Source organism: Mesorhizobium sp. M0478, assembly GCF_040321305.1.
Lineage (GTDB): Bacteria > Pseudomonadota > Alphaproteobacteria > Rhizobiales > Rhizobiaceae > Mesorhizobium.
Genome location: NZ_JAMYRH010000010.1, coordinates 1 through 113,947 on the forward strand (window position 1 = coordinate 1; position 113,947 = coordinate 113,947).

A 113,947-nucleotide genomic window follows, 5' to 3' on the forward strand; every position below is an offset into this window, starting at 1 on the left:
TCCGCCTACCACTGAGATTTACATTTTTGCTTTCGTGGGCAGCTTCAGTTGTGTTTAAGAGAATGATCGGGGCGGGCTGGCATCTGGACAATGAGGCATTTTTGTTGATCGCTACGCGATGGAAGACGCCGCTTCTGCTCGGCATTATCTTCTCTCCTATGTTCCTGGCCGGTTGCAGCCAGACCACGTCTTCGCATGGCCTGTCGGTCGCCAGCCTGACCGACGCCATCACGCCCAGCTTCCTTTCGACGCGCGCCTACCGCAACACGCCGAAGGAGAAGGAATGCCTGGAGCGGGCGATGTTCTTCGAGTCCAACCGCTCGAGCCGTGACGGCATGATCGCCGTCGGCACGGTGGTGATGAACCGGCTGCGCTCCGGCAATCATGGCAGCACCATTTGCCAAGTGGTTGGCGAACCGGGCCAGTTCGCGCCCGGCGTGATGACGCGGGCGATGAATTCGAAAGCGATGCCCGATGTCGAGGAGGCCGCCGATGCGGTGCTCAAGGGCGAGCGCAAGGCCAAGCTGAAGAACACGATGTACTTCCACACCGCCGGACTGAGGTTCCCCTACAAGAACATGCATTACACCATGGTTGCCGGCGGCAACGCCTTCTACGAGAAGCGCGGTCGCAACTGGCAGCCGCTGCCGGATGAATCCACGACCATGGTTGCCTCGGCGCAGCCGCGCGCGCCTGTGCCTGAAGCGCCGTTGCAGGTTGCCTACGCCGAGCCGGTGGTGAAGACCATTGTCCGTCCAGATCCTGCCAAGCAGGCCGCGGCGGTTCGCGCAGCCAAGGCGACACGTGCCCCGGCCGAGCAGACCTATGTGACGGCTTCCGCGGCGCCCGCCAAGAGCGCCCGCGTCGCCGCCAAGCAGACGGAGGTGGCGATGCAGGAGCCGATGGCCGAGCCCGATGCCTCGCGTTTCGGCGGCACGCTGAACGCCCGCTACATCACCTCGGTTCCATCGGCAACGCAGGAAGCGTCGATGGGCTTCCAGTCGACGCCTGAGAATACCGATGCTATCGGCGCGATGATTATCGACCAGACCCGGCCAGCGTCAGCTTACTGACGCCTAAAACAGTTTCCAAGCCCGCCATGGCAGCATGGCGGGCTCGGTGCGTATGCGGCATGTTTCAAAGCGCGCGGAAAAATCCTAGATCAGTGCGATGTCGAAGCGAATCGCCGGTCCCGAGATCGAACGCCTGATCCAGCTCCTGGCCAAGGTGCCGGGGCTAGGGCCGCGTTCGGCCAGGCGTGCGGCACTGCACCTCATCAAGAAGAAGGAGCAGCTTTTGTCGCCGCTCGCCGCCGCCATGGCTGAAGCCGCCGACAAGGTGCGCATCTGCACGACCTGCGGCAACGTCGATACCTCCGACCCTTGCATGATCTGCACCGATCCGCGCCGCGATGCCTCGACGCTGATCGTCGTCGAGGATGTCTCCGACCTCTGGGCGCTGGAGCGGGCGGCGGCCATGAATGTGCGCTACCACGTGCTCGGCGGCACGCTGTCGCCGCTCGACGGCATCGGCCCCGACCAGCTCAATGTCCGCTCGCTGGTCGACCGCGTCGCCGGCGGCGAGGTGAAGGAGGTGATCCTCGCCGTCAACGCCACGGTCGAGGGCCAGACGACGGCGCATTATCTCACCGACCAGCTCTCGGGTTTCGAGATCAAGGTCACCAGGCTTGCGCATGGCGTGCCGGTCGGCGGCGAACTCGACTATCTGGATGAGGGGACGCTGGCGGCGGCCTTGCGCTCGCGGACGGCGTTTTGACGCAATTGGCGGGCAGGATGTGCGACATGAAAGCTTCGCATTCTTCGAGGTTTGCGCCAAACACCCCCCTCTGTCCTGCCGGACATCTCCCCCTCATAGGGGGAGATTGGCTGTCGCTTCGGTTTTCGCCTACCACCTGCGTTGAAAGAAGAATGCCGCCCGAGAAGCTGCTGATCTCCCACCTTGAGGGGGAGATGTCCGGCAGGACAGAGGGGTGTGTGAGGGAACGCAAGCCTCCAAGGCTGCTACTATTTTCACTCCTTGCGGCTCTGCTCGCCCTCCTCCTCATCTCCCCCGCCTCCGCCGCCAAAATCGACGACCAGTTCCGCGCCTGGCTGCAAACCGATCTCTGGCCGGAAGCCCAGGCCAAAGGCATCTCCAAATCCACCTTCGACGCCGCTTTCGACGGCGTGAAGCCGAACCTCAAACTGCCCGACCTCGTTCTGCCCGGCGAAAAGCCCAACACGCCGCAGAAGCAGCATCAGGCGGAGTTCGGTTCGCCCGGCGCCTATTTCGCCGAAAAGACGGTGCGCGCCGTCACGTCAGGTGGGCGCACGCGCGAGGCGGCCAACGCCAAGACGCTGGCTGCGATCGAAAAGCGCTACGGTGTCCCGGGCGAGATACTGTTGGCGATCTGGGGCCGCGAGACCGGCTTCGGCGCGGCGAAAATGCCCTACGACGCTTTCGAAGTGCTCGGCACCAAGGCCTTCATGTCGACCAAGAAAGACTTCTTCCGCACCGAAGTGCTGGCGGCGCTCGAGATCGTCGAGCATGGGTTGGCGCCGGTCGGCGCCATGAAATCGTCCTGGGCCGGCGCGCTCGGCCAGCCGCAATTCATGCCGACCTCGTTCCTGAAGCACGCCGTCGACTACGACGGTGACGGCCACCCCGACATCTGGAATTCGACGCCGGACGTGCTGGCCTCGATCGCCAACTATCTCGTCCACTATGGCTGGGTGAAGGGGCGTGGCTGGGGTTTCGAGGTGACGGTGCCGGAAAGCGTTTCCTGCTCGCTCGAAGGTCCCGACCAGGGCAAGAAAATCTCAGCCTGGGCGGCGATGGGAATCAGCCGCGTCGGCGGCAAAGCCTTTCCGGCCGGCGAACTGAAAGCGGAAGGATTCCTTTTGATGCCGGCCGGACGCAGCGGCCCCGCCTTCATCGCCACGCCCAATTTCTACGTGCTGAAACAGTACAACACCAGCGACCTGTACGCCCTGTTCATCGGCCATGGCGCTGACCGCATCGCCCATGGCGATGCTGATTTCGTCGGCAGCTGGGGTGCGGTTGGCGGCCTGCATCGTTCCGACATCGCCGCGCTGCAACGGGCGCTGGAGGCCAAGGGCTACGATGTCGGCAGCGCCGACGGCCTGCCCGGCTTCAAGACCCGCCGCTCGATCGGCAGCTGGCAGGAAAAGAATGGCCGCCCCGCCACCTGCTTCCCCGACGCCGATCTGGTTGCTGCCATCAAGTAACACCGAAAAGAGCAGATTTTTCCCCATCGGCGGCTGCAATTGGCTCGCCCATGCTTCGACGCGCACAGCATATTCCGGTCCAGTATGCCGGCTCGCAAAATGCCCGTTGCCGGTTGGAGGGCTGCCGGATAGGGTGTTGACCAACTGGAAAAAAATCAACACGGTATGGGGTCTAACGGTCGTCCTCCGGCCGCGAAAAAGATTACTGCAGCCCTGAGCCGGGAACTCGGGGTCAACAATCAACAAAACAGGGAACAATCATCATGATGATGGAAAAGTTTGCTCTACGTTCGCGCGTCTGGCTCGCAGGTGCTGCCATGTCCGCTCTGCTCATTGGCGTCGCGCCGGCCTTTGCCGTGACCCCCGCCGACACGCTGGTCGAAGGTTTTGCCATCGACGACATCATCTCCATGGATCCGGGCGAGGCGTTCGAACTGTCGACCGCCGAAGTCACCGGCAACACCTATGATCTGCTGGTCCGCCTCGACCTCAGCGACACCTCCAAGGTCAAGGGCGACCTTGCCGAGAGCTGGACCGTCTCCGACGACGGCCTGGTCTATACGTTCAAGCTCAAGCCCGGCCTAAAGTTCGCTTCGGGCAATCCACTGACGGCCGCCGATGTCGCCTATTCCTTCGAGCGCGCCATCAAGCTGGATAAGCCGCCGGCATTCATCATCAACCAGTTCGGCATCAGCGGCGACAATGTTGCCGACAAGGCCAAGGCCGTCGACGATACCACCTTCCAGTTCACCGTCGACAAGGCCTATGCGCCGAGCTTCGTGTTAAACTGCCTGTCGGCAACGGTCGCTTCGGTCGTCGACGCAAAGCTGGTCAAGGAACATGTCGCCGCGGTGACGCCGAGTGCCGACTACAAATGGGACAACGATTTCGGCAACGCCTTCCTGAAGACCGGTTATGCCGGCTCCGGCGCCTACAAGCTGCGCGAATGGCGGGCCAATGAGGTCGTCGTGCTGGAGCGCAACGACAATTACAATGGCGAGAAGGCCAAGCTCGCCCGCGTCATCTACCGCAACATGAAGGAAAGCTCGGCACAGCGCCTGGCGCTCGAAGCAGGCGACATCGACGTTGCCCGCAACCTCGAGCCGAACGATCTCGACGCCATCGCCAAGAATGCCGATCTCACCACGACCAGCGCGCCGAAGGGTACGGTCTTTTACATCAGTCTCAACCAGAAGAATCCGAACCTCGCCAAGCCCGAGGTTCGCCAGGCGTTCAAATATCTGGTCGACTACGATGCGCTGAGCACGACCATCCTCAAGGGCATTGGCGAGATTCACCAGACCTTCCTGCCCAAGGGCGTGCTGGGCGAACTGGACGAAAATCCGTTCAAGTTCGACGTCGCCAAAGCCAAGGAACTGCTGACCAAGGCCGGCCTGGCCGACGGCTTCAGCGTAACCATGGACGTACGCACGGGACAGCCGACAACGGGCATGGCGGAATCGATCCAGCAGACGCTTGGCCAGGCCGGCATCAAGCTGGAAATTATCCCGGGCGACGGCAAGCAGACGCTGACCAAATACCGCGCCCGCAATCATGACATCTATATCGGCCAGTGGGGCCAGGACTATTTCGATCCGAACTCCAACGCCCAGACCTTTGCCTCAAACCCGGACAATTCTGATGAAGGCAAGACCAAGACGCTGGCCTGGCGCAATGCCTGGGACATCCCGGACCTGACAAAGCAGACCGAAGCAGCCTTGCTGGAGAAGGATGCCGGCAAGCGCGCCGATATGTACAAGAGCCTTGAAAAGACGATCCTCGACACCAGCCCCTTCGTAATCATCCACCAGCAATTGGAAGTGGCAGGCCTGCGCAAAAACCTGAAAGGCTTTGCGCTCGGTCCGAGCTTCGACACCAACTTCGTCGGCCCGGTCTCCAAGGAATAGCGCCGGCGGACGCGCCCTGATGAGCGCGATTGAAAACCAGGCGACGGCGGGGCAGGGAAGCGCCCGCGCCGTCGCTATCTTGTTGGCGATCGGCCGCTTCCTGGTCATCGCCGTCACCACCTATCTCGGCCTGCTCGCGGTGACCTTTTTCATCGGCCGCATCATTCCGATCGATCCGGTGCTGGCGGTGCTCGGCGACCGCGCACCGGCCAATGTCGTCGAGCGCACCCGCCGCGAGATGGGGCTCGACCTGCCGTTGATCGAGCAATTCTATATCTATCTCAAGCATGCGCTGAACGGTGATTTCGGCACCTCTGTGCTGACCACCAATCCTGTGATGACCGACATCCGCCGTGCCTTTCCGGCAACGATCGAACTGGCGACTTTGGGCACTCTGATAGGCTCGTTGATCGGCGTGCCGCTCGGCGTGCTGGCAGCGGTAAAACGCGGCAGTCTCATCGACCAGATCGTTCGCATTGTCGGCCTGATCGGCTATTCCGTGCCTATCTTCTGGATCGGGCTTTTGGGGCTTGTCCTGTTCTACGCCAAGCTCCAATGGGTGGCTTTTCCCGGCCGCCTCGACATCGTCTACGAGTACACATTCACACCGATCACCGGCTTCTACCTGCTCGACGCCGCGCTGCAGGGCCAGTGGGATGTCTTCTACGACGCTTACCGCCACATCATCCTGCCGGCAGGGCTGCTGGGCTATTTCTCGCTCGCCTATATCAGCCGGATGACGCGCTCCTTCATGCTGAACGAGCTGTCGCAGGAATACATCGTCGCCGCGCGCGCCAAGGGCCTGTCTGAAACGCGAATCATCTGGGGCCATGCGCTGCGCAACGCCGCGGTGCCGATGGTCACGGTGATCGCGCTGTCCTATGCCGGGCTGCTCGAAGGTTCGGTGCTGACCGAGACGGTGTTCTCCTGGCCCGGCATCGGCCTCTACATCACCAATTCGCTGCAGAACGCCGACATGAACGCCGTGCTCGGCGGCACCATCGTCATCGGTTCGGTGTTCATCGGCATCAATCTCCTGTCCGATGTTCTCTACAAGGTGCTCGATCCGAGGACGAAGACAGGATGAGCGCCGAAGCAATCCAAACGCGCCGCGATTGGCTGCTCAGCGATCGGCCGGCCTCGCGCATGCAGGCACGGCTCGGCCGCGCCTACGTCGCTTGGCGGCGCTTTTCCGCCAACCGGCTGGCGTTTCTCGGCCTGCTCATCATCATCGCGCTGCTGCTGGTCGCAGCCTTTGCCGATGTGCTGGCGCCCTATTCGCCGACCATCGGCGATCTCAAGAATGCCCGGCTTTTGGCGCCGAGTGCGGCGCATTGGTTCGGCACCGACGATCTCGGCCGCGATATCTATTCGCGCATTCTTTTTGGCTCGCGCTGGACCCTCTATGTCGTCATTCTTGTCGCTGTCATCGCAGCCCCCATCGGCCTTTTGGTCGGCACCGTCGCCGGCTATGCCGGCGGCTGGACCGATGCCATTCTGATGCGCATTACCGACATCTTCCTCGCCTTCCCCAAGCTGATCCTGGCACTGGCCTTTGTCGCGGCCCTTGGCCCCGGCATCGAAAACGCGGTACTGGCCATCGCCATCACCTCGTGGCCGCCTTACGCCCGAATTGCGCGGGCCGAGACGATGACCGTGCGCAATTCGGATTACATCAAGGCGGTGCAATTGATGGGCGCCTCTCCGTTCCGCATCGTGCTGCGCCACATCATGCCGCTCTGCATCTCTTCGCTCATCATCCGGGTGACGCTCGATATGGCCGGCATCATCCTCACCGCCGCCGGCCTCGGCTTCCTCGGCCTGGGCGCCCAGCCGCCGCTGCCGGAATGGGGCACGATGATCGCGTCCGGCCGCCGCTTCGTGCTCGACCAATGGTGGGTGGCCGGCGCGCCGGGCTTCGCCATCCTCATCGTCAGCCTCGGCTTTAACCTGCTTGGCGACGGCCTGCGCGATGCGCTCGATCCCCGGAGTGGCGACCAATGAGTGGTGACCAATGAGCGGTGCACTTCTCGATGTCGACGACCTGCGCGTCACCTTCCCGACTCGGACCGGCCTCATCCAGGCGGTGCGCGGCGTCACTTTTTCGCTTGGCCGAGAGCGGCTGGGCATTGTCGGTGAAAGCGGCTCCGGCAAGTCGCAGACCGGCCGCGCCATCATGGGCCTGACGCCGCCGCAGGCTCTGGTGTCGGCCAAGAAGCTCGCCCTCGACGGCATCGACCTTCTGGCCATACCGGCCCGTCAGCGCCGGGCGCTGCGCGGCAAACGCATCGCCATGATCCTGCAGGATCCGAAATATTCGCTCGACCCGGTGATGAGCATCGGCCGCCAGATCGTCGAGACGCTGCGCACGCATGAAAAGGTCTCCAAGGCCGAAGCGCGCGAGCGGGCGCTGGCCATGCTGGAAGCTGTGCAGATCCGCGATCCCTCGCGTGTCTTCGACCTGCATCCGCACGAGGTGTCCGGCGGGATGGGCCAGCGCGCCATGATCGCAATGATGCTGATCGCCGGACCGGAACTGATGATCGCCGACGAGCCGACCTCGGCGCTCGACGTCACCGTGCAGCTCGATGTGCTCGGCATCCTCGACCGCTTGGTCAGTGAGCGCGGCATGGGCCTGATCTTCATCTCGCACGACCTGCGGCTGGTCGCCTCCTTCTGCGACCGCGTCATCGTCATGTATGCCGGCAAGGTGGTCGAGCAGCTCAAGGCGTCGGAGCTGCGCGACGCCCAGCATCCCTACACGCGCGGCCTGCTCAACTGCATGCCCAGGATCGGTTACGAACGCCACCCGCTGCCGGTGCTCGACCGCAAGCCGGAGTGGGCGGCATGACGCCAGCCATTTCGATTGAAGGGCTGGAGGTGGTGTTCGACCGTTTTCGCGCGCTGAAAGGGGCGAACCTCGAGGTGAAGTCCGGCGAATCCTTCGGCCTGGTCGGCGAGAGCGGTTCCGGCAAGTCGACGCTGCTCAAAGCCATTGCCGGCCTGGTGCCTGTCGCATCCGGTACTATCACGGTCAATGGCAAGACGCTGGGAGCGCGCCGCGACAAGGCTTTTTATCGCGAAGTGCAGATGGTCTTCCAGGACCCCTATGGTTCGCTGCACCCGCGTCAGACCGTCGACCGCCTGCTACAGGAACCGCTCGCCATTCACGGCTTTGCCGATGGCGAGCAACGCATCCAGCGCGCCCTCGACGAGGTCGGATTAGGCAACGGTTTCCGTTTCCGCTACGCGCACCAGCTCTCCGGCGGTCAGCGTCAGCGCGTGGCGATCGCGCGCGCGCTCATCCTCGAACCGTCGATCCTGCTGCTCGACGAACCAACCTCGGCGCTCGACGCTTCGGTGCAGGCCGAAGTGCTCAACCTGCTGGAAGAGGTTCGCCGTCGGCGCAAGCTGACCTTCCTGATGGTCAGCCACGACCTCGCCATCATCACCCATATGTGCGAGCGCCTGATGGTGATGCAGAACGGCGAAGCGGTGGAAAATCTCACCGCGAGCCAGCTGATCGGGCATCGCGTAGAGAAGGATTATACGCGCAATCTGTTGAGGGCGAGCGAGGGGTTTGTGCGGACCGCTTGAATCTGGAGTTTCCTATGGCGGAATGGACGTTCGAAGACCCACCCAATGTCGCGGTGTTGTCGGACAGAAGCATATTTAAACGTGGTGACTGGATCGCATACGTTGTGCACGAAGCTGATGACGACGATAACCACAACGATGAGGGTGGCAGTTGGCAATTTCATAGCAACGACAAGCAAAATCGAGATGAACCCGAGCTAATGCTCGTCAGCCTCCAGAATGTGGTTCAGCGGGATGAGAGCATCCTGGAATTGGCCGATTTGCCAAAAGGCTGGCATGCTTGGCGCAGTTCAAAATTGTCGCCTTGGCAGCGCGCTAAATCACTCCCTGTACCCTCCAACGACAACGAGTGATGCAGGAGGGCTAAGTCGAGCTTTGCGCCAGTTCGCCGTTCTCTGGAACAGATGGTTCGTCCCCCTGCTTAGGCTCCTTGATCCTGAACCACGTCACATAAAGCGCCGGCAGGAACAGCAGCGTGATCGCCGGCGATGATGCCGCCCATCATGGCGTATGCCATCGGGCCCCGGAACACTTCGCGCGCGATCGGGATCAGCGCCAGGCTGGCGGCCGCGGCCGTCAGCGCGATCGGCCGCATGCGGTGCTCGGTCGCTTCGATACGGCTTCCCAGCGGTCTTGGCCCTCGGCCACCAGATCCTCGATCTGCACGATCAGGATCACCTGAGTTGCGGATCAGGATGCCGATCAGCGCCAGGACGCCCAGAATGGCGACGAAGCCGAGCGGTGCGCCGCTCGGCACCAGGGCCGCGACCACGCCGATCAGGCCGAGCGGCGCCACCGCCACCACCAGGAACAGGCGCTGAAAACTTTGCAACTGGATCATCAGGATGGTCGCCATCACGAACAGCATCAGCGGCACCACCGCTGCGGCTTTTTGCGCTTTCTTCGACCGAGCCGGCGGTTGCAACGGAATAGCGGGCGGTAGTTTGGCGATGAAGGCGTCGACCGACGGCTTCAATTCGTTCACGACGGTGGCCGGCAGCACGTCGCCAACGAGGCCTGCGCGAACGGTGATCATCGGGATGCGGTTGCGCCGCCACACCGTCGGCTGTTCGAGGTCGTAGCGGAAGTTCGCCACCGCGGCGAGCGGGATCGCTTCGCCGTTCCCGGTGACGGGTGAGCTGTCACGGACTACCCCGTACGTGTATCGGTCGGCTGGTTAAGACCGGTCTGTCGAAGTGGCCCGCATCGACGACAGGCCCAATCGCCCGGCGGCGGTGCCAACTTGAGGAAAACGTGAAATAAGGTCAGAAGAGGCCTTGGCATTCATCTAACGAGAACGGGCGTCGGCCCGATGAGGGACGAAATGAAGAACGCAGCCATTTCTGAGCGCAAGAACCAGTCGATCTCGCGCGGCGTCGGCATGACGACGCAGATCTATGCCGACCGCGCCGAGAATTCGGAGATCTGGGATGTAGAAGGCCGCCGATACATCGATTTCTCCTCCGGTATCGCCGTCGTCAACACCGGCCACCGCCATCCCAGGGTGATCGAGGCGGTCAAGGCACAGCTCGACCGCTTCACCCATACCTGCCACCAGGTCGTGCCCTATGAGAGCTATGTCAGGCTGGCCGAACGGCTGAACGGCATGCTGCCCGGCAAGTTCGAGAAGAAGACCATCTTCGTCACTACGGGTGCTGAAGCCGTCGAGAACGCCATCAAGATCGCCCGCAACGCCACTGGCCGCCAAGCCGTCATCGCCTTTGCCGGCGGCTTCCACGGCCGCACCTTCATGGGCATGGCGCTGACCGGCAAGGTCGTGCCCTACAAGGTCGGCTTCGGCGCCATGCCGGGCGACGTCTACCACGCGCCGTTTCCGGTGCCGCTGCACGGCGTGTCTACAGCCGATTCGCTGGCCGCACTCGACAAACTGTTCAAGGCCGATGTCGATCCGGCTCGCGTTGCCGCCATCATCATCGAGCCGGTCCAGGGCGAGGGCGGCTTCTACGACGCGCCGCGCGAATTCCTGACGGCGCTGCGCAAGCTCTGCGACCAGCACGGCATGCTGCTGATCGCCGATGAGGTGCAGACCGGCTTTGCCCGCACCGGCAAGATATTCGCCATGGATCATCATGAGGTCGCGGCCGACATTACCACCATGGCGAAAAGCCTGGCCGGCGGCTTCCCGCTGGCGGCGGTCACCGGCCGCGCCGAGATCATGGATGCGCCCGGTCCTGGCGGGCTCGGCGGCACCTATGGCGGCAGCCCGATCGGTGTCGCCGCAGCACACGCCGTGCTCGACGTAATCGAGGACGAAAAGCTGTGCGACCGCGCCAATACGCTGGGCGCCCGGCTGAAACAGCGGCTGCAGTCGATCCGCGACGATGTGCCCGAGATTGTCGACATCAGGGGTCTCGGCTTCATGAACGCGGTCGAGTTCAACGACGTCAAGAAGGGCCTGCCGTCGGCCGAGATCGCCAATGCGATCCGGCTGAAGGCGCTCGACAAGGGGCTGATCCTGCTGACCTGCGGCGTCTACGGCAACGTCATCCGTTTCCTGGCTCCGATCACCATCCAGGACAATGTCATGAACGAGGCGCTCGACATTCTGGAAAGCTCGATCCGCGAAGTCTGCGCTGCCTAGCGCAAACCCTACCTCCCCCTTGTGGGGAGGTCGGACCGCAGGTCCGGGTGGGGGGCCTCGCGCCGACCCCAACCCCGCTGCTTCGCAGCGACCCTCCCCACAAGGGGGAGGGTAAGTGCGTCTAGCCCGCAGCCCGTGCCGGCTCATCCTGCTGGAACGCTGCCAGTGCAGCCTTCAGCCCGTCAGGTCCCTCAGCAATCGTCTGCGCCATCGGCGAAAACCCGGCCCCGAGCATCTTGCGGCCCAGCATATGGTCGCCCGGCCTGTTGACGGATTCGATGCCGAGCAGCCGGCTTCCAGCATAGTGGTAGATCGAGAACTTGTTCTCAGCGAGGTCGCCCAGCACGACATGGCTGTCGCCGCCCGAGGTCAGCCCGACCATCTGCAGTTTCATGTCGCCGATGTCAGACCAGAACCACGGCACCGCCGCATACGCGTCCGTATGGCCGGTGATCGTGCGTGCGGCAAGCCGCGCCTGGTCGGTGGCGTTCTGCACCGATTCCAGCCGCACGTCGCCGCCGGTCGACCAGTGGCGGTAGGAAGCGGCGTCGCCGATGGCCAGAATATCAGGCACTGAGGTGCGCATCTGTTGGTCGACGCGGATGCCATTGGCGACAGTCAGTCCGGCAGCCTGCGCAAGTTCGACATTCGGCACGGCGCCGATGCCGACGATGACCATGCGCGCGGGCAGCCTTTCGCCGGTGGAGGTGATGGCAGCGCAGACATGGCCGTTTTCCCCTTCCAGCCCGGCAATGGTGGTGCCGGTGAGGATACGCACGCCGATCGCCTCCAGCCGTTGGCGGACATGGCTCGCCACCACCGGCGCCACGGCGCGGCCAAGCAGCCGGTCGACAGCCTCGACCAGGGTGACGTTGCGGCCGGCGGCCCTCAGCGTTGCCGCGATCTCCAGCCCGATGAAGCCGCCGCCGAGGATGACCACGTCTTCGCTTTGGGCGCTGAGCGCGCGGATCAGCCGCGCATCGGCGATCGAGCGCAGCGACAGCACGCCCGAGAGGTCGGCGCCCGGCAGCGGCAGAAGCCGCGGCCGCGAACCGGTGGCCAGGATGAGCCGGTCGAACGGCAGCACGCCGCCGCCCGCTACCTCCAGCTTGCAGCCTGCCGTATCGAGGCTGTCTATTCGGATGCCCGGCCTGAAGTCGATGGCGCTGCCGGTGTAAAAGGCCTCGCCGCGCAAGGGTTGCGGCTTGGCATCGGCGTCCTTGATGAAGGTCTTCGACAGCGGCGGCTTGTGATAGGGCAGATCGGTTTCGTCGCCGATCAGTATGACAGGCCCGTCATAGCCTTCCTCGCGCAGGCTGGCGGCCGCTTGCACGCCCGCATGACCCGCACCGACAATGACGACCCCGTTCTTCATCGCAACCCGAATTCCTGTTTCAAATCTGGAGCATGATGCCGAAAAGTGTGAAGCGGTTTTCGGACGACATCATGCTTTGATTGTGAGCCGTTCCGCCAGATGGCGATTGTCTGCCGCCGTCGCAAGAGCCCCGGTCCGGGTCGCACCCGGAACGGTCGCTTGTCAATCGCGGCGTCTCTCACCTTGGCTGCTGGCTACGATTTAAAGTTGATAGTGCTAGTTTAGAATAATTCTAAACTGTTGTTTCAATTGAATTTTCTAGGATTCACCAGTTGACTTGCGGCCTCGCCATCGTTTTATGGAGGCTCGCGCGTCAGCGCATCCCTTTGATGTTTGGGCCTTGAACCCGTTCGATTGGAGGCATTTGGTGTCTTTCTCCCGTGAGCCGCAGAGCGGCGCGGCATCTGTGGTGTCCTACGGCATGCCTATGTCCCGGCACCGTTTGGCACGCGCGCCTTTTACCGAATCCCCTTTGGACTGGAGACTGATGATGACAGCGCGATATGGCGGCAGACTGGCTGCGATCGGTGCCACGGCTATGTTGACGGCGGCGGTTTTCATCCTGCCGGCCAAGGCGGCGGAGATCGATGCCAAGGCGGTCATCAAGACCTATTCCGACATCGCGCTGGCCAAGTACGAGGATTCGCTGACCACGGCGCAGGCGCTCGACAAGGCTGTCGACGCGCTGCTTGCCAACCCGTCGGCGGACACGCTGAATGCCGCCCGCGATGCCTGGAAGGCGTCGCGCGTGCCCTACCAGCAGACCGAGGTCTACCGCTTCGGCAACAAGATCGTCGACGACTGGGAAGGCAAGGTGAACTCCTGGCCGCTCGACGAAGGCCTGATCGACTACGTCGCCAAGAGCTACGGCACCGAGTCCGACGCCAACGCGCTCTACACCGCCAATGTCATCGCCAACAAGGACATCGAGATCGACGGCAAGAAGGTCGACGCCTCGAAGCTTTCGCCGGAGTTCCTCGCCGGCACGCTGCAGGAGGCCGGCGGCATCGAGGCCAATGTCGCCACCGGTTATCACGCCATCGAATTCCTGCTCTGGGGCCAGGATTTGCACGGCACCGGCCCGGGCGCCGGCGAGCGTCCGTTCACCGACTACGACCTCAAGAACTGCACCGGCGGCAATTGCGATCGCCGGGCCGAGTATCTGAAGTCGGCCAGCGATCTTCTGGTCTCCGACCTGCAGGAGATGGTCGGCAACTGGAAGGAAGACGGCGCCGCCCGCAAGAACCTCGTCGATGGCCAGCCGAACACCGCTATCTCGGTGATCTTCAACGGCATGGGCTCGCTGTCCTACGGCGAACTGGCCGGGGAGCGCATGAAACTCGGCCTGCTGCTGCACGATCCCGAAGAGGAGCACGACTGCTTCTCGGATAATACCTACAACTCGCATCTCTATGACGCCATCGGCATCCGCGCCGCCTATCTCGCCAGCTACACGCGCGCCGACGGCACCGTCGTTTCAGGCCCGTCGGTGCACGATATGGTCAAGGCGGCCGATCCGGCGATCGACAAGGAACTGTCCGACAAGCTCGATGTCTCGGTCGCCAAGATGGAGGCGATCAAGGCGCGGGAAGTGGCCGGCGAGGCCTACGACCAGCAGATCGCCGAGGGCAACACCGAAGGCAATGCTACCGTGCAGGCGGCAATCGACGCGCTGGTCGACCAGACCAAGTCGATCGAACGCGCCGTCGGCGCGCTGAACCTGAACAACATAGCCTTCGAGGGGTCCGACAGCCTCGACGCACCGGACAAGGTGTTCAAGTAGCACCCCAACCAACTACCAGCCAAACGGCGCGGAGGGGCGCCGTCAGCCAGAGCCAATCCATGCTGATCTGCCATTGCAACATCATCACCGAAAAGGAGATTGAGCAGACGATCGTCGATCTGCTGGATCAGGACCCCTGGCAACTGATCGTGCCGGCGAAGGTCTATCACACGATGCAAAAGCGCGGTCGCTGTTGCGGCTGCTTCCCAAATGTGGTCGAAACGATCATTCGGGTCACCGAAAATTACCACACCCGTTCGGAGGCGAGCGGCGTGGACATCGTTTCACACCTGGATCGCGTCAGAGGCCTGCGCGTCCAATATGGGAGCAGAATCCATGAAAGGCGAACCGCAGATCATCGAGCGGCTTAACGAGGCTCTGTTCCTGGAGCTTGGCGCCGTCAATCAATACTGGGTGCATTTCCGCCTGCTCGAAGATTGGGGATATGCCAAGCTGGCAAAGAAGGAACGCGCCGAATCGATCGAGGAGATGCACCATGCCGACCGGCTGGTGGCCCGTATCATCTTCCTCGAAGGGCATCCCAATTTGCAGTCCGTGGCGCCGTTGCGCATCGGCCAGAACGTCAAGGAAGTGCTCGAATCCGATCTCGCCGGCGAATATGACGCACGCACCGCCTACAAGCGTTCGCGCGAGATCTGCAACGAAGCCGGCGACTACGTGACGATGAAGCTGTTCGAGGAATTGCTGGCGGATGAGGAAGGTCACATCGACTTCCTCGAGACGCAGCTCGACCTCCTTGCCTCGATCGGCGAGGAAAAATACGGCCAGCTCAACGCCGCATCGGCGGACGAGGCGGAATAGGACCATGCAGGAATGCGGCGCCCCATAGATATTCTGCGCCGCTTGCGGCGGGCCGCCGGCCCGCTGCTCCTCAAAAACCCGCGATATCAGGCCTTTCGCGGGCTTTCGGTTGTAACCCTGGCGGCAATTTTGGCCCCGGCCCTGGCCGGATCGTCGGAACCGGTCGGCCTCGCCACGAGCCGCACCGACCTGACGCCGAAGGACCAGGCCCGCGTCCTTGCAGTTACCAGGCCAACCCAGGATTTCTCCAAGCCCGAATCCTTCGAAACGATGCAAGGCGGCGCCGGCACGTCGCGCAAGCAGGTCGACCGCGACGCCTTCTCGCAACCCTCTGAAAACATTACCTTCGAGGAACAGGGCAATTTCAAGCTCGGCAATGCGCTTTTCCGCAAGAACTGGGTGTCGTCGCCATCCTCGACCCAGGCCTCGGACGGTCTCGGACCCCTGTTCAACGAGCGCGCCTGCCAGAATTGCCATTTGAAGGATGGCCGCGGCCGCCCGCCGGCCGCCGACAGCCGCACCACGTCGATGTTCCTGCGGCTAGCGCGCGATGCGAGCACGGCCGAGGAAAAGACCGAGATCGCCGCGCACAAGGTGCTGAACTTCCCCGATCCGGTCTACGGCGCGCAGTTGCAGGGACTGGCGGTGCCCGGCCTCAAGGGCGAAGGCCGCATGTATGTCGACTATCGCGAGGAAAAGGTCACGCTCGGCGACGGCAGCCTGGTTTGGCTGCGCAAGCCGAGCTATTCGGTCGACGGGCTTGGCTACGGCCCGCTTGACCCGCGCACCACGCTGTCGCCGCGCCTGACGCCGCCAATGATCGGCCTTGGCCTGATCGAGCAGATCGCGCCGGCCGACCTCCTTGCCCATGCCGATCCCGACGACCGCGACGGCATTTCCGGCAAGCCCAACATGGTGCGTGACCTCAGCAGTGGGCAACTGACGCTTGGCCGCTTCGGTTGGAAGGCCCAGACCGCGTCGATCCGCCAGCAGGCGGCGGACGCCTTTGCCGGCGACATCGGCATTTCGACGCCGGAAGAGCCCAGTCACTGGGGCGATTGCACCGCAGCCGAAGAGGCCTGTTTGGCCATGCCCAATGGCGTGCAGAAGCGGCTCGGCCCGGTCGAGGCGCCACCACCGGTGATGGACCTCGTCACCTTCTATTCGCAGAACCTTGCGGTGCCGGCGCGGCGCGATGTCGGCGCACCCGCCGTGCTCGCCGGCAAGAAGCTGTTCTACGAGATGGGCTGCATTGCCTGTCATACGCCGAAATTCGTCACCATGCGCGGGAACAAGGCGCAGGCGTTCCAACTGATCTGGCCCTATTCCGACTTTCTGCTGCACGACATGGGGCCTGGCCTTGCCGACGGCCAGGCGGTGGGCGATGCCACGGGCAGTGAATGGCGCACCCCGCCGCTATGGGGCATCGGCCTGACAAAGACCGTCAACGGCAACGCTTTCTTCCTGCATGACGGGCGTGCGCGCACGCTTGCCGAAGCGATCCTGTGGCATGGTGGCGAGGGGCAGAAAGCGCGCGATCGCTTCGCCGCCGCCAATACGGCCGACCGCGATGCTCTCATCAAATTCCTGGAGTCATTCTGATGCTCAAGCGGGTTTTGCCTGTTCTACTCCTCCCATTGGCTCTGTTCGGTGCGTCCCCGGCATCGGCCTCGGTGAAAGCCTCCGACGTGATCCAAAGAGCGATCGACGGCTTTGTACGCCCCGCCTATGCCAGCCTGCATGGCCATGCCGGCACCTTGGCGAAGGCCATGGACGCGCTCTGCCAGGCGCCGTCGCAGGGTAACCTCGATGCCGCGCATGCCGGATTCTCGGCCACGGTCGCAGCCTGGTCGTCGGCTGAAATCATCGGCTTCGGGCCAATCAAGGAGAACAACCGGCTGGAGCGCATGCTCTACTGGCCGGACCGAAAGAGCATCGGCCTGAAGCAGGTGCAGGCGGCGCTGGCCGGCAAGGATCCGACCGCCACCGATCCGGCGCAGCTGGCGGGCAAGAGTGTCGCGATGCAGGGATTAGGGGCGCTTGAGTTCGTGCTTTACGGCGACGGCGCCGAGACGCTCGTCGGCAAGGACGAGCCCTATCGCTGCGCCTATGGCGCGGCGATCGCCAAGAATATCGAGACCATGGCGGCCGATGTCGACGCCGCCTGGAAAAAACCGGACGGTTTTGCAGGCCTGTGGGCCAATCCCGGACCCGACAATGCGCTTTACCGCGACGGCACTGAAGCGGTGACCGAATTGGTCGGCGTGTTCATCAATGAACTCGAAATGGTGCGCGACGTGCGCCTCAAAGGTTTTCTCGGCGCCAAACCGCAGGGTGACAAGCCGAGGCAAGCGATCTACTGGCGCTCGCAAAACACCGGCCTTTCATTAGCCGGCAACCTCTCCGGCATTGATGCGCTGTTCCAGGCCTCGAAGCTCGGCGACGCGCTGCCCGAGGATAGCAGATGGATGGCGGAATCCATCCATATCCAGCTCATCAATGGCGTTGCCACTGCCAAATCCATCCAGGGTCGGATCGACAAGACGCTCGCCGATCCCGCGGAGCGCGGAAAACTCGAACATTTCGCGCTGATCACCTCCAGCCTGTCGGGCTTGATCGGCACCCGGCTAACCGCCGAGTTCGGCCTGACCGCCGGCTTTTCGTCACTGGACGGGGACTGACCAATGGTTGCGACACGCACGCCGCTGATGGACCGCCGCGATTTTCTCAGAGCTGCCGGCGCCGGCTTCGTCGCGTCAATGGCGCCGCGGGCCTGGGCGGACACGCTTGCCGCCGATGCCGTCTTTGCCACCGCCTTCGTCAAGCGCGACGGCAGCTTTGGCGCCGCTGTGTTGTCGGAAGCCGGAAAAGTATTGCATGCGATCGACCTGCCCGACCGTGGCCACGACGTCACCTTCGATCCGGTCTCGAAGCGCTCCGTGGTCTTCGCCCGGCAACCCGGCACCTTCGCCGTGGTCTTCGACCATGCCGGCCGCGAGCCGCCGCTGACCATCGCCAGCATCACCGGTCGGCATTTCTTCGGCCACGGTGTGTTTTCCACCGACGGCGCGCTGCTTTACGTCACCGAAAACAATTTCGACAATGCCGCCGGCGTCGTCGGGATCTACGACGCACGGGCCAAGTTCAGCCGCATCGGCGAGTTTCCGACCTATGGCATGGGGCCGCATGAGCTCTTGCTGCTCGGAGACGGCCGGACGATCGCCATCGCCAATGGCGGCATCGAGACCCATCCCGACTATGGCCGCGCCGAGCTCAACATCGCCACCATGAAGCCGTCCTATGTGCTGGTCGATCGCACAACCGGCGATCTCATCGAAAAGCACGAACTGCCGCCGGCTCTGCACCAGCTGTCGATTCGCCACATGGATGCCGACCCCACAGGCACCATCTGGTTCGGCTGCCAGTACCGCGGGCCGGGCACCGAGCGGCCACCGCTGGTCGGCCGCGCCACGCGCGGCAAGGGGCTGCAGCTGCTCGACATGCCGCAGGACGTGCTATCCGGCTTCCGGAATTACATCGGCTCGGTCGCCGCCAACCCGATTGCCGGCACGGTCGCGGTGTCTTCGCCGGAAGGCAATTCGCTGGCCGTCATCGACGCCGCCAGCGGCAAGATCGTCGCCACCAAGGCGCTGGTCGAGGTCTGCGGCCTGGCGCCCGACGGCCCGGGCTTCATGGCAACCACGGGTGCCGGCGAAATCATCGAAGGCAGCGGCGCGACGCGCTCCGAGCCCGACTATGTCTGGGACAACCACATGCTGCGCATCGCGCCGGCGGCGTAAGTCGTCCGGCCTGCACCGAGCGAAGCCGCTTAACAATTTACGCGCTGGCTCTTGCGGCGGCGCGCCGTGGCGGGCAGAGGGAGACTGTTTTTCGAACCGGTCGCCCATGAAACTGCTCGCCATCGACTGTGCCGCCAATCTCTGCGCCGCTTGCGTCTATGACGCATCGGGCGGCAGAGAGCTCGGCCGCTCGGTATTCGATCTCGGCAAAGGCCACGCCGAACACCTAATGGCTGTCATTGACGAAGCGTTGAAAGCGGACGGCACCGATTATGCCGGCCTTGGCGCCGTTGCGGTCTCCATCGGTCCGGGTTCCTTCACCGGCCTGCGGGTGGGCGTCTCGGCGGCTCGCGGCCTGGCGCTGGCGCTGAAGATCCCGGCGATCGGGGTAACGACACTGGAGGCGCTGGCGGCCGAGGCGAGGGCGGCATTTCCCGGCCGCCCGATCCTGGCCGCTCTCGATGCCGGCCGCGAGGAGATACATGCCGCGTTTTACGACGCAGATACGATTTTGCGCTATGGTCCGGCGGTGACCACACTTGCGCAAGCCGCGGGAATGGCGGCGGACATTCGTCCGGTGCTTGCCGGCACGGCCGCCGTACAGATCGCAGCCGCGGCCGGTCGCGATTTCGATATCGGCCCGACGGCTGCCACCGCCGACATTGCCGTCTACGCCCGGCTCGCCGCTGCAAAAGGCGAGGGCGACAAGCCGAAGCCACTCTATCTGCGCGGCGCCGATGCCAAGCCGCAGGCCGGGTTCATCCTGTTGAGGCAGGAAAAGTGATGCGCATCCCTTTCCTCCAGCCGCGCCGCAGGGACTATGCGCTCGAGCCGCTGACCATCGCCGACAGCCCGGCAGCGTCGGTGCTGCATCGCGAGGATTTCGTCCGGCCCTGGACCGATGGCGAGTTCGCCGCGTTGCTCGAACAGGAAACCGTGTTCGGCTATGCCGCGCGCGAAATCGGCCAGGGCGCCAAGCCGCCGGTCGGCTTCGTGCTGGCCAGGCTTGCAGCCGGCGAGGGCGAAATTCTGACCGTGGCGGTGGCGCGCTCGCATCGCCGCCAGGGGCTCGGCTGGCAGTTGATGGACGCGGTACTGCGCGAATTGCATGCGCAGCGCGCCGAGGCGCTGTTCCTTGAGGTCGACGAGACCAATGTCGCTGCGATCGCCCTCTACCGGCGGCTCGGCTTCCGCCAGGTCGGCCACCGCGCCAATTATTACCGCTCGACCGAACATGGTCCTACCGGCGCGCTTGTCATGCGCCGCGATCTTCGCTAGCCAAAGTTTTGGGGCAGGGCCAAGCTGCATGATCGGAAAAATCAGGATTTTCCTGGCGCTGAGCCTCGTTGTCGTCGGTTCGCTGGTCCTTGTGCCTTTGCAGCTGCTGTCGATGAAGACCGGGATCTGGCGCGAGACGGTCATTCTGAAGGTCTGGCACAGCCTCATCGTCCGGACGCTCGGTCTGCGCATCCATGTCAAAGGCGCACTGTCCAGTCACCGCCCGCTGCTGGTCGCCTCGAACCATATCTCCTGGACCGACATCATGGTGCTGGGCTCCTTTGCCGATGTGACATTCATCGCCCGGGCGGACATGGAGGGATGGCCGCTGATCGGCTGGCTGTCGAAACTGCAGCGTACGGTCTTCATCGAACGCGAGCGCAAGCGGACAGCTGGCGACCAGGCCAGCGAGATCGCCAGCCGCATGGCCAAGGGCGACGCCATGGTGCTGTTTGCCGAGGGCTCTACCGGCGACGGCAACACCATCCTGCCGTTCAAGAGCACCTTGTTCGGCGCCGCGTCGATGGCGATTTCGGAAGGCGCGGCCGAGCAGGTCTTCATCCAGCCGCTGGCGATTGCCTACACGCGGGTGCACGGCGTGCCTCTCGGCCGCCGCCACCGGCCGCTCGCTGCCTGGATCGGCGATCAGGACCTGATGCCGCATCTCAAGGTGCTGATGGCCGAAGGCGCCATTGACGTCGAGGTGCATTTCGGCGAGCCCATCGCCTTTTCCAAGGGCTCGAACCGCAAGGAAACGTCGAGGCTGATGGAAACCCAGGTGCGCGCCATGATGCAGGCCGCGCTCGCCGATCCCCGCCCAAGCCGCTAGCGCAGGCCGGGCGCCTACAGGCCGATGCCCGAGAATCGTCTGTTTTTTGTCACGGAAAGGCGTTAGAAGCCGCCGGATGGATTTGAACACGATAGAGCGGAACGAAACCGACAGCGCCTCACAAAGCGCTGCTGTGGCGTCCGCCCCGGCCAAAAAGGTCTTCGTCAAGACCTATGGCTGCCAGATGAATGTCTATGACTCACAGCGCATGACCGATGCGCTGGCCGCCGACGGCTACACCGCGACCGATGTCATCGCCGACGCCGATCTGGTGCTGCTCAACACCTGCCATATCAGGGAGAAGGCAGCGGAAAAGGTCTATTCCGAGCTCGGCCGCATCCGCGATATGAAGGCTGAACGCGCAGCAGTTGGGCGCGAAATGCTGATCGGCGTCGCCGGTTGCGTCGCGCAGGCCGAAGGCGCGGAAATCATCCGCCGTTCGCCTGCTGTCGATCTGGTCATCGGCCCGCAGACCTATCACCGGCTGCCCGATGTGCTGGCCCGGGTGCGCGGCGGCGAGAAGATCGTCGAGACCGAATACGCCATCGAGGACAAGTTCGAGCATCTGCCGAAGCCGAAGCGTGCCGAAATGATCAAGCGCGGCGTCACCGCCTTCCTCACGGTACAGGAAGGCTGCGACAAATTCTGCACCTTCTGCGTCGTGCCCTATACCAGGGGCTCGGAAGTGTCGCGGCCGGTGGCGCAGATCGTCGCCGAAGCCGAGCGGCTGGCCGATGCCGGTGTGCGCGAGGTGACGCTGCTGGGGCAGAACGTCAATGCATGGCACGGCAAGGGTGAGGATGGCATGGAATGGGGGCTTGGTCGCCTGCTGTTCCGGCTGGCCGAAATTCCTGGCCTGGCGCGGCTGCGCTACACCACCAGCCATCCGCGCGACATGGACGACGAATTGATCGCTGCCCATCGCGATCTCCCGGCTTTGATGCCTTATCTGCACCTGCCGGTGCAATCCGGGTCAGACCGCATCCTCAAGGCGATGAACCGCAGGCACACGGCCAAGGACTATCTGGCGCTGCTCGAGCGCATCCGCGCTGCACGCGGCGACATCGCGCTGTCCGGTGACTTCATCGTCGGCTTCCCCGGCGAAACCGAGGCGGATTTCGAGGCGACGATGGGTCTGGTGGGCCAGGTGAACTACGCCTCGGCCTTCTCGTTCAAATATTCGCCGCGTCCCGGCACGCCGGGCGCCGATATGCCCGATCACGTGCCGGAAGCGGTCAAGGATGAACGTTTGCAACAGCTGCAGGCATTGTTGCTCAAGCAGCAGCAGGATTTCGGCCTGGGCCTGGTCGGCAGCACCATCGACACGCTGATCGAGAAGCCCGGCCGTCAGGCCGGCCAGAAGGTCGGCCGCTCGCCCTGGCTGCAGCCGGTTATTGTTGATGAAAAGGCCGGCGAAATCGGTGACATTATCCGGGTGCGAATCACGAAGACGGGCTACAATAGCCTGTTCGCCGAGTTGGCTTGATGGCCTCGGCAGATGAGGAGAGACGGTTGAGCGCTGCTGAAGTGAAGACTCTGCCCCAGAACCAGACATCCGGGGCCTCTGACATGGCGCACATCGTTCTGACTTTCGACAACAACAAGCTTGCCAGCGCCCTGTACGGTCAGTTCGACGAGAATTTGGCCCGGCTTGAGCAGAAGCTCGGCGTCGACATCCGCTCGCGCGGCAACCAGTTGACCATCAAGGGCTCGGCCTCGGCGGCCGAACAGGCGCGCCGCGCACTCGACAATCTCTACGGCATTCTCCAGAAGGGCACCGACATTGGCCAGTCCGACGTCGATGGCGCCGTGCGCATGGCCATTGCCGCCGACGACCAGCTGACGCTGCCGACGCTGGAACGCAAGGGCAAGGTTTCGGCCGCCCAGATCTCCACCCGCAAGAAGACGATCTATGCCCGTTCGCTCAACCAGGACGCCTATATGCGGGCGCTGGAGCGTTCGGAACTTGTCTTCGGCATTGGCCCCGCCGGCACCGGCAAGACCTATCTGGCGGTGGCGCATGCGGCGATGCTGCTCGAACGCGGCATGGTCGAGCGCATCATCCTGTCACGCCCAGCGGTCGAGGCCGGCGAGCGGCTGGGTTTTCTGCCCGGCGATATGAAGGAAAAGGTCGATCCGTACCTGCGGCCCCTCTATGACGCGCTTTACGACATGATGCCGGCCGACAAGGTCGAACGTGCTATCGCTGCCGAGGTCATCGAAATCGCGCCGCTGGCCTTCATGCGCGGCCGCACGCTGGCGCATGCCGCCGTCATCCTCGACGAGGCGCAGAACACCACGCCGATGCAGATGAAGATGTTTTTGACCCGCCTCGGCGAGAATTCGCGCATGATCGTCACCGGCGATCCGACGCAGATCGATCTGCCTCCAAGCACCAAGTCGGGCCTCGTCGAAGCCTTGCGTGTCCTTGACGGCGTGGCCGGCGCGGTAACCGTGCGCTTCAACGATGTCGACGTTGTGCGCCACCCGCTGGTGGCCGAAATCGTCAGGGCCTATGACCGCGACGCCAAGCTGGCGCGCGGCCTAGGCGCCGAGAGCTGATGTGACGATGCGGGCTCATGCCTGAAGACATAAGACCTGGCGGCGGGGACAGTTCGGTTCCCGTCGAGATCGATATGTCGGTCGAGGCCGGCGACTGGCCCGATGAGGCGGCGCTGACGCGTCTGGTCGATCGCGCCGTGTCGGCTGCCTTTGCCGAAACCGCTGCTGCCGGTCCTTCCGAACTCAGCATCGTCTTTTCCAACGATGCCCATATCCGTACCCTCAATGCCGGCTGGCGCGGCAAGGACAAGGAGACCAACGTCTTGTCTTTCCCGGCTTTTCCGTTCCCCAGGGGTGGCAAGCTGCCGCCCATGCTGGGTGACATCGTGCTGGCCGCCGAGACGGTGGCGCGCGAAGCAGCCCTGGAAGACAAGCCCTTCGAGAACCATATCACCCATCTCGTCATCCACGGCCTGCTGCATTTGCTGGGCTACGATCACGAGACCGATGCAGAGGCCGAGGAGATGGAAGCCATCGAGCGCTCAGCGCTCGCAAGGCTTGCCATTCCCGATCCCTACACGTAATGACAAAAGACCAATTGACCGGACGACGATGAACGACAAACCAGAAACTGCCGCCCGCCCCGAGGCTGGCAGTGCGACAAAGCCTTCCGATACGACGGAAGAGGGATCGAGTCCGAGTCCCAGTTCCGGCAGCCCCGCTTCTGGTAGTATTGCCAGCGAGCCATCGCCTGCCGGTCCGTCCCTGTTCGACCGCGTCTTGGGCCTTTTCAGGCAGCGGAACGGCACCAGCCTGCGCGAGGAAATCGCCGGCGCGCTTGCCGAAACGACCAGCGATGCCGGGTCTTTCTCGCCCGGCGAACGCGCCATGCTCAACAACATATTGCGCCTGCGCGAGGTACGCGTCGAGGACGTCATGGTGCCGCGCGCCGATATTGAGGCCGTCGAGATCACCACGACGTTGGGCGATCTGCTCGGTCTGTTCGAGCAGTCCGGCCATTCCCGCATGCCGGTCTATTCCGAGACGCTCGACGATCCGCGCGGCATGGTTCACATCCGCGACGTGCTGGCCCACATCACCAAGGTCGCCCGGGTCAAGAAGGGCAGAACATCCAGGAAGACGCCGGCAACGACGCTTCTCGACCTCGCCCAGGTCGATCTCGGCCGCACCATCGGCGACCTCAATCTGATCCGCCCGGTGCTGTTCGTGCCGCCCTCGATGCTTGCCTCCGACCTGATGGGCCATATGCAGACGACGCGAACCCAGATGGCGCTGGTCATCGACGAATATGGCGGCACCGATGGTCTCGCCTCGCTGGAAGACATCGTCGAGATGGTCGTCGGCGATATCGAGGACGAGCATGACGAGGACGAGCCGCTGATCACCCAGACCGGCGAGGGCGTGTTCGTCGTCGACGGCAAGGCCGAGATCGACGAGGTCGCCAAGATGATCGGCGAGGACTTTACCGCCGGTGAGCATGGTGAATATGTCGACACGATCGGCGGCATGATCTTCAACACGCTGGGCCGCGTGCCCGCGCGTGGTGAGGTTGTGCAAGCCATCCCCGGCTTCGAATTCCACGTGCTCGACGCCGATCCGCGCCGCGTCAAGCGGGTGCGCATCGTCCAGAACCAGAAGGGCGAGCGTCGCCGCCGCGTGACCGCCCCCCGCACCGAGCAGGCCTAGGACAGAACGTCGCCCGGCCGATGACGATCGACGATCCCTTCAAGCACTCAACCTTTGGCTCGGGTGTGTTCTACAAGGACCCGCGAGCCGCATTGAAATGGCTCGAAACGGCCTTCGGCTTCGAGCCGAGCATGGTGGTCAGCGACGCCGACGGACGGCTGGTCCATGCCGAAATGCGTTTTGGCGACGGCTACATCATCGTCGATTCCGAATGGGCCGATCATATTGCCAGTCCGGTAAGCGTCGGCGGCAAGAACACTCAGTCGGTCTATGTGCATCTGAAAGACGGCCTGGACGTGCATTGTGAGCGGGCAATGGCGGCTGGAGCCCAAATCGTCGAGGAGCCTGCCGCCCATTTCTACGGCGAACGGCAGTATCGGGCGCGCGACCCCGAAGGCCATGTCTGGACCTTCACCCAGACCGTGCGCACGGTGCCGCGCGAGGAGGCCGAGCACCTGAGCGGGCTCACCATCGAGGGATGGCACCGATAGCGCAGCGATCGGCCGGTTCGCGTTTCAATAAATCTGATAAATCTTGGCTCCTGATTCGCGCGACTTGGGAAGTCTGTATGGAGCGCCTTGCCGGCCGGATAATTTTGCTTTGGGGCTGGCGGCGCGCGCTGGTGGCGTTTCTTGCCGGGGCGCTGGCGGTGCTCGCCCAGGCGCCTTACGATTTCTTCGCCGTCTGTTTCGTCTCGTTTCCACTGCTGGTCTGGCTGCTCGACGGCGCCACCGGCGAGGCTTCCGACGGCTGGCTCAGGCGCCTGCGGCCGGCCTTTGCCATTGGCTGGTGGTTCGGCTTCGGCTATTTCCTCGCCGGCCTGTGGTGGATAGGCGAGGCGCTTCTGGTCGAGGCCGACAGTTTCGCCTGGGCGTTACCCTTCGCGGTCGTCGGCATTCCTTTGGCGCTGGCATTTTTCTACGGCTTCGCCACCGTCGTCGCGCGGCTGTTATGGACCAACGACATTGGCCGCATTGCCGCCCTTGCCTTTGCTTTTGGCCTGACGGAATGGCTGCGCGGCTTCCTGTTCACCGGCTTTCCCTGGAATGCCGTCGGCTATGCGGCGATGCCCGTGCCGCTGTTGATGCAAAGCGTGTCGGTGACCGGCATGGTCGGCATGAACGCGCTGGCGGTCTTTGTCTTCGCCATGCCGGCCTTGCTTGCAGCACGCCGGCATGTCCGTCTCGGTGTGGTCCTGCTTGCCATTCTCGTCGCCGCCCATGCCGGCTTCGGCTATGTCAGGCTCGCGACCCCCGACAAGCCGGCAACCCGCACTCTCGATGTCCGTATCGTGCAACCGGATGTCGACCTCAGCGAAAAATGGGACACCTCGGTGCGCGACCGCATCTTCGCCACGATGATGGGCCTGTCGGCCGCAGCGCCCGATCCCGGCCATAACAAACCGCAGTTGATCCTGTGGCCGGAGACCTCGGTACCCTTCCTGTTCACCGAGCGTCCGGACGCGCTGACCGCGCTCGGCGACATGCTGCAGCCTGGTCAGATGCTGATTGCCGGCGTCGTGCGCGAGGAGCGCGGATCCGGGGCGGATGCCGACAGCCGCTACTACAATTCGGTGGTGGCGATCGATGACAAGGGCGAAATCGCTGATGCCGTCGACAAGGTCCATCTGGTGCCGTTCGGCGAGTATCTGCCGTTTTCCGGTCTGCTCAGCCGCTTCGGCATCGGACAGCTCGTCGCCGGGCCGATGAACTTCGCCGCCGGCAACGAGCGCCATCCGATCGCTCTGCCCGGCGGCATCAGCGCCTTGCCGTTTATTTGCTACGAGGTGATCTTTCCTGATCTGGTGGCTGTTGACGCAACGTCATCCCAGCTTATTGTGAACGTCACCAACGACGCATGGTTCGGCGACACGCCCGGGCCGTACCAGCATTTCAGGCAGGCTCAGATTCGCGCGGTGGAAAACGGATTGCCACTGTTGCGCGCCGCCAACAACGGCATTTCCGCCGTTGTCGATACGCGCGGACGCATCGTCGACGCATTGGCGGTCGATGCACGTGGCGCCATCGACGTGCGGGTGCCGATCTCCGGCCAAGCCTTCATCTCCGCCGCGGGGCGGCGCATTAACGGAATGCTGATCATGTTGGTGTTTGCCGCAATCGCCCTCAGCTTGAACGTAAGGCAACGGCTACGGGTGAATTGACAGTCGACACATTAGAAACTCATACTGTTACCGCCTAATTTTCTCGAAGTCGGTTGGTGTTTCTGTTGGGGCAGTTGGCTCCGGCTTCGTTTGGGCGAGAAAAATAGAAAAGGCCGGAAAAATTCGGCGAGGAAAAAATGACAGAAGAAAACAAGAAGAAACCGAATCCGATCGACATCCATGTCGGAAGTCGCGTCCGCCTTCGGCGCAATATGCTTGGAATGAGCCAGGAAAAGCTTGGTGAAAATCTCGGTATTACGTTTCAGCAGATCCAAAAATATGAAAAAGGAACGAACCGCGTCGGCGCCAGCCGTCTGCAGGCAATAGCCTCGATACTCAGCGTGCCTGTCGCCTTCTTTTTCGAGGATGCGCCAGGGCAGGAGCCGGTGGGTAATAGAGGATTTGCCGAGGACACTTCGATGGCTTTCGCCGTCGAATTCTGCGGCAGTCCGGAAGGGCTTCAGCTCAACCGCGCGTTCGTCAAAATCGCGGATGTGAAGGTGCGCCGCCGGATTATCGACCTTGTGAAGTCCCTTTCTGCCGAAGATGCCGAGTGATTCGGTGGGTCGATTGACCCATTGGCCCCAGTAATCCCCTGGGCCCGAGTAGCCCAGAGGCTCGACTGCCGGCGGCGCCAAGCCGCCGGTGGTACAAGATATATTGCTGCGGCACTCATGCCAGAACCGCGGCACCGCTTGACGAGCGGCGCCCGGCACCGTTAACACGTGGCGCGCCAAAATCGGCAGCCCTGCCGATCGTTTTTTCAAGAGGGGACACCCGTGACGCGGCAGAACTACTTCTTCACCTCGGAATCCGTGGCCGAGGGTCATCCCGATAAAGTCTGTGACCGCATCTCGGACGAGATCGTCGATCTGGTCTATCGCGAGGCCAAGAAGACCGGCATGGACCCATGGAAAGTCCGCGTCGCCTGCGAGACGCTCGCAACCACCAACCGCGTCGTCATCGCCGGCGAAGTAAGGGTTCCCGATACTCTGCTGAAGCGGGACAAAGCCGGCAACATCCTCAAGGACGCCGCCGGGCATTCGGTCGTCAACCCGGCCAAGTTCAAGTCGGTCGCTCGCAAGGCGATCCGCGAAATCGGCTACGAGCAGGCCGGCTTCCACTGGAAGACGGCAAAGATCGAGGTTCTGCTGCACGGCCAGTCGCCCGACATCGGCCAGGGAGTCGACAACGCCGCCGACCGCCAGGGCGAAGAGGGTGCCGGCGACCAGGGCATCATGTTCGGCTATGCATGCCGCGAGACCCCGGACCTGATGCCGGCGCCGATCTATTACAGCCACAAGATTCTCGAACTGCTCGCCGCTGCCCGTCACGAAAACAACGGCGAAGCCGGCAAGCTCGGGCCTGACGCCAAGAGCCAGGTCACCGTTCGCTATGTCGATGGCAAGGCCGCCGAAGCGACTCAGATCGTGCTATCGACGCAGCATCTCGACGCGACCTGGGATTCCAAGAAGGTCCGCAAGGTCGTTGAGCCTTACATCCGTGAGGCGCTCGGCGACCTCAAGATCGCCGACGATTGCATGTGGTACATCAACCCGACCGGCAAGTTCGTCATCGGTGGGCCGGACGGCGACGCCGGCCTGACCGGCCGCAAGATCATCGTCGACACCTACGGTGGTGCTGCCCCGCACGGCGGCGGCGCCTTCTCCGGCAAGGACACCACCAAGGTCGACCGCTCCGCCGCCTACGCGGCGCGCTATCTCGCCAAAAATGTGGTGGCGGCCAAGCTCGCCGACCGCTGCACCATCCAGCTGTCCTACGCCATCGGCGTTGCCCAGCCGCTGTCGGTCTATGTCGACCTGCACGGCACCGGCAAGGTCGACGAGGCCAAGCTCGAGGAAGCGCTGCGCACGGTGATGGATTTGTCGCCATCCGGCATCCGCAGGCATCTCGACCTCAACAAGCCGATCTACGCAAAGACCTCGTCCTACGGCCATTTCGGCCGCAAGGCCGGCCGAGACGGGTCCTTCTCCTGGGAAAAGACCGATCTGGCCAAGGCGCTCAAGGACGCGATCGCTGCTTAGGCATGATTCCAAAAAGTGGTACCGGTTTTTTGGAAAAGATCATGCTCCAACAAAGGATTAGATTGAGAATGAGATTTCAGCCAAATCTCATCTCAATCTAAGCGCGGCGCGCGACCAGGCCATGGATCCACAGGACAGGCGGAGCCGCGCGACCGAAGGGTTCTTCGGCCGCCGGCACGGCAAGACCATTCGCCCGCAGCAGGCCGCGGCGCTGGAAAGCGGTCTTGGAGCGTATGGCCTCGACCTCTCCGTCCAGGCACCGGCAGAATTGCGCGCGCTATTCTCAGCGGATGTTTCAACGGTTCGGCTGGAAATCGGCTTCGGCGGCGGTGAGCATCTGCTGCACCGTGCCACGGAGGCACCGGCGACCGGCTTCATCGGTGTCGAGCCGTTCGTCAACGGCATGGCCAAGTTGATGATGGCGGTGCGGGAAAAGCCGCTTGCCAATCTTCGCGTTTATGACGACGACGCCACGCGCCTGCTCGATTGGTTGCCGCAGGCGTCGCTCGACGGCATCGATCTGCTCTACCCCGATCCCTGGCCGAAGAAAAAGCATTGGAAGCGGCGCTTTGTCAGCCCGCTCAACCTCGATCGGTTCGCGCGCGTGCTGAAGCCGGGCGGAAAATTCCGCTTCGCATCCGACATCGACACCTATGTGAACTGGACCTTGTTGCACTGTCGGGCGCATGGCGCGCTCCTCTGGCAGGCGCAAGATGGGGCCGACTGGCATCGGCCCTATGAAGGCTGGCCGGGCACACGCTACGAGGCGAAAGCCATTCGCGAGGGCCGACGGCCGGCCTATCTCACCTTCATCAGAAAATAGTTCGATGCGGGAAAGTGTCCCGCATCGACAGCCGGTCTGGCTTCAGAAACGGCCGATCTTGCCGAAAGCGGTCGGGTCCATGCCGAGCCTGCGCAGATCGTTGGCGCGCGGCTTGCGGCCGGCTTCGACGGCCCGCGAGGCGGCAACGGCGCTGCCGAACAGGGCAAAGGCGTCGCCTATGGCGGAAAACACGGTACGGTTGCTCATTGTCTTGACCTTTCGCGCGCCACCGCGCGCTCATCTTTGATTTGTGCAGTGCAGCATAGATAGCGATGTGACATCCGGGATCACAGGGCCGTTACCGCATAGCCGGCATGCGCCCCGCGCAATCCTGCCAGCCGTCGCCGGCTGCACTCTGCCCGGCCCGTTAACAGACTTGAAACACTGGCCGGGATCGTTTATATCAGCCTCAAATTCTTGGTCGGTATGACGAAGAGTGGGTCCACCCGGTCCCGCTCTTTTTTATTACCTGCCGGTCAGCCATCAGCAAAGAGATGGTTCGGGACGACGATCATCCTGATCCAGAGAACGACAGGAACCGCATGACTGCAACGGCAAGCGAAGCCGACGACCGCATCATCCGCGAAAGCGGTATCGATGCGCGCATCGCGCTGATCGTTCAGCCGGTGTTGCGAGGCATTGGCTTCCGCCTCGTGCGGGTGCATCTGTCGGGCCAGAACGGCCTGACGCTGCAGATCATGGCCGAACGCGAGGACGGCACCATGACCGTCGAGGATTGCGAAGAGGTCAGCCGCGCTGTGTCGCCGGCGCTCGACGTCGATGACCCGATCGAGAAGGCCTATCATCTCGAAGTGTCGTCGCCGGGCATCGACCGGCCGCTGGTACGCAAGTCGGATTTCGTCACCTGGACCGGCCATCTGGTGAAGATGGAAACCTCGGTGCCGGTCGCCGACCGCAAGCGCTTCAAGGGCAAGATCGCCGAAGCCGGCGAAGACGACATGCTGCTCGAGCGCGACAAGGCCGCCTACGGCGAAGAGCCGACGGTTCGCATTCCTTATGACGCGATCGCCGATGTGCGGCTGATCCTCACCGACGACCTTATTCGCGATGCCCTGTCGAAGGACAACCGGGAACGCAAGGAAGCCAAGAAACGCCGCGGCGAAGCTGATGATGCACCCGAAGGTGCTGAAGGCGGCGCGGAAGACGAAATCGAACAGGAACTATGATGAGCGGCCGGGCCTAAAAGCTCGGCAACAAGCTCGGGAGAAATAAGATGGTTGTAAGCGCCAACAGACTTGAACTGCTGCAGATCGCCGACGCGGTGGCGCGTGAAAAGTCGATCGACAAGTCGATCGTCATTGCCGCCATGGCTGATGCGATCCAGAAGGCCGCGCGCTCGCGCTACGGCCAGGAAACCAACATCCGCGCCGACATCAACGCCAACACCGGCGAGATGAAGCTGCAGCGGCTGATGGAAGTGGTCGAGAAGGTCGACGACTACGCCACCCAGATCGCCATTTCCTCGGCCCGCGAGCGCAATCCGGACGCCCAGCTTGGCGACTTCATCGCCGAACAGCTGCCGCCAATGGATTTCGGCCGCATCGCCGCCCAGTCAGCCAAGCAGGTCATCGTGCAGAAAGTGCGCGAGGCCGAGCGCGACCGCCAGTATGACGAATACAAGGACCGCATCGGCGAGATCGTCAACGGCACCGTCAAGCGCGTCGAATATGGCAACGTCATCGTCGATCTCGGCCGTGGCGAGGCGATTATCCGCCGCGACGAGCTGATCCCGCGTGAAAACTACAAGTACGGCGACCGCGTCCGCGCCTATGTCTACGACGTGCGCCGCGAACAGCGCGGCCCGCAGATATTCCTGTCGCGCACCCATCCGCAGTTCATGGCCAAGCTCTTCACCATGGAAGTGCCGGAAATCTATGACGGCATCATCGAGATCAAGTCGGTCGCCCGCGACCCAGGCTCGCGCGCTAAGATCGCCGTCATTTCGCGTGACTCGTCGATCGATCCGGTCGGCGCCTGCGTCGGTATGCGCGGCAGCCGCGTCCAGGCCGTGGTCGGCGAATTGCAGGGCGAAAAGATCGACATCATTCCGTGGTCGCCTTCGGCCGCCTCCTTCATCGTCAACGCGCTGCAGCCGGCGGAAGTCGCCAAGGTGGTGCTCGACGAGGATGCCGAGCGCATCGAAGTGGTGGTTCCCGACGACCAGCTGTCGCTGGCCATCGGCCGTCGCGGCCAGAACGTGCGTCTTGCCTCGCAGCTCACCGGCTGGGACATCGACATCCTGACCGAGGCCGAGGAGTCTGAGCGCCGCCAGAAGGAATTCGTCGAACGCTCGTCGCTGTTCATGGAAGCCCTTGATGTCGACGAGATGGTCGGCCAGGTGTTGGCCTCCGAAGGCTTCACCAGCGTCGAGGAAGTTGCCTACGTCGATTCGGGCGAGATCGCCTCGATCGACGGTTTCGACGAAGACACCGCTTCGGAGATCCAGACCCGCGCCCGCGAATATCTGGAGAAGATCGAAGCCGAGCATGACGACAAGCGCAAGGCGCTGGGCGTCACCGACGAACTGCGCGAGATCCCTGGCGTCACCACCGCCATGATGGTGACGCTCGGCGAGGATGGCGTGAAGACGATCGAGGATTTCGCCGGCTATGCCGCCGACGACCTGACCGGCTGGAAGGAACGCAAGGACGGCGAGACCAAGGTATTCCCGGGTGTGCTCGCCAATCACGGCGTGTCGCGCGCCGACGCCGAGCAGATGGTTCTGGCAGCCCGCCTCAAGGCCGGCTGGATCACCGAAGACGAGCTTGCAGCCGAACAGGTCCCGGCTGACGAAGCCGTTGGTGCGTGAGGTGAAACCGCATCGCACACAACCCGCCCCAGGACGAGATGAACGATCGCACCTGCATCGTCACGCGCAAGCAAGCCGAGCCGGATGAGCTGATCCGTTTCGTCGTCGGCCCGGATTCGGCCGTCGTTCCTGACCTGAAGAGAAATCTGCCCGGCCGTGGTTGTTGGGTGAGCGCCGACCGCCTACATATCGACAAGGCGGCGGCGAAGAACCTGTTTGCCCGCGCCTTCAAGGCGCAGGTCGTCGTGCCGCCCGATCTCGGCGGCATGGTCGACGGACTGCTTGCACGATCCGCTTTGGGTATGCTTGGCCTTGCCCGCAAGGCTGGCTCGATCGCACTCGGCGCAACCAAGGTCGAGAGCGCGGTGCGCTCGGGGTTGGCGCTTTTCGTGCTCCACGCGAGCGAGGCATCCGACGATGGCGTGCGCAAGATCAGTCAGGCGCGGCGGGCAACTGTCCACCTCGGCGGGCCTGCAGTCCTTGCCTACAAACTTTTCTCCGAGGCCGAGTTGAGCTTGGCATTGGGGGGTACAAATGTGATACATGCTGCCGTTCTCGCGGGAGACGCGGGCAAGGCGGTTGAGAGGCGCATGGTTGCGCTCGACCGATATCGGGGCGGAACCCCCGACGATCTGGCAATGCTTGCGGCCGTTGCTGACGAAGATGATGCTGCAGAGGATATGGAATGAGCGATACGAAATCGGGCGACGATAAGACGTTGAGTGTTACACCGAAGAAGACCTTGACGCTGAAGCGCCCCGGTACCGAGCAGAGCGTCGTGCGACAGAATTTCTCGCATGGCCGCACCAAGCAGGTCCAGGTCGAGATCAAGAAGCGCAAATTCTCCATGCCCGGCGACAAGCCGGAGCCGGTGGCTGCACCCGTATTTACGCCCAAGCCCGCGGTAGTGGCAGCCCCCGTCGCGCAGGAAGCGCCCAAGGCGCCGCCTCCGCCCCCGGCCGAACGCGGCGGCATGGTGCTGAACGAACTGTCGCGCAATGAAATGGAAGCGCGCCGCAGGGCGCTCGAAGGCTCCAAGGTTCGCGACGTCGAGGACCGCCAACGCGCCATCGAAGAGGCCAAGCGCCGCAACGAGGATGAGGAACGCCGCAAGCGCGAGCGCGAGGAATCCGCGCGCCGTCAGGCCGAGGAAGAAGCCCGCCTGCAGACCGAGGCCGAGTCCCGCCGCCGCGCCGAGGAAGAAGCGCGCCGCCGCGCGCCGCAGGCTGCCGAGCTTGTGGCATCGGACGACGAGGAAGAGGTCAAGCCGAAGCGCACCGCCGCCGGCGCCCCGGTACGCCGTCCGGTTACGCCCGAAGTGGCGCGCCCGGCCAAGCCGACCAAGGCCGAGGAAGACCGTCGTCGCGGCAAGCTGACCCTCAACACGGCGCTTTCCGACGAGGACGCGCGCGCCCGCTCGCTGTCGTCGATGCGTCGCCGCCAGGAAAAATTCAAGCGCGCGATGCATAATGAGCCGCGCGAGAAGGTTATGCGCGAAGTGATCCTGCCTGAAACCATCACCATCCAGGAACTGGCGCAGCGCATGTCCGAGCGCGCTGTCGATGTGGTCAAGTACTTCATGAAGCAGGGCCAGATCCTGAAGCCGGGCGACATCATCGACGCCGACACGGCCGAGCTGGTCGCCACCGAATTCGGCCACACGGTCCGCCGCGTCGCCGAGTCCGACATCGAGGAAGGCCTGTTCAACATTGCCGACAATGCCGAGGACCTAGTGTCGCGGCCGCCTGTCGTGACCATCATGGGCCATGTCGACCACGGCAAGACCTCGCTGCTCGACGCCATCCGCAATGCCAATGTCGTCTCCGGCGAAGCCGGCGGCATCACCCAGCATATCGGCGCCTACCAGGTCGAGAAGAACGGTCAGAAGATCACCTTCATCGACACGCCCGGTCACGCCGCCTTCACGGCGATGCGCGCCCGCGGCGCTCAGGCGACCGACATCGCCATCCTGGTGGTGGCGGCCGACGACAGCGTCATGCCGCAGACCATCGAATCGATCAGCCATGCCAAGGCGGCCGGCGTTCCGATCATCGTGGCGATCAACAAGATCGACAAGCATGATGCCGATCCGCAGAAGGTGCGGTCGGAACTGCTGCGCCATGAGGTGTTCGTTGAATCGATGGGCGGTGAAGTGCTGGACGTCGAAGTGTCGGCGACCAAGGGCACCAACCTCGACAAGCTGTTGGAAGCGATCCTGCTGCAGGCCGAAATCCTCGACCTCAAGGCCAATCCGGACCGTACCGCCGAGGGCGTCGTCATTGAAGCCCAGCTCGACAAGGGCCGTGGTCCCGTCGCCACCGTGCTGGTGCAGACCGGCACTTTGATGCCGGGAGACATCCTCGTCGCCGGCAATGAGTGGGGCCGGGTGCGCGCTCTGGTCAACGACCGTGGCGAGCAGATCAAGGAGGCGCCGCCGGCTATGCCGGTCGAGGTGCTCGGCCTGCAGGGCACGCCGCAAGCCGGCGACCGCTTCGCTGTCGTCAACAACGAGGCCCGCGCCCGCGAGATCACCGAATATCGCCAGCGTCTGGCGCGCGAGAAGGCAGTGGCTCGCCATGCCGGCCAGCGCGGCTCGCTCGAACAGATGATGTCGCAGCTGCAGACGAGCGGGTTGAAGGAATTCCCGCTGGTCATCAAGGGCGACGTGCAGGGTTCGATCGAGGCGATCAACGCCGCTCTCGACAAGCTTGGCACCGACGAGGTGCGTGCGCGCATCGTTCATGCCGGCGCCGGCGCCATCACCGAAAGCGACGTGTCGCTGGCGGAGACCTCGGGGGCCGCGATCATCGGCTTCAACGTCCGTGCCAACGTGCAGGCACGTGCGGCCGCGGCGGCCGCGGGCATCGAAATCCGCTACTACTCGATCATCTACAACCTCGTCGACGATGTGAAGGCAGCACTTTCCGGCTTGCTGTCGCCGGAACGCCGCGAGACCTTCATCGGCAATGCCGAGATCCTCGAGATCTTCGACATCACCAAGGTCGGCAAGATCGCCGGCTGCCGTGTCACCGAAGGCAAGGTCGAGCGTGGAGCGGGCGTGCGCCTGATCCGCGACAACGTCGTCATCCATGAAGGCACGCTGAAGACCCTCAAGCGCTTCAAGGACGAAGTCGCGGAAGTTCCGGGCGGCCAGGAGTGCGGCATGGCCTTCCAGAACTACGAGGACATGCGCGTTGGCGACATCATCGAGTGCTTCCGCGTCGAGATGGTGACCCGGACGCTCTGAGTTCGTATACTGTCGATACGACCGGGCGGTGGTCGAAAGACCGCCGCCCTAACTTTAATGCCTGTCGCCCAAAAGTGCGGGATAAACGACATGCATAGAACAAATATGAGACATGGCGGCACCGTCCCATCCCGCGCCTCACGCTTTCCGGATTGAGAAAAATGCCCCGTCCAACCGCCTCCAGCCCATCCCAGCGCATGCTTCGCGTCGCCGAACAGGTGCGCCATGCGCTGTCGGAAACCTTGCAGCGCGGCGAGATTATCGACCCGCTGATCGAGAACACCGTGGTTTCGGTCTCGGAAGTGCGCATGTCGACTGATCTGAGGGTCGCCACTGCCTTCGTTTCGCCGCTCGGCGCCAAGGACACGGGTGCGGTCATCGACGCGCTCAACAAGCATGCGAAGTTCGTCCGTGGCCGCGTCTCCGGCGCGCTCCGCCAGATGAAGTTCATGCCGGAGTTCCGCTTCAAGCTCGATACGTCCTTCGACAATTTCGCCAGGATCAACGATTTGCTGAAATCGCCCGAAGTCGCGCGAGACTTGGGTGCCGATGGCGAAGACAACGACAAGGACGAGAAATAGTGGGGCGCCGCGGCAAGAAGAAGGGACGGCCGATCTCCGGCTGGGTGGTGCTGGACAAGCCGGTTGGCATGGGTTCGACCGAAGCCGTCTCCAAGATCAAATGGCTTTTCCAGGCAGAAAAGGCCGGCCATGCCGGCACGCTCGACCCGCTGGCCTCTGGCATGCTGCCGATCGCGCTCGGCGAGGCAACCAAGACCGTGCCTTATGTGCAGGACGGCGCCAAAATCTACCGGTTCACCGTCGCCTGGGGCGAGGAGCGTTCGACCGACGATCTCGAAGGCCCGGTGACGCAAAGTTCCGACCGCCGTCCGGCGGAAAACGATGTCAGGGCGCTGCTGCCGAACTACACCGGCGTCATCATGCAGACACCGCCGCAATTCTCGGCCATCAAGATATCAGGCGAACGCGCCTACGATCTCGCCCGTGGGGGCGAGACAGTCGACATCCCCGCGCGCGAGATCGAGATCGGCCGTCTGGACATCGTCGAGCACGCTGCCGACCACACTTCGTTCGAGGTCGAATGCGGCAAAGGCACCTATGTGCGCTCGCTGGCCCGCGACATGGGCCGCGACCTCGGCTGCTTCGGTCATATCGCCGAATTGCGCCGGGTCGAGGTCGAGCCGTTCACCCAGGAGGATTTCGTCACCCTCGCCGAACTGGAAGTCGCCCGTTTCGGCGAACAGCGCGAAGCTGACGGACAGGGCGACGCCGATGTTGCCGATGCGCCGATCGACTTTGGCGCCATCGATGCGCTGCTTGTCGACACGGCTGCCGCGCTCGACTGCCTGCCCCAGATCGCCATCAGCGACGAAGCGGCGACCAAGATCCGCCTTGGCAATCCCGTCATCATCCGCGGCCGCGACGCGCCCGTGGAAGCCGAGGAAGCCTGCGCCACCGCGCGCGGCAAGCTTGTCGCCATCGGCGCCATCGAGCAAGGCATGTTCAAGCCGAAGCGGGTCTTTGTCGGCTGACCACTCTCGTCTAGTCTTACGTCGACGTCACATCCGAGGGGCACATGGCAAAGGCTGAGGCGGTGAAGAAGCGGGCGCCGGTGACAACGCGGCGGCCGCCGGTTGGCGCCTCGCCCGGCACGCTGATCGCCGATCCGGCGGCGCGACGGTCCGAGCTGCGGCTGACGCTGATTTCGCCTGAAAAATTCAAGACCATCAACGATGCCAGCATCGACGATCTCAACACCCATTGCGACAATTGGCCGGTCGTCTGGCTGGACTGCACCGGTCTCGCCAACATCCAGCTGATCGAGGAGATCGGCCGGATCTTCAACCTGCATCCACTGGCTCTGGAAGATGTCGTCAACACCGGCCAGCGGCCGAAGGTCGACTTCTTCGAGGACCACGCCTTCGTCGTCATGCGCATGATCGACGACGTCAAGGTGCATCGCTATGAGCAGATCGCGGTGTTCTTCGGCAAGAAATTCGTCGTCACCTTCCAGGAGCGCGAAGGCGATCCGTTCGACCCCGTACGCAAGCGCATCGCGGCAGCGTTGCCCAACCGCTTGCGGATGCGCGGCGCCGACTATCTGGCCTATGCGCTCATCGACTCCATCGTCGACAGCTATTTCCCGCCGATTGAGGCCGCTAGCGAGGAGGTCGATGGCATCGAGGACGAGATGCTCAACACGCCTCACAAGCATCAGATGCGCCAGCTGCACGAATTGCGGCGCGACGCCAATGTGCTCAAGGGCGTGCTGTGGCCGATGCGCGACGCGCTGGCGACGCTGATCCGCAACGACGTGCCCTATGTGAAGCCGGAGACGAAAATCTTCTTCAACGACACGCTCGACCACGCATTGCGGCTGATCGAGCTGGTCGAGAACCAGCGTGATATGCTGACCGGCTTGATCGAAATGCATTTGTCGCTGAGCCAGGCACGCACCAACGATGTGATCTCTTATCTCACCATCGTCTCGGTGATTTTCATGCCGCTAACCTTCCTGGTCGGTATCTGGGGGATGAATTTCGATCCCGAGAGCTCGCCGTGGAACATGCCGGAACTGAAAGCCTACTATGGCTACCCGGCTTCGCTGCTGTTCATGCTGGCCGTTGCTGTCGGGCTGATCGTCTTCTTCAAAAGCAAGAAGTGGCTGTAAGGTTTCGGTGTCAGGGGAATCCTGGATTCCCGAGCAAAGGGCTGCGACAAGCCGGCTTTATGAATGGGCTGGTGTTTTCCGGGGAATTGCCCTATATGCGCCGCAGCATCGCGCCATGTCGCTTTGCTTGCACCGGCCCCTGCTGGACGACATCCCGGCTGAGGGCGACCCGTTTCCTCAAACAGATAAGGAAAAACACGATGTCGATTACTGCCGAGCGCAAACAGGAATTGATGGGTGAATTCGCAACCGCCAAGGGCGATACCGGGTCTCCGGAAGTCCAGGTGGCCATCCTTTCCGAGCGCATCAAGAACCTGACCGACCACTTCAAGGACCACAAGAAGGATAACCATTCCCGCCGTGGTCTGCTCGCTCTCGTCTCCCAGCGCCGCAGCCTGCTTGATTATCTCAAGCGCAAGGATGACGCGCGCTATCAGACGTTGATCGAGAAGCTCGGTCTGCGCCGTTGACGAATTGACCGGCGGGCTTTCGAAGGAGAGCCCGCCGGTCGCGCATTCTGCCAGTCGCATCGATTGGCTAGACCCGGTTTCGAGCGCGCAGAGGCCACTCGAAACCGCCCATGGACGGTCATGGGGCAGGATTGCAGGACGCTCGTGCGCTAACCAGCGCCGAAATCTACCCGAGCTTCCCGTTGTCTTGCCCGTGGCTGCCCGAGAAAGGAAGCCAGGGAAAGGGCATCCGCGCACCGTGAAACGGCGCGGCCCTTTCCGCTTATTAAGGACAAGATATGTTCAACTACCACAAAGTGGAAATCGAATGGGGCGGCCGTCCGCTCATCCTGGAAACCGGCAAGATCGCACGTCAGGCTGACGGCGCGGTGCTTGCGACCTATGGCGAAACCAAGGTTCTCGCCACCGTCGTTTCGATGAAGGAGCCGAAGCCAGGCCTCGATTTCTTCCCGCTGACCGTCAACTACCAGGAAAAGACCTACGCCGCCGGCAAGATCCCGGGCGGCTACTTCAAGCGCGAGGGACGTCCGAGCGAAAAGGAAACGCTGGTTTCCCGCCTGATCGACCGCCCGATCCGCCCGCTCTTCGCCGACGGCTACAAGAACGACACCCAGATCGTCGTCACCGTCGTCCAGCATGACCTCGAGAACGATCCCGATATCCTGTCGATCGTCGCCACCTCGGCCGCTTTGACGCTGTCGGGCGTTCCCTTCATGGGCCCGATCGGCGGCGCTCGCGTCGGCTACATCAACGGCGAATACGTGCTCAACCCGCATGTCGACGAGATGCAGGAATCCAGGCTCGACCTCATTGTCGCCGGCACCGCCGACGCCGTGCTGATGGTCGAGTCCGAAGCCAAGGAACTCGGCGAAGAGCTGATGCTCGGCGCCGTCATGTTCGGCCACAGGGGCTTCCAGCCGGTGATCGACGCCATCATCAAGCTGGCCGAAGTTGCCGCCAAGGAGCCGCGCGATTTCACAGCGCCGGACTACTCCGCGCTTGAAGCCGAAATGCTGAAGATCGTCGGCGACGAGCTCAGCAATGCCTACAAGAACGTCGATAAGCAGAAGCGTTACGCCGCCGTCGACGCCGTCAAGGCGAAGGTCAAGGCAGCGTTCGCTCCGGCCGAAGGCGAAGACGCCAAGTACACCTCCGAGCAGATCGGTTCGGTGTTCAAGGAACTCCAGGCCAAGGTCGTGCGCTGGAACATTCTCGACACCGGTTCGCGCATCGATGGCCGTGACCTCAAGACTGTCCGCAAGATCGTCTCGGAAGTCGGCGTCCTGCCGCGCACGCACGGTTCGGCGCTGTTCACCCGCGGCGAGACCCAGGCGCTGGTCGTTGCCACGCTGGGCACCGGCGAGGACGAGCAGTATGTCGATTCGCTGACCGGCATGTACAAGGAGAAGTTCCTCCTTCACTACAACTTCCCTCCCTACTCCGTCGGCGAGACCGGCCGCATGGGTTCGCCGGGCCGCCGCGAAATCGGCCACGGCAAGCTCGCCTGGCGCGCCATCCGTCCGATGCTGCCGAGCGCGGACCAGTTCCCCTACACGCTGCGCGTCGTCTCGGAGATCACCGAGTCCAACGGTTCGTCGTCGATGGCCACCGTCTGCGGCACATCGCTGGCGCTGATGGATGCCGGCGTTCCGCTGGCCAAGCCGGTTGCTGGTATCGCGATGGGCCTGATCAAGGAAGGCGAGCGCTTCGCGGTTCTGTCCGACATCCTGGGTGACGAAGATCACCTCGGCGACATGGACTTCAAGGTCGCCGGTACCGAAGGCGGCATCACCTCGCTGCAGATGGACATCAAGATCGAGGGCATCACCGAGGAGATCATGAAGATCGCGCTGGACCAGGCCAAGGATGGCCGCCAGCATATCCTCAGCGAGATGGCGCATGCTCTGACCGGCGCCCGCCCCGAACTCGGTGAGTTCGCACCGCGCATCGAGGTCATGCACATCCCGACCGACAAGATCCGCGACGTGATCGGCTCCGGCGGCAAGGTTATCCGCGAGATCGTCGAGAAGACCGGCGCCAAGATCAACATCGAGGACGACGGCACGGTCAAGATCGCTTCGTCGAACGCCAAGGAGATCGAGGCGGCCAAGAAGTGGATCCATACCATCGTCGCCGAGCCGGAAGTCGGCGAAATCTACGAAGGCACGGTCGTCAAGACCGCCGACTTCGGCGCTTTCGTCAACTTCTTCGGTCCGCGTGACGGCCTCGTCCACATCTCGCAGCTTGCCAACGACCGGGTCGCCAAGACCTCGGACGTCGTCAAGGAAGGCGACAAGGTCTGGGTCAAGCTGATGGGCTTCGACGAGCGCGGCAAGGTCCGCCTGTCGATGAAGGTCGTCGACCAGGCCACCGGCAAGGAAATCGCCCGCGACAAGAAGGCCGAAGGCGAAGAAAACGCCGCCTGAGTGGTCTGACAATAGAGTTGAACGGGCGCGGCTTATGTCGCGCCCGTTTTCGTTTAATACCCGTCTACGACATGAGAATCGAAGAATGGCCGCTGAGCCGCTGAAGACACTGTTCCATCCCTTCGAGGCCGAGGGGTTCCCTCTGCCGCAAAAGGGCGAGCGTGTGTTGTTCCTGGGTGCGGAGCCCGGCTTCCGCTTGCCGGAAGGCTTCGAGGCAGAGCTCCATCTTGCACAGGGTTTCCGGCCGCATCTCCGAGCGCTGGAGCGTGCCGGTCACAAGGTAACGCCGCGCGCGGAAGGCGATGCATTCGATGCAGCGCTCGTGCTTGCCGGCCGCCATCGTGGGCTAAACGAGATGCGTATTGCCGAGGCGATCGAACGCGTCACGCCGGGCGGTCTGATCATTGTCGCCGGCGGTAAGGACGAAGGCATCGCCAGCCTGCGCAAGCGCATCGACGAGCTTGTTCCCATCGAAGGGCATCTGCCGAAATATCACGGCATCGCCTTCTGGCTTCGCCGTCCGGCCGATCTGGCGCCTGCGGAAAAACTGCGCGTCGCCAATCCCGCCTTGGTCGTAGAGGACCGCTTCCGTACCGCGCCTGGCATGTTCTCCTTCGACCGGATCGACGTCGGCTCGAAACTTCTGGTCGACAACCTGCCCAAAGACCTGCGCGGCAACATTGCTGATTTCTGCGCCGGCTGGGGTTATGTCGCCGCCGAGGTCGCGGCACGTTCATCCGGCATAACGGGGCTCGACCTTTACGAAGCGGATTTCGACGCGCTTGAGGCGGCCAAGGGCAATATCGGCCAGACAGGCTTCGAGCCCGGCTTCTTCTGGACCGATCTGCTGAGCGAGCCGGTCGAGCGGCGCTATGATGCCATCGTCATGAACCCGCCCTTCCATCGCAGCCGGGCGGCCGAGCCGGAAATCGGCGCCGGCATGATCCAGGCGGCGGGCAAGGCGCTGAAGCCGGGCGGGCGGCTGTTCATGGTGGCGAACCGTCAGCTGCCTTACGAACCGGTTCTGAAGGCTGTCTTCTCCAGCCATGCCGAACTCGCCCGCGACGGCATGTTCAAGGTTTTCTCCGCGCGCCGATAGGACGGTGCCGGTCGCCTCAATGCATGCTGACGATGCGCGCCGGCTCGTGGACGGGAATGGTCGGTCTGATATCGCCAGGCTTGATCTTGAGCGGCGCCGGCCTGCCGAACAGATAGCCCTGCACCATCTCGCAACCAGCTGCTCGCAAAAGCGTCGCCTGGTTCTCGGTCTCGACGCCTTCGGCGATGATGCCGACGCCGAGCGCCCGCGACAGGCCGACGATGGTAGAGACGACGGCGCCCGAATTGGAATCGGTGTCGATGCGGCTGACGAAGGAGCGGTCGATCTTCAGCTTGCCGAAGGCGAAGTCGATCAGGTAGCTGAGATTGGAATAGCCGGTGCCGAAATCGTCGACGGCCACCGAAATGCCCATGTCGGCAAGCTGCTGCAGGATGATGGCGGCGCGGTCGCGGTCCTGCATCATCGCCGTCTCGGTCACTTCGAGCTCCAGCCGCGACGGCTTGATGCCGGTGCTGGCCATCGTGTCGCGCACGATACCGACGAAATCCTTGGTCCTGAACTGGACCGGCGAGATGTTGACGGCAACGAAGCAGTCCTCGGGCAAATGACGGGCATCGCTGCAGGCCTTGTTCAGCACCCAATTGCCGATCGGGTGGATCATGCCGGTCTCTTCGGCGATCGGAATGAATTCCATCGGCGGGATCATGCCGCGTTCCGGGTGCTTCCAGCGGATCAGCGCCTCGTAGCCGACGACACGGCCGGTCGGCAGGTCGAGCTGCGGCTGGTAGTGAAGGTCGAAATCGCCACGGTCGAAGGCGATGTGCAGTTCGGATTCGATCCAGTGGCGGTAGTCGGCGACCTGGCCCATGTCGGAATGGAAGACCGACCAGTTGCCCACGCCGCCGGCGCGGGCATTCTGCAGCGCCAGGTTGGAGCGGCGCAGGATGAGGACCGGATCGACGCCATCCTTTGGCATCGCCACGATGCCGACCGACAGGCCGACCGACTGCAGGTGGGAATCGAGCTGGTACGGCTTCAGCATCTCCTCGATCATGGTTTCGACGGTGCTTTCCATGGACCTTTGGAGTTGGTGTTCCCAGACAAGGATAGCGAACTCGCCGGCGCCGATGCGCCCCATCACCGCGCCTTCGGGCATGCAGGCCTTCAACCGCTTGGTGAAGCCGCGGATCAGTTCGTCGCCATGGCTGTAGCCGATGGCGTCGTTGATCTGCTTGAAGCGGTCGATGTCGATGTCGATGAGGAACACCGGCTCACCGGTCCTGATCGTCGCGGACGCCGCGTCGGCAATCCTGCCGACCATCGCCGGCCGCGCAAAAAGCCCGGTCAGCTTGTCGAAATGGGTTTCGTTGAAAACGTAGTCCACCGATTCATCGACGCCGGCGAAGAAGGACAAGGCAGCACCGGCGGCGGCCAGCGCGCATAGCGCCGACGCGATGCCGATCATGGTTTCCGCCTGCATGCCGGCAAAGCCGTCCCCGAAACCATGCCGGAGGCCCCAAAGCCCAAGGATGAAACTGCCAAGGCCCGAACTGGCGACGGTGAGCAGCCGGAACACAGGTGTTCGCTTCGGGTTGCTGACAGCAGGCATTGCTCAGTCCCTGTCGCATGATCCCGAAATCAACTCGACTTCGGGAAATATCAAGCGCAAATTCATAAAGGCTAAAGCATCCTTTGCGCCCAGCAAGAACGCGCAGAGCCCAAGCCCATAGGACTTCTAGCGGATATCTCCTTAAAATGAGTTTCCGCCCATGCATCTAATTTTACTGGTGAATTAATCGCGTACGCTGTCGGTCTGCTTCAACTCATCCAGGGTTGGCATCGACACGATGTGATAGCCGGAATCCACATAATGGATTTCGCCGGTGACGCCTGACGAGAGGTCGGACAAAAGATAGAGCGCCGAGCCGCCGACCTCGTCGATGGTCACCGTGCGGCGCAGCGGCGAGTTGCGCTGCTGGTAGGAGTACATGTGGCGGGCGTCCGAGATTCCGGCGCCGGCCAAAGTACGCACCGGTCCCGCCGATATGCCGTTCACCCGGATGCCGCGCGGGCCATAGTCGTTGGCGAGATAGCGCACGCTGGCTTCCAGTCCGGCCTTGGCGACGCCCATGACGTTGTAGTTCGGCATGACGCGGACAGAACCGGCATAGGTCAGCGTGATCATCGCGCCGCCTTCGCTCATCAGCGGGGCGGCATGGCGGGCGACCTCGGTGAAGGAGTAGCAGGAGATGACCATGGTGCGGACGAAATTGTCGCGGCTGGTGTCGGCGTAGAGCCCCTTGAGCTCGTTCTTGTCGGAAAAGCCGATGGCGTGGACGACGAAGTCGAGCCCGCCCCATTCCTTGCCGAGCGTCTCGAAGGTGGCGGCGACCGATGCGCTGTCCTCGACGTCGCACGGCACCACCAGAGACGCCCCAAGCTTCTCGGCAAGCGGCTTGACGCGGCGCCCGAATGCGTCGCCCTGATAGGTGAAGGCAAGCTCCGCTCCGTGTTCGGACAATTTCCTGGCGATGCCCCAGGCGATCGAATGATCGTTGGCGACGCCCATGACAAGCCCGCGCTTGCCCTTCATCAGTCCGTCCATGGCCGGCAATCCCCCTACAAAAAAACGCTGGCCTTATGCGGAATAGCGCTGGAAAATCAGCGTTGCGTTGGTGCCACCGAAGCCGAACGAGTTGGACAAAACCGTGTCGATCCTGGCGTCGTCGATGCGCTTGCGCACGATCGGCATGCCCTCGAATTCGGGATCGAGGTTTTCGATATGGGCGCTCTCGCCGATGAAGCCGCCTTGCATCATCAGGATCGAGTAGATCGATTCCTGGACGCCGGCGGCACCCAGCGAATGGCCGGTCAGCGACTTGGTCGAGGTGATGAACGGCATCTTGTCGCCGAACACCTCTCGGATGGCGCCCATTTCCCGGGAATCGCCGACCGGCGTCGAGGTGCCGTGGGTGTTGATGTAGTCGACCGGCGTGGACACCGTCGCCAGAGCCTGGCGCATGCAGCGCACCGCGCCTTCGCCCGACGGCGCCACCATGTCGTAACCGTCCGACGTCGCGCCATAGCCGACGATCTCAGCGTAGATCTTGGCCCCGCGCGCCTTGGCGTGTTCGAGCTCCTCCAGGATGAGGACGCCCGCGCCACCCGCGATGACGAAGCCATCGCGATTGACGTCATACGCGCGTGACGCTGTTGACGCCTTGTCGTTATACTTCGACGACATCGCCCCCATGGCATCGAACAGGTCCGACATCGTCCAGTCGAGGTCCTCATGGCCGCCGGCAAACATCACATCCTGCTTGCCCCACTGGATCAGTTCGTAGGCGTTGCCGATGCAATGCGCCGAGGTCGAGCAGGCCGACGAGATCGAATAGTTGACGCCGTGGATCTTGAACCAGGTGGCGAGCGTCGCCGACGCGGTCGACGACATCGCCTTCGGCACCGCGAACGGACCGATGCGCTTGGGGCTGTTGTTCTTGAGCGTGGTCTCGGCCGCCTCGACGATGGTGCGGGTCGAGGGGCCACCCGAGCCCATGACGATGCCGGTGCGCTCATTGGTGATGTCGCTTTCGCCAAGCCCGGCGTCGGCGATCGCCTGGTCCATCGCGACATGGTTCCAGGCCGCGCCCTGGCTCAGGAAGCGCATGGCGCGCCGGTCGATCATAGGGGTCGGGTCGAGCGTCGGCGCACCCCAGACCTGGCAGCGGAAGCCGTGTTCGGCGAAGGAATCTGAGAAGCTGATGCCTGATTTGGCATCATGGAGCGAGGATTGCACCTCGTTGGCGTTGTTGCCGATCGACGATACGATGCCGAGGCCTGTGACGACGACCCTTCTCATTCGCAACTCCTTCCAGCGGATGATCCCGAAACCCTAGTCGGTTTTCGCCGGCGATCATACGCAAAACCAAAATGCCGCAGCGTCGTTGCGCGTCCGGGAACGCCCTGCTGCAGTGGCGCCGGTCAGGCGGCCGATTGCTTGGACAGCCCCACTTTGAGGTCTGTCGCCGCGTATATGGGTTCGCCGTCGGCTTTAAGCCAGCCATCGGCGATGCCGAGAACCAGGCGTCCGCGCATGACGCGCTTGAAATCGATGCCGTATTCCACTTTCTTGACCGAAGGCGTCACCATCCCCTTGAACTTCACTTCGCCGGTCGACAGCGCCATGCCCTTGCCCGGCTCGCCGAGCCAGCCGAGGTAGAAACCCGTCAATTGCCACATGGCGTCGAGGCCCAGGCACCCCGGCATGATCGGATTGCCGATGAAATGGCAGGCGAAAAACCACAGGTCCGGCTTGATGTCGAATTCGGCGCGGATGAAGCCCTTGTCGTGGGCGCCGCCGGTCTCGCTGATCTCGGTGATGCGGTCGAACATCAGCATCGGCGGATAGGGCAGCTGGGCGTTGCCAGACCCAAACAGCTCGCCGCGGGCGCAGGCAAGCAATTCCTCATAACCGTAGCTGGATTTCGAACCCGCCATATGTCTCGTCCCCATAATGTCCCGGGCGGTGGGGCGCCCTTGTCGTTGGTTTCCTAACACAATCCCTTTCGGTCCGGAAACCGGCGTTTGCGCTTAACCCGCCCGTCTGCCCGGGTCAATGCGCGCTCTCGCATCGGCCCGAAATCGATCTCGATTCCGGAAAGCACGATGCGACGCCAAAAAAGCGATAGAGCGCACTTAGTGCGTCCAACTGGACGCACGTCGCTCTATTGATCGTATTCCGCCAACAGAATATATGTCGGGAGGTATCCAGTTTCGGTTGATGACGTTTTTTCGCCACTCTGGGCGTGTCTTGAGGCAGAACTGTGGGCTTGGACGGATAGATGGATCTGGGCTGCCGGAAGGAAAATGTCGCTGTGGACAAGCGGGTTCGCGAAGCCGGCCTCAGGCCGACACGCCAACGCGTTGCGCTGGCCGATCTGCTGTTTGCCAAGGGCGACCGCCACCTTTCGGCCGAGGAACTGCATGAAGAGGCGGTCGCCGCCGGCGTGCCGGTCTCGCTCGCCACCGTCTACAACGCGCTTCACCAGTTCACCCAGGCCGGCCTGCTGCGCATCCTGGCGGTCGAGGGGTCCAAGACCTATTTCGACACCAACACCTCCGATCACCATCATTTTTACATCGAAGGCGAAAACAGGATCTTCGATATAGAAAGCGGTCCGGTGACCGTCTCCAACCTGCCGGAGCCACCCGCAGGCATGGAGATCGCCAATGTCGACATCGTGGTGAGGCTGCGCCCGAAGCGCAGCGTTTAAGCCCCAACCCGTGAAACCTGTCGATTTTGCAATCCGGCTCGAATGGGTTGCGGTGGCGGTCGTGGCTATAGTCGCCTATGCCGCGTCAGGCGTTTCCTGGTGGCTGTTCGCCCTGCTTATTCTGGCGCCCGACCTGTCGATGCTGGGCTATCTCGCCGGGGCACGGATCGGCGCTGTCGCTTACAACGCGTTGCACATATTGATCGTCCCGCTGTTGCTGGCCCTCGCCGGATATGTTCTGGCCAATTCGACGGCGACCGCTATTGGTCTGATATGGATCATCCACATCGCCGTCGACCGCGCGCTCGGCTACGGTCTCAAACTGTCGACCGGTTTTCAGGACACCCATCTCGGCCGTATCGGCCGTTAGGCCTCCAGCAATCTCAATTCTTGACGTGCTCGCCGGGATAGGCGCCCCACACCTGCGACTGGGCGATCCAGCCGGTGTGGCCGTCGAAGGTCATTTCGCACCACTGGCCATCGCAGGTTTTGATCGTGCCCGTAACGCCCGGCTCGATGATGGCGATGACGCTGGCGTCCTTATCGGCATCGTCGAGCAGATTGATTCGGCCACCTTTGGTGCGTTGCCAGGGGGCGACGATCGCGGTCCGGCGGCCGGACAGCAGCGACTGGTTGATCCAACCCTCCGAGCCATCGGCATCGCGCACGCGCCGCCAGGTATCGAATTCCTGGATGATTTCCATCGGCAGGCCGGCCTTTGTGTACATCCAGTCGACGGAATAGTTGGCGCCGGGGCCAACGCGCGAGTTGACGCGAGCCGATTTCAGGCTGACGAAACGCGGCAGCGGCAGGCCGCTCGGCCCGAGCGTGACCGTCTGCACAGGTGCGGCGGCACCTTGCGCCGCGGCTTGCGGGGAATGCAGGAGAGCGCCGAGAAGCGCTGCGCTGAGGATCAGGCGAAGCGACGCGAAACCAGACACTTTCATTCCTTTCGGCGCGTGCCCTTTGGTCCGGGCGCCCCTTTTTCTTTGTCTTCGGCGGCACCGCTTGTTACAGGAGTGGCAGGCACCGCGACCGGTATTCAGTTTCGCCTGTCTTGGTTAAAGAGGTCTCAACGAGATCGGGTTCGAGGAAACAATGGCAGGCAAAAAACGGCCTCTCGTCGTCATCACGCGCAAGCTGCCCGATCCGGTCGAGACCCGCATGCGCGAACTCTTCGACGCCAGGCTGATTGTCGAGGACCGCCCGATGACGCAGCCGGAGCTGGTCGCGGCGATCAAGGAAGCCGATGTGCTGGTGCCGACCATCACCGACCAGATCGATGCGGCGCTGATTGCCCAGGCCGGCGACAATCTCAAGCTGATCGCCAATTTCGGCAATGGCGTCGACAAGATCGACGTCGCTGCGGCGGCCAGGAAAGGCATTACCGTCACCAACACGCCGAACGTGCTGACTGAGGATACGGCCGACATGACCATGGCGCTGATGCTGGCCGGGCCGCGGCGGCTGGCCGAAGGCGCCAATGTGCTGACCAGCGACAAGAAATGGGCCGGTTGGTCGCCGACCTGGATGCTCGGCCGGCGCATCTGGGGCAAGCGCCTCGGTATCGTCGGCATGGGCCGTATCGGCACTGCGGTTGCGAGGCGCGCCAAGGCTTTCGGCTTGTCGATCCACTACCATAACCGCCATCGCGTGCTGCCGGCGGTAGAGGAAGGGCTGGAGGCGACCTATTGGGAAAGCCTCGACCAGATGCTTGCCCGCATGGACATCATCTCGGTCAACTGCCCGTCGACGCCGGCGACCTTTCATCTGCTTTCGGCGCGGCGCCTGGCTCTGCTTCAGCCCACCGCCTATGTGGTCAACACCGCGCGCGGCGACATTATCGACGAGGAAGCGCTGGTCAAGCTTATCCAGGACGGCAAGATCGCCGGGGCCGGCCTCGACGTCTACGAGCACGAACCGGCGCTGAACTCGAAACTGCTGAAGCTTGCCGCCAAGAACAAGGTCGTGCTTTTGCCGCATATGGGTTCGGCGACGATCGAGGGCCGCATCGACATGGGCGAGAAGGTGATCATCAATATCCGCGCCTTCTTCGACGGCCACCGGCCGCCGGACCGCGTGCTGCCGCTACGGACTTGAAGCGGGCCGCGTTCAGGATGCGGTTGTGAGGGCGCCATCCGCCGCGACACTCACACGCTTGCCGGGATAGGCCTCAAAAGCGTCGCGCCTAAGCCTGAGCGCTACCGGCGTCCGCCAGCCCATTTGCCTGGCCACAATCAAGCCAAGCAGCAGGATCGCGTCCGGCTCGTGCAGCACGAGTGCCGTCGGCGCATGGCCATTGTGGAGGAGTTCCATCAGCACGGCGGACGCCGAGGACGAGCCGATCGTGCCGGGCAGGAACAGCACGCGACCGGAAATGGTTTCGCCATACTGGGGGTGGCGGACATCGGCGATGCGGCCACTCTTCGGATCGACGCCACCCCAGAAGCTGATCGGCGCCGTCAGCACCAAGGCCAGCCCTTCGCCTCCGCTGCCCGGCACCAGTATGTCGGCTGCAGCATTCATGCGGCGATGTCCGTAAACCTGGGCTTACCGGCAACCGCGCTTTCCACGCAGTCGGCCAGCGAGCCGTAAAGCACGGCGTAACCGGTATTGCCCGGCGCGTAGTGCGCGAATTTTCCCGAATTGGTCATCAGCACGCCGCCGGCCAGATCCGGCAGGATCGGCGTCACCACCACGCAGGTGTCGGCGACGATGATGACGCCGCTGGCTTCGAGCATCTTGCGCTTGCCGTTCTGCTCCAGCCTGGTGAGCACGTGGCGGCCGGTGCAGGCGTAAATCGGCACGCTGAGCCGCCGCCCGCCAATCAGCCGCTCAAGTGCATCGAATTCGGCCAAAGACAGATGCGGACTGCCGATCGCCACGGCATCGATGGCGGTCTGCGTGGCTGCGGTGGACAGGCCGGCGCGGGCCTTCATGGCCATCTCCGGCGTTACGCGGATCATCGTTTCCGGCCTGCCGCCCACCAGGATGGTCTCGGCGTCGGGCGCCTCGGGCGTCACGCCGGCAATGTGGAACAGGCCGACGGCGCCCGACGATGCCGCCGCCGCGCCGAAGGCCTTCAGCGCATCCTCGCCGGGATGGCTGAATATGCCGGTGACGACGCCGATCGCATTGCCGACCTCACGGCCGTAGAGGTTGCCCAGCACCGGCCAGGCGATCTCGGAGCCAAGGAACGAGGCGGATAGGCCGGACACATCGAACACCAGCCGTGCCTGCCGGTTCTCGGGGCGATGCAGGCCGTAATCCGGCGCGCGGCCCGATATGGCGCAGGCGATGTCGAGGAAGTCGCCATAGCGGTTGGTGCGTGCCCCCAGAACCGAATTGCAGAACACCACCGCGTTGGATTCACCCCAGGCGACATCGCTGCCAAGCGCCGGCCTGTGGCCGGCCTGATAGGGCGCGCAGGTCCAGCTCTGCTCGCAGCCCAGTTTGCGGTAGGCCTCCATCATTCGTCGCGCCATGCCGCGCGCCGGCTCTTCGAGGCGCACGCGCGAGCAGCCCATCAGGTCGAGCGCGCCGACATTGAGCGTCGAGCGCACCGCGACCCTGGCGCCGCTATCGACCAGCCTTTCGGCAAACAGCGTGCCGGAATCGCCGTGATAGAGCGCGCCGTCTATATGCGTCGAGGCGATCGGGATAAGTCGCGGCGCGCCGAGCAGCGCAGCGCTTTCGGCAACGATGCGCATCGCCATCGCCGCCCCGTCATGGCCGGAGGCGACTGTCTGCTCCTGTGAGCTGAGTGCAAGGCTCACGCCAACTCCTTGCGCAAGGTGATCGAGGTCGGCCGGTCATAGCCGTCATGCGCGGTGCGTTCAGTCTCGCGAAAGCCGAGACCGGCAAAGGTTGCATGATTTACGGTCAGTTCGATTCGCGTCTGCAGTTCGATGGCCGGTTTGTTCCGGCTGCGGGCGAGAAATTCGACAGCCTGCATCAGCCGCCTGCCGATGCCTTGCCCTTGAAGCTCAGGTTCGACGGCGAGCTTGCCGATGTAGAAATCATCGGCTCTCTCCAGCGCGAAAACGCAGCCGGCGATCCTGTCATCCTGCAGGGCCAGCAACACGGTCTCTCGGCCAGCCTTGTCCCTGAGGTTTCCGGCGTTCAGCAGATGTGCCGAGGAGGGCGGGTCGATGACGCCGTCCATCGGTGCAAAGGCGCGCATGATCAGGCTGAGCAGTTCGTCCCAGCGGTCGAAGCCGGGGGCGAGCTGCGTGACCAAAACACTGGCAGGCTGATCCATGCGGTCAGCTTCTCTTGTAGCGGATCGTGTCGAAGCGCGCCGACAGCGCATCGTAGAGCAGCAGCCGGCCGACCAGCGGTTCGCCGATGCCGGTGATCAGCTTGATCGTTTCCATCGCCTGCAGCGTGCCGACGACGCCGGTCAGCGCACCGACGACCCCGGCCACCGCGCAGGATGGCACCAGCCCCTCTGGCGGCGCTTCGGGAAAGAGGTCGCGATATCCAGGGTTCGGTCTGCCGTCGGTGCCGGTGCCGAACGGCATCAACACCGTAACCGAGCCGTCGAAGCGGCCGACGGCGGCATGCACGAGCGGCCGCTTTTCCGCCGCGCAGGCATCCGCCACCACATAGCGCGTCTCGAAATTGTCGGAGCCGTCGACGACCACGTCGTAGCGCGCCACGAGAACGGCAGCATTGTCGGCCGTCAGCCTGAAATCGTGCAATTCCACCGCGACATGGGGATTGATCCGGGCGATCGCTGCTTTGGCGCTCTCGGTCTTCGCCGTTCCGACCGTATCGGTGGCGTGGATCACTTGCCGCTGCAGATTGGACAGCGAGACAATATCGTCGTCGACGATGCCAAGCGTGCCGACGCCTGCGGCAGCGAGATATTCCAGCACCGGCGCGCCGAGGCCGCCGGCGCCGATCACCAGCACTCGCGCCCGCTTCAGCCTCTGCTGGCCGGCGCCGCCGATCTCAGGCAGCACGATGTGGCGGGCATAGCGTTCGAGTTCTTCGTCGGTGAGGGCGGCAGGGGTCATTGCCCGACCATATAGCGGAGCAAAAACCTTGTCAGGTCTCTTCGGTTGGCCCAACCGTGCCGTGGTCGACGGTGAGGAACTGCGCGCGTCCCCTCAGGCTGGAAAACAGCGCGGCGTCGGTTCCGGTCATGAAGGCCTGGCAGTTCAGCTCCTCCAGGATCGAGAACAGCGCGGCGCGCCGGCCGGCATCGAGATGCGCGGCAATCTCGTCGAGCAACAGGATCGGCGTCATCCCCGACATCTCGCCGGTCAGCCTTGCGTGCGACAACACGATGCCGACCAGCAGCGCCTTCTGCTCTCCGGTCGAGCAGAGTTCGGCCGGCATCGCCTTGGGGCGGTGGCGCACCAGTAGATCCGAACGGTGCGGGCCGTCGAGCGTGCGTCCGGCGGCGCGGTCGCGCTCGCGGCCGTCGGCAAGGGCGTCGCGATAGCGTTGCTCGACATCCACAGCGGGTGCTGAGGCGACATGGCTTTCAAGGTCGCCGAAGAGGCTGATGTCGGCTTGCGGAAACGGCCCGCTGGACGGCAACCTGTCGATCATGGCGGCCAGCAGGCGCACCAGCTCGGCGCGCGCAGCCGCGATCGCCACGCCGGTTTCGGCCATCTGCATCTCGATGGCGTCGAACCAGGCGCCGTCGCGCGAGCCTTCCGTAAGCAAGCGGTTACGTCCGCGCATCGCCTTCTCGTAATCGAGCGCACGCTGGCCGTGGCCAGGATCGACAGCCAAAACCAGCCGGTCGAGAAAGCGCCGCCGGTCGGCGGCAGGTCCGGGGAACAGGCCGTCCATGGCCGGCGTCAGCCAGACCACGCGCAGCCATTCCAGCATGGCGTCGGCCGACCGTGCCGGCGCGCCATTGATGCGCACCTTGCGACCGCCCTCGCCGGCCGCTTCACCCCCGGTGATGCCGGTGCCGATCTCGACCTGCCCCTCCGGCCCGTCGAGCCTTGCGTGCAGCGCAAAGCCGCCATCGCCGCCTTCGCGGGCCACGTCGACATAGGGCGCACGGCGCAGGCCGCGGCCAGGCGTCAGCAGCGAGATGGCTTCCAGGAGATTGGTCTTGCCGGCGCCATTGTCGCCGGAAAACACCACCGCGCCGGGTGAAAAGCCGATCGACAACGCCGCATAATTGCGGAAATTCGTAAGTGTGAGCTTACTTATGTGATTTTGTTCCGGCAACCGCTATCCGCCTGTAGAAGTCGCCGCAATCAATTATGCTGCAGTGTGCCGCAGTGCGGCTGCTACACCCGCATCGGCATCAGCACGTAGAGCGCGGTCTCATCGGCCATGTCGTGGATCAGCGTCGGCGAACCGGCATCGGCCAGCATGAACTTGGCTTCCGTGCCGGTCAGTTGAGCAGCGACGTCGAGCAGATATTTGGCGTTGAAGCCGATCTCGATCGGGTCTGAGGAGTAATCAGCGGCCAGTTCCTCGGTGGCGCTGCCCGAATCCGGATTGTTGACGGCAAGCGTCACCTGGCCTTCGGTGATCGAAAGCTTCACCGCGCGGCCGCGCTCGGAGGAAATGGTCGAGACGCGATCGACGGCGGCGGCGAAGCTCTGGCGGTCGATGATCAGCTTCTTGTCGTTGCCGGTCGGAATGACGCGCTGGTAGTCCGGGAAAGTGCCGTCGATCAGCTTCGAGGTCAGAACCACGCTGCCGATGGTGAAGCGGATCTTGGTGTCGGACAATTCGGTGGTCACCGCGACATCGGGATCGTCGACCAGCTTCTGCAATTCGCTGACCGTCTTGCGCGGAATGATGATGCCCGGCATGCCTTCGGACCCGGCCGGAGCGTCGATCTCGGCGCGCGCCAGGCGGTGGCCGTCGGTCGCCACCGAACGCAGCTTCAGCTTGCCGCCAGTTTCATGCGTGTGCAGGTAGATGCCGTTGAGATAGTAGCGCGTCTCTTCGGTGGAGATGGCGAACTGGGTCTTTTCGATAAGGCCTCTCAGGGCGACGGAATCGAGCCGGAAGATGTGTGAGAAGGATCCCGCCGAAAGCTCCGGGAAATCGGACTGCGGCAGGCATTGCAGGCGAAAGCTCGAGCGGCCCGACGTTACCGTCATGGCGTTGCCGTCCTCGTCGGTCTTCAGCATCACTTCGGCGCCGTCGGCCAGCTTGCGCACGATGTCGTAGAGCAGGTGCGCCGGAACCGTCGTCGCCCCGCCGCGCTCGACCTTTGCCGGCGTCGCTTCGGTCACTTCGAGGTCGAGGTCGGTGGCTTTCATTTCAAGGCTGGCGCCCTCGGCGCTGAGCAGCACGTTCGACAGGATCGGTATGGTATTGCGCCGCTCGACCACGCGATGAACGTGGTTGAGCGACTTCAGGAGATTGGACCGTTCCAGGATAACACGCATGACGAAACAGGCTCGCTTGAATGAATGGACGGGTCACCAGTGGGCGGCGCCCCGCGAAAGGTCTGAACAGGCTCAGAATCTATGCAAACTGACAGGAAAAAGCCAGCAAACGCAAGTCCGGGCCACCGGTTCGCGCCGGTTAAGCGGGCTTTCTGGGGATAAAGCGGACGTTGGCCGGCAACCGATGCATGTCGCCGAAAACTGCGCAGCGGTTTTGGGACAACGACATGCATCAAAACAAGAAAATTTAAAGCGCGACGACCGTTTGCCGCGCCGATCAGGCTTGGTCGTTGATCAGCCTGCGCAACAGTTCCAGTTCCTGCGCCAGCGTGTTGTCGACGCCGGAAAGGTCCTCGATCTTGCGCACCGCATGCAGCACCGTGGTGTGGTCGCGCCCGCCGAACCGCCGGCCGATCTCCGGCAGCGAGCGCGGCGTCAATACCTTCGACAGGTACATGGCGACCTGCCTGGGCTTCACGATGGTGCGCGTGCGCCGGTTGGACAGCAACTCGGTCTTCGACACATTGTAGTGGCGCGCCACGATGCGCTGGATGTCCTCGATGCGCACCCGCTTCGGCTCGCCAGAGCGATAGATGTGCCCCAGGATCTCGTCGATGCGGTCGATGGTGATCGCCGGCTCGAACGACTGACGAAACAGCAGTTGGTTGAACGCGCCCTCCAGCTCACGACCGCTGCCGGTCACCGTGCGGGCGACATGGTTGAGGATCTCCTCCGAAATATTGAGCGATGCATCGTCAACCTTGGCGGTGGCAAGCCGAAGTTTGAGCATGCCTATGCGCATGGCGAAGTCCGGCGCCGACATTTCCAGCGCGACACCGCCATTGAGGCGCGAGCGCACCCGCGGTTCCAGCGATTCCAGTTCCGACGGCGGCCTGTCAGCGGCAACCACCACTTGCTTGGCGCTGTCGAGCAGCATGTTGATGAGATGGCAGAATTCGTGCTGGATCGACTTGCCCTGCAGGAACTGCATGTCGTCGATGATCAAGAGGTCGATGTCGCGCAGCTGTTCCTTCAGCGTCAGCGCATTGTTGTCGCGGATCGCGGTGGCGAAGCGCCACATGAAATATTCGGCCGTCAGATAGACGACGCGCGATTTCGGGTTCTGTTTCAGGGATTCGGCCGCAATCGCCTGCAAAAGGTGCGTCTTGCCGAGCCCGACGGTCGCATGAAGGAACAGCGGGTTGAAGCGCACCGCGCTCGACTGCGATTCCGCCACGGCTTTGGCTGCGGCGAAAGCCACCCGGTTCGACGGGCCTTCGATGAAGGAGCCGAACGTGTAGCGCGGGTCGAGCGGCGACCCCAGCACATTGTGCCGGAATTCGCTCTCGATCGGCGTGCCGGGACGAGGGGCGGGCGCCCGCTCCACCCTGCCGGGGCCGACCGTGCCGGCCGCCAATGCGGTCTGCGTATGCTTGGTCATCTTGCGCGCCGGCACGGCCTCGGGTTCGACGCCATTGCGGGCAGGACGGGTCGCGGTGCGCACGACCATCTCAATCTTGAGGATTTCGGGATCCTCGTGCTTCCACAGATCGGCGATGAGATCGAGATAATGGCCATTGATCCACGAGCGCAGGAAGGCCGTGGGCACCGAGATGCGTACAATGCCCCGGGAAGCCTCAGCCACCTTCATACGGCCGAACCAGCTCGAATAGACCTCGGTTCCCAGGCGCGCCTTCAACTGGGCCTTGACCCGGTCGAACTTCTGTTCCGCGTCGCTGGAAGCCGCCATATCGTGCGCTCCGACCAATGTTCCGGGAAATGGCAGGTCGCCCGTAAGCTCCCGCTCGATGCCGCTCTGCATGATTGTGCGTCCCTTTTCCTTTGTACCTTTTTTCCGCCGGGAGTGCGCCTCCTGCACCCATGTTTCCGGCGACCGTATCTTCGCTACAACACCACCGCCGCCGCCGGCGGATGACGTTGCCTCGTCAGAATGGGATGGGTCCCGGCTGCTTAAAGCCAGTCCGTCTGACATGTTCGGGCAAAGCGGTGCTACCCGGCGAAAACGCCGGTGCGCCATCAAGCTGCCATGTACAATTACGCCAGTCCCCTATCGTATCGAAAAGGCAAGCCATACCCGTTCGCGGAATTGATCCACGTCATGAATTCTGCCACTGTTAGCTGGCCGATTCAGGCTAGGTTAAGGGCTAATGGCCCGTCCCTTTCGATAGACCGACATTACCGAAATCGCTGTGGATAGGGCAAGGCCACCTCTAACGGATTTTTAAGGAATCTGGTTAGTGAACAACGGTTCGGGCTCCGTGCTGGAAGCGCATATTTTGACAAAGCCATTGGGATTCAAACCCTTTTGCCGCGAATATGAAAATGGCTGTGCGGTTTGAAATTTTCTGAAATAATTCGCTTGACACCAACTTGCTGCCTATCGCCCACAGGCGATGTGAACAAGCTGTGGATCACTTCCAGCAAGTCGTTGAAAAATATCAGCAATTTGTGACAGCCAAATTTATTGGCGTGGGCCGTTTCGGCGGATTGGAATATCAGTGGGAGTGTATGTGCCGGCAAAGCATTCCAGACTCTGGAATGCGGCTCGGGCGTGCTTTGCGGCAGTTCTTTTTAAGTGCTTGCCGGCAAACGAAAAAACCCGGCACGATTGGCCGGGTTTGAAAGAACGACAGTTCAGGAACGGTCAATCAGGCCGACAGCACCTTGAGGCGGTGAGCCAGACGCGACACCTTGCGCGATGCCGTATTCTTATGGATCACGCCCTTGGTCGCGGCGCGCATCAATTCCGGCTCTGCGGTCTTGAAGGCTTCCAGCGCGGCTGCCTTGTCGCCGGCAGCCAGTGCCTCTTCGACCTGGCGGACATATGTACGCACGCGCGAGCGGCGGTTCTTGTTGATCGCTGCGCGGCGGGCGATCTTGCGCGTTGCCTTTTTGGCCGAGGAGGTATTGGCCATGATGCCTCTCTTCTGATCTGGTGGGCGCATGCGGGATGCCGCAGGGCGCAAAAAACAAACGGGCAGCCAACGGCCGCCTCGGTTGGAGCGGCTTATAGTTCAGCTTTTCCGGCGCGTCAACGCCGCTTTGGCTTCTTTTTGGTCCTCGCCGCCGCCACTCTAGCGATTGGTGAAATTCGGCTTCCGCTTCTCGGCAAAGGCTGCCATCCCTTCCTTCTGGTCGTCGAGCGCAAACAGCGAGTGGAACAGCCGGCGTTCGAAGCGCAGTCCCTCCGCCAGCGTCGTCTCGTAGGCGCGGTTGACTGCCTCCTTGGCCATCATCACCGATGGCAGTGAAAACTCTGATATCCTGGCCGCGGCCTTCATCGCCTCCTCGATCAACTCGCCGGCCGGCACGACGCGCGAGGCCAGGCCGCTGCGCTCGGCTTCGGCGGCATCCATCATCCGACCGGTCAGGCACATGTCCATGGCCTTCGACTTGCCGACAAAGCGGGTCAGCCGTTGCGAGCCGCCCATGCCGGGAATGACGCCAAGCGTGATTTCGGGTTGGCCGAACTTGGCCGTGTCGGCGGCAATGATGAAATCGCACATCATCGCCAGTTCGCAGCCGCCGCCCAGCGCATAGCCCGCGACAGCGGCGATCATCGGCTTGCGCGCACGGGTAAACTCTTCCCAGCCGACGAAGAAATCCTGCACATAGGCCTCCGCGTAGGTGACGGCCTGCATTTCCTTGATGTCGGCGCCCGCCGCAAAAGCCTTCTCGGAACCGGTGATGACCATGGCGCCGATGCCGGGATCGGCGTCGAACCCCTTTGCCGCCGTCAGCAAATCCGCCAGCACCTGCGCGTTCAGCGCGTTGAGCGCCTTAGGCCGGTTCAACGTGATCAGGCCGACCTTGCCGCGCGTCTCGACGATGATGGTTTCATAGCTCATGGGCTGGCCTCCTGGTTGCGGCACTGAAGGACCGTCTAGCTTACCGCTGGCAGGTCCGGCAATAAAAGGTCGAGCGGCCGCTTTGCACGATGCGCTCGATGTGGCCGCGACAGCCGGGCGTCGGACAGGGCTCGCCTTCGCGATCGTAGACCGCGAAGGAATGCTGGAAATAGCCCAGCGACCCGTCTGTGTGCACATAGTCGCGCAGCGAAGACCCGCCGGCGGCGATCGCATCGGCGATCACCGAACGGATTGCCTCGGCCAGTCGTTCGCTCTGTTCCTTGGCCTTCTTGCTGGTCCCGGCGATGGTGCCTGCCTCGCGCAATGGCGAAAGGCCGGCGCGCCACAGCGCTTCCGACACATAGATATTGCCGAGCCCGGCAATCAGCTTCTGGTCGAGCAGCGCCGCCTTCAACGGCGATCTGCGGCCCTTCAGCAGAGAGGCGAGCAGGGCGCCTTCCAGCGCATTGCCGGTCGGCTCGACGCCCAGTCCCGCGAGCATCGGATGCGCGTCGGCCAGGCCTTCCGCAAACAGCATGAAGCCGAAGCGACGCGGGTCGTTGAAGACCACGCGAGACTGGACGCCGACAGGCGACACGACATGGAACACCACATGGTCGTGCTTGGCATTCTTCGAGCGCTCTTGATGGAACGTGCCGGGCGTCTCTTTGTCATCAGCGGCCTCGATGCGGAACGAGCCCGACATGCCGAGATGGCAGATCAGCACCGGGCCATCGTCCAGGTGTATGGTGAGATATTTGGCGCGGCGGCCAAGCGCGATGACGGTCTTGCCGGTCAGCCGCTGCGCAAATCTCGCCGGAAACGGAAATCTGAGATCGGGCCGGCGCGCCTCGACGCGCACGATCCGCGCGCATTCCAGAACCGGCTGCAGGCCGCGCCGGACGGTTTCGACCTCGGGCAGTTCAGGCATGGCCGCCTATCGCCGCATGGAAGGAAGCGCCGTGGCGGCCGCGCGCCAGCTTGAGGTGTTCGGCGACCGTCTCGCCGATATCGGCGAAGGTGGTCCTGAGCCCGATGTCGCCGCCCGTGAGACCCGGTGCGGTGCCGATGACCGGGACGCGTTCGCGCGTGTGGTCGGTGCCACGCCATGTCGGATCGTTGCCATGGTCGGCGGTGAGGATGAGCAGATCGCCCGGCTTCAGCTTTGCCAGTGCCTCGGGCAGCCGGCGGTCGAAGGCTTCGAGCGCCGCAGCATAGCCGGCGACGTCGCGGCGATGGCCGAACTCGGTGTCGAAGTCGACGAAATTGGCGAACACCAGGTCGCCGTCGCCGGCATCGTCCATCGCGCCCAGCGCCTTGTCGAACATTGCCATGTTGCCGGGCGCCTTGCGTACTTCCGAGATACCGCGGTGGGCGAAGATGTCGCCGATCTTGCCGACCGCGATCACCCGGCTGCCGCGCCCGGTCAAGCGGTCGAGCAGCGTCGGCTCAGGCGGCGGCACGGCGTAGTCATGGCGGTTGTAGGTGCGCTCGAAGGTGGCTGATGTTTCGCCCAGGAAAGGCCGTGCGATCACCCGTCCGATCTTCAGCGGATCGACCAGCCGGCGTACCGTCTTGCAGAACTCGTAGAGCCGCTCAAGGCCGAAATGAACTTCGTGCGCTGCTATCTGCAGGACGGAATCGACCGAGGTGTAGCAGATCGGCTGGCCGGTGCGGATATGCTCCTCGCCGAAGCGCTCGATGATCTCCGTGCCGGGCGCATGGCAGTTGCCGAGAATGCCCGGCACCTTACCCTCGCGGATCATCGCTTCGGTCAGTTCGGCAGGGAAGGCGGGCACCTTATCGGGGAAATAGCCCCAGTCGAACCGCACGGGCAGCCCGGCGATTTCCCAGTGACCCGACGGCGTATCCTTGCCGCTCGAAATCTCCTGCGCGGCGCCGTGGAAAGCGGAGGCTGAAACGGCGGCTTTGCTGTCGAATTGGAAGCCGGTTGCGGTTTCTGCTGCGCGGCCGAGACCGAGCGAAACCATGGTGGGCACCTTCAGCGGTCCCTCGCGCAGGCCCTCGCGATCGGCGCGGGCTTCCGCGCAGGCCAGCGCGATATGTCCGAACGTGTTCGAGCCGGCGTCGCCATAGCGTTCGGCATCGGCGGCGCCGCCAATGCCGAAAGAATCGAGAACGAAGAGGAAAGCGCGTGACATAGGTGCCGTCATTGCCAGTCTGGTTGACCAGACATAAGGTCCCGTCGCGGCATTGGCAAATCGTAAACCAGGCGGCAACGGCCTGACGCGATGGTCGCGAAGTCGGGCAGGCGTGGTGTACGCATCCTTGAGACATGCAATGCGCTTCAAGGAACGGTGTGCGGGGCATGGATCGATGAGACGGGCTGACCTCGGTTGGAGTGCACTGGCGACCACCGTAGCACTGCTGGCCTCGCAGCTCGCCGCGCACGCCGACTGGCGCGACCAGATCGGCGCGTTTCGGATCGGCATCGTTGCCGAGCCGGGCGCCGGCAACACGGTTCCGGGTCTGGCCATGCTGACTGACGCCTACGGCAGGGCGCTCGGCATGAAGGTGGAATTCGTCGTCGCGCATGACTATGCGGCGCTGATAGAGGCGCAGGCCAATGGCCGGATTCAATACGCGGTCTATTCGGCGACCGCCTACGCCACCGCCTCGGAGCGCTGCGGCTGCGTCGAACCTCTTGTGGCGCCGGTCGATGCCGACGGTGCCACGGGCATCCGCTCCGTGCTTTTGACGCGCGACGGCAGGCTTTCCGATCTCGCGGCCCTGGAAACGCACCGCATCGCCATGGCGCCGTCCGGCAATGTCGGCGGTTCGCTTCTACCGCTCGCCGGGCTGGCGGCCGACGGCATCAAGATCAGCCAGAATGCGCCATTCCTCGTTCATGCCGGCTCGGCTGCCGCCGCAGAAGCGATGCTGGCCGATGGCCAGGCCGATGCCGTATTCGGCTGGGAGCGGGCCACGGCGGAAAACCGGACGGCGATTGCTGGCGATCAGCCGGCTGATCCGGACGGCACGGCGGCGCGGCTGGAGGCGGCGGGGATTCCAGAAGCCGCGCTCCAGATCATCTGGACTTCCGGCGTGCTCAGATACGGCCCTCACGCCGTACGCAGCGATCTCGACCCCGAAGCCAAACGCCGACTGACCGTCTTCCTCACCAATCTCAGATCGCAGTCGCCGGAAGTCTACGATTTCGTGGAATCGAGACATTCGGGAGGGTTCACGCTCGCCGCTGCGAGTGACTATGCGATGGCCGCTTCCATCGTGCGCCTGGTGTCAGCCAGCACCGACAGCAGCGCGCAATGAACCCGGGTTGAATGGGTAGAACTGCTTCAGCAATCGCTGCAGGGGATCGACGTGGCCCGGCGCGGCCTGAGATAGTAGGTTTCGCTCATCGTTATCTTGCCTTTGTTGAAGGCCGAGATAAATCCGAGCGGCTTTTCGGAGCCTTCCGACCAGGAGATGATCGGTTGGTATGCTAGAGTGGTTTTGACACGAATGAGGAAAGTCCCCGCAACATTGAGCGTCGCCGGAACGGTGGTGGAAGTTGTCGGGTTGGAGTCGCGGCCAGTCTTCCCATCCAGCACGCTCCAGGACCACGCCACCTTTGCTTGCGGTATCGGATTGTTCGGGTCGGTTCTGATGTCGATTGCCGTAATGGAGATATTGGCGACCGAGCGGTTGTAAGGCTGAAGGCTGGAGTTGCCGATCTTCATGATGTCGGTGAGATCTGCGTTGACCACCGACGTTTGCTGCGTGACGAGGTCGGCAACCATGGAGCTGATGCGGCTGACCTTCTTGCTGGCCTCGATGGCTTGCGAGGCCTCCATGGTAATGAAATACATGATCAGCAAGACAGGCACGATGAGGGCAAACTCGACGGCCGCTATGCCGCGCCGATCGGAAAAAAACCGCGCCGCTCTCTTCCAGACAACCGACATCCCCGGATGTGCCCCCGCACGAAACATGCACTTTTCCTTTTGCTTACACGTGCAAACTCAGTTGTCGAATGGCTCGTTTTGCCACGTTGTCGTCGCGTAATGCAGAGTCTTGCCGCCATCCATATTCGACATGTATTGAGCCATGAAATCGGTCATGACCGGCCAGGGGTAAAAGACCCGCAGCATGTTCTTTGATTCTGCCGGACCTATTGTAGGGGTCCCGAAAGCCGGGTCCTTGCCTGTATCCGGATCCTTGCCCGTCAGCGTGATGGTCGAGCCGGAAATCGTGAAACCCGCACTGGCTGCCCCGGCAAAGGTCTTGAACGGGCGCAGATCCACCAGCAAACCGGGGCAACCCTTCGCGACAATGATCTCGAGTCTGGCGCAGACCAAGCCCTTCAGCTTCTCTTCCGTCACATCGGCTTGCCTCAACTGGCCAGTACGCAACTGACGGGCGATATCATCGGTGATGTTGGCCATCACCTCCTGTCCGGCAAATGAAACGCAGCTCTCGAGGATGGCGAAGACGAGAGCCGCAAACGGTAACGCAAGCATCGCGAATTCTATCGCCGTGCTGCCGCGCCGATCACGCAGGAAACGACGGGCAAACGTCACGCGCCCTGCCTTGGCCTTGCAGATCTCGCGTTCTGAATCCTCGTCCAAAACGTCGCCCATATCCCGTTCCTGCCGATCCTGATGCGGTACCGTCAGCACCACTATCAAGAACCCATTTAGCTCCGGTTTGAATGACCGTTAAATTCGACCAGGCGACATTAACCGGCCGCTAACCGACGCGGCTTTCTCGAGACAATCGAGCCAACTGAGGCGCTTACTGCCCAGCGCTCATCTCGGCTTCGGACGACTTTTCCGAGTCGCTCTTGTACGAGCTTTCGCAATAGGGCGTGCAGGACATGGTCTGTACCGAGGCGCGCCTGTAGATACGCACGGACGACGCGTCCTGGCGCACCACGGTCACCTGCTCGTCGACGATCGGGCTGCCATCGTGGTCGAGGACAACCAGATTGGTGACGCCGAACCCCTTGCCGGTCAGTACGATCGTCGATGCATCCTGGACGGAGGCGTCGGCAATCGCCGGATTGCCGACGACTATGGTGTCGGCGGGGCGTGTCAGTTTGACGATCTTGGCCTGATTCATCGTCACTTCGATGCCGGCTCCGGCCTTGGCCGGCAGCACAAAAGCCGGGACGGCGAGAAGCGCGACAAGCAGGAATGACGATTTCATGGCAGTCATCAAGGCGCTCCACAGCGGCAAAACTTGTTCAAAGAAACATGAAGGAGATTGGTGAACCAACGGTTAAACCCTTGACCGGCGCCGGGGTATTCGCACCAATCCTGCTGCCAGCTAATATAACAATGCATCCTGCCGATAGCCGTGAAATTACAGCTCTTCACGGGCAGGCGAGCTACTGTCCAGCGTTTAGTTTACGGTTAACCACGCAAGCTGTTCGAAGCGGGAAAGGAATCGGTAAGGCTGTTTATTAAGCCGATTGAAAGAGCTTCTCCGTAGATTGGCAGCATCCGATCAACCACCACAGAAGTTGACGGAAGTGCTGTAACACGTGGAGTAGGAGCTCTCGAATGTCTAATCTCATCGCACGTTTCGCGAAGGACGAATCCGGCGCGACCGCTATCGAATACGGTCTGATCGCCGCTCTCATCGCGCTTGCCATCATGGTTGGCGCTGGTCAGCTCGGCAATGCCCTGAACGCCAAGTTCACGACCATCGCGGATTGCGTGAACGATCCGACGAACGCTGCTTGTAAGTAATGATCTAGCATCCTGTTTCGACCGGTAGACTGGAAGGGCCGCCTCGCTGGCGGCCCTTTTGTCTTTTGAAGATCGTTTGGCTTTGGTCTTGCTGCGCCGCTTAGCGCGCTGACATTTCCCGGGATTTGACCCGGATGAGCAGAACTCACCAATCCTTAACCCAAGCCGCCTAACCTGCAGCCATCGTTGCCTTTCCATGAGAGACCGATGCTCAACGCACTGATCTTCGTTGTCTTTCCGTTTTGCATGCTTTTTGCGGCGATCTCCGACGCGCTGTCGATGACAATCTCCAATCGGGTGCCGGTGCTGCTTGTGGCCGTCTTTGCCGTGGTTGCGCCACTGACGGGTATGGACTGGGCAACTTATGGCTGGCATTTCGCCGCCGGCGGCCTGGTGCTGGCCGTGACTTTCGGTCTGTTTGCGCTCGGCGGCATGGGCGGCGGCGATGCCAAGCTTTTGGCAGCCACGTCCATCTGGATGGGACTCAACATTCACCTTGTCAATTACCTCGTGGCTTCGACGTTCATCGGTGGCCTGCTGACGCTCGCCATTCTCCTCTATCGGAAATCGCCGCTGGCGACCTACACCAGTCACAATCCGGTCCTGCGCCATTTCGCCGACGAGATGAATGGCGTTCCCTATGGCATCGCACTCGGCATTGGCGGGCTGCTGACCTATCCGGATTCGCCCTTGATGGAATGGGCATTGGCAAGGTTGGCGACCTGATGTAGCGAACCTCCTCTGCCCTTCCGGCATCGATCCTGAAAAGAGGCGGCTTGGCCGCCTTTTTCATTTGTCGGAGCATGGTCGTGTAATTATGTAAACCTTGAATTAATCACGATCGTAAGCATTGTATTAACCTTGTTTTGACGATTGCCGCTGCAAAGTCCGGCCTGGCTAGGTGGTTGCCTAAAGGCGAGGGTTCGGACAGATGCCAGCATCCCGACTGATCATTCTGGGCGTGGCGGTGGCTGCGGCGGGTGGTGCAGGTTATGTTGCCAAGAATATGGTGGCGGTCCCGCCCCAGCAGGTCGTCGTCGATGCACCGCAGGCACCGGCCATCGCCTTGCAGGATGTGCTCGTGCTTTCCGGCGACGTGCCGATGGGAAGCCCGCTTGAGAACAATCTCAGCTGGGAGTCCTGGCCGTCCGATGGCATCAATGCGAATTTCATCACCCGTGCCGCCGAACCCGAAGCGCGGGAGAAGCTGAAGGGCTCCGTCGCCCGCATGGCGATGTACACCGGTGAGCCGCTGCGGCGCTCCAAGCTGATCGGCGAGGGGCAGAGCTTCATGTCTTCGATCCTGCCCACCGGCATGCGTGCCGTCGCCACCGCGATCTCGGCCGACACGTCGGCAGGCGGCTTTATCCTGCCTAACGATTTTGTCGACGTCATCATGACCCGCAGATCCGACACCGGCAACGCCGGTAGCGGATTCACCACCGAGACCATCCTCAAGAACATCCGCGTCCTGGCGATCGATCAGACCATCCAGGAGGACGAGGAAGGCAAGAAGACCAGGGTCGGACAGACGGCGACGCTGGAGCTGACGCCGCAGCAGGCCGAGATCATCACCGTCGCCCAGCAGATGGCCGATCGCCTGACGCTGGCGCTGCGCTCGATCACCGACAACAAGGAAAAGGGTACCGATGAAGCCGACTACCTCGTTTCCGGCAATGGGCGGCGCGGAACGGTGCGGTTGATCAAATCGGGCGAAGTTTCCGAAGTAGGGGCAAGGAAATGAGGTTAGTCGCTAGACTGCCGGTCACCACGGCTGCGGCCATCGGCCTGCTTTTTCTCGGAGCCCATGCAAGTGGCCTTGTCGACGCCAAGGCCGCCGGAAAGAGCGTCGGGGTCACGGCCTCGTCGGCCACGCAACGTGTCAAGCTTGGCCTCAACAAATCGGTGGTCATCGATCTGCCGAGCGACGCCTACGACATCCTGGTCGCCAACCCCGCGGTCGCCGATGCGGTGACCCGCACCGCAAGGCGGATCTATCTGTTCGGCAAGTCGGTGGGCGAAACCAACATCTTCGTCTTCGGTCCCAATGGCGAGCAGATCGCCAGCCTGGATCTGGCCGTCGAACGCGACGTCGCCGGATTGGAAGATTATCTCAAGCGCTTCCTTCCGAATGCCGAGATCAAGGTCGAGTTGCTGAACGACAACGTCGTCCTGACCGGGACGGTGGACACGCCGCTCGATGCCAAGCGCGCCGTCGATCTGGCAACCATCTTCGTGTCCGGCGGTGAAGCGACGACCGGTCAGTATTCGCAGACCGCGGCAGGCGGCAATGCCAATGGCGGCGTCGACATCAACAATCCGGATGCCGAACGCCGGGTCTCGAAGATCGTCAACCTGCTGCAGATCATCGGCGACGACCAGGTGACGCTGAAGGTGACCGTGGCCGAAGTCAGCCGCTCGGTGATGAAGCAGCTCGGCGTCAACATGGTTGGCAAAGGCAGCTCCAACGGCATCAGCTTCAATGCGACCAGTGACACCTTCCCCGGCCTAGGCAAGCCGTTGTCGAGTTCGGGGGTCAATTTCGCCACCTCTGCTCTGCAGGGCTACATCACTGCGATGGAGCAGTCCGGCGTCATGAAAACGCTGGCCGAGCCTACTTTGACGGCCGTCTCCGGTGAGAAGGCGACCTTCAAGGTCGGCGGCGAGTACAATATGGTCAGCGCCGTTACAAATGCCAAGTCGGATGCCAATCAGAATGCCGACAGGGTTTGGACGGCTCAGAAAATCGAATACGGCATCGGCCTGGAGTTTCAGCCTGTGGTGCTGTCGCCCGGTCGCATCAGCCTGAAGGTCAGGACGTCGGTTTCCGAACCGACCACCGAAGGCGCGGTCTCTTTCGGAGACACCAACGTCATATCGCTGCGCAAACGTTTGGCCGACACGACCGTGGAACTGCCTTCGGGTGGATCGATGATGATAGCCGGCCTCGTCCGCGACGACGTCAGGCAGGCGGTAAACGGCTTGCCCGGACTGACCAAGATCCCGGTGCTCGGCACGCTGTTCCGCAGCCGCGATTTCGTCCGCAACGAAAGCGAGTTGGTCATCATCATCACGCCTTATCTGGCGCGGCCGGTGGCGCGCAACGACCTGGCCAAGCCGGATGACAATTTCAACGCCGCCGGCGATGGCCCGGCCATGTTCCTTGGCCGCGTCAACCGCGTCTACGGCACCATGCAGACAGACAAGCCCAACGGCCGCTACCACGGCGTTGTCGGCTTCATCTACAAGTAAGCGGGGAGCGGACATGTCTCAGTCAGCATCGAAGGCAGTGGCGGTCGCCGCGACAGTGCGGTCCGGCCGTGCCCGGATCAGCCGATCGGCAATGCCGATCCTGGCGATCGCGATCGCCGCCTCGCTCGCCGGTTGCGCCAAGCGCGACAGCATCACGGTTGGGGCGATTCCCGATGATTATCGCACCACGCATCCGATCGTGATTGCCGAGAAGAACCAGAAGCTGGACCTCCCGGTCGGCGCCGGCGATCGCGGCATGACCGGCTCGCAGCGCGACACGCTTCTGGGCTTCCTTGACGGCTACGACAGGAGCGCTGCCCCGGCGCTGACGATCGCAATCCCGATCGGCTCGGCCAATCAGGTGGCGGCGACTGCCGCGGCGCGCGATTTCGCCAGGCTGGCGGTTGCCGGCGGCATCAAGCGAAACCGGATCGTGGTGACCTCCTACCAGTCGGTTTCCCCGGAAGCCTCGGCGCCTATCCGCGTTTCCTATATTTCGGTGAGAGCCCAGACCGACAAATGCGGGCGCTGGCCCGAAGACATCCTCGCAACCTCCGAAAACAAGCACTACGCCGATTACGGCTGCTCCTCTCAAAACAACCTCGCCGCGCAACTCGCCAATCCGGCCGATCTGCTCGGGCCAAGAAAGTCGTCCGATATCGACGCCGAGAACCGCGGCGCGGTGATCGACGTCTATCGCGGCAGAGGTATTTCGGACGAGTTCCTCGGCAGTTCGGAAGTGACGTATTAGGAGCGCCGGTCCCGCGTAGAGACCGGAAAGAGAAGTCACGGAAAAGAGCATGACGATGAGCAATCTTGCCTACGACACGCCCGGAGACGGCGGCGACAGCTCGCAATCGGACGTTGCAGCGATGCAGGCGCTGCGGCCGGTGCCGCGTATTTCTATTCAGGCATTTTGCGAGACGGAAGGTGTCGCGCATCCGGTGGAGCGGGCAGGCGAGGATCGCCGCATGGCCAAGGCGCATCTGAAAGTGCATATGGGCGGCATCGCCACGGCGATCGAATTCTACCAGTCGGCGCCGACGCCGAACCTGATCCTGCTGGAATCGCGCAGCGAACCGAAGCAGTTGCTGGAGCAGCTTGCCCAGCTTTCCGAATATTGCGATCCCTCCTCGAAAGTCGTGGTGATCGGCCACTACAACGATGTCGGTCTTTACCGCGAACTCATCCGCTTCGGTATTTCCGAATATGTCATCGCGCCGGTGTCGATGGCCGATATCGTCTCCGTGGTTTCATCGATCTTCGTCGATCCGGAAGCCGAGCCGATCGGCCGCTCGATCGCCTTCATCGGCGCCAAGGGCGGCGTCGGCTCCTCGACCATCGCCCACAATGTAGCGTGGGCGATGTCATCGCTGTTCAAGTCGGAAGTGGTCGTCGCCGATCTCGACCTGGCTTTCGGGACGGCCAACATAAATTTCGACCAGGACCCTGCGCAAGGCATCGCCGAAGCCGTGTTTTCGCCCGAACGAGTTGACGAGGTCTATCTCGACCGGCTGCTTGCCCAGTGCGCCGAACATCTGTCGCTGCTCGCCGCGCCCTCCACCCTCGAACGTGTCTATGATTTCGATCCCGATGCCTTCACGCAACTCATCGACACCGCGCAGCGCAGTGTGCCGCTGCTGGTGCTCGACGTTCCTCATGTCTGGACTGGCTGGACCAAGAACACACTGATCAAGGCTGACGAGATCGTCATCACGGCGACGCCGGAACTGGCCAATCTGCGCAACACCAAGAATCTGGTCGATATGCTGACGCGGCTTCGCCCGAACGATCCGCCGCCGAAACTGATCATCAACCAGGCCGGCGTACCGAAGCGACCCGAGATATCCGCTTCCGACTTCGCCGAACCGCTCAGCCTCACGCCGATGTCGGTCATCGCCTTCGACCCGTTGTTGTTTGGAAATGCCGCCAACAACGGCCGCATGCTGGGCGAGATGGATGCCAGGAGCCCGGTCGTCGGCATGATCAACGAAATCGCGCATGTCCTGACCGGTCGCAGCGAAATCAAGGCCAGGAAGAAGGCAGGCCTTGGCGGCCTGCTCGGCAAGCTCTCGCGTAACAAGAAATGACGCTCCCCTCCAAATCAAGAAGTAGAGCATGATGTCGTCCGAAAACCGCTTCGGCATCATGTTCTGGACGGAATTGGTAGTCGATCATGTTTGGTAAAAGAGGCTCCGACGACGGCGGCCGGTTCACCCCGGAGTTCCGTCAGCCAGCACCGGCGCCAGCGGCGCCGGCCACTGCAACGCCTGCGGACATGGCGGTACTTGCCCGGCCCGCGGCAGCGCCGCCTGGAGCGCCGGGAACCCCGCCAACTCGCCGTGCCGTTGAGGCGCCATCGATGGCGCCGGAGCCGCCAAAAAAGATCCAGCGCGAAAAAAGTGAAACCTACTACGACACCAAGAGCCAGGTCTTCTCCGCGCTCATCGACACCATTGACCTGTCGCAACTCGCCAAGCTCGATCCCGAGAGCGCGCGCGAGGAAATCCGCGACATCGTCAACGACATCATCGCCATCAAAAATTTCGCAATGTCGATCGCCGAGCAGGAAGAGTTGCTCGAGGACATCTGCAACGATGTGCTGGGCTACGGCCCGCTGGAGCCGCTGCTCGCCCGCGACGATATCGCCGACATCATGGTCAACGGCTCCAAGAACGTCTACATCGAAGTCAATGGCAAGGTCGAACAGACCGGCATCCGCTTCCGCGACAATCAGCAGCTGCTCAACATCTGCCAGCGCATCGTCAGCCAGGTTGGCCGCCGCGTCGACGAATCGAGTCCGATCTGCGACGCCCGCCTACCCGACGGCTCCCGCGTCAACGTCATCGCCCCGCCGCTCTCCATCGACGGCACCGCGCTCACCATCCGCAAGTTCAAGAAGGACAAGCTGACGCTCGATCAGCTGGTCAAGTTCGGCGCCATCTCGCCGCAGGGCGCCGAGATCCTCAAGATCATCGGCCGCGTCCGCTGCAACATCGTCATCTCCGGCGGTACCGGCTCCGGCAAGACGACGCTGCTCAACTGCCTGACCAACTATATCGACCGCGAAGAACGCGTCATCACCTGCGAAGACTCGGCCGAACTGCAACTGCAGCAGCCGCACGTGGTGCGTCTCGAAACCCGCCCGCCCAATCTCGAGGGCGAAGGCGAGGTGACAATGCGCGACCTGGTCAAGAACTGCCTGCGCATGCGGCCCGAACGCATCATCGTCGGCGAAGTGCGCGGACCGGAGGTTTTCGACCTGCTGCAGGCGATGAACACCGGCCATGATGGGTCGATGGGAACGATCCACTCCAACAGCCCGCGCGAATGCCTGAACCGTATCGAATCGATGATCGCCATGGGCGGCTATTCGCTGCCGCAGAAGACCGTGCGTGAAATCGTCGTCGGCTCCATCGATGTCATCATCCAGGCAGCACGCCTTCGCGACGGCTCGCGCCGCATCACCCACATCACCGAGGTGATCGGCATGGAAGGCGACGTCATCATCACGCAGGATATCGTGCTCTACAACATCAAGGGCGAGGACTCGAATGGAAGGCTGCTTGGCGAGCACGTGTCGACCGGCATCGGCCGTCCGCACTTCTGGGATCGCGCCCGCTACTATGGCGAGGAACAGCGCCTCGCCAATGCGCTGGAATCGATGGAGAAACGCGCTGACTGACGCATATCGAGGTTGGAAGCAATTCCAGAAAAAGTGTGAAGCGGTTTTCCCGGGAAAAGCGCGTAGTGCTTTCCCTTGGGAATTGCGTCAAAACAAAGCGATAGCGCATATCGCCGTTTCCTTGAAACGGCGATATGCGCTGGGGACCGAGGTCGATGTTCGGAATTGACACCACCGTACTGGCGTTCATCGTGCTCGCCGGCTTCAGCGCCGGTGCGGTCGCCTATGCCTTCCTGTTCACCAAGATGAGCAACGAGAAGCAGGCCGGCAAGCGGCTCGAGACGATCAAGGCCGCCGAGACCGATCGTTCGGTCGTCAAGGCTTCGCGCGACCGTGTCGCGGAGGCGGTCAAGCGGCGTAAATCTGTCCAGGACACGCTGAAACAGCTCGACGAAAAGCAGAAAACCAACGAACTCGCCGTCAAGAAGCCGCCGTTAAAGGCCCAGATTCGTCAGGCCGGCATGCAGGTCTCGATCGAGCGTTTCTATATCTACTCCGTCATTTGCGGCATCGCGCTGACGGTGCTTGCCTATCTCGCCGGCGCGCCGCTTCTGGTCCTGCCGGGCGCGCTGCTGGCGGGGGCGCTCGGCCTGCCGCGCTGGTTCGTCTCGTTTCGCCGCGCGCGCCGGGTCAAGGCGTTCCTCAACGAATTTCCCAACGCCCTCGACATCATCGTGCGCGCCGTCAAATCCGGCCTGCCGCTCAACGACGCCATTCGCCTGATCGCCAGTGAATCGCCGGAGCCGGTCAAGACCGAGTTCCGCCGGATCGTCGATTCACAGCAGATTGGCATGTCCATCCCCGATGCCACCTTGCGCATGGCTGAAACCATGCCGTGCAGCGAGGCAAGCTTCTTCGGCATCGTTATTCAGATCCAGTCACAGGCCGGCGGTAATCTCTCCGAGGCGCTTGGCAACCTGTCGCGCGTGCTTCGCGATCGCAAGAAGATGAAGGCCAAGGTCCAGGCGCTTTCCATGGAAGCCAAGGCGTCGGCCGTCATCATCGGCGCGCTGCCTTTTGTCGTCGCCCTTCTCGTCTATCTGTCGAGCCCGAACTACATCATGCCGCTGTTCACCACCAGCACCGGCAATCTGATCCTCGGCTGTTCCGGCGTCTGGATGTCGATCGGCATTCTGGTGATGCGCAAGATGATGAACTTTGGAGTTTAGGCCGACCTTGGAAAGCTCGAAACGAAAAGACTGAAAACGAATGACCGACCAAGTCGTAAAATCGCTGACCGATCCTGCCTTCCTGATAGCGTTGCTGGTTGGCATTGCGGTGTTCGCGACCGTCTTCACGGTGCTGCCGGCCCTTGGTGGCAATCAGCTCAAGACTCGCATGAGATCGGTGGCGCTGGAGCGTGACGAATTGCGCGCCAAGCAGCGCGCGCGGCTTGCCAATGAAGCCGATCGTCGCCGCAAGGGGCTGCGCGAAGAGCAGTCGATCGGCATGCGCAACATCGTCGACAGGCTGGACCTGCGGCGTGCGTTGGCCGATGAAGGCACGTTGCAGAAGCTCAAGGTGGCGGGCTTTCGTGGCCAGAACCCGCTGACCCGCTTCCTGTTCTTCCGCCTGATCCTGCCTTTTGTCGGTTTCGCGCTGGCAGCGATCTATCTGTTCGTGCTCGGCGGACTGCCTGACCGGCCGGCCTTCGTGAAACTGTTCGTCTGCATCCTTGTCGCCTACGCCGGTTTCTACGCGCCGATCCTTTACGTCAACAATCGTGCCGCCAAGCGCAAGCAGTCGATCCAGGCGGCGTGGCCGGATGCGCTCGACCTGATGCTGATCTGCGTCGAATCGGGCATGTCGGTCGAGGCCGCCTTGCGCAAGGTCTCCGAGGAGATCGGTTCGCAGTCGGTGGCGCTGGCGGAGGAATTCGTGCTGACCAACGCCGAACTCTCTTATCTGCAGGAGCGCAAGCAGGCTTATGAAAACCTCTCGGCTCGTACCGGCCTGGAGTCGGTGAAGTCAGTGTCCCAGGCGCTGGTCCAGGCCGAACGCTACGGCACACCCGTGGCGCACGCATTGCGCGTGCTGGCCTCGGAAAGCCGTGACATGCGCATGAATGCCGCCGAGAAGAAGGCCGCCGCCCTGCCGCCGAAGCTTACCGTGCCGATGATCCTGTTCTTCCTGCCGGTTTTGTTCGCCATCATTCTAGGCCCAGCCGGCATTCAGGTCAGTCAGCGCGGCATCTTCGGCGACCAGCACAATTCCTCAAGCCAGTAGGCCTCGGTTGCAGCCGTACAAAAGAGCCGCACTGCCAATGCAGTGCGGCTCTTGGTTTTCAGCGTTGATGCGTGGACGGATTTGCGCTGTGCGGAGCCGGCGCCCATGCGGCGCTCAGTTGGTCGCCGGCTTTGCCTTGTCCTGATCCTTGAGCTGACTCCAGGCGTTCTGCTGGGCAAGCATCTGGCGAAGATAGGCTACATTGGCTTGCGCCTGTTCGGGTGAAAGCTCCTGCGACGCGATCTTCTCGGCCTCGTCGAAGCGGCCCTGCAGTCCCACGACCAGCGCAAGGTTCTGGCGCACCCGGCTGTCGGCATTCGGTTGCTGGGCTGCCGAGCGCATATAGGTCTCGGCGGTGCGCAGATCGCCTTCCAGCACATAGGACATACCGAGATTGGAAAGGATCGAGGGTTCGTTCGGCTTTAGGTCCAGCGCCTTGCGGTAGTTCTGGCGCGCTTCATCCTTCTGGCCAAGCTGGTCGAGAATGGCGGCCTCGGCCGACATCAGCCGCCAGTCCGGATATTCCGGCGTCTGCGCCCGGCGCACGGCGTCGAGCGCCGGCTCGAACTGGCCGTTGGCGGCCAGCGCCTTGCCGTAGGCGGCAAGCACGTCGCGATCCTTGGGGTAGGCGATCGCCAGCTTGCGCATCACGGCAAGCGACTGGTCAGCATCGCCGTCCATCTGGAGCGCCGCCGCAAAATTTGTCGCCAGCCGCTTGTCGTTGGGGTTCTTTGCGTAGGATTCGCCCAGCCGCCCGGTCGCCCCGTGCAACTCGCTGGCCGACATGGTTTCCAGCGGTTTGCCGCTGGTGCGCCCGATCGAGCCGGTCGTGAGCTTGCTGGTTCCGCACCCGGCAACACCGGCCGCCAGCGCCATCAGCAGTGCCGTGGTGACCAACCGTTTGCCCGTGACGTTCATCCTGCGGTTGGTGGGCATCGGCACGGGGCTCTCCATTCCTGCGCGTGGCCATTCACGTGGCCATCTTCATCCCCGCAGAAATATTCTGTTAACCCTAACGGACAGTTAAAAAGTGAGCCGTCGGATCGGTGAACGGCCCGCCGGAAGCCTTTGGCCTAGCAGTCCCATGCCGGCCCCTGTGCATAGATGTTGAAATCATCCGACGTCCCTGTCACTTGACTGAGGACGACCTGCAAGCCTCCCGGAGACCATCGAATGCCCGTCGAACTCATCGAGACACTAAACACTGCCCTGCCGGTCCATCTGGTCGCGAGCGATGGACTGGAGGCCTTGGGGCTTTCGCCTTCCATGACCGCATGGGCGGCCGCCAACGGCTTTTCCGGCGAAGCCGGTAGGACGCTCGCCGTTCCCGGCGACAACGGTTCCCTTGCCGGCGCCTTGTTCGGCGTCGGTGATGGCGAGGGCGCGCTGGCCGTCGGCATGCTGGCGAGAGCCTTGCCGGAAGGCGACTGGCATTTTGCCGCCGCTCCAGCCGAGCCGGAACTCGCGGCCATAGCCTTGGTGCTCGGCGGTTACGTCTTCACTCGCTACGGAAAGAAATCAGGCAAGACGCTGCGTTTTGCGCTGCCGCTCGGCGTAGATGCAGGACGCGTCCGGCGCATCGCCGACGGCGTCTTCCTGGCGCGCGACCTCGTCAACACGCCGACCAGCGACATGGGACCGGACGAGTTGGAGAAGGCCGTGCGGACCCTGGCGGCCACTCACAAGGCCGAGGTGTCGGTGATCAAGGGGGATGATCTCCTGAAGCAGAATTTCCCGATGATCCATGCGGTCGGCCGGGCCTCGGTCGGAGCGCCGCGACTGATCGACATGGTTTGGGGACCGGAAGGCGCGCCGAAGGTGACGCTGGTCGGCAAGGGTGTCTGTTTCGACACTGGCGGCCTCGACATCAAACCGTCGTCGGGCATGCTCTTGATGAAGAAGGATATGGGCGGCGCCGCCAATGTGCTGGGCCTGGCCTCGATGATCATGGCTGCCGGGCTGAAGATCCGGCTGCGCGTCCTGATCCCGGCGGTCGAGAATTCGATTGCCGGCAACGCTTTCCGGCCTGGAGATGTACTGACCAGCCGCAAGGGCATTACCGTCGAGATCGGCAACACCGACGCCGAAGGGCGGCTGGTGCTGGCCGATGCGCTGGCGCTGGCCGATGACGAGGAGCCGGAACTGCTGATCGACATGGCGACGCTGACCGGGGCAGCGCGTGTCGCGCTCGGTCCCGATCTGCCGCCTTTCTACACTGGCGACGAAGCGCTGGCGTCCGAACTGGCTGCGGCCTCGGTGGCCGTCGAGGATCCGTTGTGGCGCATGCCGTTGTGGCGGCCCTATGACGCCAGGCTGGCGTCGAAGATCGCCGACATCAACAACGTCACCACGGACGGTCTCGCCGGCTCGGTCACCGCGGCGCTGTTCCTCAAGCGCTTTGTCGAACGGACAACGGGCTGGGCGCATTTCGACATCTTCGCCTGGAACCCGTCCGATCGCCCCTATGGACCCGCCGGCGGCGAGGCGCAAGGCATCCGTGCACTGGAGCGGGTCATTTCGAGGCGCTATGCCTAGGGTCGTGAGCAAAGCACACTGCCTCTAAACTGAAACGGAACCGAAACAATTTGCCGTCATGCTCGCGCGATGTCGATTTCGATGCGTCCGAGCCAGGCGATGCGACTATGGCAGCAGGTGATGCTGTCGCAGGTGCGCGCCGGCGCGCCAGATCTCACCATGCGCCAGACGGCGATCCTGTTCACCATCTATCTCGACCCGCCGCCGCACACGGTGCGCGGCCTGGCAGCCCGCCTCAATGTCACCAAGCCGGTCATCACCCGCGCCCTCGACACTATGGGTGCGCTGAAACTGGTGTCACGCCATCGCGACGAGCTCGACAAGCGCAATGTGCTGATCCGGCGCACGGTCGAAGGCGCGCTCTTTGTCGAGCGCTTCGGGGATGGTATCGTTGCCAGGGCTCATGAACTGCCCATCTGATCAATCCATGAATTAGAACGAGTACCGATTTGACTGCCAGGGATGCCCGCCTCCACGCCTTCCGTTCCGACCTCGCCGATGCAAGGCTGAAAGGGAAGGTTTCGGCCGATCGCTTCGTCACCGGCCGTCCGGCTCGGATCACAGCCTCCGTGGCTGACGTGCGCAAGGCACCGCGCCCGGATGCCGGCGTCAACACGCAGGTACTGTTCGGCGACGATGTGCTTGTCTTCGAGGAAGCCGAGGGATGGGCCTGGGTCCAGGCCGAACGCGACGGCTATGTCGGCTACGTCGGCGCCACCATGCTGGGCGCACGCGAGCATGCGCCAACCCACATCGTCACGGCGCCGCGCACCTTCCTCTATCCTGGCCCGGATCTGCGCTTCCCGATCAGCGGCCAATTGTCGATGGGCTCGACGGTGACGGTAACCGGTGCCGCCGAAACGCGCGGCACGCACTATGCGCTGTTGCCCTCCGGCGAGGCGCTGAGCGCCGGCCATATTTGCCCGGTCAGTGACATCGCCGCCGACTATGTCTCGGTCTCCGAGATGTTTCTCGGCACGCCCTATCTCTGGGGCGGCACCTCCGGCTTCGGCATCGACTGTTCGGGCCTCGTGCAACTGGCCATGCGCATGGCCGGCCGCAATGTGCTGCGTGATTCCGACATGCAAGCGGCAGGCCTCGGCGAGCCGCTCGATCCGGGATTCGATTATGCCGGACTGAAACGCGGCGACCTGGTGTTCTGGAAGGGCCATGTCGCGATCATGACCGACGCCGAGACCATGATCCACGCCAACGGCCACACCATGCTGGTCTCGCGCGAAGGGCTGAAGGAGGCGATCGGCCGGATTGGGTATCTCTATGGCGGGCCGACGGGCTTTCGGCGGCCGTAGCGCCTCGTCCTTCGCTCCCGTTCACGGGGAGAAGGTGCCCGAACGGCGGATGAGGGGCGGCGCCAGCGATTGAAAGCTCGCGCTGCCCCTCACGTGCCTGCCGGCATCCTCTCCCGTACGGGGTGAGGATAACTCACCCGATCACCTTTTGTTCCGATTTTCCTTGGCGATCGCGCGCCGTCGCGCTACCTCTTTCGCGTGACCGAGCAGCCGCGCCTTGCCAAACAAAATGCCGCCGTCCTTCTGCCCGAGCCATTCATCAGATGGTTTGGCGAAAAAGGCTGGTCGCCGCGCGCTCACCAGATCGAGCTGCTGGCGAAGGCTCAAGCCGGGCAATCGGTGCTCTTGATCGCACCGACCGGCGCCGGCAAGACACTGGCCGGCTTCTTGCCATCGTTGACCGAACTGGCCAACCGCCCCAGACGCAAAGCCGGTATGGCGCGGCGCGGCATCCATACGCTCTACATTTCGCCGCTGAAGGCGCTGGCCGTCGACATCGAGCGCAATCTCGGCAAGCCGGTCGCGGAGATCGGCCTGCCCGTCACCATCGAGACGCGCACCGGCGACACGCCTTCCCACAAGCGGCAGCGCCAGAAGCTGGCGCCGCCCGATATCCTGCTCACCACGCCCGAGCAATTGGCGCTGCTGATTGCGGCCGGCGATGCCGGGCGCTTCTTCGAGGATCTGCGCTATGTCGTGCTCGACGAGTTGCATTCGCTGGTGACATCGAAACGCGGCCATCTGCTGGCGCTCGGGCTGGCGCGGCTGCGCAGCATCGTGCCCGGCCTGCAGACGATCGGTCTGTCGGCAACGGTGGCCGACCCCGACGAGTTGCGGCGCTGGCTGGTGAGCCAGAATCCGCCCAAAGGCCTGGCAAGTCCCGATATGTCTGAACTCATCGTCGTAACCGGCGGCGCGAAGCCCGAAATCTCGATCCTCGATTCGGAAGAGCGCGTGCCATGGGCCGGCCATTCGGCGCGCTATGCGACGCCGGAAATCTATCGCGAGATCAAGCGCCACAAGACCACCCTGCTGTTCGTCAACACCCGCAGCCAGGCCGAGCTGCTGTTTCAGGAATTGTGGCGGGTCAACGAGGATACCTTGCCGATCGCGCTGCATCACGGCTCGCTCGATGTCGCCCAGCGCCGACGCGTCGAGAAGGCGATGGGGGAAAACGCGCTCCGTGCCATCGTCGCCACCTCGACGCTCGACCTTGGCATCGATTGGGGCGATGTCGATCTGGTCGTCCATGTCGGCGCGCCCAAGGGCGCCAGCCGGCTGGCGCAGCGCATCGGCCGCGCCAATCACCGCATGGATGAGCCGTCGAAGGCGATCCTGATCCCGGCCAATCGTTTCGAAGTGCTGGAGTGCCGGGCAGCGCTGGACGCCAACTATCTGGGCGCCCAGGATACGCCGCCGCTGGTCAATGGCGGGCTCGATGTGCTGGCCCAGCATGTGCTGGGCTGCGCCTGCGGAGCGCCGTTTCGCGCCGACGATCTCTACGAGGAAGTGCTGACAGCAGCGCCCTATGCCAGCCTCGACCGGCCGGCATTCGACCGCGTCATCGATTTCGTCGCCACCGGCGGCTATGCACTGAAGAACTACGAGCGCTACGCCCGAATCCGCCTCAACAAGGACGGCATGTGGCGGGTCTCCAATCCGCGTGTTGCCCAGCAATACCGGCTGAATGTCGGCACGATCATCGAGGTGCCGGCGCTCAATGTGCGTTACGTCAAGGCCGGCAGCAAACGCTCGGCTTCGCACGGCGGCCGGGTTCTGGGCAAGATCGAGGAGGCCTTCCTTGAAACGCTGACGCATGGCGACACCTTCATGTTTGCCGGCAAAGTCCTGCGCTTCGAAGGCATCCGCGAGAACGAATGCTTCGTCTCGAATGCGCCGGGAAGCGACGCCAAGGTGCCTTATTATGGCGGCGGCAAATTTCCGCTTTCGACCTACCTCGCCGAGCAGGTGCGCGCCATGCTGGACGACCCGCAGCGCTGGAAGAAGCTGCCCGAGCAGGTGTCGGATTGGCTGCGTTACCAGGCCGAGAAATCGGTATTGCCCAAACGCGACGACCTCTTGATCGAGACCTTTCCGCGCGGCAACCGTCACTATCTCGTCGCTTATCCTTTCGAGGGCAGGCTGGCGCACCAGACGCTGGGCATGCTGCTCACCCGCCGCCTGGACAGGGCCGGTGCCAGGCCGCTTGGCTTCGTCGCCACCGACTACGCATTGGCCATCTGGTCGCTGGGCGATATGGGCGCGATGTTCAAATCGCGGAAACCTTCGCTTGGCGCTCTGTTCGACCAGGACATGCTGGGCGACGACCTCGAGGCTTGGCTGGCCGACAGCTGGCTGCTCAAGCGCACCTTCCGCAACTGCGCGCTGATTTCAGGCCTGATCGAGAAACGTCACCCCGGCCAGGAGAAAAGCGGCCGCCAGGTCACCGTCTCGACCGATCTGATCTATGACGTGCTGCGCAGCCATGAGCCCGACCACATCCTGCTGCAGGCGACGCGCGCCGACGCGGCGACCGGTCTGCTCGATGTCAGCAGACTTGCCGACATGCTCTCGCGTATCCAGGGTCGAATCGTGCATAAGGCACTCGAACAGATATCGCCGCTGGCCGTGCCGATCATGCTCGAAATCGGCAAGATGCCGGTGAACGGCGAGGCCGACGAAACGCTGCTGATGGATGCCGCGACTTTGGTCGAGGAAGCCATGGGTCCTGGGATGGTTGAGGAATGAATTTTTCGCTGGCGCGGGCATCGCTGATCGCCGAGGCCGACTTTGTCGGCATCGCGGGCGAGCGCGCGATCTGTGATTCGCGCGGCGTGCTCTATTTCCCCGATCTGAGGCTGCTCGCGGTCTCCGACCTGCATCTGGAAAAGGGCTCGTCCTTCGCCAGGCGCGGCGCACTGATCCCGCCCTACGATACCGGCGCCACTCTGCTCCGGCTGCAGGCGGTAATCGCGGACTATCAGCCGGCCATCGTCATCAGCCTGGGCGACTCCTTCCACGACGGCGGCGGCGCCGAGCGCATGCATCAAACCTTCCGCGATCGGCTGGAAGCATTGATGGCCGGCCGCGACTGGTTCTGGGTCGCTGGCAACCATGACCCGGAAGCGCCGGCGGATTTGCCCGGCGAGACGGTGCGCGAACTCGCCATCGGCTCGCTGCTGTTCCGCCACGAGCCGTCGAAGATAAGAACCGAGGGCGAAGTTGCCGGCCATCTTCACCCTTGCGCCCGCATCGTCCAGCAGGGCCGCTCGGTGCGGCGGCGCTGCTTTGCCGGCGATGGCGGCCGCATGATCATGCCGGCCTTCGGCGCTTATACCGGCTCGCTCAACGTGCTCGACCGCGCCTATGCCGGCCTGTTCCGCCGCGAGACGTTGATAGCTTATATGATGGGCGCCGCGCGCATCTTCGCCATTTCCGGTTCGATGCTGCGGCCGGGCTGAGTTTCTACGGTATAAGCACGGTTGCGCCTGTCGTCTGCCGTGCTTCGAGCCGGCGGTGCGCCTCCGCCACTTCGGCAAGCGGCATGCTTGTGTGCACCGGGATTTTCACTGCGCCGCTGAGGACGACGCTGAACAGATCCTCGCTCATGGCGACGACGTCCTCACGCCTGGCGAGATGATGGAACAGCAACTGCCAGGTGGCGAACAGCGAACCCTTCTGCATCAAAAGCATGATGTCGAATGGCGGGATCGACCCCGACGCTGTGCCGTAGCTGACGAAGGTGCCGAACGGCCGCAGGCAGTCGAGCGAGGCCGGGAAGGTCGCGTTGCCGACGCCGTCATAGACGGCGTGGCAGCCTTCGCCGTTGGTGACCTCTTTCACCCGTGCGGCGAAATTCTCTTTGCTGTAGTCGATGACATGGTCGCAGCCATTGGCGCGCGCAAGTTCGGCCTTTTCGGGTGAACCGACCGTGGCGATGACGATGGCGCCGAGATGCTTTGCCCATTGCGTCAGGATGAGGCCAACGCCGCCCGCTGCGGCATGCACCAGAATTGTATGGCCCGCCTCGACGCGAAACGTGCGACGCAGCAGACATTGCGCCGTCAGCCCCTTCAGCATCATGGCCGCGCCCGTCTCGAAATCGATGGCGTCGGGCAGATGCACGACGAAATGCGCCGGCACGATGCGTTCTTCGGCATAGGCGCCGAGCGTCTCGACATAGGCGACTCGGTCGCCAGGCGCGAAGCCGCTGACGCCTTCACCGACGGCGACGATTTCGCCGGCGCCTTCATTGCCGGGAATGAATGGCAGAGCGGGCGGCGCGTATTCGCCGGTGCGAAAATAGATGTCGACGAAGTTGAGGCCGACCGCCCGGTTGCGCACGCGCACGTCGCCCGGTCCGGGCTGGCCGATGTCGACATCTTCGTAGGCGAGCATATCTGGCCCGCCATGGCGGTGAACACGGATCGCTTTCATGGTTTTCTTCCCTGCGCTGTTTCTCTTGAGTGTGAGATAGCGCGTGGCGAGATATCATTGTAGACTGATACCTATGACATCAGAGTTCAAACAAAATGATATCTGAGCAGATCGGCCTCGACCTTCTCCGCACCTATGTCGCGGTCTGCCGGCAAGGTAGCCTGAGCAGGGTCGCCGCGCAGACCGGCAAGACCCAATCGGCGATGAGCATGCAGATGCGCCGGCTGGAGGGCCTGCTCCAACGGCACTTGTTCCAGCGCACCGGCCGCGGTGTCGTACCGACTGCGGCGGGAGAGCTCTTTCTGGGATACGCGACCCGCATCCTCGCTCTCGGCGACGAAGCGGTGGCGCGTCTGCAGCAGGCTAGCATTGGCGGCGGCGTGCGTATTGGTCTTGCCGAAGAGGTCACCACGGCCGCGCTTTCGGCCGCGCTTGGGCGGCTGCATCGCACCTATCCCGACATCAGCCTCGACGCGATGGTCGAGCACAGCGTCGCGCTGGGACGGCTGTGGAGCGAGGATGCGCTGGATGTCATGATTGCCCCGACATCCGTCGTCGCGGCCGATGCCGTGACGACATGGAACGTCGAACTGCAGTGGGTCTGCGCCCAGGACTATGTGCTGGACCATGACCGGCCGCTCGATCTCGCCGCCTTCGGCGCAACCTGCCCTTGGCGCAGGCGGATGATCGAGGCGCTGATTGCCGCCGGTCGGGAGCACCGGATCGTCCTGTCGTGCCAGAGCGTCACCGGCCTTCAGGCCGCGATCGAGAACGGACTGGGCGTTGGACTGCTTCCGCCCGAATCCGTGCGTACCACTTCGATGCGGGTGCTGAAGACGTCAGCCGGCCTGCCCGAGCCGCTCACGGTCCAATACGGCCTTTACGCGCACGACCGCAGGACAGCTGTAATCGATGCCGCGATCGAAATCCTGCTTAAGGATTTGCCGGCGGCGCCACGAGCACGGGCCGCCTGACGGCGGGACGCTCTACCGGCCGTAATAGAGGGTGACGGTGTGCTTGGCCTCGGCGAAGAACAGCCAGCGCTCGACCAGCATGCCGGCGAACTGGACGATTGCCGCAAGCACCGACAGCACCGCTGCGAATGGCCAGGGCAAAGCGAATAAGACAGAAAGCAGCAGCAGGGCAGGCAAGGCGAAAGCCAGCAACTGCGTGATCAGCCGCAGCTTTGCGCCATGCTTGCGCGCGATCCGAAAACCCATTTCCTTGAGCAGGTAGTTCTCCTCGGTGTGCGGCCATTCCAGCGAGCGCACCGTCCCTCCGGCGAGGCCTGTCGCCGTGTTGGCGGTGGTCGCGATCTCCAGCGCGTCATTGTATCGCCACGTCGCCAGCTTCCAGCCCCAGCCGAGCAAGGTCAGCAGCAGGGCGGCTACCGCAACGGCGGTCGCGCTGATGGCGAAAGCCTGCAGCAGCGCGTTCAACAGCACGCTGCCGGTCATCGCCGAAAAGATGAGATAGCCCGGCAGCGTATACGGGCTATGCCACTGCGCGATCGGCTTCAGCGAGGCATAGATCATGCCGGTGGTGCAGACGGTGACGATTGCGCCGATAGTTGCGAGAAACCCGGCGATGGCCATCCAGCCTCCGGTGCGGCCAAAAAACACCCAGCCGATGCCGAACAGCCCGGCGGGAATGAAGGTCGCGACCGAGGCCACGCCTTCGCGCGACAGCCAGGAACTGCGCCATTGCGAGAAGGCGCGCCATGCACGTTCGGGGCGGCCGAGATGGCCGGTCGAGGACAATAGGCCGGCGGCGATCAGGCCGAGCGACAGCCCCATGCCGATAAGGCCGAGCCAGAAATGGGCCGGGATAAAACCCAGTCCGCCAAGCACGCCAAGCAGCGCCAGCAGGCCATAGCCCGCTCCTGTGGCAGTTGTGAAGAAGACGACGGAAAAGGCTGGATGCATTGGTCAGTTCGAAAGCATGCGGTCGATCCAGCCGAGAAAACCGCCTTCGGCCGTGACTGGCTCGAGCCTTGGCGCCGGCACCCATGCGGCGCGCTGGGCGCGCGGCGGCAGATATTTGTTGGTCGGTTTGTAGCCCATCTCCGGCATCAGGTCGACGCCGCCACGCTCCGCCACCAGTTGCGAGACAGCCGACGAGGGATCGCCGAGATCGCCGAAATGCCGGGCGCTGGTCGGGCAGGCGGCAACGCAGGCCGGCACGCGGTCTTCCTCGGCCAGATTGTCATTGTAGATGCGATCGACGCAAAGCGTGCATTTCTTCATCACGCCGACATCGGTGTCGAATTCGCGCGCGCCATAGGGGCACGCCCAGCTGCACAGTTTGCAGCCGATGCATTTGCTTTCGTCGATCAGCACGATGCCGTCCGACGCCCGCTTGTAGGACGCGCCGGTCGGGCAGACAGTGACGCAGGCAGGCGTCTCGCAATGCAGGCAGGAGCGCGGAAAGTTGACCGTGCGCCCGCCCGCCTCGGTCGTGTGCTCGTAGCTGTGCACGCGGTTGAACCAGACGCCGTCGACATGGCCGCCATAGGGGTCGATGTCGGTCAGTGGCGCCATGTGGCCGCCGGTGTTCCACTCCTTGCAGGCGGTGACGCAGGCCTGGCAGCCGACGCAGGTGTCGAGGTCGATGACCAGGCCAAGCTTCTTGTCTGTATGGGCGGGAAGGCAGGTCATTCCACGGCTTCCCTATTGACGCGGAACTCGGCGCCGAAGCGAAGGATGTCGGGCGAAGGCTCGACATTTGGCGGCTGGCTGAAACGCTCGAATTGCGGTTCGGTGAAGCCGGCTTCCTCATCAGAGCATTTGACGATGCGTACCCTGAGGTCGAACCACGCCGCCTGGCCGGTCACCGGATCGGAATTCGAATAGCGTTTGCCTTTCGCGTCAGCCGATGTCTGGTCGCCGATAATGTGGTTGAGCAGGAAGCCGCGATTGCTCTCGGCGGCGTTGTCCTTAAGCCCCCAGCTGCCGCGCCTTTTGCCGATGGCGTTCCATGTCCAGACCGTATCCGCATTGACCCCGTCGACCAGCTTGATCTGCCCCTTCACCCGGCCATTGATGCTTTCGATCCACACCCAGTCGTCGTCGAAAAGGCCGAGGCCCGCCGCGGTCTTGCGGTGCACGAACAGGCGGTTCTGACTGGTGATTTGCCGCAGCCACGCGTTCTGCGAACCCCAGGAATGATACATGTGCATCGGCCGCTGCGTCAGCGCATGCAGCGGATATTTCTGCGGATCGACGGCGGCCTCTTCGAACGGGGTAAACCAGAACGGCAGCGGATCCATATAGGTCTCGATGCGCCGGCGTTCGCTCTCGGGCGGCTGGACGCGACCATGACCGCGCGCGGCGAGGCGAAAGCGCTGCATCGGTTCGCAATAGAGCTGGAACACGATCGGCTCGGCCTTGGGGATGAACCCCATCTGCTCTGCGAAGTCGAGATAGGAGCGGTTGGCCATCTTGTAATAGCGCTGGTCCTCAGCAAAATCCTGGTGCCAGAAGCCGCCATTGCCGATGTAGCGCTGCAACTGGTCGGGATTGACTTCGCCCTTGCCGACGGAAGTGCCGTCCTTGCCGCGCCAGCCGGCCAGCGGGCCGATGCCCGGCGTGCGTTCGTGATTGACGATGTAGTCGGCATAGTCGGCATATCTGGCCGAGCCATCGTCCTCGACGAAGCCGGGCAGGCCAAGCCGAGCGCCAAGTTCGATCAGCACCGATTGGAACGGCCTGACATCTCGGTCCGGTTCGACCACCGGATGGCGGATCGCGTCGCCCGGCCCGTCGGCATGGCTGATCGGCCGGTCGAGCAGACTGATGCAGTCGTGACGTTCGAGATAGGTGGTGTCGGGCAACACCAGGTCGGCGAACGGCACCGTCTCGGAATAATAGGCGTCGGAATAGATGATGAAGGGGATCTTGTAGTTACCCGCTTCGTCATGGTCGGTGAGCATGGCAATGGTCTCGACGGTGTTCATCGAGGAATTCCACGCCATGTTCGACATGTACATCATCAGCGTGTCGATTGGGTACGGGTCACCGGCCCACGCATTGCGGATGACCGTATGCATCAGCCCATGCGCGGCGAGCGGCGCATCCCAGGAATAAGCCTTGTCGATGCGCAAAGGCGTGCCGGCCTCGTCGACCAGGAGATCGTCCGGCCCGCAGACGAAGCCGAGCGGCATGCCGTCGAGCGGCGTCATCGGCCTGACCACCTTGCCGGCCGGCTTCGGTCCCGGGGGCGCCGAGCGCGGGTAGGGGGGCTTGAAACGGAAGCCGCCGGGCACGTCCACCGTGCCGAGCAGCACCTGCAGCAGGTGGATGGCACGGCAGGAGTGAAAGCCGTTGGAGTGGGCCGAGATGCCGCGCATGGCATGCATCGACACCGGCCGTCCCTTGATCGTCTCGTGCCGCCGTCCGGCCCAGTCGGTCCACGCAACCGGCAGTTCGATCGTCTGTTCGAAGGCGACGTGGGCGAGTTCGGCAGCGATCCGGCGGATGGTGTCGGCCGGAATGCCGCATCGTGCCGCGACCGCATCGGGTGCGTAGCTGTCGTCCATGTAGCGGTCGGCGATAAGCCGAAACACCGGCACGCAGCGGCGGCCGGCGAACGTGAAGCTGCCGGTCAACGCCGGCTTCGCATCCGCATCGGCTGCGTTGACGGTTGTCTTCGCCACTCTGTCCCACGCGAGAAGATTGTTGTCGCTGTCGCGCAGGAACAGCCCGTCGTCCGCCGCACCCGGCTCCTGGATGACCAGCACATGGGCGTTGGTGTAGCGGAGCAGATAATCGAGATCGACGCGGCCCGCCTTGAGCAGTTCGTGGATGAGGGCGAAGACGAAGAGGCCGTCGGTGCCGGGCCGGATCCCGATCCAGTCGTCGGCAATCGCGTTGTAGCCCGTGCGGCACGGGTTGATCGACACCACCTTGGCGCCGCGCGCCTTGAGTTTACCCAAGCCGATCTTGATCGGGTTGGAATCATGGTCCTCGGCGACGCCGAACAGCATGAAGTATTTCGTATTGTCCCAGTCCGGCTCGCCGAACTCCCAGAACGAGCCACCGATCGTGTAGAGCCCGCCGGCCGCCATGTTGACCGAGCAGAAGCCGCCATGGGCGGCGAAGTTCGGCGTGCCGAACTGGCTCGCCCACCAGCCGGTCAGCGACTGCGACTGGTCGCGCCCGGTGAAGAAGGCGAGCTTTTTCGGATCGGTTCGGCGGATATTCGATAGCCGCTCGGTCGCAATCGAAAACGCTTCCTCCCACTCGATCTCGCGGAATTCACCCGAGCCCCGCAGGCCGCTGCGCAACAGCGGCTTCTTCAGCCGCGCCGGGCTGTAATGCTGCATGATGCCGGAGCTGCCCTTGCCGCAGATTACGCCGCGGTTGACCGGATGGTCCTTGTTGCCGTTGATGTAGCGCACCTTGCCGTCCTTGATGTGGACGTCGATGCCGCAGCGGCAGGCGCACATATAGCAGGTGGTCTTGGCGATGCTGTCGGAAACGGTTGGCGAGGTGTCGACACCGTCGCCTTCATCAGGCGCGCGTGTATTGGGAAGCGGCCGTTGCGACGGTGCGGAATTGGCCCCGCGCGGCGCAGCTGGATTCATGATGCCGGCGTGCTTTTGCTACCTGCGAATTTGGCCCGCGTCTTCGGTCCGGGGCCACGCATATAGTGTTCTTCAGGATGATATCGATCGCCGGCCAGCCGCCGCCTGAGGCCACGGGTCCAATGCGCAAAAAGGGATCTGAACCGCCCGATCATTTTGTTGGCCGCGATTTGTTGGCGAATTTTTTCTAACTTCGACTGAAAAAGTAGAATAAAGCTATCGATCCGTCTAATCAGTTGTTCTTGTAAATTCGATCGGAATTGGTTCTTAATGCACACATGACGCTGGACCAGTTGCGCATTTTCGTTGCCGTTGCCGAACGCGGCCATATGACCAAGGCGGCGGAGCTTTTGGGCATCTCCCAGTCGGCGGCGTCGGCGGCCATCCGCGCTTTGGAAGAGCAGCATGGCGTTCATCTGTTCAACCGTGTCGGCCGCAACATCGAGCTGGCTCAGACCGGCCACCGTTTCCTGCCCGAGGCCAAGGCGGTGCTGGAACGCGCCGCCGCCGCCCGAAATGTGCTGGAGCATGTCTCGCAGACGGTCGCCGGCAGCCTGTCGATCGCCGCCAGCCTGACCATCGCCAGCTACTGGCTGCCGCGCAGGCTGGCCTCTTTCCATGAAGCCTACCCGGCGGTGCGCTTAAGCGTCAGCATCGGCAACACCAGGCAGGTCGAGGCCAATGTGCTCGACGGCACCGCCGATCTCGGTCTGGTCGAGGGGCGCACCGAGTCAGACATCCTCCGCCGCACCAAGGTCGACGTCGACAGGTTGATGCTGGTCGTCGCCGCCTCGCATCCCGAAATCGCCGAGATCGCGCCGGGCCGCCCGGATATCAGAGGGCTGCGCTGGATCATCCGTGAGGGTGGTTCGGGCACGCGCGAGGTGCTGGAGGACCTGGCCCGCCGCGAGGGTATATCGCTTGGCGACCTGCAGATATTTCTGGTGCTGCCGAGCAACGAGGCGGTTCGCCAGGCGGTCGAGGCCGGCGCCGGTGCCACCATCATCTCGGACCTCGTCGTCGGACGCGCCGTCGCCGAGGGCAGTCTCCGGTCGGTGCCGCTCGAACTGCCGAAGCGTGACTTCGCCATGATCACCCATCGTGACCGCCAGGCAAGCCTGGCCCAGATGGCGCTCAAGGCGCATCTCGGCGCTGAAGCCGTCAGCAATCCGGCGTAAGCGATCAGGCGAACTTCCGCTGCGCATCCAGCGCCAGGCCAAGGCCGACCGAGCCGAACATGTCGCCCTCGATAACGGCGGCTTGCGGCACCAGCGACAGGATTTCACGCCGTGCCAGCGGGATCGCGGTCGAACCGCCGGTGAGGAATACGGCGGTGATCGCAGAGGCCGTTATGCCGGCATCGGCAATCGTCTGCCGCACCGTAGCGGACACCCGCTCGATGTCGGCGGCGATGGTCTCTTCCAGGCCGGTCCGCGAGATCTCGGCGGCGAAATGCGCGCCAGGCAGCGCCACCGTTACATCGGCCGAAGCCTGATCCGTCAGCGCGATCTTGGCTCGTTCGACGAGGCCGGCCAGCGCATGGCCGTAACGGTGCTCGACAATATGGATGAAGCGGTCGACAAGGTCGGCGCGGACGGCCTCGAAGCGGATTTGCCTCAGATGCGTCATCGCCTTGGCAGTATAGACGAGGTTGATGCGCTGCCACGTCGCGAGATCAATGAAATAGCTCGCCGGCAGGTTGCGCTTGCCGTCTTTTGTGGGCGAGAGATAGCCGAGCTTGGGCATGACATGGGCGATGCTGAGCAGCCGGTCGAAATCGGTGCCGCCAATATGAATGCCTCGGTTGGCGAGGATGTCGTCCTTGCGGTCGCGTGAGCGGGCGCGTTGCGGCGAAACGCGCACGATCGAGAAGTCGGACGTGCCGCCGCCCATGTCGACGATCAACGCCAGTTCCTCGCGCTTCACGTCCTGCTCATAGTCGAGTGCTGCCGCAATCGGTTCGAACTGGAAGGCGATGTGCTTGAAGCCTTGCGCGCGCGCCGCTTTTTCAAGCTCGCTTTGCGCCTTGGCATCGGCTTCCACATCGTCGTCGACAAATTGCACCGGCCGGCCGAGCACAACGTTCTCCACCGGAGCGCCGGCATCTTCCTCAAGCCGCTTCTTCAAATGGCCGACGAACATGCCGACAATGTCGATGAAACCGATCTGCCGGGCCTTGATCCGCGTCTTCTCATGCGCCAGCGAACTGCCGAGCACGCTCTTCAGCGACCGCATCAGCCGGCCTTCGATGGCATCGGTGTAGTCGGCAATGGCGCGGCGGCCGAAATAGGTGTGACCGTCCTCGAAGTTGAAGAAAACCGCGCTTGGCAATGTCGGCTGTTCACCTTCCAGCGCCACCAGCCGTGCCTGGCCGTTGCGGATCACGCCCACCGTAGAATTGGACGTGCCGAAATCGATGCCGCCAAATGCCTGGTGCATTGCAGCCTCCTGTCATTGGGTCGTCGCTGTGGCAGGCGTCCGCAAGACGCGCGCCGTCCAGAGGCCTGACCGCTCTGCCGAATGATTGTGCGTGTTACCCGAGGGTTGGGAGGCGGCGGTCTATCGCAAGACTGAGAAAAGGGGAACCCCTTTTCCCCGGAAATGGGTCCTGCGCGTCAATCCCTGCGGAAAATCAGCCTGCCCAGCCAGCCGGTGATCATGGCCAGCGACACGGAGAAGACGCCGTAGAGAAACGAGTAATCATGCGCGACGCGGAAGATCGACTGTTCGAAGCCCGATTTGCGGATTTCGAGCTGGGCCGAGCTTTCCTTGAGGAACAGACCGCTCTTGAACAGGAACGCGCGGGCTTTATGGGTTCCAACCGGGACGTTGGGCGCCAGCCGCACCGTGGCGCGAAACAGGTTCTGCGACAAGAACTGCACGCCGCCGACATTCTCGCTATAGAGGCCGGTCGCCGCCTTGCGCTCGCGCAGCGCCACGGTGAATTCCTCGATCGTCGCCGGACTGTCGGTTACCTCGGCCGGCTGCATGTAAAGGTTGGAGGCGCCGAGCGACAGCTGCTTGTAGCTGTTGGGTTCGGTGATGTCCTGCAGCGGCCGCGTCGTGGCGACGGAGTAGGATACCGGCACGTTCTCGAAGGTCTCGGATTCCAGATTGACCCAGACGCCGAGCACCCGGTCCTTGCGGCGCACCACCACCGGCCGCGGCGGGCCTTCGAGCACGACGATGACGTCGTAGCGCCCCTGTCGCGCGACCAGCGGGTCGGGATTTTCCAGCGAACCGAAAATGGTCAGGTCGGCGCCGGAAAAGCCGGCGGTGATCGACACCGCGTCGGTGGAGAGACCGATCTGGATGCCTTCCGGCAAGGGGTTCGGCGATTGCGCTGCCGCCGGCAGAGCGAGGGCGAAAAGCAAAACGGCGGCCGAAAAAATCCCCCACCGCGGCATCAGTTCAGGCCCGCGGCGGTCAGCGAATAGAGGTTTGGCGGCGTGACGAAGAGATCGATGGCAAGCCGGATGGCAACCGCCAGCACCAGCAGCGCCAGCAGTGCCCTGAGCTGTTCGCCGCGCAGCTTCTGTCCTGCCTTGGCGCCATATTGCGCGCCGGCAACGCCGCCCGCCATCAGCAGGAAGGCAAGCATGACGTCGACCGTCTGGTTGGTGGTGGCGTGGACCAGCGTGGTGTAGGCCGACGTGAAAATGATCTGGAACAGCGAGGTGCCGATGACGACGTTGGTCGGCACTTTCAGGAGGTAGATCAGCGCCGGCACCATGATGAAGCCACCACCGACACCCATGATCGACGACAGGAAGCCGATGCCGGCGCCGAGCCCCAGCACCGGAATGACGCTGACGAACAGCTTCGAGGCCCTGAAGCGCATCTTCAGCGGCAGCCGGTGGATCCAGTTGTGCTGGCCGGATTTCTTCAAGACCGGCGCCGCACCGCTGCGCGTCGCGCGCAGCGCATTGACGCTCTCGACCAGCATCAGCCCGCCGACGGTGCCAAGCAGCACGACGTAAAGCAGTGAGATAAACAAATCGAGCTGGCCGAGCCGACGCAGGAAGGCAAAGACGAAGATACCGCCGGTCGAGCCTACGATGCCGCCGGCCAGCAGCACCCCGCCGAGCTTGAAGTCGAGCGTGCCGCGCTTCATGTGCGACAGCGCGCCGGAGAAGGAGGAGGCGATAACCTGGTTGGCACCGGTAGCAACGGCGATTGCCGGCGGGATGTTGTAGAAGATCAAGAGCGGCGTGATCAGAAAGCCGCCACCGACCCCGAACATGCCCGACAGGAAACCCACCGCCGCGCCCATTGCCAGCAGCACGAAGACGTTGACGGAAATTTCCGCGATCGGGAGATAGATGCCCACCCGTCAGTCTCGATCAGTTTGCCTGTCGGCGATTGCAGCCATTCCAGGGCATTGTCGCACCGAAAAGCCAATTCTTTCTTGCACCGCCGGGGCAGTGGGATCAAACCCCGTCGCCCTACCGAAACAAAAAACATCTCAAGCAGTTAACAGGCAAATGTATGGCAAGGGCGTCGCGTTAGCGACGCATCTGCCGTTATTTGTGCGCCAGCAGCGCCTTCACCAGCTTTTCGTCGATTTCGCCGGTCGCCTGCATCTTGTTGTCGGTCTGGAAAGCCATGATTGCGGTCTTGGTCTTGCCGCCCATCACGCCATCGGCGCCGCCGGCATCGTAGCCGTTCTTGTTGAGGATGAGCTGGATGTTCTTGACCGCCTTCTTCATGTCGACGCTGGCGGTGGTCTGCGGCGTGCCTTCCTGCCAGGATTCAGGAATGTCGGCCGAGTTGGACGCCGGGTCGAGCGGCTTCGGCTTCCACAGTTCCGTGGCGGCGCGCGCCCGCTCCAGCTGTTCGGGGCGCAGCGCAGTGGCGACTTCGTCGCGCTTTGCAGCCGCATCCTTGTCGCCGGTCTTGGCGACGAGCGCGAACCATTTGTAGGATTCCTCCAGGCTCTGCTTCATGCCGACGCCCTTTGCCGCCAGGATGCCGAGATTGAACTGGCTGTCCTTGACGCCGACATCGGCCGCCGCCTGAAACCAGTGCGCGGCCGATTCATTGTCGGTCACGCCGTCGGCGGCCATGGCAAACAGAACGGCCAGATTGTGCATGGCGCTGGCATTACCCTGCGCGGCGGCGAGCTGGTAGAAGGTCTTTGCCTTCTTGACGTCGCGCGTGACGCCGATGCCCTTCTCGTAGAAATTGCCGATGCGGTATTCCGCCGGTGCGAAGCCGAGCTCGGCCGACCTTTCGTACCATTTGGCCGCTGCCGCCATGTCTTCCTTGACGCCGCGCGATTCAGCATAGCGCGAACCGAGCTCGAACAGCGCCTTGGCGTCACCGCCGGCAGCCGCGTCGCGCAAGGCTTGCGGGCCGGCATCGGCCGGAACGTCTATCTTGGCCACGACAGGTGCTACCGCGGCATCAGCCGGCGGAACGGCGCCGGTAGTATCCGAGGCCGTCGTATCCGAGGCCGAGGGCGCCATGACGGCGGCCGCAGGCTGCGCGTCGGCAGCCGCCGGTTCCGCAGTGGCGGTGGTCGGCAGCATTGCATTTGGCGCGGGGGCCGGATCGGCCAAAGCCATCGGCGCTGGCGCGGGCTCCACCGCCGGCACTTCGGGCCCAGCGACCGAGGCCGCATTCATTGGCGCATCGTTGCCAGCTGGCGGTTCCGTGGGCTCCGCCTGCCTGACGATCCGGGCCGGCACGTCCTGAACGGCCACCTGCTGTTCTGCCTTGGGTTGGCTGGCAGCGTTGACCGAGGCAGTCTCGACCGGCTGCGAGGCGACGATCGGCGCTGTATCGTTGCTTGCGACCTCGACCGGGTCGGCGAAGAAGGCCTTGCCCAACTGGAGGCCGGCAAGCGCCAGCATGATCGCGACCGCTCCCATCAGGATCGGCTTGCGCCGCGCCTTGAGCAGGTCGCCGATACGAAGCGCCTTGACCGGGCCCTTCATGGTAGACTGGCGTTTCAACGCGTCGGCCTCGGCGGCCGCGGCCTGCGCCGCGCGCCTGGCCGCGGCAATGAAGTCGGATTTCGACGCATCGCCGGAGTTTTGGCGCACCGGTGGGCCACGTTCGTCGCGCACGCGCTTCATGATGGCGTTGAGGTCGGGCGCGCCGGAGCCCGGCTCCAACGGCCGGTTGGCGAGCTTCGGATCGAGCGGCTCGTCGAGATCGACGCTCGGCAGGTCGACATTGGGCCCCGAGCCGGCAAGCGGCGGCATGTCAGCCGGCTTCTTGCCCCTGAAGGCGCGCGCAAATCCACCGAACAGCGACTTCTTGGCCGTGGCTTCGCCTTTCTCGGCAATCCTGTCGGAACCGAGCGCTGCCTGGGCAGCGGCCGCGGCAGCCTCGGCTGGCGAGCGCCGTACGGGTTCGCTGCCCATGACCGGGTCGCTACGCGTACCCGGGTCGGCGCGCATATCCGGCTCGCTGCGCATGATGGCGGCGGCGCGGCCGTCGAGATCGGCCATGTCTCCGGTCAGCGGCAGCGGCTGGTCGATATCCATCGACGGCGCGTCCTGCACCGAAATCTTGGAGGCGCGTGCAGCGCGGGCCCGCCGCGCCGGCTCGGCCTGGGCATCCAGAAGCTCGCTCACCGCCTCGGCCGGTTCGCTGGTCTCCAGCGAGCCCAGACGATCGACGATCTTGAGCAACGTGTCGTGGATAGCCTCGAATGTCCGTGAATTGCGCTCGTCCGAACGGCGCGTCAGCGCTTCCAGCGTCTTCAGATCCTGAGCAAGGCCGGTAACGGCCGCGGTGTTGGCGTTGGAATCTGCCAGCGAGCGCACGGCGCTCTCGGCTGCTTCGCGTGCCGCGCCCATGATGGATTCGCGGGTTCCGGCCAGCGACTTCTCGATTTCGTTGAGGCGCGGGCTGATGTCCTCGAATTCCGGCAGCGGCGTGCCGGGCTTCGACAGATGCGCCGATAGGCTGGAGACCTGCGCCTCAAGGCTGCGGATCAGTGCCGGATCGATGCCGGCGACCTGCGCGGCCGACGATTCCAGCCGGCTTGAAATGTCTTCGAGCCGGCTTTCCAGGCCGCGGATCGCCGCCTCGTTGGCAGGATCGGGAATGCGCGTCTCCATGCGTTGGGCGAGCGCGGTGAAGCGTGCGTCGATGGCGTCCATGATGCCGGCGCTGTCAGCCTGCGGCTGGCGCTGGTCCAGCCGGTCGGCAACCTCGTCCAGCCGCCGCTCGAGATCGCGAAACAGCATGTTGCCCTGTTCGATGGCATCGCCCTGCCGACGTTCCATCATGCCCGACAGCACGTCGAAGCGCTGTTCCAGACCCTGGAAGATATAGTCGGCGTCGGGCATGGCCGGGGCGCGGTCGATCTTGTCGGCGATCATCGCGATCTGCTTGCCGAGGCGCTCCATCGCCTGTTCCGGCAGATTGGCGCGGCCGGCAAGCTCGTCGACCCTGTTCGACAGCGTGCTGAGACGGTCGAGAACCTCGCCGCTCGGACGAACCTGCACGACTTCCTCGATCTGCTGCGCCAGCGAGGCGATCCGCTTCTCGATGCGTTCAAAAGGTTCGGGGTCGAAGGAATTGGCCTGTGCGGCGACGGTCGAGGCTACGATGGCGCGCGAAATCTCGTCGAGCCGTTCGTCGATCAGGCCAAGCGTGTCGCCGCCGCGGTTGCTCTGCTGGCTGACGAAATGATCGACGGCGCCGGCAAGCGTGCGGACCTTTTCTTCCATCGAGCGCAGCGACAGCGATTCCGGCAGATTGTGGACGGCATTGCTGATCTGTTCGAGCCGGTCGGTCAGGGCCGAAAATCCGGGGCCGTCGGCGCGGTTGCGCTGGTCGGCGTCGACACGGTCCTCGAACGCGCTCCAGCGGCGGTCGAAATCGTCCCAGCGGCGGTCGACCTTCAGCACGCTTTCCTCGCGCGCCAATGTGTCGAGCGCCGTCTTTACCTGCTCGAGCTCGAGCCGCAGCATGTTGACGCTTCGGTCGTCGCTCTTCTCGGCCAGCGTCTGGATGGCGCCGGACAGCCGCTCGAATTCGACGCCGAGTTCGGCGCTGCCCTTGCCGGGCAAGCCGCCTGCCTGACCACCCGATTGGTTGCTCGCCTGGAAGGCCCGTTCGATGTCCTTGCGCAACGCGGCGAATTCGCGCTGCAGGCCGGCCGTCATCTGATGGCGCAGTTCCTCGCGCAGGCCGCGCAATTCGCCGGCGATCTTGCCGACCACGGCGACGCTGTCTTCCTGGCCGCGCACGCGGTCGATGTCGCGCGCGATCGCCTGATAGTTCTGGTCGAAGCCGGCCGGCCCGGCGCCTTTCGGCCGCGGCGTGGGCTGCGGGTCCTCGTACCAGCGCGGCGGGGCGTAGGGCTGGGCGCTTGCGTAGCGCGGCTCTGCCGGCGGACGGCGCGGATCGAAGCGCTCGGCGGCGTCCTCGCGCTTGCGCTCCAGCCGCTGCTCCAGCGTTTCCAGCGAGCGGTTCAATTCATCAAGCGTGGTGTTCGGCCTGCGCGGCCTGCCGGCGTTGAGTGTATCGAGATAGGACCGCTTGCTGTTCATCGATGCGTCCGTTTTCAGAATGGCTGGCTTGCTGCCAGTTTCCCAAGTCCTTGTCGGGAACGAAGGCGGCCGCGCGGCACTGCTGCGGCGGAAGACGAGCTTCCCGGGCCAGGCCCGCTCTCCGAAAAACCGTGAAAAATTCGCTACAGGATAAACACGGGTGACCGACATCCGCACATTTCACCCATCGTGGTAAACAAGGTGTTAACCAAGCTTAAGAAGTTACGGCATTGCTGAAATACAGGCGGTGCCCGTTCGGACCCGGCGCCGGGGGTGCGGCATAAGGTTTCGCAATCCCAGAACGCCCTTGCGTCATGCGACGGCTATCGTTATAGAATTGACGTAAACGTAAGAGGGGCGCCGTTCGTGCCTTTTGCGATGAATTAGTTGAAACCACGACTGGAAGCATGCCCCCGCTTCCACTCAGGCGTTGCAAGGTCCGAGACCGCGATGCCACGACAGGGGAAAGCCAGTGACTATGAAACTTGTTTCGCCCGGCGAAGCCGCGGCCAACACCAACAATATGTCTGCCGAAGCCAGTGAGGAGCTCGTGCGCATCGGCGAGATGGCCAAGAAATACGGCGTGACGCTGCGCACGCTGCGTTTCTATGAAGACAAGGGCCTGCTCAATCCGAAACGCGATGGGGCAACGCGCCTCTACACGCGCCGCGACAAGGCGCGGCTGAAGCTGATCCTCCTCGGCCGCAAGGTCGGGTTCTCGCTGCGCGACGTCAAGCAGATGATGGATCTCTACGATCCCACGGGATCCAACACCAAGCAATTGCGGCTGGCTCTCGACAAGTCGGAGAAGCAGCTAGCCCGCCTGCAGAAGCAGCGCGCGCTGATCGACGACGCCATCAACGAGCTGAGCGGCTCGATGTCGGCCGTGCGCCAGATGCTGTCCGAGCGTTCGGCCCCGGCCAGCGCCGCCAGCTGATTTTGCTCCGCAGCTCCCGGCGAAAGCTTTGAACGGAAGAGCCGCGCGGCCGCCCGCGCGGCTCTTTTTGTTTGACCCCCCTCGCTTTGCGCAAAGCTATGCACCGCGCGTGCCGATAGGCTGGCACAGGTAAATTTTGTCCCGGCGACAAAATTGACGTTTACGCAAACGTCAATTTTTGCTATCTCGCTTTCGACATTGGCCGGCGTGCCGCCCCAACCTCATGTTCGGGGCCCGATCTCGCGGCCAAGACCCGCATGGTGGAGGAACACATGCCGATCTACACGGCGCCGGTCCAGGACACGCTGTTCGTGCTCAACGAGGTGCTGGGTTATCAGCGATATTCCAACCTTCCCGGATTTGCCGACGCGACGCCCGACGTTGTCGAGGCGATCCTCGCCGAAGGCGCCAAGCTCGCCGAAAACGTTATGCATCCTCTGAACCGCGTCGGTGACATGGAAGGCTGCGTGCGCCATGAGGACGGCTCGGTGACGACGCCGAAGGGCTTCAAGGAAGCCTACGACCAGTATCGCGAAGGCGGCTGGATGGGACTGGCGGCGCCCATCGAGTTCGGCGGCCAGGGGCTGCCCTATGCCGTGCACACCGCGGTTGCCGAATACATGGTTTCGGCCAACATGGCGCTGATGATGTATCCCGGCCTGACTCAAGGCGCTATCGCTGCTATCATCACACACGGCACCGACGAGCAGAAGGCGACATGGCTGCCGAAGCTGGTCGAGGGGTCCTGGACCGGTACCATGAACCTGACCGAGCCGCATTGCGGCACCGATCTCGGCCTGCTGCGCACCAAGGCGGTGCCGAACGGCAACGGCACCTACAAGGTATCCGGCCAGAAGATCTTCATCTCGGCCGGCGAGCACGACATGTCGGAAAACATCGTCCATCTCGTGTTGGCCCGCATCGAAGGCGCGCCGGCAGGCGTGAAGGGCATCTCGCTGTTCATCGTGCCAAAGCTGAAGCTCGATGCCTCGGGCAATCCGGGCGAGAAGAACACGCTCTCCTGCGGGTCGATCGAGGAGAAGATGGGCATCCACGGCAATTCGACTTGCGTCATGAATTATGACGAGGCCGAAGGCACGCTGCTCGGCGAGGCCAATGGCGGCCTGAAGGCGATGTTCACGATGATGAACGAAGCCCGGCTCGGCGTCGGCCTGCAGGGCCTGTCGCTGTCCGAGATCGCCTACCAAAACGCGGTCTCCTACGCCAAGGACCGGCTGCAGGGCCGCTCGCTGTCTGGCGCCAAGGCGCCGGACAGACAAGCCGATCCGATCATCGTGCATCCCGACATCCGCCGCTCGCTGATGACCATGAAGGCCTTCAACGAGGCCGGCCGCGCGCTGGCGCTGTGGACGGCGATCAAGTCCGACATCGCCCACCGCTCCGCCGACGACAAGGATCGCCAGGCGGCCGACGACTATACGGGCCTGCTGACGCCGGTGATCAAGGGCGTGCTCACCGACAAGGGCTTCGACCATGCCGTCATGGCGCAGCAGGTGTTCGGCGGCCACGGCTACATCGAAGAACACGGCATGAGCCAGTTCGTGCGCGATGCCCGCATTGCCATGATCTATGAAGGCGCCAACGGCATCCAGGCGCTCGACCTCGTCGGCCGCAAGCTTGGTCTGAATGGCGGCCGCGCCGTGCAGGCCTTCTTCAAGGACGTCGGCGAGTTCTGCGAGGAGAACCGTGCCGACGACAAGCTGGCGCCGTTCACCAAGGCGCTGAAGAAAGGCCTCAACGATCTGCAGGCGGCGACCATGTGGCTGGTGCAGAACGGCATGGCCAAGCCCGACAATGCCGGCGCCGCGTCGACCGATTACATGCATCTCTTTGGCCTTGTGGCGCTGGGCTACATGTGGGCGCAGATGGCCAAGGCCGCGCTCGGCAAGACCGGCGCCAACGGCTCGCAGTCTGTCCACGAAAATGGGGCTTTCTACGACAACAAGGTGGTGACGGCGCGCTTCTTCATGGAGCGGATCATGCCCGAGACGTCGGCACATCTGGCCCGCATTTCCAGTGGTGCGGACACGCTAATGGCGCTGCCTGCGGAAGCGTTCTAGAAATGGCTGGCGTCCCCCTCCCTTGAGGGGAGGGTGGCCCGAAGGGCCGGGAGGGGTCCTGCGTGCAGTGCGCCGGCTGGTTGGCGCTTTGGTAGGAGATGATCGCAATGCCCCAAACCCGCGTCAATTCCGAAGATAAGGTCGAGCACGTCATCGGCGACCCCACCCGACCGCTTCGCGGCCACCCTCCCCTCAAGGGGGAGGGGGACGTTGGCGCGGGAGAAACGGCATGACAAATCCATCAGAAGTGCTCTCTTTGCCGAAGCCAGCCTGGGCGGCGGACGAAGTCGGCATGCTCTACGACATGGCGCATCGCTTCATGTCGGAAGAGATCGCGCCGCGCTACGACGAGTTCGAGAAGAACGAGATGGTCGACCGCGAGAGCTGGCGCAAGGCAGGTTCCGCCGGCCTGCTCTGCGCCTCGATGCCGGAGGAATATGGCGGCTCCGGCGGCACCTTCGCGCATGAGAGCGCCATCATCGAGGCGATCGGCCATGTCGGCGTCGACGGTTTCGGCATCGGCCTGCACAATGCGATCGTTGCCCCTTACATCCTTCATTACGGCTCCGAGGAGCAGAAGAAGAAATGGCTGCCGAAGCTGGCAACCGGCGAACTGATCGGCGCCATCGCCATGACCGAGCCGGGCGCCGGCTCCGACCTACAAGGCGTCAAGACGCGCGCCGAGAAGGACGGCAACCAGTACAAGATCAACGGTTCGAAAACCTTCATCACCAATGGCCAACTGGCCAATTTCATCATCGTCGTCACCAAGACCGATCCGGCCAAAGGCGCCAAGGGCACCTCGCTGATCGTCGTCGAGGCCGACGAGGCCGAAGGCTTCGAACGCGGCCGCAACCTCGACAAGATCGGCCTGAAGGCCAACGACACGTCGGAGCTGTTCTTCAATGATCTGCGCGTGCCGACCTCGAACCTGCTTGGCCACGAAGAGGGACAGGGCTTCATCCAGCTGATGCAGCAATTGCCGCAGGAGCGCCTGCAGATCGGCACCGGCGCGATCGCAATGATCGAGCGCGCGCTTGCTCTGACCATCGACTACGTCAAGGACCGCAAGGCCTTCGGCAAAGCGATCATCGAGTTCCAGAACACCCAGTTCAAGCTCGCCGAACTGAAGACCGAGGCCACCATCGGCCGCGTCTTCTACAATGATTGCGTCACCCGCCACATCAATGGCGGGCTGGATCCGGTGACGGCGTCGATGGCGAAATACTGGCTCTCGGACCTGCAGGGAAAAGTCGTCGACGAATGCCTTCAATTGCATGGCGGCTATGGCTACATGAATGAATATCCGATCGCCCGCATGTTCCGCGACGCCCGCGTCCAGCGCATCTACGGCGGCACCAACGAGATCATGAAATTGCTGATCGGCCGCTCTCTCTGAGAGCGACGTCGGCAAAGCAAGGAGCAAGCAAATGGCTGAAGCTTATGTCTATGACGCCGTGCGCACACCGCGCGGCAAGGGCAAGAAGGATGGCTCGCTGCACGAGGTGCCGGCGGTGCGGCTTGCGGCCAGGACGCTTGAAGCGTTGCGCGACCGCAACGGCCTCGACACTGCAAACGTCGACGACATCATCTTCGGCTGCGTCGATCCGGTCGGCGAAGCCGGCTCCGTCATCCCGCGCGCCGCCGCCTTCGAGGCCGGCTACGACAACAAGGCGCCGGGCATGCAGATATCGCGCTTCTGCGCCTCGGGTCTCGACGCCATCAATTTCGGCGCCGCCAAGATCGCGCAAGGCGCCGACGAGATCGTCATTGCAGGCGGCGTGGAATCGATGTCGCGCGTCGGCATGGGCGCCTCGGGCGGCGCCTGGTTCATGGACCCGTCCGTCGGCCTACCCGGCTGGTTCGTGCCGCAAGGCATATCGGCCGATTTGATCGCCACCAAGTATGGTTTTTCGCGCGACGACGTCGATGCCTATGCGGTCGAGAGCCAGAAGCGTGCGGGCAAGGCCTGGGCCGATGGCCGTTTCAAGAACTCCGTCATACCGATCAAGGACCAGAACGGCCTCACCATCCTCGATCATGACGAGCATATGCGGCCGTCGACCGACATGCAGTCGCTGGCCTCGCTCAACCCGTCCTTCGTCATGCCTGGCGAAATGGGCGGCTTCGACGCGGTCGCCGTGCAGAAGCATCCGGAAGTCGAAGAGGTCAACCACGTCCACCATGCCGGCAACTCGTCCGGCATCGTCGATGGTGCGGCCGCCGTACTGCTCGGCTCGAAGAAGGCCGGCAAGACGATGGGCCTGAAGCCACGCGCCCGCATCCGCGCCTTTGCCAACATCGGCTCCGAGCCGGTGCTGATGCTTACCGGTCCGGTCGACGTCACCGAGAAGCTTCTGAAGCGCGCCAAGATGAAGCTGTCGGATATCGACCTGTTCGAGCTCAACGAGGCCTTCGCCTCAGTGGTGCTGCGCTACATGCAGGCATTCGAAATCCCGCACGACAAGATCAACGTCAATGGCGGCGCCATCGCCATGGGCCATCCGCTCGGCGCCACCGGCGCGATGATCCTGGGCACGGTGCTGGACGAGCTCGAGCGCCGCGATTTGAACACCGCTCTGGTGACGCTCTGCATCGGCGCCGGCATGGGCACCGCAACGATTATCGAACGCGTCTGATTTTCGGCCGGAAGGAGAGAGACATGACTTATACAAACTTCACGGTCGACACCGACGCAGACGGCATCGCGCTGGTCACCTGGAACATGCCGGACCGCTCGATGAACGTCTTCACCGAAGAGGTGATGAACGAGCTCGAGAAGATCATCGACCATGTGGTGGCCGACGCCGCCATCAAGGGCGCGGTGATCACCTCGGGAAAGGACAGCTTCTCCGGCGGCGCCGACCTGACCATGCTGCAGAAGATGCTGGCCGTATTTGCCAAGGAGAAGACCAAGGACCCGGAGAAGGCGGCACAGCTTTTGTTCGACAATGCCGGCCGCATGGGTGGCTTGTGGCGCAAGCTCGAAACGTCGGGCAAGCCTTGGGTCTCGGCGATCAACGGCACCTGCATGGGTGGCGCGTTCGAGCTGTCGCTGGCCTGTCATGGCCGCGTTGCCGCTGACTCCGAAAAGGTCAAGATGGCCTTGCCGGAAGTCAAGGTCGGCATCTTCCCCGGCGCCGGTGGCACCCAACGCGTGCCGCGCCTGACCGACCAGCAGCAGGCGTTGCAGATGCTGACCACCGGCCAGACGCTGTCGCCGCAGAAAGCCAAGGCGATGGGGCTGATCCACGAGATCGCCGAACCCGGCAAGCTGATCGAGACCGCCAAGGCGATGATCAGGAACGGCCTGAAAGCCGTCCAGCCCTGGGACGAGAAGGGCTTCAAGCTGCCTGGCGGCCAAATCTATACGCCGGCCGGCTTCAATCTGTGGCCGCCGGCCATCGCCATCCTGCGCCGCGAGACCTACGGCAATTATCCGGCCGCCGCGGCGATCCTGAAATGCGTCTATGAAGGCCTGCTGGTGCCGTTCGACACCGGTCTGCGGATCGAACAGCGCTATTTCACCGAAATCATGCAGTCGAAGGAAGCAGCAGCGATGATCCGCTCGCTGTTCGTCTCGCTGCAGGAGCTCAACAAGGGCGCCCGCCGCCCGGCCGGCGTGCCGGAGACCAAGTTCAAGAAGATCGGTATTCTCGGCGCCGGCTTCATGGGCGCCGGCATCGCCTTTGTCACCGCCAAGGCTGGCATCCCGGTCGTCCTGCTCGACCGCGACATGGCGTCGGCCGAAAAGGGCAAGACGCATTCCGACAGCCTGATCTCCGATCAGGTCAAGAAGGGCCGCGTCAAGCCCGAGGAGAAGGACAGACTTCTGTCGCTGATCACGCCGTCGGCCGACTATGCCGATCTCGCCGGCTGCGATCTGGTGGTCGAGGCGGTGTTCGAGGATTCGGCCGTCAAGAAGGCTGCCACCGAGCAGGCCGAAGCCGTGCTGAAATCGTCGGCGATCTTCGCCTCCAACACCTCGACCATCCCGATCACCGCACTGGCCAAGAATTCGGCGCGGCCGAAGAATTTCGTCGGCATCCACTTCTTCTCGCCGGTCGACAAGATGATGCTGGTCGAGATCATTTTGGGCAAGAAGACCGGCGACAAGGCGCTGGCCACCGCGATCGATTTCGTGCGCGCCATCAAGAAGACGCCGATCGTCGTCAACGACACGCGCGGCTTCTACGTCAACCGCTGCGTGCTGCGCTACATGTCGGAAGCCTACAAGATGCTGATCGAAGGCGTTCCGGCGCCGATGATCGAGAACGCCGCCAAGGCCGCCGGCATGCCGGTCGGCCCCCTGGCCCTGACCGACGAGACGGCGATCGACCTTGCCCAGAAGATCATGAAGCAGACCATCAGGGACCTCGGCGACAAGGCCGTCGACCCCAGGCAGATGGCGTTGATCAACACGCTGGTCGACACCCATGGCCGCTTCGGCCGCAAAAACGGCAAGGGTTTTTACGACTATCCCGCCAAGCCCGCCAGGAAGAAGCTGTGGCCGGGCCTGAAGGATCTCTATCCGCAGCTGGAGGCCGAGAAGGTCGATTATGAGGAACTGCAGCAGCGCCTGCTGGTCACCATTGCGCTGGAAGCGGCCCGGGTGATGGAGGAAGGCATCGTCACCGATCCGCGCGAGGCCGATCTCGGGTCGATCCTCGCCTTTGGTTTCGCGCCATTCACCGGCGGCGCGCTGTCCTATATTGACGGCATCGGCGCCAGGGAGTTCGTCAGAATAGCCAAAGGCCTGCAGAAGAAATACGGCGCCGAGTTCAAGGCGCCAAAGCTGCTGCTCGACCTGGCCGAGAAGGGCGAGACCTTCTACCAGCGCTTCGATCCCTATGCGAAAGGCGAGGTGAAGAAGGCCGCTTGAGCTAGCGCCCCATGTACGTCTGGGGGCGCCTTGCGCGCATGATGGCCACGGCAAGGCGCCGTGGCCTTATGCGGTCGGTAGCGAAAGCCGACTGGCTTTTCGCTGCCTGCCGACCGAGATCGACTTCAACCTCCATCTCAACAACGCCCGCTACATGATGCTCGCCGACCTCGCGCATGACCCCGAAAATCGGAATCGATTTTCGGGGTCATGCGCCAAATCAAAATGCTACAGCGTCCTTGGCGCGTCCAACAGTACGCTTGCCCGCTCCGTTCAACCGCGACCGCCGACCTAGGCCGAGCGGGGTTTCATGAGCTCCGACCAGGGATTGCGCAGCCTTGCCAAGGCAGTTTGAGGCATCCATGACGACTTCGCCGCACACAGCTTTTTAGGGGATCAGGCCGCGCGCCGGTGGACAATCGGATGACCGCGCGTTAGAAGGAAAAGGTATTTTTTCCTGTTTTGAGGAGAGCGAATTGCTCTCGCATGACCGAGTTTGGGCAGCCATCGACGCTCTCGCTGAGCGCTATTCGTTGTCGGCCTCCGGCCTGGCCCGGCGAGCCGGTCTGGACTCCACCGCTTTCAACAAATCGAAGCGGCTGTCCTCGGATGGACGGCCGCGCTGGCCGTCGACCGAATCGCTGGCGAAGATCATCGAGGCGACCGGCGCCTCGCTCGACGAATTCACCGGGCTGGTCGAAGGCCGTGCCAAGGCCGCTTCGGGCTCGGTAGCCGCGCAGCGTTCGGCGGTGCCGCTGCTCGGCTTTGCCCAGGCCGGCGCCGGCGGCTTCTTCGATGATGCCGGCTATCCCTCAGGCCAGGGCTGGGACCTTGTCGAGCTTCCGGCACGGGCGACCGAAACCTCTTATGCGTTGAAGGTGCAGGGCGATTCCATGCTGCCGCTGTACCGCAATGGCGATGTGCTGATCGTCGAGCCGGGCGCCGCTACCCGCAAGGGCGACCGCGTCGTCGTCAAGACCAATGCCGGCGAAGTCATGGCCAAGGTGCTCGACCGCCAGACGACGAAATCGATCGTGCTGATTTCGCTCAACCCCGACCACCCGGACCGCGACATCGCGATGCGCGATGTCGAATGGGTGGCGCGGATCGTCTGGGCAAGCCAGTAGGTCTCGCGGTGCGTCTGCTTCAAATCCTCATAGCCCTCCTGGCGATCCCGGTGATGGTCGCCATTGTCGTCGCCGGCGGTCGCGCGCTGCATCGCGAAAGCACCGCCATCACCGTCGACCAGATCGACCCGGACACCGAGGCCGTGCCCGAGGAGCCGGCGACGTCGGCGATCCCCGAGGTCCGGCCCGTCAAGCCTCCGATGCACTCGCCTCAGGTGCATTCGAGGGCGATCGATCCCGAGGCCATCGCTCCGCCGCCGCTGCCGGTAGAAGAACTTGAACGGGTTGAGCCACGCGCGCCGCTGAGCGACCTGGCGCTGGCCGGGCCGCCCAAGCCGCGTGGGCGCAGAGCGGTCGACGACTGGGGAGGAACAAAACTGTTCCAGCCGGTCGCGGCCGCCGCCGGCCTGATCGAAGCCAATGGTTATTCCGTGACGGTCTCCGGCATCGACATCGTCAGGCAAGACGAGACCTGCACCGAGGGCGGCAAGTCCTGGGCTTGCGGTATCAGGGCGCGCACCGCGTTCCGGTCTTTCCTGCGCGGCCGGGCCGTTGCCTGCAAGGTGCCGCCGGAGGCCGACCGTGCGCTGATCGCCGCCGAATGCCGCATCGGCAAGCTGGATGTCGGCCAGTGGCTGGTCGAAAACGGCTGGGCGCGCGCCACGGCAGCCGGCCCCTATGTCGAAGCGGGCGACAAGGCGCGCGCCGCCAAGAAGGGCGTCTTCGGCGCCGCGCCCGATCTTGGCGGCCTGCCACCGGCGCCAACGCCTGTTGTGGCACCGACGGCGTCGCAACCGATCCTCGATGCCCCGGCGATAGACACGCCGCCGTCCGGGACGGAAATTACGCCGCCAGCTGACCAGCCAGCGCCCGCTCAATGAGCGCGCGGGTTTCGGCGATGCCGTAGAGGGCTGCGAACGAACCGAAGCGCGGTCCGCGTTCCTGGCCGATCAGCACCTGGTAGATCATCTGGAAGAAAGCGCCCGAGACACCAGGGCCGCCGTCCGGGCTCTTCTTCGAATGGTCCTGATAGCGTTCGATCTTGCGCGCCACGTTGAGCGAAGCGTTCTGGATCGCTTCGCCGTCGGCGCCGGCCGGCAGGCCAGCAAGCGCGTTGCCAAGCGCTTCCAGCGCCACGCGTTCGACATCGTCGGCCGGCCGGAAGGTCTTCGTCGGCTTCACGAAATCGTCGAAGTAGCGGATGGCGAAACCGACCAGCTGGTCGAGTTCGGGATGCGTCGCCGGCGTCACGCCAGATGCATGGCGCGAGATGAAGCCCCACAGCACATCCTTGTTTTGCGCGTTGGAGGCGCTGACCAGGTTGAGCAGCAGCGAGAACGGCACCGGCATGTCGATGGAAGGCGGCTTGCCGTCATGCATGTGCCAGACCGGATTGCCCAGCCGCTCCTTCCAGTCCTGGCGCGGATAGGCGTTGAGGAAGGTGTAGTACTCGTCGACGGCGCGTGGGATGACGTCGAAATAGAGCTTTTTCGCCTGCCTTGGCCGCTGGTACATATAGAGGCCGAGGCTTTCGGTCGGCGCGTAGCGCAGCCATTCGTCGATGGTCAGCCCGTTGCCCTTCGACTTCGAGATCTTCTGGCCGTTCTCGTCGAGGAACAATTCGTAGACGAAATGCTCCGGCGCGCGTCCGCCGAGAATGTTGCAGATGCGGTCGTAGATCACCGCATTGGTCTGGTGGTCCTTGCCGAACATTTCGAAATCGACGCCGAGCGCTGCCCAGCGCATGCCGAAATCCGGCTTCCACTGCAGCTTGACCTTCCCGCCGGTCACCGAAAGCGTGGTCTCGGTGCCCTCATCGTCGAAGGTGATGTTGCCGGCCTTGGCGTCGACATGCTTCATCGGCACGTAGAGCACGCGCCCGCTCTTCGGCGAGATCGGCAGGAACGGGCTGTAGGTTGCCTGCCGCTCCGGCCCCAGCGTCGGCAGCATCACCGCCATGATCTGCTCATAGCGCTCGGCGGCGCGCACCAGCATCGCATCGAAGCGGCCGGCCTTGTAGTACTGCGTGGCGCTGGCGAATTCGTAGTCGAAGCCGAACGTGTCGAGGAAGCGGCACAGCATCGCGTTGTTGTGGTCGCCAAAGCTCGGATAGTCGCCGCCGAACGGATTGGGCACCGCCGACAGGGGCATATGCAGATAGGGCTCGAGCGCTGCGCGATCCGGCACATTGTCGGGGATTTTGCGCATGCCGTCCATATCGTCGGAGAAGCAGAGCAGCTTGGTCTTGACCTTGTTCCCGGTCAGCACGTGAAAGGCATGGCGCACCATCGAGGTGCGCGCGACCTCGCCGAACGTGCCGATATGCGGCAGGCCCGACGGGCCGTAGCCGGTCTCGAACAGGACGATCTCCGGGAAGTCGCCGCCCTTGTAGCGCTCGATGATCTTTTTGGCTTCCTCGAACGGCCAGGCCTTGCTTTCGGCGGCTGCCGCAAGCATTTCGGGGTTGAGATCGGCGATGTTTGATCCCGTCATGTCAAAGTTCCAGTCATGGCCGGCTTTCGCGGCTGGTAAGATTTTTCAACCGGGTCTCTAGGCGCGACAGGGCGGAGCGTCAACGATATCAGGCGTTTTCGTTGCGACGGCGCCGTGGCGTCCCTACCTTCGACCCTCACTATCAAGGAGTTTTGAATGCCGTTGCCGTCCACCCATGAAGCCCTGATCTACCTGATGGTCATCACCTCGGCTTCCGATCGCGACATGACCGATATCGAACTGGCGCGCATCGGCGACGTCGTCCGCAGCTGGCCGGTGTTCGAGGATTTCAAGCAGGACAGGCTGATCGCCATTGCGCAGGACTGCCAGAAGATGCTGCATGAAAAGGATGGGTTGGAAGGCGTGCTCGAGCGTGTCGCCGAGACTTTGCCCGAACGGCTGCACGACACCGCCTATGCCGCGGCCTTCGAGGTTGCCGCCGTCGATCTAGAAATGCGCATGGAGGAATTGCGGGTGCTGCAGTTGATCCGGCGTGAGCTCGATCTCGACACGCTGACCGCCGCAGCCATCGCGCGCGGGGCGAAGGCCCGCCTGCGCACGCTGACCTGATCCAGCCCCTAAAGGAAGCTGACCGGGACCGGATCAGAAAAAGCTGACCGGGAACCGGATCAGAAGAAACTGACCGGGAAATAGCGCAGGTAGAATTCGGCGAAGGTGCCTTTCACCGATATCTCCTGCAGCGCGTAGTCCATGGCTGCGGCCAGCGCTGGGTCGCTGGCCCGGGTGGCAATGGTCATGCCGGACCCCAGATATTCCGGCGCCAGGTAGGGTCCACCGGCGAAGCGGCAGCAACCGGCGGCGTCCGTGCCGCCCAGCCAGAAGGAAAAGCGCATGCCGTCGCCGAAGGCGGCATCGATCTTGGCGCTCTTCAAGCCGCTGTAGAGGTCTTCCGGCCGTTGAAAGCGGATGATCTGCACGGTGCCGAAATAATCGCGCAGCATCTTTTCATGCGCCGAGCCGGCCAGCACGCCGACCCGCTTCGAGCGCAATTTGTCGAGGATCGGCTCGGCGAAGGCCTTGGTCTTCGGCATGATGAAGCGCGCCGGAAACTGTAGATAGGAGCGCGAAAAGCTGTACTTCGCCCGCGTCTCCGGCGTTGCGGCGATGCCGGCGATGATCGCCTCGCCTTCGCCCTTCTGCAACGCGTCGTCGAGTTCGGCCCAGGGCAGCGCCTGGATCTGGCATTTGTCGGCGATGTCGAGTTCGGCGCAAATCGCCCGCGCCAGGTCGATGTGGAAGCCGGACAGTCGGCCCGTGCCGTCGAGAAAATTGAAGGGCGGGAAATCGGTTGTGGTGAGGAACCTGAGCCTCGGCAGCGCCGCAAGGTCCGGCTTCGGCAGCCGCTCCTTGGCATCCCAATGCACCGGCACCTGCGGTTCCGCTGCCCGCACAGCGCCGGCAAACGGCTGCACTCCGATCAGCATCGACAGCAAGGCGATGGTTATCCAGCGTGATGTCACAAAAAACTCCGCCCGTCTTGGCCGTTGGCTTGTGATACGAAAACGGCGCAGGCACAATTGTTTTTGATTTCAAAGGGCAAATTTCGGGTTATGCTTTGGCGAGGTTGCAAATAGCCGCACAGAGTCGGCCCGGGGTTGGCGGTCGCTGGCGTTAGAAAAGCTAAGGATGTGGCTTTGCAATCCGGGGTTGATGGCTAAGTGCGGGGCAGGCACGTAGCATCGGTCTCAAGAGCGGTAGGCAACATGGGGTAGATGTTGCGATGGGTTATTTTGACCGGACACTTGAATATATTGACCGGGTGCAGCGTGCCGACACGTCGGCTGCGGTGTGCGAGCAGCTACTTAGTGTCACCTCGAATTTCGGATTGACGGCCCTGATAGCCGCAACGGTGCCGCAGCCCGGTACACCAAGCAGCCAGACGAAGGACCATGTGCTGCTCTGCGATTGGCCTAGCGAATGGCTGGAGCGTTACTTATCGCGCAACTACGTCGACCACGATCCGGTGGTCAGCCATTTGAAGCAGTTTCGGGCGCCATTCCAATGGCGCGATGCCGTTCAAAGCATGCCCGCCGACAAGAGCAGCGCCGAGGTAATGCGCGACGCCCGCCAGTTCAAGCTGCGTGACGGCCTCGCCTTCCCGCTGATCACGCTCGAAGGCCAGATCGCGCTGGTCTCGCTGGGCGGTGAGGCGGTCGAACTGTCCGAAGCCGAATTCGCAATGGTCTCGCTGGCCTCCACCTATGCCATCGGCCGCGCCATGCAGCTTCAAACGACGGCCGGCAAATCTATCGATCACATTGAATTGACGCCGCGCGAGCGCGAATGCCTGCAATGGGCGGCGGTCGGAAAATCCGAGTGGGAGATTTCGCAGATCCTCGGCATCTCGGAGCATACCTCTGAGAAACACCTTCTCAACGCCAAGAGCAAACTAGGCGCCGCCAACCGTGTGCAGGCAGTCGCCGAAGCAGTCAGGCACGGCTATATCAGCTAGGCCGGTTCTGGCGGCCCGAAATTTATGGCCGCATTGTCGGCGTCATATCTTCAGAAAAGACCGGCCCCTGTCGTCCTCTTGAGACGGCTAATGCTTTCTTAACGCCAAAAGCAGACTCGGCGTCGCCAACAGGGTGCACGCCATCGCGGAGGCGTTTAGGCGCAGCTATATTAGCCATGTCGGCTGTGGCAGCCTGGAAATCCTTGCCAACACCTTCGCGCAATTTTTTCGGGAAAGCCCGGCCGTATCTTCCTCTTAAGCCCAGGAGACGGCTAATGCTATTTTCCCTTACCACTCAACAACTGATGGAACGTCCCGACCTATGGGAGGCCGTCCATCGCCTGCGTTACAAGGTCTTCGTCGATGAGATGCGGTGGACCGATCTCGATCGCCCGGACGGCCTCGAAATCGATCAATTCGACCATGATGAGGCCGAACACCACCTTGTCATACGCAATGGCGAGCTTGCAGGCTATCATCGGATGCTGCCGACCACACGGCCGCATCTCCTTAGCGATGTGATGCCGGAACTCTGCGAGGGAAAGCGCCCTTCGGGACCGAATGTCTGGGAGCTAACCCGTTACGCGGTGGCGCCAGGCTTTCGCGATGGCAAGCGCGGCGTGTCTACGGTCGGCACCGAACTGATCGCCGGCTTCGTCGAATGGGGCCTTGCTCGCAATGTCGATCAGGTCATTATCGAGGTCGAGCCGGTGTGGGTGCTGCGGACGCTGCAGTTGCACTTCCTGGCGACGCCGCTCGGTTACCAGCGCACCTATGGCAACCAGCAGGTCGTCGCCACACTGCTGACCTTCAACGAGCATACGCTGGATGTCGTGCGTTCGCGCCGCAACCATCACGCCCCGGTGTTGGTCAGGGGCACCCCCCACATGCTCGGCATGCGGCAGGCGTCGTGAGACTGTCTTCACCCGACGCGCTTTAATGCATGTCGCTCAAAGTGGCCCCGGTTTTGAGAGAACGACATGCATGAAACAAAGACCTAAAGCGCGTCGCGTGAATCCGTTCAAATGCGACGCGCTTTAGACAATGGCCACAGAGCCCACCTCCGTGTGGGGGTGGGCTCTGTAATTTCAGCCTCTGCATCGAGGCCAGTCTCTACTTCTCGAGAAACGACGGCCCGTCGCCGACGATCTTCTTATCTTCCTTGCCGATGGCGTCGAGATCGCGCCCATCATAGGGCAGCGACAACAGGATGCGCCGCATGACGGCCAGCCGCGAGCGTCGCTTGTCATTGGCCCGCACGATGATCCAGGGCGCGAACTGTTTGTGCGTGCGCTCGACCATCTGGTCGCGCGCCTTGGTGTAGTCGTCCCATTTGGTAATGCCGGCAATATCGATCGGCGAGAACTTCCAGTTCTTCAGCGGAGACCAGCGGCGGTCGTGAAACCGTTCGAGCTGGGTTTCGCGGCCGATGTTGAGCCAGAATTTGAAGAAATAGATGCCGTCGTTGGAGATCATCCGCTCGAAATGCGGCGTCTCGTCGAGGAATTTTGCATGCTGTTCCGGTGTGCAGAAGCCCATCACCGGCTCGACGCCGCCGCGGTTGTACCAGGACCGGTCGAAGGTGACGAATTCGCCCGATGTCGGGAAATGGGCGACGTAGCGCTGGTAGTACCATTGCCCGACTTCGGTTGGGGTCGGCTTGGTCAGCGCCACATTGCGCGCGGTTCGAGGATTGAGATACTGGCGCAGCACCGAGATGGTGCCGCCCTTGCCGGCGGCATCGCGCCCCTCGAACAGCGACATCACTCTGCTGCCGGTCGCCTGCAGCCAGGCCTGCGCCTTGACCAGTTCGATCTGCAGCCGCTCCAGCGTCTCGTCATACTCCTCGCTCTTCATTTTCTTGTCGTAGGGGTAGTCGCCTGCGGTCAGTTTGTGGTCCTCGATCCAGCTGGGAAGCTCGGGGTTTTCGATGTCGAACTCCCGCTCCTTGCCGCCCACCTTGATCTTCAGCGGCCCCTTTGCCGGCTCTGCGGCGGGACTTTCCTTGGCTTTTTTCATCGAGACGAACCTTTCCAGCTTGCGGACTCATGCTATGGGGGGCCTCAAACCCGGTCCAGCGGAAGTTTCGGCGGGACCGGCGCAGAAGCACGGAAAGCACGAATGGCTGACACCGGCGCAGAGCGGACAACCACGGGGCAGGCCGTCGCCGGACGGCTGTGGAACAGCCGATGGCTGCTTGCCGCCGGTGCGATCGCCATCATGGCCGTTTATGGGTTTGCCGGTATCTCCGCCTATGTCGTCCTGGCTGCGTTGACGGTGCTGCTGGCCGCCGCGCTTCTGCCAACCGGTGGCGCCAGCCGGTCTGCTGAGACCATTACCACGGTCGAGGCGAGCGGGCTGCAGCGGCTTTCCGGCGAATATCTTGCGGCTGCCGTTGCCGATCCGCTGATCATCTTCGACCGCACCGCCACCATCGTCCACGCCAATGCCGCCGCCTATGCCGCCTTTGGCGGCATCGCGCCCGGCCTGTCGCTGTCGCTGAAATTCCGCGCCCCGGAAATGCAGGCATTGCTGGACGGCGTGCTGTCGGGAGCCGTCGCCTCCGATGCCGTCGACTACACCGAGAAGCTGCCGGTGGAACGCGCCTACCGGGTCAGCGCGTCCTCGGTCGGCCACGCCACCGATCTCTATGTGCTGGTATTCAAGGACCAGAGCGAGACGCGCCGCATCGACCGCATGCGCGCTGACTTCATAGCCAATGCCAGCCACGAGTTGCGCACCCCGCTTGCTTCGATCTCGGGCTTCATCGAGACGTTGCGCGGCCCGGCCCGCAACGATCCGGCGGCGCGCGAGCAGTTCCTGCAGATCATGCAGAACCAGACCGGCCGCATGGCGCGCCTCATCGACGATCTCCTGTCGCTGTCGAGGCTTGAAATGAAGCCTTACCTGAGGCCGGGAACCGAGGTCGATCTGCGCCAGACCATCGACAGCGTCATCGATTCACTGGGCCCGC

General features: G+C 63.1%; 105 protein-coding genes and 1 pseudogene (1 of these 106 cut by a window edge). 71 read left to right on the forward strand and 35 right to left on the reverse strand.

Translation table 11 applies throughout. The features are described 5' to 3' along the window. Positions 1-104 precede the first annotated feature (104 nt). The 9 genes from NKI64_RS22165 to NKI64_RS22205 all read left to right on the forward strand — a co-directional run bounded on the left by NKI64_RS22165 (position 105) and on the right by NKI64_RS22205 (position 9,105). Positions 105-1,073 (forward strand): cell wall hydrolase, encoded by a 969-nt coding sequence (locus NKI64_RS22165; RefSeq protein ID WP_023725787.1) that lies wholly within the window; start codon positions 105-107, stop codon positions 1,071-1,073. A gap of 97 nt (positions 1,074-1,170) precedes the next feature. Continuing rightward, complete coding sequence (recR, locus tag NKI64_RS22170) at positions 1,171-1,776, forward strand: recombination mediator RecR (RefSeq protein ID WP_023696745.1); 606 nt, start codon at positions 1,171-1,173, stop codon at positions 1,774-1,776. Between the two features lie 194 nt (positions 1,777-1,970). After that, entirely contained in the window at positions 1,971-3,248 is a 1,278-nt protein-coding gene (locus NKI64_RS22175; RefSeq protein ID WP_352669985.1) for a lytic murein transglycosylase, read from the forward strand. A gap of 263 nt (positions 3,249-3,511) precedes the next feature. Then, positions 3,512-5,155: an ABC transporter substrate-binding protein gene (locus NKI64_RS22180; protein ID WP_023682026.1), complete on the forward strand. Its 1,644-nt coding sequence runs from the start codon at positions 3,512-3,514 to the stop codon at positions 5,153-5,155. 19 nt (positions 5,156-5,174) lie between these two features. Next, on the forward strand, positions 5,175-6,242 hold the full coding sequence (locus NKI64_RS22185; RefSeq protein WP_023682025.1) for an ABC transporter permease: 1,068 nt from the start codon (positions 5,175-5,177) through the stop codon (positions 6,240-6,242). Continuing rightward, positions 6,239-7,159 carry a nickel transporter permease gene (gene nikC / locus NKI64_RS22190; RefSeq protein ID WP_023682024.1) on the forward strand — a complete coding sequence of 307 codons (921 nt, stop codon included), beginning with the start codon at positions 6,239-6,241 and terminating at the stop codon, positions 7,157-7,159. The genes NKI64_RS22185 and nikC overlap by 4 nt, the downstream gene beginning before the upstream one ends. 10 nt (positions 7,160-7,169) lie before the next feature. Beyond that, the gene (locus tag NKI64_RS22195) at positions 7,170-8,006 is read left to right on the forward strand and encodes an ABC transporter ATP-binding protein (RefSeq protein ID WP_023682023.1); all 837 of its coding nucleotides are present in this window, start codon (positions 7,170-7,172) and stop codon (positions 8,004-8,006) included. After that, positions 8,003-8,752, forward strand: coding sequence for an ABC transporter ATP-binding protein (locus tag NKI64_RS22200; protein ID WP_023682022.1), 750 nt, complete (start codon positions 8,003-8,005; stop codon positions 8,750-8,752). Before NKI64_RS22195 ends, NKI64_RS22200 begins: the two co-directional genes overlap by 4 nt. A 14-nt stretch (positions 8,753-8,766) precedes the next feature. Beyond that, a complete protein-coding gene (locus NKI64_RS22205) occupies positions 8,767-9,105 on the forward strand; it encodes a hypothetical protein (protein WP_023682021.1) in 339 nt (112 codons plus the stop codon). 68 nt (positions 9,106-9,173) lie between these two features. Here NKI64_RS22205 and NKI64_RS22210 read toward each other — a convergent pair whose 3' ends face one another. After that, positions 9,174-9,848: an efflux RND transporter permease subunit gene (locus NKI64_RS22210; RefSeq protein ID WP_023826831.1), complete on the reverse strand. Its 675-nt coding sequence runs from the start codon at positions 9,846-9,848 to the stop codon at positions 9,174-9,176. Between the two features lie 228 nt (positions 9,849-10,076). On the opposite strand from NKI64_RS22210, the gene NKI64_RS22215 reads away from it, so the two are divergent. Continuing rightward, positions 10,077-11,354 carry a 4-aminobutyrate--2-oxoglutarate transaminase gene (locus tag NKI64_RS22215; protein WP_352669990.1) on the forward strand — a complete coding sequence of 426 codons (1,278 nt, stop codon included), beginning with the start codon at positions 10,077-10,079 and terminating at the stop codon, positions 11,352-11,354. 121 nt (positions 11,355-11,475) lie between these two features. Here NKI64_RS22215 and NKI64_RS22220 read toward each other — a convergent pair whose 3' ends face one another. Then, on the reverse strand, positions 11,476-12,729 hold the full coding sequence (locus tag NKI64_RS22220; protein ID WP_352669993.1) for an NAD(P)/FAD-dependent oxidoreductase: 1,254 nt from the start codon (positions 12,727-12,729) through the stop codon (positions 11,476-11,478). A 490-nt stretch (positions 12,730-13,219) separates the two neighbouring features. On the opposite strand from NKI64_RS22220, the gene NKI64_RS22225 reads away from it, so the two are divergent. From NKI64_RS22225 to trmB, 18 genes are all read left to right on the forward strand, one after another. Next, positions 13,220-14,512 (forward strand): imelysin family protein, encoded by a 1,293-nt coding sequence (locus tag NKI64_RS22225; RefSeq protein ID WP_352669996.1) that lies wholly within the window; start codon positions 13,220-13,222, stop codon positions 14,510-14,512. A 59-nt stretch (positions 14,513-14,571) separates the two neighbouring features. Continuing rightward, entirely contained in the window at positions 14,572-14,883 is a 312-nt protein-coding gene (locus NKI64_RS22230) for a (2Fe-2S)-binding protein (protein ID WP_023669536.1), read from the forward strand. Further along, positions 14,849-15,334 carry a bacterioferritin gene (bfr, locus tag NKI64_RS22235; RefSeq protein ID WP_023669537.1) on the forward strand — a complete coding sequence of 162 codons (486 nt, stop codon included), beginning with the start codon at positions 14,849-14,851 and terminating at the stop codon, positions 15,332-15,334. Before NKI64_RS22230 ends, bfr begins: the two co-directional genes overlap by 35 nt. A gap of 12 nt (positions 15,335-15,346) precedes the next feature. Then, the gene (locus NKI64_RS22240) at positions 15,347-16,936 is read left to right on the forward strand and encodes a di-heme oxidoreductase family protein (protein ID WP_023703488.1); all 1,590 of its coding nucleotides are present in this window, start codon (positions 15,347-15,349) and stop codon (positions 16,934-16,936) included. Next, positions 16,936-18,015, forward strand: a complete 1,080-nt coding sequence (locus NKI64_RS22245) for an imelysin family protein (protein ID WP_023682016.1) — start codon at positions 16,936-16,938, stop codon at positions 18,013-18,015. Before NKI64_RS22240 ends, NKI64_RS22245 begins: the two co-directional genes overlap by 1 nt. Positions 18,016-18,018: 3 nt before the next feature. Then, positions 18,019-19,134: a DUF1513 domain-containing protein gene (locus NKI64_RS22250; RefSeq protein WP_023669540.1), complete on the forward strand. Its 1,116-nt coding sequence runs from the start codon at positions 18,019-18,021 to the stop codon at positions 19,132-19,134. A 106-nt stretch (positions 19,135-19,240) separates the two neighbouring features. Beyond that, on the forward strand, positions 19,241-19,918 hold the full coding sequence (tsaB, locus tag NKI64_RS22255; RefSeq protein WP_352670000.1) for a tRNA (adenosine(37)-N6)-threonylcarbamoyltransferase complex dimerization subunit type 1 TsaB: 678 nt from the start codon (positions 19,241-19,243) through the stop codon (positions 19,916-19,918). Continuing rightward, entirely contained in the window at positions 19,918-20,412 is a 495-nt protein-coding gene (gene rimI, locus NKI64_RS22260) for a ribosomal protein S18-alanine N-acetyltransferase (protein ID WP_023669542.1), read from the forward strand. Before tsaB ends, rimI begins: the two co-directional genes overlap by 1 nt. A 28-nt stretch (positions 20,413-20,440) precedes the next feature. Next, on the forward strand, positions 20,441-21,241 hold the full coding sequence (gene olsA, locus NKI64_RS22265; RefSeq protein ID WP_352670003.1) for a lyso-ornithine lipid O-acyltransferase: 801 nt from the start codon (positions 20,441-20,443) through the stop codon (positions 21,239-21,241). 76 nt (positions 21,242-21,317) lie between these two features. Further along, positions 21,318-22,727, forward strand: coding sequence for a tRNA (N6-isopentenyl adenosine(37)-C2)-methylthiotransferase MiaB (gene miaB, locus NKI64_RS22270; RefSeq protein ID WP_352670005.1), 1,410 nt, complete (start codon positions 21,318-21,320; stop codon positions 22,725-22,727). Positions 22,728-22,810: 83 nt separating this feature from the next. Then, positions 22,811-23,803 (forward strand): PhoH family protein, encoded by a 993-nt coding sequence (locus NKI64_RS22275; RefSeq protein WP_027049340.1) that lies wholly within the window; start codon positions 22,811-22,813, stop codon positions 23,801-23,803. A 17-nt stretch (positions 23,804-23,820) separates the two neighbouring features. Beyond that, positions 23,821-24,327, forward strand: a complete 507-nt coding sequence (ybeY, locus tag NKI64_RS22280; protein ID WP_352670008.1) for an rRNA maturation RNase YbeY — start codon at positions 23,821-23,823, stop codon at positions 24,325-24,327. Positions 24,328-24,355: 28 nt separating this feature from the next. Beyond that, complete coding sequence (locus tag NKI64_RS22285) at positions 24,356-25,450, forward strand: hemolysin family protein (protein ID WP_023682011.1); 1,095 nt, start codon at positions 24,356-24,358, stop codon at positions 25,448-25,450. Positions 25,451-25,470: 20 nt separating this feature from the next. Then, on the forward strand, positions 25,471-25,941 hold the full coding sequence (locus NKI64_RS22290) for a VOC family protein (RefSeq protein WP_023823759.1): 471 nt from the start codon (positions 25,471-25,473) through the stop codon (positions 25,939-25,941). A 77-nt stretch (positions 25,942-26,018) separates the two neighbouring features. Next, positions 26,019-27,611, forward strand: a complete 1,593-nt coding sequence (gene lnt, locus NKI64_RS22295) for an apolipoprotein N-acyltransferase (RefSeq protein WP_023823758.1) — start codon at positions 26,019-26,021, stop codon at positions 27,609-27,611. A gap of 137 nt (positions 27,612-27,748) precedes the next feature. Next, positions 27,749-28,168 carry a helix-turn-helix domain-containing protein gene (locus NKI64_RS22300; protein WP_023669550.1) on the forward strand — a complete coding sequence of 140 codons (420 nt, stop codon included), beginning with the start codon at positions 27,749-27,751 and terminating at the stop codon, positions 28,166-28,168. Positions 28,169-28,390: 222 nt separating this feature from the next. Continuing rightward, the gene (metK, locus tag NKI64_RS22305) at positions 28,391-29,656 is read left to right on the forward strand and encodes a methionine adenosyltransferase (RefSeq protein ID WP_023669551.1); all 1,266 of its coding nucleotides are present in this window, start codon (positions 28,391-28,393) and stop codon (positions 29,654-29,656) included. 121 nt (positions 29,657-29,777) lie between these two features. Then, positions 29,778-30,479, forward strand: coding sequence for a tRNA (guanine(46)-N(7))-methyltransferase TrmB (gene trmB / locus NKI64_RS22310; protein ID WP_023823757.1), 702 nt, complete (start codon positions 29,778-29,780; stop codon positions 30,477-30,479). Positions 30,480-30,521: 42 nt separating this feature from the next. On the opposite strand, the gene NKI64_RS22315 is transcribed toward trmB, so the two are convergent. Continuing rightward, entirely contained in the window at positions 30,522-30,686 is a 165-nt protein-coding gene (locus NKI64_RS22315) for a hypothetical protein (RefSeq protein WP_023669553.1), read from the reverse strand. Positions 30,687-31,021: 335 nt separating this feature from the next. Here NKI64_RS22315 and rimP point away from each other — a divergent pair, with 335 nt between their 5' ends. From rimP to NKI64_RS22365, 10 genes are all read left to right on the forward strand, one after another. Next, a complete protein-coding gene (gene rimP / locus NKI64_RS22320) occupies positions 31,022-31,666 on the forward strand; it encodes a ribosome maturation factor RimP (protein ID WP_023669554.1) in 645 nt (214 codons plus the stop codon). 47 nt (positions 31,667-31,713) lie between these two features. Beyond that, positions 31,714-33,309 (forward strand): transcription termination factor NusA, encoded by a 1,596-nt coding sequence (gene nusA, locus NKI64_RS22325; protein WP_023669555.1) that lies wholly within the window; start codon positions 31,714-31,716, stop codon positions 33,307-33,309. A 38-nt stretch (positions 33,310-33,347) separates the two neighbouring features. Then, entirely contained in the window at positions 33,348-33,998 is a 651-nt protein-coding gene (locus NKI64_RS22330; protein WP_023755160.1) for an RNA-binding protein, read from the forward strand. Next, the gene (gene infB, locus NKI64_RS22335; protein ID WP_352670013.1) at positions 33,995-36,556 is read left to right on the forward strand and encodes a translation initiation factor IF-2; all 2,562 of its coding nucleotides are present in this window, start codon (positions 33,995-33,997) and stop codon (positions 36,554-36,556) included. Before NKI64_RS22330 ends, infB begins: the two co-directional genes overlap by 4 nt. A 161-nt stretch (positions 36,557-36,717) precedes the next feature. Continuing rightward, positions 36,718-37,137 carry a 30S ribosome-binding factor RbfA gene (gene rbfA / locus NKI64_RS22340; RefSeq protein WP_023669558.1) on the forward strand — a complete coding sequence of 140 codons (420 nt, stop codon included), beginning with the start codon at positions 36,718-36,720 and terminating at the stop codon, positions 37,135-37,137. Further along, positions 37,137-38,108 (forward strand): tRNA pseudouridine(55) synthase TruB, encoded by a 972-nt coding sequence (truB, locus tag NKI64_RS22345; RefSeq protein WP_352670016.1) that lies wholly within the window; start codon positions 37,137-37,139, stop codon positions 38,106-38,108. The genes rbfA and truB overlap by 1 nt, the downstream gene beginning before the upstream one ends. A 44-nt stretch (positions 38,109-38,152) precedes the next feature. Continuing rightward, complete coding sequence (corA, locus tag NKI64_RS22350; protein WP_023682006.1) at positions 38,153-39,247, forward strand: magnesium/cobalt transporter CorA; 1,095 nt, start codon at positions 38,153-38,155, stop codon at positions 39,245-39,247. 95 nt (positions 39,248-39,342) lie between these two features. Further along, positions 39,343-39,717, forward strand: coding sequence for a 30S ribosomal protein S15 (gene rpsO, locus NKI64_RS22355; protein ID WP_280790898.1), 375 nt, complete (start codon positions 39,343-39,345; stop codon positions 39,715-39,717). 278 nt (positions 39,718-39,995) lie between these two features. Next, positions 39,996-42,143, forward strand: a complete 2,148-nt coding sequence (gene pnp, locus NKI64_RS22360) for a polyribonucleotide nucleotidyltransferase (protein WP_023682005.1) — start codon at positions 39,996-39,998, stop codon at positions 42,141-42,143. An 85-nt stretch (positions 42,144-42,228) separates the two neighbouring features. After that, positions 42,229-43,242 (forward strand): class I SAM-dependent methyltransferase, encoded by a 1,014-nt coding sequence (locus tag NKI64_RS22365; protein ID WP_352670020.1) that lies wholly within the window; start codon positions 42,229-42,231, stop codon positions 43,240-43,242. Between the two features lie 16 nt (positions 43,243-43,258). Here the strand turns inward: NKI64_RS22365 and NKI64_RS22370 are convergent, their stop codons facing one another. The 4 genes from NKI64_RS22370 to fabA all read right to left on the reverse strand — a co-directional run bounded on the left by NKI64_RS22370 (position 43,259) and on the right by fabA (position 47,700). Then, positions 43,259-44,812, reverse strand: a complete 1,554-nt coding sequence (locus NKI64_RS22370) for a putative bifunctional diguanylate cyclase/phosphodiesterase (RefSeq protein WP_023688736.1) — start codon at positions 44,810-44,812, stop codon at positions 43,259-43,261. A 183-nt stretch (positions 44,813-44,995) separates the two neighbouring features. Then, positions 44,996-45,808, reverse strand: coding sequence for an enoyl-ACP reductase FabI (gene fabI, locus NKI64_RS22375; RefSeq protein WP_023669564.1), 813 nt, complete (start codon positions 45,806-45,808; stop codon positions 44,996-44,998). A gap of 33 nt (positions 45,809-45,841) precedes the next feature. After that, positions 45,842-47,062 (reverse strand): beta-ketoacyl-ACP synthase I, encoded by a 1,221-nt coding sequence (gene fabB / locus NKI64_RS22380; RefSeq protein ID WP_352670023.1) that lies wholly within the window; start codon positions 47,060-47,062, stop codon positions 45,842-45,844. A gap of 122 nt (positions 47,063-47,184) precedes the next feature. Continuing rightward, positions 47,185-47,700, reverse strand: a complete 516-nt coding sequence (gene fabA, locus NKI64_RS22385) for a 3-hydroxyacyl-[acyl-carrier-protein] dehydratase FabA (RefSeq protein ID WP_352670026.1) — start codon at positions 47,698-47,700, stop codon at positions 47,185-47,187. A gap of 344 nt (positions 47,701-48,044) precedes the next feature. Between fabA and irrA the strand changes: the two genes are divergently transcribed. Both irrA and NKI64_RS22395 read left to right on the forward strand, forming a co-directional pair. After that, positions 48,045-48,476 carry an iron response transcriptional regulator IrrA gene (irrA, locus tag NKI64_RS22390; protein WP_352670029.1) on the forward strand — a complete coding sequence of 144 codons (432 nt, stop codon included), beginning with the start codon at positions 48,045-48,047 and terminating at the stop codon, positions 48,474-48,476. Positions 48,477-48,486: 10 nt separating this feature from the next. Further along, positions 48,487-48,846 (forward strand): DUF4260 domain-containing protein, encoded by a 360-nt coding sequence (locus NKI64_RS22395; protein WP_023669568.1) that lies wholly within the window; start codon positions 48,487-48,489, stop codon positions 48,844-48,846. A 13-nt stretch (positions 48,847-48,859) separates the two neighbouring features. On the opposite strand, the gene NKI64_RS22400 is transcribed toward NKI64_RS22395, so the two are convergent. Beyond that, positions 48,860-49,417 (reverse strand): SH3 domain-containing protein, encoded by a 558-nt coding sequence (locus tag NKI64_RS22400; protein WP_023669569.1) that lies wholly within the window; start codon positions 49,415-49,417, stop codon positions 48,860-48,862. Positions 49,418-49,574: 157 nt separating this feature from the next. Between NKI64_RS22400 and NKI64_RS22405 the strand changes: the two genes are divergently transcribed. Next, a complete protein-coding gene (locus NKI64_RS22405; RefSeq protein ID WP_023736147.1) occupies positions 49,575-50,576 on the forward strand; it encodes a 2-hydroxyacid dehydrogenase in 1,002 nt (333 codons plus the stop codon). Between the two features lie 12 nt (positions 50,577-50,588). Here NKI64_RS22405 and NKI64_RS22410 read toward each other — a convergent pair whose 3' ends face one another. From NKI64_RS22410 to dnaA, 7 genes are all read right to left on the reverse strand, one after another. After that, a complete protein-coding gene (locus tag NKI64_RS22410; protein WP_023736146.1) occupies positions 50,589-51,002 on the reverse strand; it encodes an aconitase X swivel domain-containing protein in 414 nt (137 codons plus the stop codon). After that, entirely contained in the window at positions 50,999-52,252 is a 1,254-nt protein-coding gene (locus tag NKI64_RS22415) for an aconitase X (RefSeq protein WP_023736145.1), read from the reverse strand. The genes NKI64_RS22410 and NKI64_RS22415 overlap by 4 nt, the downstream gene beginning before the upstream one ends. Further along, complete coding sequence (locus NKI64_RS22420; protein ID WP_023703474.1) at positions 52,249-52,737, reverse strand: GNAT family N-acetyltransferase; 489 nt, start codon at positions 52,735-52,737, stop codon at positions 52,249-52,251. The genes NKI64_RS22415 and NKI64_RS22420 overlap by 4 nt, the downstream gene beginning before the upstream one ends. Positions 52,738-52,741: 4 nt before the next feature. Next, positions 52,742-53,497 (reverse strand): molybdopterin-synthase adenylyltransferase MoeB, encoded by a 756-nt coding sequence (locus tag NKI64_RS22425; protein WP_023703473.1) that lies wholly within the window; start codon positions 53,495-53,497, stop codon positions 52,742-52,744. A gap of 31 nt (positions 53,498-53,528) precedes the next feature. Continuing rightward, complete coding sequence (recF, locus tag NKI64_RS22430; RefSeq protein WP_023703472.1) at positions 53,529-54,674, reverse strand: DNA replication/repair protein RecF; 1,146 nt, start codon at positions 54,672-54,674, stop codon at positions 53,529-53,531. A gap of 62 nt (positions 54,675-54,736) precedes the next feature. Then, positions 54,737-55,855 (reverse strand): DNA polymerase III subunit beta, encoded by a 1,119-nt coding sequence (gene dnaN, locus NKI64_RS22435; RefSeq protein WP_023669575.1) that lies wholly within the window; start codon positions 55,853-55,855, stop codon positions 54,737-54,739. 277 nt (positions 55,856-56,132) lie between these two features. Beyond that, positions 56,133-57,677, reverse strand: a complete 1,545-nt coding sequence (dnaA, locus tag NKI64_RS22440) for a chromosomal replication initiator protein DnaA (RefSeq protein ID WP_031195619.1) — start codon at positions 57,675-57,677, stop codon at positions 56,133-56,135. 605 nt (positions 57,678-58,282) lie between these two features. Here dnaA and NKI64_RS22445 point away from each other — a divergent pair. Beyond that, on the forward strand, positions 58,283-58,498 hold the full coding sequence (locus NKI64_RS22445; RefSeq protein WP_352670037.1) for a hypothetical protein: 216 nt from the start codon (positions 58,283-58,285) through the stop codon (positions 58,496-58,498). Between the two features lie 26 nt (positions 58,499-58,524). On the opposite strand, the gene rpsT is transcribed toward NKI64_RS22445, so the two are convergent. The 4 genes from rpsT to NKI64_RS22465 all read right to left on the reverse strand — a co-directional run bounded on the left by rpsT (position 58,525) and on the right by NKI64_RS22465 (position 61,886). After that, positions 58,525-58,791, reverse strand: a complete 267-nt coding sequence (gene rpsT / locus NKI64_RS22450; protein WP_023681995.1) for a 30S ribosomal protein S20 — start codon at positions 58,789-58,791, stop codon at positions 58,525-58,527. Between the two features lie 159 nt (positions 58,792-58,950). Further along, positions 58,951-59,724, reverse strand: a complete 774-nt coding sequence (locus NKI64_RS22455; RefSeq protein WP_023681994.1) for an enoyl-CoA hydratase — start codon at positions 59,722-59,724, stop codon at positions 58,951-58,953. A gap of 40 nt (positions 59,725-59,764) precedes the next feature. Beyond that, on the reverse strand, positions 59,765-60,655 hold the full coding sequence (gene mutM, locus NKI64_RS22460) for a bifunctional DNA-formamidopyrimidine glycosylase/DNA-(apurinic or apyrimidinic site) lyase (RefSeq protein WP_352670040.1): 891 nt from the start codon (positions 60,653-60,655) through the stop codon (positions 59,765-59,767). Continuing rightward, positions 60,648-61,886, reverse strand: a complete 1,239-nt coding sequence (locus tag NKI64_RS22465) for a phosphopentomutase (protein ID WP_023806291.1) — start codon at positions 61,884-61,886, stop codon at positions 60,648-60,650. Before NKI64_RS22465 ends, mutM begins: the two co-directional genes overlap by 8 nt. A 175-nt stretch (positions 61,887-62,061) precedes the next feature. On the opposite strand from NKI64_RS22465, the gene NKI64_RS22470 reads away from it, so the two are divergent. Next, entirely contained in the window at positions 62,062-63,015 is a 954-nt protein-coding gene (locus tag NKI64_RS22470) for a PhnD/SsuA/transferrin family substrate-binding protein (protein ID WP_352670043.1), read from the forward strand. A gap of 26 nt (positions 63,016-63,041) precedes the next feature. Here NKI64_RS22470 and NKI64_RS22475 read toward each other — a convergent pair whose 3' ends face one another. The 3 genes from NKI64_RS22475 to NKI64_RS22485 all read right to left on the reverse strand — a co-directional run bounded on the left by NKI64_RS22475 (position 63,042) and on the right by NKI64_RS22485 (position 64,902). After that, positions 63,042-63,677, reverse strand: coding sequence for a TadE/TadG family type IV pilus assembly protein (locus tag NKI64_RS22475; RefSeq protein ID WP_023699476.1), 636 nt, complete (start codon positions 63,675-63,677; stop codon positions 63,042-63,044). Positions 63,678-63,707: 30 nt separating this feature from the next. Next, positions 63,708-64,325 (reverse strand): TadE/TadG family type IV pilus assembly protein, encoded by a 618-nt coding sequence (locus NKI64_RS22480; RefSeq protein ID WP_050587055.1) that lies wholly within the window; start codon positions 64,323-64,325, stop codon positions 63,708-63,710. 154 nt (positions 64,326-64,479) lie between these two features. Further along, a complete protein-coding gene (locus tag NKI64_RS22485) occupies positions 64,480-64,902 on the reverse strand; it encodes a pilus assembly protein N-terminal domain-containing protein (protein WP_023681988.1) in 423 nt (140 codons plus the stop codon). A gap of 347 nt (positions 64,903-65,249) precedes the next feature. On the opposite strand from NKI64_RS22485, the gene NKI64_RS22490 reads away from it, so the two are divergent. The 9 genes from NKI64_RS22490 (at position 65,250) to NKI64_RS22530 (ending at position 74,601) form a co-directional block, all read left to right on the forward strand. Then, a complete protein-coding gene (locus NKI64_RS22490; RefSeq protein ID WP_023692564.1) occupies positions 65,250-65,438 on the forward strand; it encodes a Flp family type IVb pilin in 189 nt (62 codons plus the stop codon). Positions 65,439-65,645: 207 nt separating this feature from the next. Further along, positions 65,646-66,164, forward strand: coding sequence for an A24 family peptidase (locus NKI64_RS22495; protein WP_023688722.1), 519 nt, complete (start codon positions 65,646-65,648; stop codon positions 66,162-66,164). Between the two features lie 205 nt (positions 66,165-66,369). After that, positions 66,370-67,182: a Flp pilus assembly protein CpaB gene (cpaB, locus tag NKI64_RS22500; protein ID WP_023688721.1), complete on the forward strand. Its 813-nt coding sequence runs from the start codon at positions 66,370-66,372 to the stop codon at positions 67,180-67,182. Further along, entirely contained in the window at positions 67,179-68,690 is a 1,512-nt protein-coding gene (locus tag NKI64_RS22505; RefSeq protein ID WP_023732428.1) for a type II and III secretion system protein family protein, read from the forward strand. Before cpaB ends, NKI64_RS22505 begins: the two co-directional genes overlap by 4 nt. A 13-nt stretch (positions 68,691-68,703) precedes the next feature. Continuing rightward, positions 68,704-69,441, forward strand: coding sequence for a CpaD family pilus assembly protein (locus tag NKI64_RS22510; protein WP_023806289.1), 738 nt, complete (start codon positions 68,704-68,706; stop codon positions 69,439-69,441). 55 nt (positions 69,442-69,496) lie between these two features. Then, on the forward strand, positions 69,497-70,780 hold the full coding sequence (locus tag NKI64_RS22515; RefSeq protein WP_023806288.1) for a CpaE/TadZ family protein: 1,284 nt from the start codon (positions 69,497-69,499) through the stop codon (positions 70,778-70,780). Positions 70,781-70,866: 86 nt separating this feature from the next. After that, positions 70,867-72,375 carry a TadA family conjugal transfer-associated ATPase gene (locus tag NKI64_RS22520; protein ID WP_023688717.1) on the forward strand — a complete coding sequence of 503 codons (1,509 nt, stop codon included), beginning with the start codon at positions 70,867-70,869 and terminating at the stop codon, positions 72,373-72,375. A gap of 155 nt (positions 72,376-72,530) precedes the next feature. Then, positions 72,531-73,544 (forward strand): type II secretion system F family protein, encoded by a 1,014-nt coding sequence (locus NKI64_RS22525; protein WP_352670049.1) that lies wholly within the window; start codon positions 72,531-72,533, stop codon positions 73,542-73,544. 40 nt (positions 73,545-73,584) lie between these two features. Then, positions 73,585-74,601, forward strand: a complete 1,017-nt coding sequence (locus NKI64_RS22530) for a type II secretion system F family protein (protein WP_023696714.1) — start codon at positions 73,585-73,587, stop codon at positions 74,599-74,601. Positions 74,602-74,715: 114 nt separating this feature from the next. On the opposite strand, the gene NKI64_RS22535 is transcribed toward NKI64_RS22530, so the two are convergent. After that, on the reverse strand, positions 74,716-75,537 hold the full coding sequence (locus tag NKI64_RS22535; protein WP_023669594.1) for a tetratricopeptide repeat protein: 822 nt from the start codon (positions 75,535-75,537) through the stop codon (positions 74,716-74,718). A 237-nt stretch (positions 75,538-75,774) separates the two neighbouring features. Here NKI64_RS22535 and NKI64_RS22540 point away from each other — a divergent pair, with 237 nt between their 5' ends. The 3 genes from NKI64_RS22540 (at position 75,775) to NKI64_RS22550 (ending at position 78,446) form a co-directional block, all read left to right on the forward strand. Continuing rightward, positions 75,775-77,136 carry a leucyl aminopeptidase family protein gene (locus tag NKI64_RS22540; protein WP_023816184.1) on the forward strand — a complete coding sequence of 454 codons (1,362 nt, stop codon included), beginning with the start codon at positions 75,775-75,777 and terminating at the stop codon, positions 77,134-77,136. A gap of 69 nt (positions 77,137-77,205) precedes the next feature. Further along, the gene (locus tag NKI64_RS22545) at positions 77,206-77,556 is read left to right on the forward strand and encodes a MarR family winged helix-turn-helix transcriptional regulator (RefSeq protein WP_023669596.1); all 351 of its coding nucleotides are present in this window, start codon (positions 77,206-77,208) and stop codon (positions 77,554-77,556) included. A gap of 29 nt (positions 77,557-77,585) precedes the next feature. Further along, positions 77,586-78,446: a C40 family peptidase gene (locus NKI64_RS22550; RefSeq protein ID WP_023816185.1), complete on the forward strand. Its 861-nt coding sequence runs from the start codon at positions 77,586-77,588 to the stop codon at positions 78,444-78,446. Positions 78,447-78,587: 141 nt separating this feature from the next. Here NKI64_RS22550 and NKI64_RS22555 read toward each other — a convergent pair whose 3' ends face one another. Further along, positions 78,588-78,782 (reverse strand): hypothetical protein, encoded by a 195-nt coding sequence (locus tag NKI64_RS22555; protein ID WP_245260071.1) that lies wholly within the window; start codon positions 78,780-78,782, stop codon positions 78,588-78,590. On the opposite strand from NKI64_RS22555, the gene NKI64_RS22560 reads away from it, so the two are divergent. Together NKI64_RS22560 and pdeM are read left to right on the forward strand one after the other, a co-directional pair. Continuing rightward, positions 78,690-81,194, forward strand: a complete 2,505-nt coding sequence (locus NKI64_RS22560; protein WP_245261941.1) for a ligase-associated DNA damage response DEXH box helicase — start codon at positions 78,690-78,692, stop codon at positions 81,192-81,194. The two genes, NKI64_RS22555 and NKI64_RS22560, sit on opposite strands and share 93 nt — an antisense overlap. Beyond that, entirely contained in the window at positions 81,191-81,907 is a 717-nt protein-coding gene (gene pdeM, locus NKI64_RS22565; protein WP_023703455.1) for a ligase-associated DNA damage response endonuclease PdeM, read from the forward strand. The genes NKI64_RS22560 and pdeM overlap by 4 nt, the downstream gene beginning before the upstream one ends. A 4-nt stretch (positions 81,908-81,911) precedes the next feature. Here the strand turns inward: pdeM and NKI64_RS22570 are convergent, their stop codons facing one another. Next, positions 81,912-82,883 (reverse strand): quinone oxidoreductase family protein, encoded by a 972-nt coding sequence (locus NKI64_RS22570; RefSeq protein ID WP_352670055.1) that lies wholly within the window; start codon positions 82,881-82,883, stop codon positions 81,912-81,914. 95 nt (positions 82,884-82,978) lie between these two features. Here NKI64_RS22570 and NKI64_RS22575 point away from each other — a divergent pair, with 95 nt between their 5' ends. Beyond that, a complete protein-coding gene (locus tag NKI64_RS22575; protein ID WP_352670058.1) occupies positions 82,979-83,857 on the forward strand; it encodes a LysR substrate-binding domain-containing protein in 879 nt (292 codons plus the stop codon). 12 nt (positions 83,858-83,869) lie between these two features. Here NKI64_RS22575 and NKI64_RS22580 read toward each other — a convergent pair whose 3' ends face one another. From NKI64_RS22580 to NKI64_RS22590, 3 genes are read right to left on the reverse strand one after another with little or no spacing between them, the layout of a single operon-like run. Then, a complete protein-coding gene (locus NKI64_RS22580) occupies positions 83,870-84,808 on the reverse strand; it encodes a dimethyl sulfoxide reductase anchor subunit family protein (protein ID WP_352670061.1) in 939 nt (312 codons plus the stop codon). Positions 84,809-84,811: 3 nt separating this feature from the next. Beyond that, positions 84,812-85,540, reverse strand: coding sequence for a 4Fe-4S dicluster domain-containing protein (locus tag NKI64_RS22585; protein ID WP_023688707.1), 729 nt, complete (start codon positions 85,538-85,540; stop codon positions 84,812-84,814). Further along, positions 85,537-88,467 carry a molybdopterin oxidoreductase family protein gene (locus tag NKI64_RS22590; protein ID WP_352670064.1) on the reverse strand — a complete coding sequence of 977 codons (2,931 nt, stop codon included), beginning with the start codon at positions 88,465-88,467 and terminating at the stop codon, positions 85,537-85,539. Before NKI64_RS22590 ends, NKI64_RS22585 begins: the two co-directional genes overlap by 4 nt. A 278-nt stretch (positions 88,468-88,745) precedes the next feature. Here NKI64_RS22590 and NKI64_RS22595 point away from each other — a divergent pair, with 278 nt between their 5' ends. Next, positions 88,746-89,645, forward strand: coding sequence for a LysR substrate-binding domain-containing protein (locus NKI64_RS22595; protein ID WP_023699495.1), 900 nt, complete (start codon positions 88,746-88,748; stop codon positions 89,643-89,645). 4 nt (positions 89,646-89,649) lie between these two features. On the opposite strand, the gene NKI64_RS22600 is transcribed toward NKI64_RS22595, so the two are convergent. The 4 genes from NKI64_RS22600 to NKI64_RS22615 form a co-directional block, all read right to left on the reverse strand. Continuing rightward, positions 89,650-90,906 carry an Hsp70 family protein gene (locus NKI64_RS22600; RefSeq protein WP_023669606.1) on the reverse strand — a complete coding sequence of 419 codons (1,257 nt, stop codon included), beginning with the start codon at positions 90,904-90,906 and terminating at the stop codon, positions 89,650-89,652. Positions 90,907-91,082: 176 nt separating this feature from the next. Next, positions 91,083-91,874 (reverse strand): TIGR02186 family protein, encoded by a 792-nt coding sequence (locus NKI64_RS22605; RefSeq protein ID WP_023669607.1) that lies wholly within the window; start codon positions 91,872-91,874, stop codon positions 91,083-91,085. Beyond that, complete coding sequence (locus NKI64_RS22610; RefSeq protein WP_023669608.1) at positions 91,874-92,797, reverse strand: sulfite exporter TauE/SafE family protein; 924 nt, start codon at positions 92,795-92,797, stop codon at positions 91,874-91,876. Before NKI64_RS22610 ends, NKI64_RS22605 begins: the two co-directional genes overlap by 1 nt. A gap of 193 nt (positions 92,798-92,990) precedes the next feature. Then, positions 92,991-96,980 carry a peptidoglycan-binding protein gene (locus NKI64_RS22615; protein WP_352670069.1) on the reverse strand — a complete coding sequence of 1,330 codons (3,990 nt, stop codon included), beginning with the start codon at positions 96,978-96,980 and terminating at the stop codon, positions 92,991-92,993. A gap of 478 nt (positions 96,981-97,458) precedes the next feature. Here NKI64_RS22615 and NKI64_RS22620 point away from each other — a divergent pair, with 478 nt between their 5' ends. From NKI64_RS22620 to NKI64_RS22650, 8 genes and pseudogenes are all read left to right on the forward strand, one after another. Beyond that, complete coding sequence (locus tag NKI64_RS22620) at positions 97,459-97,917, forward strand: MerR family transcriptional regulator (RefSeq protein WP_023669610.1); 459 nt, start codon at positions 97,459-97,461, stop codon at positions 97,915-97,917. Positions 97,918-98,189: 272 nt separating this feature from the next. After that, positions 98,190-99,998: an acyl-CoA dehydrogenase gene (locus tag NKI64_RS22625; protein ID WP_352670072.1), complete on the forward strand. Its 1,809-nt coding sequence runs from the start codon at positions 98,190-98,192 to the stop codon at positions 99,996-99,998. 229 nt (positions 99,999-100,227) lie between these two features. Then, a complete protein-coding gene (locus tag NKI64_RS22630; RefSeq protein WP_023751947.1) occupies positions 100,228-101,397 on the forward strand; it encodes an acyl-CoA dehydrogenase family protein in 1,170 nt (389 codons plus the stop codon). Between the two features lie 31 nt (positions 101,398-101,428). Continuing rightward, complete coding sequence (locus NKI64_RS22635; protein ID WP_023669613.1) at positions 101,429-102,637, forward strand: acetyl-CoA C-acetyltransferase; 1,209 nt, start codon at positions 101,429-101,431, stop codon at positions 102,635-102,637. A gap of 23 nt (positions 102,638-102,660) precedes the next feature. Next, entirely contained in the window at positions 102,661-104,880 is a 2,220-nt protein-coding gene (locus NKI64_RS22640) for a 3-hydroxyacyl-CoA dehydrogenase NAD-binding domain-containing protein (protein ID WP_023681960.1), read from the forward strand. Positions 104,881-104,891: 11 nt separating this feature from the next. Continuing rightward, positions 104,892-105,052: pseudogene (locus tag NKI64_RS32150) on the forward strand (thioesterase family protein); the annotation flags it as partial. Between the two features lie 304 nt (positions 105,053-105,356). After that, positions 105,357-106,007, forward strand: a complete 651-nt coding sequence (locus NKI64_RS22645) for a S24 family peptidase (RefSeq protein ID WP_023681959.1) — start codon at positions 105,357-105,359, stop codon at positions 106,005-106,007. 8 nt (positions 106,008-106,015) lie between these two features. Continuing rightward, positions 106,016-106,888, forward strand: coding sequence for a thermonuclease family protein (locus NKI64_RS22650; protein ID WP_352670077.1), 873 nt, complete (start codon positions 106,016-106,018; stop codon positions 106,886-106,888). Here NKI64_RS22650 and NKI64_RS22655 read toward each other — a convergent pair. Continuing rightward, the gene (locus NKI64_RS22655) at positions 106,851-108,500 is read right to left on the reverse strand and encodes a lysine--tRNA ligase (protein WP_023732412.1); all 1,650 of its coding nucleotides are present in this window, start codon (positions 108,498-108,500) and stop codon (positions 106,851-106,853) included. The two genes, NKI64_RS22650 and NKI64_RS22655, sit on opposite strands and share 38 nt — an antisense overlap. Before the next feature lie 156 nt (positions 108,501-108,656). On the opposite strand from NKI64_RS22655, the gene NKI64_RS22660 reads away from it, so the two are divergent. Next, positions 108,657-109,070 carry a tellurite resistance TerB family protein gene (locus NKI64_RS22660; protein WP_023688697.1) on the forward strand — a complete coding sequence of 138 codons (414 nt, stop codon included), beginning with the start codon at positions 108,657-108,659 and terminating at the stop codon, positions 109,068-109,070. Between the two features lie 59 nt (positions 109,071-109,129). Here the strand turns inward: NKI64_RS22660 and NKI64_RS22665 are convergent, their stop codons facing one another. Beyond that, complete coding sequence (locus tag NKI64_RS22665; protein ID WP_502901395.1) at positions 109,130-109,945, reverse strand: ABC transporter substrate-binding protein; 816 nt, start codon at positions 109,943-109,945, stop codon at positions 109,130-109,132. A 296-nt stretch (positions 109,946-110,241) separates the two neighbouring features. On the opposite strand from NKI64_RS22665, the gene NKI64_RS22670 reads away from it, so the two are divergent. Then, positions 110,242-110,973 (forward strand): helix-turn-helix transcriptional regulator, encoded by a 732-nt coding sequence (locus tag NKI64_RS22670; protein ID WP_023669621.1) that lies wholly within the window; start codon positions 110,242-110,244, stop codon positions 110,971-110,973. 275 nt (positions 110,974-111,248) lie between these two features. Continuing rightward, the gene (locus tag NKI64_RS22675) at positions 111,249-111,887 is read left to right on the forward strand and encodes an acyl-homoserine-lactone synthase (protein WP_023692538.1); all 639 of its coding nucleotides are present in this window, start codon (positions 111,249-111,251) and stop codon (positions 111,885-111,887) included. A 199-nt stretch (positions 111,888-112,086) separates the two neighbouring features. Here the strand turns inward: NKI64_RS22675 and ppk2 are convergent, their stop codons facing one another. Next, positions 112,087-112,992 (reverse strand): polyphosphate kinase 2, encoded by a 906-nt coding sequence (ppk2, locus tag NKI64_RS22680; RefSeq protein ID WP_352670083.1) that lies wholly within the window; start codon positions 112,990-112,992, stop codon positions 112,087-112,089. Between the two features lie 102 nt (positions 112,993-113,094). On the opposite strand from ppk2, the gene NKI64_RS22685 reads away from it, so the two are divergent. Beyond that, on the forward strand, positions 113,095-113,947 hold the 5' portion of the coding sequence (locus NKI64_RS22685) for an ATP-binding protein (protein ID WP_023738212.1). Its footprint extends 413 nt past the window's final position; the window shows 853 of its 1,266 coding nt (coding positions 1-853); it begins with the start codon at positions 113,095-113,097; its stop codon lies off the right edge, out of view.

What these genes read in the sequence shown, in the direction of transcription:
- NKI64_RS22655 (WP_023732412.1), bottom strand. Translation starts at nt 108,500, where the DNA reads ATGACGGGATCAAACATCGCCGATCTCAACCCCGAAATGCTTGCGGCA.
- NKI64_RS22660 (WP_023688697.1), top strand. Translation starts at nt 108,657, where the DNA reads ATGCCGTTGCCGTCCACCCATGAAGCCCTGATCTACCTGATGGTCATC.
- NKI64_RS22535 (WP_023669594.1), bottom strand. Translation starts at nt 75,537, where the DNA reads ATGCCCACCAACCGCAGGATGAACGTCACGGGCAAACGGTTGGTCACC.
- irrA (WP_352670029.1), top strand. Translation starts at nt 48,045, where the DNA reads ATGGATCTGGGCTGCCGGAAGGAAAATGTCGCTGTGGACAAGCGGGTT.
- NKI64_RS22570 (WP_352670055.1), bottom strand. Translation starts at nt 82,883, where the DNA reads ATGAAAGCGATCCGTGTTCACCGCCATGGCGGGCCAGATATGCTCGCC.
- NKI64_RS22545 (WP_023669596.1), top strand. Translation starts at nt 77,206, where the DNA reads ATGTCGATTTCGATGCGTCCGAGCCAGGCGATGCGACTATGGCAGCAG.
- NKI64_RS22420 (WP_023703474.1), bottom strand. Translation starts at nt 52,737, where the DNA reads ATGGATCAGCCTGCCAGTGTTTTGGTCACGCAGCTCGCCCCCGGCTTC.
- NKI64_RS22185 (WP_023682025.1), top strand. Translation starts at nt 5,175, where the DNA reads ATGAGCGCGATTGAAAACCAGGCGACGGCGGGGCAGGGAAGCGCCCGC.
- NKI64_RS22365 (WP_352670020.1), top strand. Translation starts at nt 42,229, where the DNA reads ATGGCCGCTGAGCCGCTGAAGACACTGTTCCATCCCTTCGAGGCCGAG.
- olsA (WP_352670003.1), top strand. Translation starts at nt 20,441, where the DNA reads ATGATCGGAAAAATCAGGATTTTCCTGGCGCTGAGCCTCGTTGTCGTC.
- pnp (WP_023682005.1), top strand. Translation starts at nt 39,996, where the DNA reads ATGTTCAACTACCACAAAGTGGAAATCGAATGGGGCGGCCGTCCGCTC.
- NKI64_RS22530 (WP_023696714.1), top strand. Translation starts at nt 73,585, where the DNA reads ATGACCGACCAAGTCGTAAAATCGCTGACCGATCCTGCCTTCCTGATA.
- NKI64_RS22230 (WP_023669536.1), top strand. Translation starts at nt 14,572, where the DNA reads ATGCTGATCTGCCATTGCAACATCATCACCGAAAAGGAGATTGAGCAG.
- recR (WP_023696745.1), top strand. Translation starts at nt 1,171, where the DNA reads ATGTCGAAGCGAATCGCCGGTCCCGAGATCGAACGCCTGATCCAGCTC.
- NKI64_RS22410 (WP_023736146.1), bottom strand. Translation starts at nt 51,002, where the DNA reads ATGAATGCTGCAGCCGACATACTGGTGCCGGGCAGCGGAGGCGAAGGG.
- NKI64_RS22625 (WP_352670072.1), top strand. Translation starts at nt 98,190, where the DNA reads ATGCCGATCTACACGGCGCCGGTCCAGGACACGCTGTTCGTGCTCAAC.
- NKI64_RS22300 (WP_023669550.1), top strand. Translation starts at nt 27,749, where the DNA reads ATGACAGAAGAAAACAAGAAGAAACCGAATCCGATCGACATCCATGTC.
- NKI64_RS22675 (WP_023692538.1), top strand. Translation starts at nt 111,249, where the DNA reads ATGCTATTTTCCCTTACCACTCAACAACTGATGGAACGTCCCGACCTA.
- NKI64_RS22200 (WP_023682022.1), top strand. Translation starts at nt 8,003, where the DNA reads ATGACGCCAGCCATTTCGATTGAAGGGCTGGAGGTGGTGTTCGACCGT.
- NKI64_RS22615 (WP_352670069.1), bottom strand. Translation starts at nt 96,980, where the DNA reads ATGAACAGCAAGCGGTCCTATCTCGATACACTCAACGCCGGCAGGCCG.
- rbfA (WP_023669558.1), top strand. Translation starts at nt 36,718, where the DNA reads ATGCCCCGTCCAACCGCCTCCAGCCCATCCCAGCGCATGCTTCGCGTC.
- NKI64_RS22290 (WP_023823759.1), top strand. Translation starts at nt 25,471, where the DNA reads ATGACGATCGACGATCCCTTCAAGCACTCAACCTTTGGCTCGGGTGTG.
- NKI64_RS22175 (WP_352669985.1), top strand. Translation starts at nt 1,971, where the DNA reads ATGTCCGGCAGGACAGAGGGGTGTGTGAGGGAACGCAAGCCTCCAAGG.
- NKI64_RS22495 (WP_023688722.1), top strand. Translation starts at nt 65,646, where the DNA reads ATGCTCAACGCACTGATCTTCGTTGTCTTTCCGTTTTGCATGCTTTTT.
- NKI64_RS22485 (WP_023681988.1), bottom strand. Translation starts at nt 64,902, where the DNA reads ATGACTGCCATGAAATCGTCATTCCTGCTTGTCGCGCTTCTCGCCGTC.
- dnaA (WP_031195619.1), bottom strand. Translation starts at nt 57,677, where the DNA reads ATGCAGAGCGGCATCGAGCGGGAGCTTACGGGCGACCTGCCATTTCCC.
- NKI64_RS22220 (WP_352669993.1), bottom strand. Translation starts at nt 12,729, where the DNA reads ATGAAGAACGGGGTCGTCATTGTCGGTGCGGGTCATGCGGGCGTGCAA.
- miaB (WP_352670005.1), top strand. Translation starts at nt 21,318, where the DNA reads ATGGATTTGAACACGATAGAGCGGAACGAAACCGACAGCGCCTCACAA.
- NKI64_RS22370 (WP_023688736.1), bottom strand. Translation starts at nt 44,812, where the DNA reads ATGCCTGCTGTCAGCAACCCGAAGCGAACACCTGTGTTCCGGCTGCTC.
- NKI64_RS22215 (WP_352669990.1), top strand. Translation starts at nt 10,077, where the DNA reads ATGAAGAACGCAGCCATTTCTGAGCGCAAGAACCAGTCGATCTCGCGC.
- NKI64_RS22515 (WP_023806288.1), top strand. Translation starts at nt 69,497, where the DNA reads ATGAGCAATCTTGCCTACGACACGCCCGGAGACGGCGGCGACAGCTCG.
- NKI64_RS22405 (WP_023736147.1), top strand. Translation starts at nt 49,575, where the DNA reads ATGGCAGGCAAAAAACGGCCTCTCGTCGTCATCACGCGCAAGCTGCCC.
- NKI64_RS22315 (WP_023669553.1), bottom strand. Translation starts at nt 30,686, where the DNA reads ATGAGCAACCGTACCGTGTTTTCCGCCATAGGCGACGCCTTTGCCCTG.
- rimP (WP_023669554.1), top strand. Translation starts at nt 31,022, where the DNA reads ATGACTGCAACGGCAAGCGAAGCCGACGACCGCATCATCCGCGAAAGC.
- cpaB (WP_023688721.1), top strand. Translation starts at nt 66,370, where the DNA reads ATGCCAGCATCCCGACTGATCATTCTGGGCGTGGCGGTGGCTGCGGCG.
- infB (WP_352670013.1), top strand. Translation starts at nt 33,995, where the DNA reads ATGAGCGATACGAAATCGGGCGACGATAAGACGTTGAGTGTTACACCG.
- NKI64_RS22490 (WP_023692564.1), top strand. Translation starts at nt 65,250, where the DNA reads ATGTCTAATCTCATCGCACGTTTCGCGAAGGACGAATCCGGCGCGACC.
- NKI64_RS22575 (WP_352670058.1), top strand. Translation starts at nt 82,979, where the DNA reads ATGATATCTGAGCAGATCGGCCTCGACCTTCTCCGCACCTATGTCGCG.
- NKI64_RS22425 (WP_023703473.1), bottom strand. Translation starts at nt 53,497, where the DNA reads ATGACCCCTGCCGCCCTCACCGACGAAGAACTCGAACGCTATGCCCGC.
- NKI64_RS22630 (WP_023751947.1), top strand. Translation starts at nt 100,228, where the DNA reads ATGACAAATCCATCAGAAGTGCTCTCTTTGCCGAAGCCAGCCTGGGCG.
- NKI64_RS22245 (WP_023682016.1), top strand. Translation starts at nt 16,936, where the DNA reads ATGCTCAAGCGGGTTTTGCCTGTTCTACTCCTCCCATTGGCTCTGTTC.
- fabA (WP_352670026.1), bottom strand. Translation starts at nt 47,700, where the DNA reads ATGGCGGGTTCGAAATCCAGCTACGGTTATGAGGAATTGCTTGCCTGC.
- NKI64_RS22275 (WP_027049340.1), top strand. Translation starts at nt 22,811, where the DNA reads ATGGCGCACATCGTTCTGACTTTCGACAACAACAAGCTTGCCAGCGCC.
- NKI64_RS22635 (WP_023669613.1), top strand. Translation starts at nt 101,429, where the DNA reads ATGGCTGAAGCTTATGTCTATGACGCCGTGCGCACACCGCGCGGCAAG.
- NKI64_RS22505 (WP_023732428.1), top strand. Translation starts at nt 67,179, where the DNA reads ATGAGGTTAGTCGCTAGACTGCCGGTCACCACGGCTGCGGCCATCGGC.
- pdeM (WP_023703455.1), top strand. Translation starts at nt 81,191, where the DNA reads ATGAATTTTTCGCTGGCGCGGGCATCGCTGATCGCCGAGGCCGACTTT.
- NKI64_RS22250 (WP_023669540.1), top strand. Translation starts at nt 18,019, where the DNA reads ATGGTTGCGACACGCACGCCGCTGATGGACCGCCGCGATTTTCTCAGA.
- NKI64_RS22590 (WP_352670064.1), bottom strand. Translation starts at nt 88,467, where the DNA reads ATGAATCCAGCTGCGCCGCGCGGGGCCAATTCCGCACCGTCGCAACGG.
- NKI64_RS22665 (WP_502901395.1), bottom strand. Translation starts at nt 109,945, where the DNA reads ATGCTGATCGGAGTGCAGCCGTTTGCCGGCGCTGTGCGGGCAGCGGAA.
- NKI64_RS22520 (WP_023688717.1), top strand. Translation starts at nt 70,867, where the DNA reads ATGTTTGGTAAAAGAGGCTCCGACGACGGCGGCCGGTTCACCCCGGAG.
- NKI64_RS22605 (WP_023669607.1), bottom strand. Translation starts at nt 91,874, where the DNA reads ATGCCGCGGTGGGGGATTTTTTCGGCCGCCGTTTTGCTTTTCGCCCTC.
- NKI64_RS22455 (WP_023681994.1), bottom strand. Translation starts at nt 59,724, where the DNA reads ATGAGCTATGAAACCATCATCGTCGAGACGCGCGGCAAGGTCGGCCTG.
- nikC (WP_023682024.1), top strand. Translation starts at nt 6,239, where the DNA reads ATGAGCGCCGAAGCAATCCAAACGCGCCGCGATTGGCTGCTCAGCGAT.
- NKI64_RS22525 (WP_352670049.1), top strand. Translation starts at nt 72,531, where the DNA reads ATGTTCGGAATTGACACCACCGTACTGGCGTTCATCGTGCTCGCCGGC.
- NKI64_RS22595 (WP_023699495.1), top strand. Translation starts at nt 88,746, where the DNA reads ATGACGCTGGACCAGTTGCGCATTTTCGTTGCCGTTGCCGAACGCGGC.
- rpsO (WP_280790898.1), top strand. Translation starts at nt 39,343, where the DNA reads ATGCGCCGCAGCATCGCGCCATGTCGCTTTGCTTGCACCGGCCCCTGC.
- NKI64_RS22330 (WP_023755160.1), top strand. Translation starts at nt 33,348, where the DNA reads ATGAACGATCGCACCTGCATCGTCACGCGCAAGCAAGCCGAGCCGGAT.
- nusA (WP_023669555.1), top strand. Translation starts at nt 31,714, where the DNA reads ATGGTTGTAAGCGCCAACAGACTTGAACTGCTGCAGATCGCCGACGCG.
- dnaN (WP_023669575.1), bottom strand. Translation starts at nt 55,855, where the DNA reads ATGCGTGTTATCCTGGAACGGTCCAATCTCCTGAAGTCGCTCAACCAC.
- bfr (WP_023669537.1), top strand. Translation starts at nt 14,849, where the DNA reads ATGAAAGGCGAACCGCAGATCATCGAGCGGCTTAACGAGGCTCTGTTC.
- rimI (WP_023669542.1), top strand. Translation starts at nt 19,918, where the DNA reads ATGCGCATCCCTTTCCTCCAGCCGCGCCGCAGGGACTATGCGCTCGAG.
- ppk2 (WP_352670083.1), bottom strand. Translation starts at nt 112,992, where the DNA reads ATGAAAAAAGCCAAGGAAAGTCCCGCCGCAGAGCCGGCAAAGGGGCCG.
- ybeY (WP_352670008.1), top strand. Translation starts at nt 23,821, where the DNA reads ATGCCTGAAGACATAAGACCTGGCGGCGGGGACAGTTCGGTTCCCGTC.
- NKI64_RS22465 (WP_023806291.1), bottom strand. Translation starts at nt 61,886, where the DNA reads ATGTCACGCGCTTTCCTCTTCGTTCTCGATTCTTTCGGCATTGGCGGC.
- NKI64_RS22670 (WP_023669621.1), top strand. Translation starts at nt 110,242, where the DNA reads ATGGGTTATTTTGACCGGACACTTGAATATATTGACCGGGTGCAGCGT.
- NKI64_RS22600 (WP_023669606.1), bottom strand. Translation starts at nt 90,906, where the DNA reads ATGCACCAGGCATTTGGCGGCATCGATTTCGGCACGTCCAATTCTACG.
- NKI64_RS22195 (WP_023682023.1), top strand. Translation starts at nt 7,170, where the DNA reads ATGAGCGGTGCACTTCTCGATGTCGACGACCTGCGCGTCACCTTCCCG.
- trmB (WP_023823757.1), top strand. Translation starts at nt 29,778, where the DNA reads ATGGATCCACAGGACAGGCGGAGCCGCGCGACCGAAGGGTTCTTCGGC.
- NKI64_RS22225 (WP_352669996.1), top strand. Translation starts at nt 13,220, where the DNA reads ATGACAGCGCGATATGGCGGCAGACTGGCTGCGATCGGTGCCACGGCT.
- NKI64_RS22620 (WP_023669610.1), top strand. Translation starts at nt 97,459, where the DNA reads ATGAAACTTGTTTCGCCCGGCGAAGCCGCGGCCAACACCAACAATATG.
- corA (WP_023682006.1), top strand. Translation starts at nt 38,153, where the DNA reads ATGGCAAAGGCTGAGGCGGTGAAGAAGCGGGCGCCGGTGACAACGCGG.
- NKI64_RS22510 (WP_023806289.1), top strand. Translation starts at nt 68,704, where the DNA reads ATGTCTCAGTCAGCATCGAAGGCAGTGGCGGTCGCCGCGACAGTGCGG.
- NKI64_RS22470 (WP_352670043.1), top strand. Translation starts at nt 62,062, where the DNA reads ATGAGACGGGCTGACCTCGGTTGGAGTGCACTGGCGACCACCGTAGCA.
- NKI64_RS22540 (WP_023816184.1), top strand. Translation starts at nt 75,775, where the DNA reads ATGCCCGTCGAACTCATCGAGACACTAAACACTGCCCTGCCGGTCCAT.
- fabI (WP_023669564.1), bottom strand. Translation starts at nt 45,808, where the DNA reads ATGGACGGACTGATGAAGGGCAAGCGCGGGCTTGTCATGGGCGTCGCC.
- fabB (WP_352670023.1), bottom strand. Translation starts at nt 47,062, where the DNA reads ATGAGAAGGGTCGTCGTCACAGGCCTCGGCATCGTATCGTCGATCGGC.
- NKI64_RS22580 (WP_352670061.1), bottom strand. Translation starts at nt 84,808, where the DNA reads ATGCATCCAGCCTTTTCCGTCGTCTTCTTCACAACTGCCACAGGAGCG.
- NKI64_RS22480 (WP_050587055.1), bottom strand. Translation starts at nt 64,325, where the DNA reads ATGGGCGACGTTTTGGACGAGGATTCAGAACGCGAGATCTGCAAGGCC.
- NKI64_RS22475 (WP_023699476.1), bottom strand. Translation starts at nt 63,677, where the DNA reads ATGTTTCGTGCGGGGGCACATCCGGGGATGTCGGTTGTCTGGAAGAGA.
- mutM (WP_352670040.1), bottom strand. Translation starts at nt 60,655, where the DNA reads ATGCCTGAACTGCCCGAGGTCGAAACCGTCCGGCGCGGCCTGCAGCCG.
- NKI64_RS22285 (WP_023682011.1), top strand. Translation starts at nt 24,356, where the DNA reads ATGAACGACAAACCAGAAACTGCCGCCCGCCCCGAGGCTGGCAGTGCG.
- rpsT (WP_023681995.1), bottom strand. Translation starts at nt 58,791, where the DNA reads ATGGCCAATACCTCCTCGGCCAAAAAGGCAACGCGCAAGATCGCCCGC.
- NKI64_RS22640 (WP_023681960.1), top strand. Translation starts at nt 102,661, where the DNA reads ATGACTTATACAAACTTCACGGTCGACACCGACGCAGACGGCATCGCG.
- NKI64_RS22205 (WP_023682021.1), top strand. Translation starts at nt 8,767, where the DNA reads ATGGCGGAATGGACGTTCGAAGACCCACCCAATGTCGCGGTGTTGTCG.
- NKI64_RS22180 (WP_023682026.1), top strand. Translation starts at nt 3,512, where the DNA reads ATGATGATGGAAAAGTTTGCTCTACGTTCGCGCGTCTGGCTCGCAGGT.
- lnt (WP_023823758.1), top strand. Translation starts at nt 26,019, where the DNA reads ATGGAGCGCCTTGCCGGCCGGATAATTTTGCTTTGGGGCTGGCGGCGC.
- NKI64_RS22585 (WP_023688707.1), bottom strand. Translation starts at nt 85,540, where the DNA reads ATGACCTGCCTTCCCGCCCATACAGACAAGAAGCTTGGCCTGGTCATC.
- NKI64_RS22240 (WP_023703488.1), top strand. Translation starts at nt 15,347, where the DNA reads ATGCGGCGCCCCATAGATATTCTGCGCCGCTTGCGGCGGGCCGCCGGC.
- tsaB (WP_352670000.1), top strand. Translation starts at nt 19,241, where the DNA reads ATGAAACTGCTCGCCATCGACTGTGCCGCCAATCTCTGCGCCGCTTGC.